Below are 115,343 nucleotides of genomic sequence, written 5' to 3'. Positions count from 1 at the left end.
TCTGTAGTGATTAAAAGCCTGCAAAAGTTCTTCGTAGTCTTCATTATAAACATTGTCAGCGCTAAAAACCTGAAGGGTTTCCCAGATATTAGCATCACTAGTAAGTTGTTCCTGTGCTTTTGCTGATAATGGTTTTGCCAGAAAAGATGCTACCAATTTTACGGAAGCGATTTTATATTCGAGCATTAATCGATTACCCGCAAAGAAATCTTTTACAAAATTATTTGCGGGATGATATAATATTTCTGCCGGAGAACCGATCTGAATAATTTTTCCTTTATCCATCAAACAAATACGATGTCCGATTTCAAAGGCTTCTATTATATCGTGGGTTACTAAAATGGTTGTTTTGTTTTTGAGTTCATCCAGGTTCTTAAACTCATTGTGAATCGCCGACTTTGTAATGGTATCCAAAGCACCAAAAGGTTCGTCCATTAAAAGAACAGGAGTATCCGCAATAAGCGCCCGGGCGATACCAATGCGCTGTTGTTGTCCTCCGCTAAGTTCATGAGGAAAAACCTTTAACAGGTCTTCCGTAAGATGGAGTTTTTCTAAAAGTTCTAAAGTTCTTTTTGCTGTCTTTTGCTTATCCCATTTGAGCAGATTGGGTACAATGGCAATATTCTGCGCCACGGTATAATGCGGAAAAAGTCCCGCATGCTGCATGACAAAACCAATGTTTTTGCGAAGTTCCTCTGGTTGTTGATCCCTTATATTTTTGCCGTCAATAAAGATATTGCCACTATCGGGTTCAATAAGGCGATTGATCATTTTTAGCGTAGTTGTTTTACCACAGCCACTTGTGCCTAATAGTACCAGAATTTCTTTATCATTGGCTTCAAATGAAATTGAATCTACTGCTTTATTCGAACCAAAACTTTTGGAAACTCCTTCTATACTAATCATATATTATCCTGATAAATTATTTTGCCAGACGAATGCCCATAAATTGCCATTGATGACGCGGATGAAAAAAGTTGCGATAAGTAGCACGGCTATGGCCTTTCGGTGTTGCCACCGAAGCGCCTCGTAAAACCATCTGACTAACCATAAACTTACCATTGTACTCTCCTATTGCTCCCGGCGCCTTTTTAAATCCCGGATAAGGCAAGTAAGCACTGTCTGTCCATTCCCAGCGTTGTCCCCAGTTTAAATTTGGTGAAGCAATCTCCCACTCTGCTTCGGTTGGCAAACGCATTCCTTTCCAGGAGGCAAATGCTGAAGCTTCGTAAAAATTAATATGGCAAACGGGTTCGTTAAGATCTATTTCTTTTAAACCGGCAAAGGTATAATTCATCCATTTTTGATCGATATAATGCCAGTATAAAGGTGATTTTGCATTGTTTTCTTTTACCCATTCCCAACCTTCGGAATGCCAGTATTTAAAATTGGTATATCCTCCGTCAGCAATAAATTCGAGATATTGGGCATTGGTCACGGGATATCTGGCGATCTCAAAATTTTCCAGATATACCTTATGACGCCCCAATTCATTATCAAAACAAAAATCTTCTCCCTGATATCCAACTTCATAAACACCGGATTCTACCTGTAAAAATTCATTGTTTTGAATGATTTTCTGATCGAAAATTGTATCAGTACTATAAACCGGAAAAAGCGGATTATGCCCTAATATATATTTGATATCGCTGTACAGTAATTCCTGATGCTGCTGCTCGTGATTCAATCCGAGTTCGAGCAATTCAGTTAATTCAAAAGAAAGGATATTATTTTGCAGAAAAGCTTCCATCTGCCGGTCTACATAAGCACGATAACGATACACATCGGTAACCGAAGGCCGGCTTAAATTACCGCGGTCTGTGCGTACCACGCGGGCGCCAACACTTTCATAATAACTGTTGAAAACGAAGTCATATTGGTCATTGAAAACTTTGTAATCCTTATAATTTGGTTTCAGGATAAAAGTTTCAAAAAACCAGGTGGTATGCCCCAAATGCCATTTGGGCGGACTAACATCGACAATGGGCTGCACCACATAATCCTCTATTTCTAAAGGCTTGCAGATATGTTCAGAATGCAGTCTGATGGTATTGTATTTGTCAATTATATATTGGTTGCGAATTGCTGAGGCTTTTACTTGCATATTAATGATCTTTAAATGTTAAACCGACAACCAGGCTACATCTGTAAACCACGATTTAGAGTCCATAATATGATTTATTGTTTCAAAACCGGAATGGTTTGCCAAGGTTTCACTCTCTTCTAAGGAGTATTTTTGTGAAAGCTCCATATAGATCAGTTCATCTTTTTCAAAATGAACAGGCTGACCATCAATAGTAACAAGCTGATTATCTAAACTAATTAAATAACTTCTGCAGGCACCGCTTAACGGATCATAAGTCTGGTAATGTTCAAACTTTTCGATACTAAAATCACCATTGAGCTCTCTGTTGATACGCGTTAGCAAATTAAGATTAAATGCTGCGGTAATCCCCGCCTTGTCGTTATAGGCATCCAGTATAATTTGTGGATTTTTTTTCAGGTCGAATCCCATCAGTACAATATCGCCAGGGGCAAGATAGCTGTTAAGGCCGCGACAAAACGAAAGCGCTTCTTCCTTCTCCATATTTCCAATATTGCTTCCCAGAAAAAGAACAACTTTTCTTCTTGAAGATAATTCGGTTGCTTTTTCCAGCATCCTGAAATATTCCCCTTCCAGACAAATAATAGTAAGTTCAGGAAGATCGGCTTTTAGCTTATTATTTAAAACAGACAATATATTGGCGGATATATCAATTGGCATATAATTAAAATCTGCCTTTTGATTTAAAAGGTGTTTTAGTAAAAAAGCAGATTTTGTTCCGTCTCCTGCTCCCAGTTCAATCAGATCGAATGCTTCATCAGTTTCCAAAATAATATTGGCCAGTTCTGATGTTTTATTTTGAAAGATGTCCATTTCACAATCCGTCAGATAATATTCCGGCATTGCCATGATCTGTTGAAAAAGAGTGTCTCCTATTTTATCGTAAAAATATTTAGAGTGCAGTTTTTTTGGTGTACTGTTTAGACCTTTAAGCACATCAAAACGAAATTGCTCAATTGCATTATCCTGATTTGCAACTTCTTTGGTTAAAGTTTTTTCAGTTTTTAGTATCATATTATTATATTAAATTAAGCACTCCGTTTATGACCTTCTATTAAAGGTAATAATTTATACCCTAAAATTTGTGAAAAAATTACCGCAATTTTTGCAGTGCATTACGGAAGTACTACAATTTTGCCTCCTCCGGAACTGCTTTCCATAAAATGGTGTGCAGCAACGATTTCGTCCAGATTAAAGATACGTTTTATGGCTGGTTTTATAAATCCTTTTTCGATATCCTTAACAAATTCCTGAAAATGTACTGCCTCAATTCTTATTTGACCGCTGTCATAAACTGTCAGATTAACAGTTGCGGGAATATAATCCATAGGCACAAATTCAGCAATGGACCATTGTTCTGATAACATGCCTGTCATACAGACAGCACCGCCGTTGACTACTGTTTTAAAAGAATCCTGTAATGTGGTTGTACCTACAAGTTCGAGTACTTTATCAATTTTAAACTGATTTTTATTTTTGACTGTTCCTGCTAAGTTTCCGTTGTCAATGAGCACTTCATCAGCTCCGTTAGCGAGTAGTAAATCTCTTTTATTTTCGCTTCTCGTGGTTGAAATCACAAAAAGCCCGGCTTTCTTAGCCAGTTGCAGCGCCAGTAAACCTACTGACGATGTGCCGCCACGAATTAATAACGTTTCTCCCGATTTTATTTTAAGGGCACGATAAAGCGATCCGTAGGCAGTCTGGAACATTTCAGGCAGTGCGCCGAGAATTTCCCACGAAAGGGTACTTTCAAAAGGTATAATAATATCCGTTGGAACTACAGTATACTGGGCGTAACTTCCATCGAAATCACGTCCCATCCCGCCCATAAAAGCGGCTACCTTTTGTCCTTTTGCTAATATACCGGAAGGATCATTCTCTACTTCACCCACACATTCAATTCCCAAAACTCTCGGAAAACGTACATCAGGCGATAATCCTTTTCGGGTCATAAGCTCAGAACGGTTAAGCCCAAAGGCTTTTATCTTAATGAGCACCTCATTTTTTAATGGAGCTGGCAGTACAAGCTCTTCGAGAGAAAAGTTTTCTGCCCCTCCTGCAATTCTTAATACAGCTGCCTTCATCTTAAATCTCTTAGATTAATTCCAGTTCTCGTACATTATTGAAAATATAACGGTAAATTTTCCAGTTTTCGTCTTCATTTTTTAAAACGAAAAAATCGATACTTCTTTTCTGTACAGGCTTTAAATCCCAAACAGACTTTTCAGTCGTAGTGGCAAAAGTTTCTACAAAAGCAAATTGATTTTCGATAGTAATCTCTTTTATAGTATAACCAATTTTAAAATCAGAGCGTTTTAGATATCCATTGGTGGTTTTTCCTAATTCATTACCCGCCATAATCTTCTTCATACCATCAGGAATAAAAATAGCATCACGATCAAAAAAACCCGAAATCGCTTTTGTATCCCCATTATTTAATACCCGGGCAAAATTGCCCAGGAGTGTATTAATTGCTTCTTTTTCTTTGGTGTAACCCATAGCCGTATTTTTCATTACTTCAGCATTAAGTGGGTATTAATACCCTGGTTTTTTATAAAGCTTTTCCATATTGGGCTTTATTTCTTTATCATATACCTGCTCCATCCAAACATCTTCAGCAACTTCAGCTATAGCGATAGAAACCGCTGCTTCCGGTTTACCGGTATGTTTCATAATGATATCTGTAATTTCTTGTGCGATTTTTTCTTTTTGTTCCTCAGAAGTTCCCGGGTACATTTTTACATTTACGTGTGGCATATTATTTTTATTTAAGGTTGAATTTTCCCTGCTTATTTTCAAGCGGCAATTTGTTCTGCAAAATTGCACCAAAACTGTAGTTGTTGCTTATAAACATGTTTAAGAAATACTCTTAATCTAGTTTAATAGTACTTCTTAAACCAGATTAAGATAATAATGAGCAGCAACATTTAAATTTACAAAATATTTGCCTTGCTTATGAAAGTATGAGGAATACTAACAAGGGTAAGTGCTGGTTTATTCTAAATAATTATCTTTAACAAACGCTATTAAAAATGATTTAATGACAGAAATCTTTAAAATATTTCGAATTACAGCAGCAGAATCCGCAAAGATTATGCAAACTTTAAACGAACCGCATGCTCATGATTTTGAAGAACTGATCATAGGCGGAGAAGGCCAGCTGGAGCATTTTATTGATTTTAAATCCCGATTAATTGATGCTCCTTTTATCAGTTTTGTAACCAGAGGAAAAATCCATCGTGTAAAGCCAATCATTAAAGAAGGCCAAAGTGATATATGGGTGCTAAGGTTTAAAAGTGAATTTATAGCAGAAACGATCTTTAGCCTTTATGCTTCTTTTCACGAAAAAGCGAATATCAACATGCAAAGTAATGCGTGTTTTGAAAGATTAGACATGCTGTGCAAAATGATTTATGAAGAATACAATCAGGAAGCTTCTGACCTCGCCGTTATACGACAGTTGCTAAGTGCTCTGTTTACGATTATTGAGTCGGAGCGACGCAAACTCAACCTAAACAATGATGAATCTAAGAAAATACAAGGTACAACATTTAAAAATTTCCTCAGGCTTTTAGAAGAGCATTATAAAGAATCCAAAGATGTGAACTTCTATGCCGACAAACTTTTCATGACCACACGAAATTTAAATCTAATTTGTCAAAATGTACTACAGCAGAGCGTTTCTGAAATTATCGAAACACGAAAACTGACTGAAGCGAAAAACCTTTTGATGACCACGGATAAAAATATTGCCGAAATAGGTTATGAACTGGGATTTAATGAAAAAACCTATTTTACCCATGCCTTTAAACGCAAGGCAGGCCTTACTCCTACAGAGTTTAGGGAAGAAATGCAAAAATTGCTTTCCTAAAAACACAACCATTCTTCCGAAAAGCGTTACCTCTGCCCTGCCATTTAGCCGCAACTTTGTATCAATAAAAAAAGATACATTATGAAAAATTCAATTTTAGGACAAGTAACCGCAGCGGTTCTTGTTTTCGCTCTAAGCGCTACAGTAACGGCTCAGAAAAAAGACGATAAAGCCGATTTAGTAAAACAGATTAAAGAGCTTGCAGCAACCAATGCGCAGATTGCTAAAAATCTGGAGACTTTTGACACTTTAGATTATACTGTTTTTAGTAATCGTGACTGGTCACGTCTGCACGAAAGTCATGCAAAGAATATTAAAGTACATTTTCCTGACGGGCATACTGAAGTTGGTCTCGAACAGCATATCAAAACTCTTGATGCGATGTTTGTTTATGCTCCCGATACCCGCATTAAAGAGCATCCAATTAAAATCGGTTCCGATAATCTTACTGCCGTAATGGGATATATGGAAGGTACTTTTACAAAGCCTATGCCCGCAGGAGATGGCACTTTTATTCCGCCAACCGGAAAAAAATTCAAATTGCCAATGGCCACTATCGGAATTTGGGAAAATGGTGTAATGCAGGAAGAATATCTTTTCTGGGATAACAAATCATACATGGACCAAATTTTAAGTAAATAAAAAAACTAAAAAGATGGATAGGAAAGATTTTCTTAAAACTATGGCCATTTTACCATTGGGAGCTGCAGCCATGCAGCTCAGCTCCCTTAAAACAGCAACTGATGCCTTTGGAGCAACAGAACGTATGCCGATTCTTTTTCTGGGACATGGTAATCCTATGAATGCCCTGGCGGATAATAATTTTACTCAGGGTTTTCAACAAGTAGCCAAAACACTTCCAAAACCAAGAGCTGTACTTTGTATATCGGCACATTGGGAAACCAAAGGTACTTTTGTCACAGCAATGCAAAAACCGGAAACTATTCATGATTTTGGAGGTTTTCCGCAGCAGCTTTTTGATCTTCAATATCCTGCGCCCGGAAGCCCTGAATTGGCACTGGAAACTCAAAAATTAATCACTTCAACACCAGTCGGACTTAGTAATGACTGGGGACTCGATCATGGATGCTGGTCGGTAATAAAATTCCTTTATCCGAATGCGGATATTCCTGTGGTAGAAATGAGTATCGATTATACAAAGCCCGCCTCCTATCATTATCAATTAGGAAAAGAACTCGCAGCTTTAAGACGCAAAGGTGTATTGATTGTGGGCAGTGGAAACTCGGTACACAATTTACAGCTTGCCGCCTGGGATAAAATGATGGTTCCCGGATATGCTTATGAATGGGCCCATATTGCCAATGAAAAAATAAAAAAAATGATTGTGGAAGAAGATCACCAATCCCTTATCAATTTTGACAAACAGGGACGTGAATTCCAGCTTGCTGTGCCAACTCCTGAACATTATATCCCAATGCTTTACATCTTAGCACTTCAAGAAAAAGATGAAAAAGCTACGGTGTTTAATGATGCTTTAGTAGCCGGATCACTCAACATGATGTCTTTTAAAATTGACAAGGCATGATGATAAAAAAACATTTACGGATCTGCTTTGGCATCCTTATTTCAATTTCAATTTTTAGCTTTACTATTATGAATTCCAATAACGAAAAAATTCAATTGCATTATTTGGTCAGACAGCCCAAAACCAACATAAGCAAACCACCATTATTATTGCTCCTTCATGGCGTTGGCGGGAGTGAGCAGAACCTGTTTTCGTTTGCCAACGAACTTCCGGACAATTTTTTAGTAGTTTCTGTACGCGGACCACTTACACTAGGTCCGGAAAGTTTCGCCTGGTTTCAGGTAAATTTCACGGGTGGATATCCACAAATTAATGAACAGCAGGCAGAAGCGGCAAGGGTCACTATTTTAGATTTTATCGAAAGCCTGAAAAATGAACTTGATTTTGATGAAAAACAAGTTTATTTAATGGGCTTTAGCCAGGGAGGCATCATGAGCTACAGTGTGGCACTCACTGAACCGGAAAAAATTAAGGGAATTGCTGTCATGAGCGGCAGATTACTTCCTGAGGTAAAACCCCTTATTGCCGATGAAAAAAGACTTGAAAAACTAAACGTATTCATTTCTCACGGCAGACAGGATGCTGTACTTCATTTTCCTTTTGCTACCGATGCAGTAGCTTATCTTGAATCCAAAGGGATTCACTCTGACTTCCATCAATATGACGAAGGACATACGATTAATAAACAAATGTTTGATGATGTAAATCTTTGGCTAAAAACCAATATTGCTCATTAATAACACGACATATTATTACTGATGTAGCAATACCTGCTTTAAAAAAAGCAGGTATTGCTACATTATCATTATTTTTTTTTATTACGATCTTTTGTTTAATTATTCCTTATCTTTAATAATTACATTATCAAATGTTAGAAAACGAATCTCTTCATTATTAGTACTGCAAACAAAATATTTTTTATTCTCCTTATAGTATAGTGAATCATAAATCAGTGGAATTACAATTTTATTATTTAAGTCAATAACTCCCGTTTTAAAAAGATCTGAAACTAATAGATATTTATTATTCACAAGTTGTATAATGTTTCCATATGATATTGGAATTTTTAGCGGCAGGATTTTATTTTTGGCAGATTCCAAATCAATAATTCCCTGCATTCCATTTAAAGAAACAACCATATATCTATAATTTAAAATTTGAACCATATAATCATATTTAGCAGGTATAATTAGTGTTCCTAACCGATTTATTAATCCAAATTTATTGTTGCTTTTAACTTCCAGGTAACCATAAAATTTTGAAAAATTGATTTCATCGTATGCAGTCGAAATGATTTCTCCTTCTGAATTGGCCATATACTTTTTAGAATCTTTTTCAATTATAAATAAATTTTTATCGTACGTTTTTTCAACTTTTGGATATAACAGCGGAAAAAACTGTTTTCCGTTTTCATCTAAAAATCCCTGTTTTCCGTTTTGGTAAATTTTATAAAATTTTGGATTATCCCATTTGCTTTCCACTACTGAATCACATTTCGATTCAAACAAAAACCTCCCCTGAGCATCATAAACTATCTCATTCTGGTCTTTTCTGGCAATTATAGAACTAAAAAGTGTTCTGTCTTTTCTGAAACTGTCGTATTCTAACGGCAGAATATTTTTTAGATTTGGTCCAAGAATTCCCATTTTATGATCTTTTGAAACTATAAAATTAAATGATGGTCTTTGAGGAATTCTTTTGTCATGCATTTCCTTAATAATTTCGACATCATTGTTCTTAATTCTCCTTTCCTGCAAATACTGAGTCTCTATTTTATCGTATTCAAACCCCAGCAATACGTTGTTATCCCGGTCAATAATTCCGTATTTAGTATTCTTTTTTACAATGTAAACAGAATCTATTGACGGTATTATGGTATCATATACAAAAGGAACACGGATTTTTTCGTCAACAGCTATAATCCCGTACTTATTTTCTTTTTTCTGAATTAAATATAAATTCCAATTATCTAAATAGTTTACATTCTGGTTTCTGTCGATAAATCGTTCTGAAATCAGATTTCCTTTAGTGCTGTACTTCTGCACGAGAACTTTTGAATCTGAAGTCGAAGTATTATTGCTTATAATAGTAAAACCGCCGTTAATGTCCTTTAAAATCGAACTTTTACTAACTTTTAGAACAATTTTATTTTGATTTAAATCAAATAATATAGTTTCATCAGCAGCTTTTAGAATAGCAATTCCGTTTTTAAAATCAAACGAATCATTGTTTTTAGGAACTGATAAACCGGCTATTTTCTTTCCGTTAAGTCTTAAAAAATCAAATTTATCAGCCGTTTTGTCAGATTTGTCAATGCAGACAAGAATTTTTGTTACTTCTTCTTTTGGAGACTTTTTGCCGGAGAGTACAACTTTTGTTGGTGCATCATAAATAACATCATAAACATTGGCTTTTATAATAATCTTTCCATTATCACTAACAAGACCCGGCCGTTTGTTGGCATCATAGAATTTATACAATTTTCCTTCTGGTGAATATATAGGATAATTTACATCTACATTTTGAAAAGTGCTTTTTGTCTTTTGTCCGTTTTTATCAAAAAAACCATATTTTCCATCCTTTTCAAAAAATATCACATTATTAATTATACTTGAAATCTGGTCTTTTGAAACTGTCATATTTAAATTTTCATCTATAATAGTTTCAAAATACTGATCTGTTTTAGCGTAAATAAATCTCTTTGGATTTGAATACATTATCCCGATTTCTTTGAATTTCGGTTCAATTAATTTTTGACTGTTTAAATCGTAAAAGCCCAATAAATAGTTATATCGCAACTGAATAATAGTATTATTGTAAACTTCTAAAATATCATATTTTTCGAGGATTCGGGTACAAACATCATTTTCAACTTTAACTAAATATCTATAATAGTCTTGAATGCAATAAAAGGTTTCCTTATTACTGTTTATAATTTTTTCAAATTTATAAACGGTATCACAATCCTTAGGAAGAGTATAGATTATTTTATTCTGAGCATCTACAATCTTACATCTATTATCCTGATCTTTAACGAGATAAAAACCATCTAAAAAAACCTTGATTTCTTTATAAATAATCGGGAAAACTTCTTTGCCCTCTTTATCAAAAAGTCCAAATTTATAATATTGAGCAACGAGATAGTATTTATTATCGAAAGTACTAATTGAGTTATAATCCGCTGGAATAATTGTTTTTCCGTTTTCGTCAATAACCCCTGCATCTCTATCAGTATTGATAATCAGATATTGATTCTCTAAGCCATAAATAATCTGGGTATAAATAGGTTTTATGATTTCGTTGCCCTTTTTATCGTCGAGACCAAATAATTTTTGGTCTTCTAATTCTCCTTCTTCAGGATTAGCAAATTTTGTCTGGCTTGTTAAGATCCTATTCAAATTTGGAGCTGTATAACTCCAATCTGTATATGGATATTCTTTTCTGCTTACTTCTTTTTCACTTTTTGATTCAGAATTTCCATATTCCATTCCATCTAAAGTGTATTTTTTGATTTTACTTTTGAGACAGGTTTCAAGATAAGGTTCAGCAGAATTTTTAGAATTACTGTCAAAACCTGATTGTATAAAATCATACTTTAGATAAACATGATCAAACTGAGGTTTTACGATAGCAATTTTATCCTTTTCTACAGAAATCCAACCCCATAATTTTTGCTTTTTAGTCAAAAACAAACTCGTGTTTACTTGCTCCACTTCATCAAATTGCGCTTCGGTTATGGTTTTATTAAATATTGTTTTTAATCCACACAAATTGTTTTTAGCATAAACAACCGCATTTGAAATATAATCAGCATCTTCTTTTATGGGATATTCATATTTTAAATTCTTCCAAACTTTGTTTTTTATACAATTGTAAAAATTATTTATCGAATCATAAATTGGTTCTGAATCGTACTTATTTTGTGTTAAGTTGTAAATACCATATTTTGAATTTTTCTTTACGATAATACGTTTGTCTTTTTTTAAATCTTTAATCGTATTACTTTTATCTGCATTAAATTGATTTTGTTCAAATATGTTTAATCCTTTATTATAAGTAACAATTTGGTCAAAAGCATTCCGTGCACTACTACTGTTTGTATTAAAATTACGGACTTCGGTTTTGTTATCTTTTTTAATAAAAAAACCATTTGTATTTACACTAAAATATTGGTCAATGTTTTCAATTTTATCACAGTCATCGATTAAAAACTGTGCTTTTTCGGCATCAAATAATCCAAATTTATCTGAGCTGTTTTGAGTGATGAAATAGTCTTGATTTATTTGCTGTACTAATTTAAAATTATTCAAAAGGAGCTTTCCATCCAGTCGGTACAGACTTACTATCGAATTTTTGTAATTTAAAAACAACACAATAAATTTGTCTTGCATAATTCTATAATCCCCCAACGGAATAATTGTTTTTCCTGATAAATCAATCAGTGCATTTTGACGATTTAAATTAACAACTATATACCTTAAATTTTTATCCCTGACAGGAATCTGATCATAAACGGGAGTAATTATATATTTTTTAGTATTGCTATTATAAACGCCAAAATGCGTTAGTAACGAAGTTTTTACAACAACTATTTTAACAGAATCATTGATCACGGCTCCTTCTTGAAATTTATAATCCAGGATTTCTTTACAATGCTTTTTCCAGAGGTTCGTATCTGTGTCGGCAAGTGTTTGTTTGTCTTTAATTTGTTCTAAAGTCTGTAAAGCGTCTTGTACTTTTCCGGCATTAAAAAGCACCATTGCTTCCTGTTTTATCAAATTTTGATTTTGTGCAGGACAAAGCTGTATTAAAAGCAGAAAGAAAAATAGTATTGGGGTTTTCATTTTTTATCTGGAGCTATAAATTAGTCTGAGGCGTTATATGTTGGGTTTTCTTATTTTTTGTACAATAAAATATTCCTCTGTTAAAATAAATATTATCATACTTAAACGGGATCACTGTTTGATTTTGTGAATTAATCGCACCATATTTCCAGCTTTTTTCACGATATAAAAATCTTCATTTAGTACTATAATTATTTCCTCGTATAGAAAAGGCAGAATTTGTTTTAAGTCTTTTGTATCTAAGCCGTAAAAATTATTTTCGTCCTGAATTAATATACTTTGTATAAGGAATCATTTAGCTTCGTTTTCTTAAAAAAACGGTACTGCATTCTATCTTGTAGATGGGACTTGTACAAATTAACATTTGTAGTTTCGAGAATTTTTTTATCCTTTATCTTATTTAAGGCTTGATATGATTTTAAAAAATCACCATTATTATAATAGGTCTCAGCATTCTCGCGCAAGGCCTGTACGCTCTGCGAAAACCCGGCTAATGGAAATAAAATAAATACAAACAGTAATTTTTTTATCATATCTTTTATAGAATAAATGGGAACACTAAAATGAATTTGGCAAATTGATTACTTCTCTTACTGAGTATAGATGCCATAAAAGGTAAAAAGGTTGGGAATAAATATTTTTTTTTATTTACTAAAGAAACCAAATATAATGGTTTTAACAATCAGACCTATCAAACAATGGTTTTCAAACCCAATTTTTTTTAAAATCATCAACAAATTATGCTCTCTGTTGGTCCAATAAACAGATGGAGATTAGCTGCTGCTTTGGGCGTATAACCTTCATTTTAGTTCATTAAATGACAACTGTTTAGCATTTCATAAGAGTTATGACGGCTATGATTTATTGTTAAAACTATCTTTTGTATACCGGATTGTGTTTGAATACACAAACGCTTAAACATCACGAATCCTCTCCCTTATAAATACCTTAAAACAAAGGGGTCTGTCATTTTTCAAAAAAAAACAAAAATAGGCATAGGGGTAAAATGTCATTCAATTGTATTACTACTATAACAACAGTTCAATTGATTAACGTTTAATCTCAAAGGGCCTTATGATACAAATAACGATCACTGCTGCATTACTATTTTGGTTGTTTAAAAAACATACTATTACTCTTTCCGGGAATTTTATTTCCGGGATAATCAATGGCCAGGCATTATTTAGTGTATTCTTTTTTCTTTTTTTTATAGCTTCTCAGGCACAGGAAAAAACGGTAAACTACAATGTGCTTCAAAATGGTAACATCATTGGTCAGATGCAATTTTATCAAAAGAGTTATCATGATGAAGTCTTTTTGAAAATTTCTTCACAAGTAGAAACCCGATTAATTTTTGGCATTCATATAAAAACAGAAGAAGGTTCTCATTTCAAAAATGGAAAATTAATGTCTTCCTACGTAAAACGTCAGGTTAACGGAAAAGAGAAAGCCAATAAAACCACTCAGTTTATAAATTCAAATTATAAAACTTTAGCTGAAAATAAAAAAGGGCAAATCAAAGAACAATATATCGCTTACAACCTCATGCTGCTCTACAGTAAAGAACCTGTGGATGAAAATCAGGTTTATTCTGATAGTTTCCAGCAATTTCTGACTATCAAAAAAACAGACCATCATTCCTATCGCATTGCACTGCCCGATGGAAATTATAATGATTATCATTTCCTAAATGGCATGTGCCAAAAAGTAGAATTACATCATTCCCTATTTACGATCAACATTCAAATCGCATAATTCAATCTAAAATAATCGCCATGTTTACAATCATCACTAAGATATTTACTAAGCTGACCATTTTTGGTGCAGAGCCCATTGCCATAGAAAAAATTCATGAAGTCGAAAAAAGTGCTCCAAATTTAATTGTTTATGCCCTGCCGGCAGTATTGATTTTTACCGTATTGGAATTTATAGTTTTTTACTTCACAGAACAAAAAGAATATGATAAAAAAGAGACAATGGGTTCCGTGTTAATAGGCCTGGGTAATCTAACAGTCAATTTATTAATGAAAACCGGTTTGCTTTATGCTGTCGTTGGAATTTACAATATACTGCCTTATCGCATGGAGTTTAGTTGGTGGAGCTTAATTTCATGTTTCCTACTATATGATTTTAGCTCTTATTGGACCCACCGTATTTCACACTATTGCCGTTTTTTCTGGGCGACTCACGTCGTTCATCATTCTGCTGATCATTACAATCTTACCGTAAGCTTTAGACAGAGCTGGTTTCAATATGCAAAAATTATATTCTTTATTCCGTTAATCTTTGCCGGTTTTCATCCTGCTATATTTTTCATTGCCAATCAAATCAGCGTATTGTATCAGTTCTGGGTCCATACAGAAGCCATTGGTAAGCTGCATCCTTTTATCGAAAAATATTTTGGAACCCCTTCAAATCATCGCGTACATCATGGAAGTCAGGAAAAATATCTCGATAAAAACTTTGGGGCAGCCTTTATGATCTGGGACCATTTGTTTGGTTCCTTTCAATACGAAGAAGAAAAACCCCGTTACGGTATTACCAGCACACTTAAAAGCAAACTCAATCCTTTATATCTTAATATCCATGAGTTCCAGGACATTATTGCAGATGTAAAAAACACAAAGGGCTTTCGAAAAAAGATGTATTATATTTTTGCCAGCCCTGATGCTATTGCTAAAAAGAAATTAAGTAAAGAAACCAATCCACCTGTTAAATTACCTGTATCATGCGAAGAAGCCAAAAAAAACAACGACAATTTCAACAACAGCTTTTCGAATATTTTAGCCGAAAAGATAATTGTACAACAACCATTGACAGCGAAATCATAGACACAGAGCAAACAGATAAGGGGTTATATTTTACCTACTTCTCGGATCACAGCTGTATTGTTCACTGCTATGAATTTGGCCTAAACACTGAGCTCGAAAGAGATGCATCGATGGATGCTTTTATCCAATTATTAAGTAGTCATAACAGAATATATTATCAGCCAAATCAGTCCTGTAATTAATCAAAAAAATAACATTAAATATAAAAAGTATTTATCTTTGATTGAATGTCAAAACGTAGTCGTGGAGTATAGCCATACAGACCAAATCAGTTTTATAAAGAACGGAAATGAAGCTGCTTTTGAAAAGGTTTTTAAAATGTATTTTAAAAACCTTCATGCTTTTGCCTACACTTTTATGAAAGATGATATCATTGCCGAAGAGATTGTGCAAAATGTATTTTTTAAGATTTGGGAAAAGAAAGATCAACTACAAATAGATGATTCCTTAAAGGCTTATCTCTACAGAGCAGTTCATAATGAAAGTCTGAATCATCTCAAACACCTAAAAATAAAAAACTCTTTTCAACTTCAGTATTCAGATCCTATGGAACCCTCAGATCAGGATGCATCCAGCCAAATGATTGCAACTGAACTCGAAAATGATATTCAAAAAGCAATTAACGAATTGCCGCAACAGTGTCGCACCATTTTTCAGATGAGTCGTTTCGAGCAGCTTAAATATCAGCAAATTGCCGATCATTTGAACATATCAATTAAAACAGTTGAAAATCAAATGGGCAAAGCCCTTAGAGTATTACGATCCAAGCTAGTGGAGTATCTTCCTTTCCTGTTACATTTATTATATTTAATCCGAAGATCATGAGCCAAAACAATATCAATATGAACGATGATTTACTGGTGAAATATCTGGTGGGCGAAACTGCAGCAGACGAAACTGCAGCAGTAGAAAATTGGCTTAATGTCAATAAAAATAACCTAAAATACTACCATGATTTTAAGAAAATATGGCAAGACAGCCTTTTAATTGCGGCCCAAAATACCTGCGTCGATGAAGATGCTGCCTGGAAACGATTACAAAACCGCATTCATGAAAAAGATGTTCCCGTGCATACCCTGAAAAAATCTTCTTTCCATTGGGTACGCATTGCTGCTTCTATCTTGTTACTGATCACTCTGGGATGGTTTGGTTATTCTTATTTCGATAATAAATCAGCTAATACTTTAGTAGAGATACAGGCAGCAAACACTACTTTAAATGATACTTTACCCGATGGTACCACAGTGACTTTAAATAAAAATTCATCCTTGTCTTATACCCATAAGTTTAGGGGCAATACCCGGCCGGTTACCTTAAAAGGCGAGGCTTTTTTTAATGTTTCCCCGGATAAAACGAAACCTTTTATCATTACAATTAATGAGGTTACGGTACAAGTGGTAGGAACTTCGTTTAATGTGAAAAACAAAAATGGAAAGACGACCGTAGATGTCGAAACGGGAATTGTAAAAGTACGTAAAAACCAGGATCAGGTAGAATTGCGACATGGCGAAAAAGTAATCATCGCCGATCTGCAGTCACAATTGTTAAAAAGTATCAGCAAAGGCAAATTGTACAATTATTACCGCAACAAGGAACTCATTTGCGACCAGACACCACTGCAGGAATTAGTGGACGCGCTTAACGAAATATATAATACCCATATCATTATTAAAAATGCTGAATTGCAGGAAAAACCCATAACAACAATATTTAAGGATCAGTCTTTGGATCAGATTTTAGAAGTAATCCAGGAAACATTTTTGATTAAAATCGAACGCAGGAACAACCAAATTTTATTAAAGTAATTCCTTTTTTTATATGCTAATCAATTCAAGGTTTACTTTTGTCTGGATTTTATTTATGTTTATTTCAGGTACTTTTTTTAATGCCTGTGCCCAATCTCTGTTAGGCAACGAAATCTCTGTCTATGGGGATAAAAAACCATTAGGTGCTATCTTAGGCTTAATGGAGCAAAAGGGAAATTTTAGATTTGCTTATTATAGCAAACTAGTTCCAAAAGATAGTATTGTTAGTATTCATGCTGATCAATCTACCGTGAAAGAAGTGTTAGATCAGTTACTAAACAATCGGTATGAATATAAAGAATCACCTGGTTTTATTATCCTCAGATACGCCCCCTGGGAGCTCACTCTCGAACTGGAAAAGAACAGTGTGGCTGGTGACTATCATACAGTAAGCGGATATATTCTCGATGTTCAAACCAACAAACGAATTGAGAATGTCAGTGTATACGAAAAGAATGCGCTACAATCAACCTTAACGAATAAAGATGGTTTTTTTGAACTGCGGCTGAAAAACATACAACAACCCATCGAGCTCACTGTTACAAAAGAAAATTACAAAAGCGTCACTTTGATGTTGCTCTCTGAAATTACAATTCAGAAGAATTCAGAAAAAAGAGCATCGGATTATTTCACAGGGGATTTATCTGAAGTAGAGCGCACGGGAATTGGACGTTTCTTTATTTCTTCCAGACAAAAAATACAATCTCTCAACCTTGGCGGACTTATTGCAAAAGCTCCCGTTCAGGCTTCTTTAATTCCCAGTATCAGCACACGGGGCATGATGAATTCTCAAATTAACAGTAGTTTCTCTTTAAACGTATTGGGAGGATATACTGGTGGTGTTCAGGGAGTCGAAATGGCCGGACTGTACAACATCAACCGAATGAATGTATACGCATTACAAATGGCTGGTATATTCAATACCGTGGGCGGATCTGTCAAAGGAGTTCAATTGGCCGGAATCTATAATAACGTATTTGGCGACCTCAAAGGCCTGCAAATGAGCTGCATTCACAATAGTGTAAAAGGCTCACAGATTGGCTTGCAAATGACCGGGATTTACAATAATGTAAAAAAAGATTCTAAAGGGCTTCAAATTGCCGGTATTCAAAATACCGTGAGTGGTTCTCAAAATGGATTACAAATTTCTGCAGGTTATAATATCGGAAAGGATACGGTTCGCGGTGCCCAAATCACCGGACTTTTTAATTATGCCAAAGAATTGAATGGAATTCAGTTTGGATTGGTAAACATTACAGATTCACCATCAGGCTATAGTTTTGGTTTATTGAACTTTAAAAAGAATGGTTATAAGAAATTCAGTATCACAAGTAATGAAATTTCAGATATTAATTTTTCCATAAAAACAGGAGATAATAAACTCTACACTATTTTGATGGCGGGAAGAAGCGAACGAAGTGAAGAAGAAAAACTAACTTCTTTTGGAATTGGATTAGGAAAGAATATCCTATTAGGAAAGCGTATTGCCTATAATCCGGAAATCAGCGCCCAATATCTTTACTTAGGAAACTGGGACTACTACAATTTGTTATATAAATTTGATTCTTCTTTTACCTTCCGTTTATTCAAAGGTGTTGCACTATCTGCCGGGCCTACTTTTAATATCTATTCGTCTGAAAGAAGAGATAAGAATATCCCTGACACCAATACCCCTACTTTTGTTCAGGATCGAACAAAGCGTTATAATGTCATAAAAGATACTGGCAAGGGGATCAGCGGATGGGTTGGATGGAGCTTTGGACTTACTCTGTTTTAATTACCGTATCAAAGTTAAAAGATGGAAAAAAATAAATCGGAACAGAACTCAGTCTGTTCCGATTTAACTAATTTGTATTATTAATAATCAGTCAGTCTTTTCAGGGAAATCTCAAGCTTACTTCTTGTGATTATAATAAATTACCTTTTAATCAGGGATTAATTACATCTAAATAAGGAAGATTAAAAGTACCTTCTGTAATATCTATTGCTGCACCTGAATCCATGTTTCTGACTTTTCCGGAAAATGTGCCTTTAATGCCGTTTTTACTTATAGATTCAATTTTTACCGTAAAAATATCATCTGCCGTTCTTGTACTGTAAATTATAGTTCCGTTTGGCGTTTGAATAGCATATCGTGCAACCATCTCCTGATCAACAGGTGTTGAATAAGTGCCCGCTGTAATATTACCTCCCAATTTCCATATCTCAAAATCTAATGATGGCGGGGCCAGTTCCCCAATTTTAGCAGGTAAAGGTGCCTCATATCCTCCTATTACTATCTGTTCAAAACGATTATCGTTGCCGCCACCCTGAAAGTTTACTACGTAAAAATCTACTTTCCGACCATCCAGACTTGCTCTGAAATAATAATCGGATGACTTTGGGTCTGATGCGCCATCATCACTTGAACAGGCAGAAAATAGTATCGTAAAAATGGATACATAAAAAAGGTGCCTGATTAAACTTGCTGTTTTGCTTTTAAAAAAAACTGACTTTTTCAATAAAAGATTATTAGTATTATTTTTTTTCATTATGTTTTTTTTGATTACTAACAAACTTACTAACGGCAGACACAATGAACAATACCTGATTTCATGGTTATTTGCTATACAAAAAATGCCAAACTATGTGTTTAACATTTTTATCTTATTCTATTAGAAGGTTCTAACCAGTATTTTTTTTGTTACGGAAAGAGTTATATTTTAATCTTAGCCGTCATAATCTAGGCTTCTAAATAAGTCAACTCTTTATAATTGTATTTTAGTAATCTCTAAATATTCATATTATAAATATGAATATTGATATTATAATTTATTTCGGTTTTTTTAGTAATACTGTTTTTAAAATCTAAAAAACAGGCATAAAATTCAAAAGCAGGATTTTTATGTATCCAAAATCGTACTTTTTTACTCCCCTTTTAAATTGTTATTAATCAACTTTGCTGTGTCAATTATAAAACGTTGTTTTTGAGTTGCGCAGTCATTGATACTTATTTTGAGCATTTGAAAAGTCTTCTTTTTCGGTATCAAATGATGTCATCACTATCTCTTATTTACTAACCATTAATTATTTACTAACCTTAAAGTTTTACAAATGAAAAAATTCTTAAAATTAACAAGTTTGCTATTTATTTTAGCAGTAGTGTTTAATTCCTGTGAAAAGGAACAAGATCTAAATGAGCCGCAAAGCACTAGCAAGGACATGCAAATCGATAGCAAAGACGTGACGCAAAGCACTAACAAAGAAGCCATCTCGACGAATGCCGCATTAGCAGGTGGTGGTGCCGGAGCCCGAACGATCACATTGCAGACAAATACGCTATCATGTCCCGGTGGTTTGTGTACATCGTATGGCGTTTGGTCAGCGGGCGTTTATACTGTTTGGTTTACGATGAAATTTAATTCAGGATTTTATTGGAGCAGAGGTGGTAAATGCGGATATGGTATACTAATTGGTGATCAGAACACCGGTGGCGATCCAGGATGGGATGGCAATGGCGGTAGTGCCCGATTTATGTGGTATTGCCCGAATGGATCAAACACTGCCAAAGGAAGCGGTGCTTATCTTCAGCCTTATGTCTATTATAAGGATCAGCCCGGACAATTTGGTAATGATTTTGGAAAAAAGTACTACATACAAGAAGGAGTGACCTATAACTGTCAAATATCTGTTAAGTTAAATACGGGATCAAATACTGACGGATATGTCAAATATTATGTAAATGGTACAGAGATATTGAATCAGGCAATTCGTTGGGTAACTAACGATTCTAAACGAAATGTGAATGCAGTAAGTCTTCACACCTTCCGTGGCGGTAGTCAAAATTACTGGACAGCTCCGGTAACAAGCTCTATTTATTATGCTAGTGCAGCTTGGGATGCCCAATAATTTTACTTGAAAAATATGCCAACTTCTTTACGTCCTGCGTAATTTTTTAAATAAACACTAATAAAGCCGTTGAATGTATTCAACGGCTTTTATTTTATCATTTTTTTAGATGCAACAGGGCATTTTTTCTACTATTTAGCTGGTTTTTCCAGATACATTCTTAATGCTATCATGGCAAAAGCCAAAACACCAAATGATATTGTTAACCATGGCGTGTAGGCAATACCTTTTGTTACAATTATCCATCCCCCCATAGTGGTGCCTAAAGTCACTCCTAAGTTTCCAAAAGATGTCGCCAGACTATTGGCAAATTCTAATGATTTTGGAACTGAAGAAATCATGTAAGTCGATGCATTGAGGAAACTTGGCGAATAAAAAAAGCCCCAAATGGCAACGACAATAATAGTGGTTACTGTATTTCCTCCTGAAAAATGCAGCAATACAGGAATAATGAGTGTTCCCGAAAGAAAAAAAGCTGTCGTTTTGGTAACACTTTTATTGAGCATTTTTCCCGCCAGCCAATTGGCCACAACACCTATGAAACCAAATAAGAAGAACATATAACTCACCATAACCTTATCCATATCTTTTGCTTTGTTCAAATAATCAGCAAAATAACTGTAGGTTGAAAACCATCCGGAAATCATAAAAAAATTCATAGCAGTACTCACAATGAAAGTAGGCTGAGTTAAAATTTTCAGCTGTCCTTTATATGATTTTCTTTCTGTTACCGGCATAGAAGGCAGCATAAAATAAATAATGATTAAAGATACTCCGCTGACAACAGCCTGAACAACAAAAGAATATTCCCATGTAAATAAACTGGCCAGATAGGTGGCAAAAGGAACTGTAGTTACCATAGCAATAGCAACACCGCTAAAAACAATGCTCATCAGTTCATTTTCATTTTTTTTATCCCCCTGAGATACCGCAACTGATAAAGCTGTGGCAATATAAACCGGTTGCAAAAAAGCGGGCATTATCCTTACTATTAGCAGCACCCAGAAAGGAGGTCCAAAAGATGATATTACTCCCGCTAACAGAAAAATTAAAATAGCGGCCAGCATTACTTTTTTACGATTAAATCCTGAAGTTATAAGCGTCATAAAAGGGCCTGTGAATGCGATTACAAGTGCAAAAGCACTTAATAGAATTCCTGCCTTGTCGATACTTATATGATAATATTCTGCTACCTGAGGCAAAATTCCAATTATTCCAAACTCGGTGGTGATGACACCTATAAACCCAAGGCAACCTATGTAAGCAAATTTCTTCATGTTTAATGATTAAATTTTTGAATTAGAAAATTTGCGGTTTCTTCAATCGCCTTATTACCATCCTCTATGATTCCGCCCATCTGAAAAAAACCATGTATCATTCCTTTATACAAAGATTGCTTTACCTCTACGTCTGAGCTTTTTAATTTTTCAGCATACAGAATTGCTTCATCTTTTAAAGGGTCATACTCTGCATGAATAATAAAAGTAGAAGGAATCCCTGTAAAATCATCTGCATGCAGCGGTGAGGCATCTGGATTTTTTCGATTTTCACCATCAGGCAAATATAAATTCCAAGCATCAACAGCACCTTCATAGTTCAGAACAGGTCCTTCTTTAAATTCTTGCCAGGAGGCTGTAGTAAGTGAAGCGTCTGTAACAGGATAAATCAAAGCCTGGCAAAGCACCTTATGCAGATTGTTTTTTACCGAAAGTCTGGTGATAGTTGCTGCCAGGGCCCCTCCTGCACTATCTCCTGCCAAAGCTAAACGGTCCGGATCAACTCCTAATGATTCTGCATGGTCAAAAACATAGCGCAATGCAGCAAAACCATCATTTAAACCAGCAGGAAAAGGATGTTCCGGTGCCAATCGATACCCAACAGATAAAATAATCGCTCCAGATAAATTAGCCAGCTTTCTTAAAGGCCGGTCGTGAGAATCAATACTGCCTGCATTAAACCAGCCTCCATGAAAATAAACCACAACTGGTAATTTAACCGTGGCCAAAGGGCGGTAAATTCGAATAGCTATATCCTGATCCAAAGACGGAATCTGATGATTCTCTATTTTAAAAACAGCTTCTTCCTCTCCTGCCATTGGAATAAATTCTTCATAAAAAGCTCTTGCTGCTTCTAAAGGCTCTTTAACCTCTGACACATCAATTGCCTTAATGTAATCGAGTGCCGATCTAACTTGTTTTGATAAATTCATATAATCTGTTTTATTTTAAAATTATCATGCAAAGTTATTTTCAAAACTTTATTTTTGTATGTAACACGCCCTGTTGTATGGTACTAACAAAAATGTAAGTAATGACAAAAAGAAAAGAAAATTCGACTAATACGCTGAACGAAAAGTGTATAACTGAAGGTTGTAATTTAACCTATGCCGTTTGTAAGATTGGCGGAAGATGGAAATTATTAATTCTCTGTAAACTTGAAGAAGGAAAGCTACGATTTGGCGAAATAAAAAAATTGATTCCCAATGTCACTGAACGCATGCTGACTTTACAATTAAGGGAATTAGAAAAAGACGGACTGGTAAAACGTACGGTATATGCAGAAGTTCCCCCAAGGGTGGATTATGAACTAACAGAAATCGCAGAAGAACTAGTGCCGATCTGGTTACAATTAAGTAAGTGGGGAGAAAAGCATAAAGAATTGATGAAATAGATGATCCAATTTAACCAAAAAATAGTACCTGTAGAAAGTAGCTCCGGCATTTACCGAAGCATACTCAACAGTCTCTATATAAATCTGAGATGGTTTTTAAGTGGTGCAACTATCAATAATCAATTATTTGCCCATTTTATACATCCTACATAAAGCTTTTACCGAAAGTGCAGGATTTTACTGCTTTAAAACACTTATTGCTGGCTAAACCATTGAACCCTAAAATATTTTTATAGCTTTTTTAGTTTATTTATTTGTTCCTGCGCATTCATATTCGTTGGATTCAGTTCAAAAGCGTACTGATAATATTTGATTGCTTCTTTTCTATTTCCAAGGCCAGCGAGTGTTTCTGCATAACTATCATTGGCGTTGGCACTTTTCGGATTAAGGTCTACATTGAGTTTAAAAATTTTTAAAGCTTCGGTTTGTTTCTCGTCTTTCAATAATGTATAGCCATAATCATTTAATTCATTTTCATTCAAAGCAAAACCAGAATCCGTTTTTTTCAGGTTTTGAGAATTCCCGGTGAAACCTGTTATACTCAATAAGAAAGTTATTGCCAAAGATTTTGAGTAAGCTATTTTCATGATTATGTGCTTTTTTATATTTTTTAGATTGCTTTCAATTTTTAGATTACATATTTTCAGGTAATCGGTCTTTCTCTGATTTTGCACGGTTAAAACGATATATAACGGTAAGGTTTACGTAACGTCCCTGAGATTTATTTTCAGATTGTAAATAATAAGATGCTGTTGTGGTTTCTCTTTTTCTTATTTGAGAATCCAAAAGATTATTGACATTTAAAGTTACAGACATGTTGTCTTCAAGAAAATCTTTGCTTAATCCGATATTTGCTATATACTGTGCTTCTGTAAGTGTTTGAACGCCCTGGTTTTTTCCCCGGTATCTGAAACTAAAATCGGCTGAAATAATTTTAGGAAATTTTAATACTGAACGAAAACTTGACAGCCAGGTCTGGTCTTCGGCATTGTAACTTACATTTTTATAATTTCCTTCCTGTCTGAACCTGTAATAATTAAAATCTAAAGATAAACGCAGCCATTTTGTTGGATTATAGGTTGTAGATACTTCAGCACCATAACGATTTTCAGTACCCAGATTTACCGGAGTATTAATAAAATTATTGGCATCGGTACGTTCTACTATATATTCGAAAAAATTAGTGGTGTGTTTGTAATAAACAGACGGATTGATACTGAAACCGCCTGGTTTTGCGAGAACGGTAAACTCAAATGAATCTGTAAACATGGGGTTAAGATCCGGATTTCCAACAGTTAGATTTCTCAAATCTGAAAGTCCCGAAAACGGATTCAACTGCCAAAATCTTGGTCGGTTAATTCGTTTACTGTAGCTTAATTGCAAATCTGTTTTTGGTGTTAAATTGTAAACCAAATGCACAGTCGGAAATAAATTGATATAATTTTTGGAGTTATTGAAAGTGTTTTTTCGATCCGAGATTTGTATGTCTGACAATTCAGATCGGATACCCACCAAATAATTAAACTTTTTTATTTTGCTTCCAAACTGAAAATAAGCACTGTACAGGTTTTCATCATATTTCAATTTATTAGTGAATTGATTTTGCAGAATGTCATCCAAAATAGTATAATAATCACTTCTTATTGCTCTTAAATCACTTCTGATTCCTATTTCTATTTTAGAATTTTCAGTAATGGGATTAACAAAATCTGATTTTATAAAAATATCATTGCTGCTCTCAATATCATTGGTATACAAATTAGAAACGGGGGATGGATCAGGATACGTTCTTTGTTGGTTAATATATTGATTTTCATTATCATTCCAAAAAACATACTGCAGGCTTGAAGTCCATTTTTTATCTTTTTTATCAAATGTTTTCGCATAATTTAATTCTAAAACATTGTAAATCTGAGGTTCTGCATATTTTTCGGATCTTGAAATAACACTATCTTTTACATTATTCGCATTCAAATAGTTATAGTTGTATGTTGTATTTTCTTTACCCATATTTTTGGAGCGATAATAACTTCCGGTCAGTGTATTTTTATCGTTTAGGTAATAATCTCCTCCAATATAAATACTCCCTGTATTATTGTTTATTTTAGTATCATTATATTGATTCAGAATAGTGGTAACACCATTATTGATATTTCTTTGAAATTGCTTATTGTAACCGTAGATATTTATCTCACGATATCCCAAATTCGAAAACAGATTTATTTTTTGTGTTTTATAACTCACATTGGCATTCACATTATAATTGGCAGGGTTTCCAATTCCCGCCTGAAGAGAACCATTAAAGCCCTTCATGCTGTTCTTTTTCAAAATAATATTGATGATTCCGCCACCGCCTTGCGCTTCATAAGCCGCGGATGGATTAGTGATTACTTCAATTTTTTCAATATTGGCAGCCGAAATTTGTGACAATCCATTATTTGCCGCTAAGATGGAAGGTTTTCCGTCGATTAAAACCGTAACGCCGCTATTTCCTCTCAGGCTTACAACACCGGCAAGATCGACATTTACAGAAGGGACATTATTCAAAATATCGTTGGCTGAACCTCCGCGGGACAAAATATCTTTTCCAACATTAAATACTTTTTTATCCAGTTTTAGTTCGACCTCCGATTTTGGTGCTATAACATTTACTTCTTTTAATTGATTGATATCTTCCTTAAGGGAGATATTCTGTACCAAATCCTGATTGAGTTGAAAACTATCAGTTATACAGGTCTTATAAGACATGAATTCAACCTGTAACTGATAATCTCCTGAAACGCCTTTCAGGATGTAATTTCCATTGTCATCAGAAGAAACTTCTTTTGCTTTTTGGGAAGTCGATAACAAAATAACGGTTACGTACGGCAGCGGCTGGTTTGTTTTAGAATCGGTAACTTTTCCTCTGATAGTAAATTCTGTCGATTGGGCAAAAGATCCAAATGCCAGAAATAATGCGATTAATAATGTGAACTGTTTCATTTTGATTGAGTTTAATTTGAAGCAAAACTCCTTTTTTATTGCAATCAAAATTCACGCACATGATATAAGGGCCAGTATTGACCCTAAACAGCTACAATAGAACTACAAGTGGTGTTTATAGGCATTTTTGATCTGTTGGTACCTTTTTTTTATATGTTCATCGACTGCCATTTTGTTTTTGCAAATAAATAGTAACTTTGATTCATGACACCATTCGAAAAAATTATAAACTTCAGTACAGCCCATAGAATTACCACTCATATTATTTTTTGGGTGTTTATTTTTATCCTGTTTTTTAGTACAAATACCTCCTCTAATCCGGAAGAATTAAGTGTTGATCTATTGTACACCTTATATTATGAATTGTTTTCTATTGTTGGGGCTTATTTTTTATCCTACAGGATTTTACCCCGCTTAATGACAGTACAAAAATACAATTGGGTATGGGGTGAACTTATCTTAGGAAGCTATTTTATTTCAGTTATTGCCAGAACAGTAATGGTTTATGGGGTAGAGCCCATTATACGTAAACCGCCTTTTGATCAGGAACCTATTACCGAAATCCTGACTGATATCCCCACTTTGTTTGCCGCCTATTTTTTGCACATCCTGTCTTTATCTATATTTTTTATTTTTATAAAATTAATGAAAGACCAGTATATCACTCAGAAGAGATCTTTACTCCTCGAAAAGCAAAAAGCGGAAACTGAATTAAAAATCTTAAAAGCACAATTAAATCCTCATTTTTTATTTAATACACTTAATAATATATATTCTCTTTCAATTGTTAATTCTCCTATTACCTCAAAATCAATTGCTGTTTTATCCGAGATATTGGATTGTATTTTATATAGGTGCAACAGTACTTATGTTCCGGTTTCGCAGGAAATTACATTGATTGAAAATTATATTTCTCTGGAAAAATTACGTTACGACGAACGTTTGAGTGTGGTTTTTAATCATGAAATTGATAAAAACGGATTAATTGCCCCATTAATTTTACTTTCTTTAGTCGAAAATGCGTTTAAACACGGAGCAGGAGAAGATGTCGGGACTTCGCCAAAAATTGAAATTGATTTAAGATTAGTAAATGATAACTTTGAATTTACAATTAGAAATACCATTAATAAAATTGAGTTTGAGGCAGAAACCGGAAAAATTGGCCTGAATAATATTATCCGGCAGCTTGATAAAATTTATCCTGAAAACTATACTTTTAATGTCATTAAAACCGATGAAGATTTTACGGCACAATTAAAGATAAATCTTGCATCCCAACATAACCTAGCTTAAATAAATGAAAATAAAGTGTTTATTAGTCGATGACGAGCCTTTGGCAATCAGTTTGCTGCAAAATCACATTAGTAAATTAGATTATTTAGAAGTGGTTGGTACCTGTCCAAATGCGCTAAAGGCGGCAGAGGTTTTAAGAACAACTGCTGTTGACTTAATGTTTTTAGACATTAAAATGCCGCAAATTACCGGAATTGATTTCTTAAAGACGCTGAGAAATCCTCCTTCTGTAATTTTTACTACGGCATACCGCGAATATGCCCTGGAAAGTTATGAGCTTGATATTGTAGATTATCTTTTAAAACCCATTACTTTCGATCGTTTTTTTAAGGCTACCGATCGCTACTTAAGAATATCCGGTCCTGTAAACAATAAGATCATTGCTCCGTCACAGGAAGACTTTATCTACATCAAAAATGCATCAAAATTTAATAAAATTAATATCGATTCTATTCTATATATCGAAAGTGTAAAAGATTATATTATCGTACACCAGAAAGACGGAATAAAACTCAATGCCAAATATAAAATTAGTGATATCGAAATAGAACTGCAGGATAAAAGCTTCCTGAGAATACATAGGTCGTTTATTATCAATTTAAAAAATATTACTGCCTTTACAGCTTATGATGTAGAAATAGGTACAATAGAAATCCCAATTGGAGCAAGTTATAAAGAGTATGTTTTTAAAATGCTTAGGAACAATTAAAATCTTTAATTAGTATAAAAATGAAGGTGATACGCCTAACTAAGATTAAGCATCAAAAAAGGGTTCAGGAGTCTCTAAAATTTTGAACAATGATGCTGCAAAAACAGGCTTCCAAAATTAACATCATTTCAGGCAACTCCCTTCTGTCCTTTTTATACGCTATTTTAGCAACAAACTTTTATATTTAGCTATATCTTTTAATACAATACCAGTACCTCTAACCACGGCTCTTAAAGGATCTTCTGCAATATAGACCGGTAAATCTGTCTTTTGCGAAATTCTTTTATCAAGACCACGAAGCATTGCCCCTCCTCCCGCGAGATATAATCCGGTGTTGTAAATATCTGCGGCCAGTTCAGGCGGTGTGAGTGAAAGCGTTACCATAATAGCATCCTCAATTCTTAGGACAGACTTATCTATAGCCCTTGCAATTTCCCTGGATGTAATCCTGATCTCTTTGGGTTTCCCGGTAAGCAAATCCCTTCCGCGAACCATCATATCATGGGGAGCATCCTCCAGTACTTCTATAGCGGCGCCTACCTCTATTTTGATCTGCTCTGCCGTAGCCTCTCCAATATACAGGTTATGGTGTGTTCTCATATAATACAGGATATCTCCGGTAAAAACATCTCCTGCTATTTTTATAGATTTATCACAGATAATCCCTCCCAGTGCAATTACAGCAATTTCTGTGGTACCACCGCCAATATCAACGATGATATTTCCTTTGGGCTGCATTACATCTAAACCCATTCCGATAGCGGCAGCCATTGGTTCATGAATTAAAAAAACTTCTTTTCCGTTCACCCTCTCACAGGACTCCTTTACGGCCCGCATTTCAACTTCTGTAATACCGCTTGGAATGCACACCACCATTCGCAGTGCCGGAGTGAAAAGGTTTTTCTTTATTTCAGGAATGTTTTTTATAAACCAGCTGATCATTTTCTCTGAAGCATCAAAATCTGCAATAACGCCATCTTTAAGCGGGCGTATTGTTTTAATGTTCTCATGTGTTTTACCCTGCATTAAACTGGCTTCTTTGCCTACAGCTATAATTTTTCCATTTCTAATATCCCTTGCTACAATTGAAGGGCTGTCTACTACAATTTTTCCGTCATATATTATCAAAGTGTTAGCTGTTCCTAAATCCATCGCTATTTCCACTATCATAAAATCAAATAAGCCCATAAATATCGTTTTGTTTAAAAAACGGTATTGTTGCTGTTTTATTCTCTGTAAAGCGTGAAATTTACTTAAAAGACCAAAAACTTTTCAATTGAAGCTATAGCGCCGGAAAAAATAGTCAGTTAGGCCTTACTCTTTCATCATAACCTAATTCGTATTTTTGAAAATTGATTTTTCCGATAACCCAGTGAAATGAACTTACTGGATATAATAGAATAGGGTATGCTGTACAAGCATCTTACCGGCTTCCCTCCTTTCATTGCAGAAATCCAGTTTGGAGATAACTTCAAAATCCTCTCTAATTCTCGCCCCGACCCATAACCAAAATACCTGATCAACTTTTTGAGGTATAAAAGCCGGGCAGCATCTTCAGTTGTTATGATAGGTATGTTTCCCTGTACAAATTTATTTTAAGATTCGAATTAACTGCATATTGCCTTTTACGTGTCCTATGAAAATTTAATAATCCATGGAGAAAATTCTATAAAATCTCCTGCTGTAGAAACTGTAATTTTAAAAATGCCTAATAGAAGATTTAGGTAGTTAGTAAACTATTAATTTTAAAAATAATGATATGAAATCCGAAAATTACTTTTATTCGTCTGAAGAGCCTGCAGATGATATGACATATTATGAAGAGCAGCTGTTATTAAATTACGATGATTATCTGGACGGCGCTTTTGAAGCTGAATTGACAGCCAGTAATCATTACAACTTAGAGCTTGGAGAGCTCGAAGAAGACCTTGAGGATGATTTTAGTTCAGAGTATGACGAAAATGACTGGGAAGAATTGGAACCGGATAACAATATCGAAGGAGAATATGATAAAAATGAGGAAGAACCGGGAACTTTTCTAATGAAAAACTAATTCCGGTATTCTTAATTAATTTCCGGGCCGGATATCCAATAAAAAAGAGGCTGTTTCAAATGATGAAACAGCCTCTGCTATTTTGCAAAGAGAACTCTAATTCATTCAGCTTCTAATTTTTAATATAAATAATTCAGAGCTGTAACATCGTTAGCATTAAAAGCTCCTGTCTCACTTGAACTGAAACATGCCCTCATGTAAGAAGTTGCATCATATCCTGAAGGTGTTCCCGGGATCTGAATTGCTCCAACACCAGCTGTTCCTTCGCTTGAATTTTGTCCGCAACTTTGACGACTAAACCAGTCTGTATGGCGTAAACCAATACAGTGGCCTATTTCGTGTGCAGCTACGTGTGCATTTACACCTGTTGTATAAGTATCTAATCCGGAATATAAGGTAACTGAATTATAAGGCGCCCCTCCCGAAGGGAAACCTGCTACACCACCGGCAGATCCGGTTTGTCTCCGGACCACAATGTCTGCACCGGAAGTACTTGAACTAAAAGTTAGCGTAAAGTTAACAGACAATCCTAAATTATTGTATCTGTTTATTGCTGCTTGAAGCCCGGCACGCATATTGGTACTTAGTGCTGTCGTGCCAGTCCCTGATAATCCCACAACCTTAATCGTTTTTGGGGCAGATACTAAATTAGTCGTGCGGTATTGTTCTGTAGTTATACCTCCATGAAGATCCATTTTGTCTAATTGATCTTGTGTCACGATAATATCTCCTTCTATCAGGAAGGCATCCTCAGTGGTACCGTCTAACTTCGTATTTTGAATTACCTGTACATCTGTATTATTTAGTGAAAGTGCACTAATTTTATTTAACACATCTTGTGTTACTTTAAGAGATCCTTGATCTGATTGAGTTGTCTCGTCTTCTTTATTACAGGACAACACCGCTAGCGCCATAAATGACAAGGCTAAAATTGATTTGATTTTTTTCATAATAGGTTTTTCTTTGGTTTGTAAAAATAAGCTGATAAATTAGGGGTCTGTACAAAATATTAACAATATTTGCCATCAAATTTATAAAAATTTTAATCTTAAAATACCTATAAAATAATAATTTAACAAATTTAACACTTTTTGTTATATTATTTTATATTGATTTTTAATAATAATTATCTGATTATTAGTGCGAGCCCAGCAAAATCAATAATTCAATAGAAATCAAACTGTTATGTATAATTCTGTTATCACTACATTTTATTTTCTTTCTCAGGCGTTAAAAATGATTTTACATTTTTGCATCACATCTAAACTATAAAAAAGGGTATAAAAAGAGAATATGCCCCCTCCTGTTCTAAAGATTCCGAATGAAATAAAAACTAATAAAATTTTTACAAATAATTTAATAACTTTGGTTTACCTGCAAGAGATAAATATTTCAGACAGAAATCATTAAGCGAAATTCCATCTTTGATTGATCTCCATTCATAAGTCTAAACAGCTGCTATAGTCAGTTTTTGTACGATTGATAAGCCATGTTTACAATTGCCCTAAACATTTACAGTAAATGAAGAAACAAATTACTTTTCTCCTTTTGATGATAACGACAATCAGTGTCTCACAAAGTGCTGACAAATGGAAACAATATATAAAAAAAGAAAAAGACAGAAAATTAGAGAAATACTATCTTACATCTTTAGAAAATGCACATCACAACAAATACAAGGTTGTAAAAAAACTTGACACTACTTTTTGTATTGTTGAAAATGAAAATTTAAGATATAAGCAGCCTTTAAAAAAAAATATCCCGGTTAATAATTTATGGAAATTGCCCTCCAATTTTTCAAATCATACGGAAGACAAGCAGTATATAATAGCCACGGATACAATCAAAACTTTAATTACGGACCTGACATCACTAAGGATTTCTGATATCAAAATACTGGATAACCATCTTGCAATCATAAAAAGTGATTCCAAAAAAATTATTGACGAAGTTATAGCTTTAAACAGTGTATCTTCTATTTCGCAGGAATCGCTGCAACCAAAAGCTGAATCTAAAATAACAGATCAAAATCTTAGTGTCAATTTTATAAATAAAGCCCATACTAATTTTCCTCTTTTAACAGGCGAAAACCAAATTGTAGCGATCAAAGATGATTTTTTTGATGTAAATGATATTGATTTATTAAATAAGCACATTCCTTCGCAAACACAATCGGCTATTGTCTCGAGCCATGCAACAGCTATGGCAACTATAGTTTCCGGATTAGGAAATAGTTCGGCATTAGGAAAAGGAGTCGCTCAAAAGGCTAAAATACTATCATCTGACTTTTTGAATATCTATCCTGATGAAGTAGCCACTTTACAAGGCGCTGCCACCCAAAATCATTCCTACGGTACTGTGATTGAGAATTTTTATGGTTCGCTCGCTAATGCCTATGATCTTCAATTGTTCTTAAATACTGATTTGACCCATTGTTTTTCCTCTGGCAATAGCGGGCTTCAGGGTTATAAATCTATTACGGGTAATTTCAAGCAATCCAAAAACAGTATCGTTTTGGGCTGCATTGACCAAAATGAAGTAATTATGCCGTTTTCTTCAAAAGGCCCAGCTTATGATGGCCGTATAAAACCCGAGTTAGTAGCCTTTAGCACGCAAGGAACTTCAAATTCTACAGCAGTAGCGACAGGAGTAATTACACTTATGAAACAACATTATAAAACGATACACAACACCTCTTTGACTAATGTCCTGACTAAAGCCATTTTAATTAACAGTGCGAAAGATTTAGGTAACGCAGGTCCGGATTTCACCTATGGTTATGGTAATATCAATGCTGATAAAAGCTTAAAAACGATCAGCGAAAATAGAATTATAACGGGTAATTTAATATCCGGTCAGACCAATTCACATACCATTACGCTGCCGGCAAATGCTAAAAACTTTAAAATCACGTTAGTCTGGAACGATTTGCCTGCTGCAATCAACAGTAATATCAGTTTGGTAAACGATTTAGACCTGGAAGTAATTTCGCCTGAGTACACTACTTTTTTACCCTGGGTCCTTAATCCTGATATTCCTCAGCAAACCGCTGTAAGAGGAAAAGATAAAATGAATACCATAGAGCAAGTGACTATTGAAAACCCCGCATCGGGATCTTATAGTATCAATGTGACGGGTTCGTATGTCTCCAATACTTCTCAGGATTACAGCATTGCTTACGAATATGAACCCGAAAATCGATTTGAATGGAATTACCCTGTTAACGGTGATAATTTCCCCTATGATGGTAAGACGATTTCTCCTTTCAAATGGAATTCTTCATTTTCTGGTTTCCCCGGGCAATTGTCTATTAGTTACAATAATGGTCAGACCTGGGAAATTATCGCAAATACTATAAATCTCGAAAGTGGGCAATTTACTTATACCCCTGCAGCACAAAAATTTTCTAAAGCAAAATTAAAAATGACCATTGATACTATGGACTATATCTCTGATCCCTTTACCATTTCTTATGATTTAAATATCAGTACCAGCTTAGTTTGTGATGGTACAACAGAGATTAATTGGGACAAACCCGACGATGTTGCTTCATTCAATATTTATCAACTGACAGGAGATCATTTAGAATTTAAAGAACAAACCACAAAGGCTGGTTATGCCTATACTGATGGAAAGATTTATACTGTTGTTCCTGTATTTGACAATAGCGAAGGTATAAAAAGTGAATCAACATTACAGTATCTTCAAAATTCAAATTGTTATTTCGAGTTGACTTTGGCCGAAGTTTATCAAGAGAACAAAATAAAGATTGAGGCCAGTCTTTTTAGCCTGTACAATATTAAAAGAATTGAGTTAGTGAAAATAATTAATAATAGCGAAGCTGTTATGAACACTATACATGATATCAATTCAAAAACACTTTCTTTTTTAGATACTTCCCCTGTAAAAGGCAGTAATAAATATAAAATAAATATCATTTTAGAAAACAATACTATAATAAGTTCTTTAGTTCTGGATGCTCATTATTTAGGCAATGATTTGTTTTTTGTCTACCCTACACTATTAGGTAAAAATGAAGAATTAAGTATTGAAGCCAAAAAAGAGGACAGCGCTATTTTTTATTTGTACAATACCAATGGGCAAAATACCCTTACTTCTCCGTTGCTTTCTAAAACCAATCAAATCAATCTGAAAAATACTGCCTCAGGCCTGTATATCTATAAAATAATCACGAGCTCAGGCGAAATGCAAACAGGAAAAATTGCCGTTTTTTAGCTAATCTTAAACAGTACAATTTTAGGACAAGGCAAAATTAGACGTATACAAGAAAGCCCCTTATTTTTTTTAATAATTAGGGGCTTTGTTGTATTTATTTTAAAAAATTAACGCCACCCCAGCTCCGGGGCAACATATTTTAGTATCGACGACAGTATATGTACGTTATAGTCAACTCCCAAAGTGTTGGGTATAGTGAGTAACAATGTATCTGCTTCCTGAATAGCTTCATCCTGGGCCAACTCTGCGATAAGTTTATCAGGCTCCGCTGCATAACTCTTTCCAAAGATTGCGCGTTTATCCGTTTCTATATTACCAAAACTATCAGAACCTTTACCCTGATCCCCAAAGTAATATTTGTCCTGATCGTTGACCAGTGCAAAAATGGAACGGCTTACTGAAACCCTCGGTTCATGCTGATGTCCTGCTTTTTTCCAGGCTTCCTTATATAACCTGATCTGTTCTGCTTGCTGGATATGGAAAGGTTTGCCGTTTTCGTCATACTTCAGGGTAGAACTTTGAAGGTGCATACCGTTTTCGGCTGCCCAAATAGCAGTCGCATTCGATGCAGCCCCCCACCAAATCCGGTCTCTTAGTCCTTCAGAATAAGGTTCAAGGCGCAATAACCCCGGAGGATTTGGGAACATCGGATACGGGTTTGGCTGTGCAAATCCTACACCGTTAAGCTTGTCCAAAAATTCCAGCGCTTTTCTGCGCCCCATATCGGCATCTGTTTCCCCTTCCAAAGGTTCATAACCAAAAGAACGCCAGCCATCAACGACCTGTTCCGGTGATCCCCTGCTGATGCCCAATTGTAAACGTCCCTCTGAAATTAAGTCCGCAGCTCCGGCATCTTCCGCCATATACAGCGGGTTTTCATATCGCATATCGATCACCCCTGTCCCAATTTCTATTTTGCTCGTTTTAGCACCGATGGCCGAAAGCAACGGAAAAGGCGATGCTAACTGTCGTGCAAAATGATGTACACGAAAATAAGCTCCATCCAAACCAATTTCTTCTGCAGCAACGGCCAAATCTATCGACTGAAGCAGTGTATCGCTTGCTGTACGAGCCTGATAAGAGGGATGATCAGCCCAGTGGCCAAACGATAAAAATCCTATTTTCTTCATAGATAGCATTATTATGATTTACAATTCCAAATATACGCATCATTATCGAGTGAGTCTACAAGCTTTCTATTGAAAAATTCCAGCAAAAACATTTTTATCTTCATCCAAATAAAAACCTGATTCACGGTGATCTTCTGCAATACATTTTATCTTGGTGAAAATTTTTCGGTTGTGAAGTTCATAACTCCCAAAGCCGGAATCATTAACAATAATAACCAAAAAATAATGATTGTTTTTCGATTTTCGATTTAGTATAAATTTGAAATCAATCCTTTTTAAAAACTAAAAAAGCCAGTAAAGATAACTTCACTGGCTTTATATTAATTCTACAATTACTCTTTATGATAAGGACAACCTGAAGCTGATGCAGCAGATTCAATTTTTTTAGAATCCGGAAATTGCTCCTCTATTAAACGTCTCTGATCAAGAGGAACATCTTCGATTTTACGAAGCGTATTGACTTGTATGTGTGGCCAGCTTGTAGTACCTCCGTCATCTCCAAAATCAAATTCAAAAAAGATAACTTGCTCGTATTGTAGTTGAAGGATTTCTTTTTCATTTTCTACAACCGTTTCCACCCACATGCGCGTATTCATCTCGACTGTAGGAACAAAACGATTTACAAACGGAACATTTAATATCCCTCCCTGTGCCCCTGTTTTGTTTTTGGATGACATTTGAATAAGGACATAATTTTTTATATCATCTTCTTTGTTGGAATCACGAAGACGCAAATCAGGCCTTACGGAATAAGGATATAAAGGATCTGCGAGTATTCGCTGGGTATAGATTTTATTTTCTCCGGGATCATTGATATCATTAAGTTTTTCAAACGCCCAGTCAGGTGCGGGTTTGTCCAGATTGATCGGGTCACTTTCGCTTGCACCGGCTCCTCCCATAGTTCTCGAAAGCGAAAGATGATCATATTTCCAGGCGGCATCACCTTCCGGAAATGGTGGCGGACCTATGAATAAGAATTTTTTGTTGTCCTCTTTAGCTGCATTATTTCGAACCAGATCTCCTAATAAAGTTACAGTACTTCCGTGCGGAATTACGCCACTTCTGGAAATAGAGTAATCCGGTATAAAATATTGCCCTGTCTGACCCGCTCCAACTTTAAGCTCTTTGGCTGCGATAATTTCATAATATTTTCGGCCCTTTAGGTTTTCCTGCGTTACATATTCTTTTTGACCCAGATCATTTATAATCAAAAAAAGGGTTTCGTCCTGATAGCCGCTTTTGTATAAATCTTTGTTAGGGTTTTCCGGTGATACAGGGTGCACGCCACGATCTTCCTTAATCGTTTTTTCTGTGGCTGCATAATTAAATACATCGCTAAGCCATAAATACATACCGGTTTCTTCATGAATTGGAGTATATTGCAATGCTTCCTGACCTTCGACAGTCGTTACACTTTTAATGCTTTGGTCGTATTTTACAGCTCCGCAAAATTGTTCGTTTGCCCCACCGCGATTACGAACTCCTCCCGGAACCAGATCAAATGTTAGTTTTTCTATATATTCCTGGCATTCAAAACTATATTTTCCGGGAATAGTTCCTGCATTTGTGCCCGGTGAAGGCATAATAGTCGTATGTATACCGCTACCAATTAATTTTCTTTGACTTTGTTTACTATTATTATAACTAACCCAAGTGCCTTGCAATACTTTTAAAACACCGTAATCTACATTGTTTACAATCTTTTGCAGGTCATTTTCATAAAAGGGCCTAATAGGATCTTCAATTTGAAGTTTTGAATATCCTGTCATCAAAGTATCTAATATCCCTTTGTTTTCTTCCTGAAAAGCTCCCGGAAAGATTTCATTTCTGTTTTCATCTGAATTTAAATTGACCTGAGATAAATTTATCTCATCTTCAGCGTTTTTACGTTTTAGCATAATATCGTTTTTTTAATTAATAATCTGTTCATTCAAAGGCTGGCAATCTCTACTTTTTTTAAAGAAGCAGATTTATTTACCATCCCAGATAATAATCTTTAGGTAACCAGAATGGACGATCGAGTCCAAAATATTCCTGAAGCATTTTCTCTGCTTCACAAAAAGCACCTTCTACCCAGCCCTGCTGATCAGAATAGGCTTCTCCGCAAATATGAATTTGCTCTTTAGCATCTGGTTTTCTCATATACGGCATCACTTTTTTAACAGAGTATCCGGCTTTCCAGGCATGATAGCCTGCACCAAAAGGGTCGTCTGTCCAATCCTTGAAATACGTTACATAAGGTTCCGGTATGGTGACTTCTGCACCGTGCAGTTCACGGAGCTGGTTCATTAATTCACCTACCATCAATTTTGTAGCCTGAACATCATTTAGTTCATGTAACTCTTTTAGTGAAGCTGATTTAGCAGGTTTTACTTCAAAAAGTACTTTATCGTCAGAAAGTGCTTTCCAGAAGGTTTCTGTTTCCATATCACCGTAGCTTCCTAATAACATGGAGTTCTTCGTTTTTTCATCTGTACCAAAGTAATAGCATTGTCTCATTGGCAAATCTGTGATAGAATGCCCGGAGTCAATTCCTAATTCTTTCCACCATGGATATTCAAAACCCATTAATATTTTAAAAGCAGGCTCCATAATTACGGAACGAATATTTTTATTGATAACTGAATTTTCATTGGTATTAAAGAAGAAATTATTTTGGTCTAAAAGCTCTAAAGATTTTCTAGGCATGGCCAAAACTATCGAATTGGCATATACATGCCAGTTACTATTTGTTTTCAGATTTAGAAATGTCAGCTGGTATTTATGTGTTTTTACGGCATGCTCTTTTGTAAAAGTCACCAGTTTGTTTTCAGACCAGATGCAGGCGCCTTTATTGTCTATATAAGAATTGGCTAATGCATAAGCGATACTATCATACCCTTCCTCAATAGTTTTATAAATGGTTCCTGCTGAAAAGTCACCTACCATGTACGGAAAAGCTTCGGCTGAATTCCAATTGATCGTATTGGAATAATAACCTCCGGCATTCGCTAAAAATTCATATCCTTCCTGCGAAACCTGATCCTTGATTAAATTCCAGAAACCAAGATCATTTACTTTACGTTTGTCGTAAGGAGAATTAGGAAAATTATAGACCAGTTTAGGTTTTATGTCATCCCAGTCCCTGCTGTCTAATTCAAAGCTATAATCGTAAACAGAAGATCCTTTTTTGATTTTTTTCCCATAATGCTCCGCAACCCATGGATCTGCCATTAAAACATCATAAATAATTTTATTAAAAAGCTGATCTGAACTAAAACCAAAATCATTCTCATTCAGGTAATATCGGGTGGGCAGTTTTTTGTTTTCTCCCTGGGCAACATTCCAGTCGTCTTGTTTAAAATGCTCTTTTCTAAGATACATTAATAGCTTTGACGGATCGCCCATAGGAAATGGTACAGGCGTCATTCTATCTTTCAGGACAGGAATAAGTTTGCCGGGATCTTCCGGACGCACATAACCTTCAATTAAGGTTGTTACAATTTTCTGAGAAGTCAGGTAACGCATTCCTCCTAACTCGCCCCAGAAATCCATTCCGGGCATGATAACAGATTCCAGCCTTCCGCCCAATTTACTGTTCATGTCAAAAATTTGCACCTGATCAGCGGTGTGTTTTTTATCGGTTACAAGACGATAAGCCGTATATAATCCTGATGTTCCGGCGCCAATAATAGCGGTTTCGATTTTTAAATCAGGGTTCATTCCTGAATTTAATGGAGTATTTTTATTCATAATGTGGTGATTTTTAAATTGCTTTAAAATATTTGTATCCTAACTGGAAAGAGGTACTATCAAAATCGGTATGTCTAATGCTATTTACACCCTATATTCCTGTGGATATGGAATTCTAAACTGACGCGAAACTCCGGCAGAACTTCCTAGCTGATTCACAAAAGTAAATTGCTCTAAAACCAGTTTTTTGCCTTTAGTTTGCCAAGAGGGTATGCCGTAGCCAGACCCTATTGGCCCGCCACCAATAACGATTACATCGTAGTGTTCTGTGTTCATAAGTTTTATAGTTTATAGTAGATTTTGGGTATATTCAGAACAATGCATAAGCAATGCCATGAGTCTAAATTACTGGAGATATAAAATCAATTATAAAAAAATGACACGAAGCGGAGATTATAGGTCATAAGACAAACTATATGCTGGATGAGATAGGTTAAAGCAAAAAAAATGCACAAAGTCCAGAGACATTTGCGCATTTTTTTATACTATCCTTGCTTGTAACAATTAAAACTTAGTAAGACCAGCAAAGTATATCGATCTCAAAACTTATCTTTAGATAACACAGAAAATTAAAATTACATTACGATTTGCTTTTCCATATTTACTTTTGCAACGAAAGAAGATACTGTTTTTGTATCTGCACTATCTTCGACTACATAAATACCTAAAATGTTATTTCTATATACTGTATTGGCACTGGTAACACTTGAGTCTGGAAAATCAATATCGATCCAGTTTGCTTCTCCAAATGATCCGTCAGAATTTCTATTTACGGAGACAAATGATGCTCCGTTTTTTTCTCCGTTTACAGTAAGCCAGTCAGATGGCATATTATAACCACCATTTTTAGAAATGGTAATACCTTCAAAATGCGTAACTACAGACAAAGCTGTTTCATTCTTGTAACTAAATGATTTTAGATGAGTTGTTTTTTTAGTTTTAGAATTATAATCAGCCAGAAAAGCCTGGCTTATTTTCCCCAATTTAGGGCTAGTATATCCTCCTGCGAGGGTATAACTATCGCCGCCATTATGCCAGATACCATACAAAGTAGTCGTTAATGAATTTGGTAATTTAAATTCTGCACATTCTTTATTTTTAATATCATACAGAAATGCGTATCCGTTTTTATCATTTTCAACATCATAATTTCCAACAGCAAGACTGCCCATTACACTGTGAACAAATACATTATTGGTATTCCCTCCATTAGGTGATACCTGAACCCACGTTCCTGAACCATCAACAGGGCCTTCGTAATAAAATCCGAGATTTCCACTTGGTGCTTTACTTGCAGAAGCTGATATTTTATAAGATCCTACAAGTTGTATCGTGCCATGAGGTCCGTTATTAGGTCCGTAGCAAGAAGTATTCGTAACTGCAGCGTCTGGTGTAGCTGGGAAATTAACAGTGTACCATTTTCCTTCACTGCCGCTTCCTTTTAGGGATCCTTCGTAAATTAATCCCTGAACAATACCGTTCTGACCTAATAAACTGCCTGCTATATATACATTTTCAGACTCTGATACTCCTCTTATTCCCTGTATTGTTGTTTGTCCCTCAGGATTATTAAAATCTGCATAACTTACTGTATGAACTTCTGGTTTTATATTTTGTGACATAATGTTTGGGTTTATTAATATTTGATTTAGTACTTTTAGATTTTAAAAATATTTTTAGTTGAATGTTGTGGTACTATAAACATCTTTTGGCATATTGACCCAGAGCTTTTCTACCTCAAGCTGATGCAATTGCTCCTCTAAATCTCTTCTAATCTCACTGTATGCCGGATCGTAAGCAAGATTTGTAATTTCTAACGGATCATTAATGAGGTCATACAGTTCATATTGTTTGAAATAAGCTGTTGCGGCATCAAAGTAATAATCGAATTTCCATTTTTCTGTTCTGATGCAGCGGATACGATTAGCTGCTTTTACGACTGTCCAGCTACTGTTCGAACCAGCCTTAATATCGTCATAAGTAAATAAAATACTATGCTGAACAGGAGTATTATTCTCCATTACAGGAAGTAAACTTGTACCTGCAAGTCCTGTAGGCGGATTTGATACATTTGCTATATCCATAAAAGTGGGCATAATATCTACCAATGTCGCTAACGCCATTGATTGCTTTATGTTGTGATCTTTAAATAGTACCGGATTTGAAATAACAAGTGGTACTCTTAACGCTTCCTCATAGGCTACAAAGGTTTTCTGGCGCAATCCACCGTGAGCCAGCCCCATTTCTCCATGATCTGAAGTTAAGGTAACAATGGCAGAATCTGCCAGTTTATTTCCGTACTCATCTTCCTTGTATAGTTCTTTAATCAGATATCCAATTTCCTGATCGACATGACTTAATAAATAACCATAAAAATTAATATAGTTTAGTTTATCCTCCTGAGTAGCTATTTCGCCCAGACTTAGTGCCATATTCAGTAAAATTTGTTCCTGGGCCATAGGCTTTTTGTTTTCAAGCAAATTTTCATTTACGGTCTCCGGAAGTCCAATTTCTCTGCCGGACCAGGTTGTCGAATGGTATCCGGAAGTACCTGCCGATTTTGGGTACGCTAATACATCATGCGGATTAACAAGTGACAGCACAAGGCAATAAGGTTTATGATTTCCTGCAGCCCTTTGAGCTTTTACTTCCTTTAGGTATTGTATGGCTTCGGCTGTATATTTTGCATCGTGATTCGCATATCCTCCACCAAAATTAAGCGGATTAACATCTTCGCCTGCATCCGGGGCAATCCAGCCCATTGCACCAAATAATGAAATATCGGCAGCAGTTAAATCTTCGTAGTTTGTACTGGTACCATTTGGCGCTACTCCCTTACTCATATGCCATTTTCCTCTGTATTGCACATCATAACCTTCTGACCAAAGAACATTCATGATATTGGGTAAAGAATTACTGAGTGTGGGTTCTTGCGGAGACAAAAGGCCTCCTTCGGTCAGGGTTTGGCTTACTCCGTGTTTGGCAGGGTATGTTCCTGTAAATAGGGTTGCACGACTGGGAGAGCACATACAGGTATTACAAAATGCCCTGTCAAAACTAAAACCATTCTGTTTTAGAAATGTTAGGGTTGGAAGATTTTCCTCCTCCCATCCAGGCGGAAAATGTTGCGTGGCACGCTGCTCATCTGTGACAATTAAGATCATGTCTGGCTGTTGGCCAATTTGGTTAAGTTTCTCTTTTAAGTTCATTGCTTATTGATTAAATTATTAAATAAAAATGCGGTTGTGATATGCCCCTATTTTGCCCTTAATAGTTTTGATTTGGGATCATCAAAAATCATTTACCTTCAATTAACAAGAATAAAATTACATCAATAAAAACAACTTCAAACAACGTATAAATACCTGTTTTACAAATACATAAAATAAAAAGGAATTATTTTTCGCTAAAATTAATTTTCAACAATTATTGCAAGCCCATTTTATAGTTATATACTTTAATTAAGACCTGGCATTCACTTAATAATTAAACTTTTGCATGTGAAACAAAATAAAATTTAATAATTATGAAAAACAGAAAGTATTACAGTCAGCAATAGTACTTAAAAACTAGCGTGAAAAGAAGCGAAATCAGAATGTGAAGTGTTACTGATACGCGAAAAGCTCGTGTAGAAAATTGGGGTAAAATGCGAATTTGGCAATGTTTTTTTGTACTTAACAGGGTATGAAAAACAATGTACTATTTGAAGTTTTATAGCTCTTAAATCTGGAATTGCGTTACAAAGTCAGATACTCACAGATAGGTTGCACTGGAAATTTTCAGTTTGGCATCAAAAGTGTAAACTCCTGGTATACCGCATGGAAGTATACGCAATATTGAAAACATATCCAATCAGTTTATCTCCTGCAAGCTCTGCCTGCTCTTTTCCGTTGTCAGTGAGAGGAACATCCGGATTTCCTGTAAATCGGTTCTCTAAATTATAAAGGGATTGTCCATGTCTGACAAAAATTAATTGCGCCATTTTCTTTATTGAAAAGCAGTATTAAGCTAATATAAAAATAGGGAACAAACTTCACTCGCGCAATTAGAGTCAAGTAAACTTGCTAGCCTAAAAACAAAAGAGCCCGATATTGTATCGGGCTCTTTTTATCAAATTTTAATTCTAAATCTTTCTGAAATTCCGGATCCAGACTAATCAGACTAAATCAAATCTGTCCAGATTCATTACTTTATTCCATACAGCGATAAAGTCATTTACGAATTTTTCCTGTGCGTCACTACTTGCATATACTTCTGCTATGGCTCTTAATTCAGAATTAGAACCAAAAACAAGATCTGCACGTGTTCCAATCCACTTAGGCTGTCCTGTTTTACGATCGTTTCCTGTATATAATTCTTTATCGTTCGAAACGGCTTGCCATTGGGTATTCATATCCAGCAGATTTACAAAAAAATCATTGGTTAACTGACCCGGGCGATGTGTAAATACACCGTTTTTTGTACCATCAGCATTAATATCCAGCACACGTAACCCTCCTAAAAGCACCGTTAGCTCCGGCCCTGTAAGTGTTAATAAATTAGCCTTATCAATTAGAAGTTCTTCTGTTGAAACGGCTGATTTTGTTTTTCGGTAATTTCTAAAACCATCTGCTTTAGGTTCCAGATATTCAAATGATTCAATATCGGTTTGTTCCGAAGATGCATCCATACGTCCTGGCGAAAAAGGCACTACCACTAAATTGCCTGCCTCTTTGGCTGCTTTCTCTACTCCTGCAGAACCTGCCAAAACTATTAAGTCGGCCAATGAAACTTTTTTGCCATCATTTTGCGAAGCATTAAATTCTGTCTGGATTATTTCCAGTTTGCCTAAAACCTGTTTAAGCTGATCCGGATTATTTACCGGCCAGTCTTTTTGAGGTGCTAATCTTATACGTGCACCGTTTGCACCTCCACGCTTATCTGATCCTCTAAAGGTAGATGCAGACGCCCATGCCGTTCCTACCAGTTGAGATACACTTAATCCTGTATTTACTATTTTTTCTTTTAATTGGCTTATATCACTTTCCTCTATTACTTTATGGTTTAATTCCGGAATAGGATCCTGCCATAATAATTCTTCCTGAGGAACATCTTGCCCTAAATAACGTGCACGTGGCCCCATATCACGATGTGTTAACTTAAACCATGCGCGTGAAAAGGCATCGGCAAACTCATCAGGATTTTCTAGAAAACGACGTGATATTTTCTCATAAGCAGGATCTAATCTTAATGATAAATCAGTGGTAAGCATTGTTGGAAGATGCTTTTTTGTACTGTCAAAAGCATCGGGAATAATTGCTTCGGCATTTTTAGCCACCCATTGATGAGCACCAGCAGGGCTTTTAGAAAGTTCCCATTCAAAGCCAAATAAGTTTTCGAAGAAGTTATTACTCCACTGAGTTGGAGTTTTTGTCCAGGTAACTTCAAGTCCGCTTGTAATTGCATCAGCTCCTTTACCTGAACCAAAGCTATTTTTCCAGCCAAATCCCTGAAGTGCTAAATCTGCAGCTTCCGGTTCGTCACCTACGTGATCAGAAGAAGCTGCCCCATGAGTTTTACCAAATGTATGCCCTCCTGCAATTAAGGCTACGGTTTCCTCGTCGTTCATTGCCATACGGCCAAATGTATCTCTTATATCTTTTGCTGCAGCAATAGGATCAGGATTTCCGTCAGGACCTTCAGGATTCACATATATTAGTCCCATTTGTACAGCTGCAAGTGGTTTTTCCAGATTTCTGCTATGAATATGACCGTCGGCATCATCATCTGAAGATACGACACCGTGATCTTGCGGTACTCCTTCAGAACCATTATTATATCGTTCATCTCCACCAAGCCATGTTGTTTCTGAACCCCAGTAAACTGATTCGTCCGGTTCCCACACATCAGCCCTTCCTCCTGCAAATCCAAAGGTTTTAAATCCCATAGATTCCAGAGCAATATTCCCTGTTAATATCATGAGGTCTGCCCAGGAAATTTTTTGACCATATTTTTGTTTGATCGGCCAGAGCAATCTTCTTGCTTTATCAAGGCTTACATTATCAGGCCAGCTGTTAAGAGGAGCAAAACGCTGTTGACCGGCACCTGCACCGCCTCGTCCGTCATGCACCCTGTAAGTTCCTGCACTATGCCATGCCATTCGGATAAAAAGACCACCATAATGACCAAAATCTGCCGGCCACCAATCTTGCGAATCAGTCATAAGTTCATGCAAATCTTTTTTTACAGCCTCAAGATCAAGACTTTTAAAAGCCTCTGCATAGTCAAAATCCTTATTTAACGGATTTGATAATGCCGAATTTTGTCTTAGCATATTTACCTTTAGCTGTTTTGGCCACCAGTCACGATTTTTTGTACCTGTTGCAGCTTCATTATCCATGCTTCCATTATGAAATGGGCACTTACTGATGTCGTTTGATTGATTTTCCATATTTTGAAGTTTTATTTGAATACTAATTTACAAACTAAATGAAAAACACGTTATCAGTTTTGATAATAAATTCATTTACTTTTATAAATAAAATTTATAATGATACTATAAGAAGCATTTAATAATTGTTTTTATAAATCAAGTTTGTCTGATTGTGCCTGATTCATGCTGCTATTTAACTACAAAAATATACCCGTACAATTTTTTCACGATCTTGTCACAAATATTTCTGATTGAACTTTTTACCTTTTTCGTCAAAAGATGTACATAATTGGAATCCTGCAAAATCCAAATAGTATTATGTAACAAAAGTTTTTTTTATAAAAATTAAATTTGAGTGATCCAGTAAAAAATACTATTATGAAATTTCTTTTAATCCTCTTAACATCCATTTTCTTTTCTTCATGTCAACAAAAAGAAAATAAGAATACTACTGTTTATGCCTCCGATACCATTTCTCCCAAGAAAAGCATAGAAAAGCACAAACAAAAAAGAGATAACAAACAAATAGGCGACACTATAATGATGAATTTTAGTAATAAAAAAGGCTTTTTTACCGCTGAAGGTTCATTGGATTCTATTCATTCAAAAGTATATATCAAATTTAAAAACGAAGATCCTGGCGAATTGAAAGCAACTATTGTTCCGGCTACAGGCAAAGGAAACATCCGTTTTAACCAAATTATTTTTCCCGATAAAAGCTCAGACGGACCTTTTGGAATGGATTTGAAAATCCCCCTTACTCAAAAAGGAAATTATATAATAGTAGTTGGACATTCGCTAATGGCCGATAATCCCTTTTGGGGAAAATTCAGTGTGCAGCTTGAGCATACAAAAGAATAATTCAGGACCATTCAACTAATATGGAAAACCATACTTTAGATTCCATATTGTTCCTTACTAAATCAATTTATTAATCATGCCATTGAATATAAAGCCATGAAAAGGCAAAACGCTATACCAGTATAATTTTCCCATTATTCCTTTTGGTCTAAAAGTGGCTGCCTGATATAACGTATTCTTAATGATCTTAAATTCCAGCCAGGCCTCACCAGGGAGCTTCATTTCGGCATATAAGATAAGTTTACCTTCTGCTTTATTGGCATAAACTACCCGCCAAAAATCTAATGCATCTCCCGCATGTATTTCATTTTTATGGGTTCTCCCCCTTCTGGTTCCTACACCTCCGAAAACCTTGTCCATAAATCCGCGTAAATCCCATAGCCAGTCGGCATAATACCATCCTGTTTCGCCTCCAATGGACCAAATTCGATCAATGGTATAATCCCTGTTTTTAATTTCCCGCTTTCTACGGTCAATAAAACAATCCTTTTTAGGAACTTTAAGATAGTTGGCAACACTTCCTTTAAACTGTCCGCTTATAAGCGAATCTTTCCAGCTGGAAATTACAGCATTCTCATTAATCTTTATCAAAGCCCTTTCAAGAGCTTTCGTATAGTTAATTGGCGTTATCCCTAATAAAGTATTTATTCGGTCATCCTTACAGATGACTTCTACCTTCATACTGCTCACCAAAGCCGAAGCCAGTTTAAAAGAAGTAGAAGTTACAAAATACAGCCAGTACGAAGATAGTTTCGGAGTCATTACAGGCACCGTAAAAATGTATCTTTTAAGTTTTTTTGCTTTGGCAAACTGCAACAGCATCTGTTTATAGGTCAGTATATCAGGGCCTCCAATATCAAAACTCTGATTGTAAGTAACTGGATTTAGCAATGATTGAAATAAAAAATCCAAAACATCGCTGATCGCTATAGGCTGACATCTTGTATTGAGCCATTTTGGTGTAATCATAACTGGCAGCTTTTGCACCAAATCGCGTATAATTTCAAAAGAGGCACTTCCCGATCCTACAATAATCCCTGCTCTTAAAGTTGTAGTGGGGACTATTCCCGTCTTTAAAATATTCTCTACGGCTTGTCTTGAAGATAAATGTTTGGATAACGATTTGTCATTTACAATTCCGCTCAGGTAAATAACCTGTTTTGCATTTGTTTTATTTATTTTTTCTACGAAATAATGTGCCGAAATACTTTCCAGTTCATCATAGTTAGTTGCAGAACCGGACATAGAGTGAATGAGGTAGTACGCAGCATCAATATCATCAGGAATGCTTTCTACAGTTTTCGGATCGAGAAAATCAACTTCTATAATCCTAAGTTTTTTTTCAAATCCTTCCGGATAATAAAACCTGTTTCGATCTCTTACGCAGCAAATCACTTCATGTCCGTGACTGAGTAATATGGGTAAGAGTCTCTTGCCAATGTAACCTGTTGCACCTGTTAAGAGAATTTTCATCGTTATGCATTTTATAATTTAAAGCTGACCAAACCATAATCCATCTGAAAAACCTGACCTGACATCGATGCAGCTCCTTTAGAAATCAAAAAGTTAGCCAACTGTGCTACCTCGAGGGGTTTTAAATAATTTTTCATTGGATGGCGTTCGATCATATTTTCTTTCATACGGTCGTTTCTTAAAATTGAAGCCGACAAAGGGGTTTCTGTGATTGTGGGTGCGATAGCGTTAATACGAACCACAGGAGCCAGTTCGGCGCCAAGAGACTTTACAAGTCCCTCGACTGCACTTTTTGCTGTGGCTATACTGGCATGAAAAGGCATTCCGAGTTTAGTTGCTACAGTGCTGAATAAGACAATGGACGGATTTTGTCCTTTTTTTAAAGCAGGCAGATAATGCTGGATCGCTTTTACCGCACCTATTACATTAATTTCAAAATCACTCCTGAAATCATCAGGGCTCAGACCTGAAATGGGTTTGAGATTGATAGAACCCGGGCAATAAATCAAAGCATCAATACTTTCTATCTCAGGTAATGTATCGATGAGCACATCAGCCGAAAAATGAACTAAATTCGAATGGGAAACATCAGGAGCAGTACGGCTGATATTGTACACTAAATGATGATCGAGTTGCTGCATTAAAATAGCATTGCCTATTCCCCTGCTTCCTCCTATTATTACAACTTTCTTCATTGCTTTTAATGTTTGATTAATAATGCTGTTTTTAACCTTTACGTAATGTGAAATCTGAAAATGAGATTTTCATTATTAAATTTCAAACCACTTTTCTGTATTTTTATATTATTTTAATGAATAACATCATATATCTGTTAAAGATACGTTTTTGTTTAATCATTTTTAAAAAATGATAAACAAAATAAATTATATTTATATAACTTAGCCATACAGCGTTTCTAAATTATATAATAGATAATCTTTTATATGCCTTATCGCAAAGAGGCTTTATCGAAATAATTGTAAATCATGAAAAGAGAAGACACTAATTTTTCTATGGCCGAACTGGATCGAATAATTGAAATGGCATGGGAAGACCGAACTACTTTTGATGCCATAAAATTTCAGTTTAATTTATCAGAAGCCGATGTAAAAGTATTAATGAAAAAAGAACTCAAGTTCAGCAGTTATAAATTATGGCGAGAACGGGTTGAACATTGTAAAACAAAACATTTATCTAAACGGATCGAAGGAATTGACCGTTTTAAAAGCAGTTCGCAGCGTTCGATTTCTAATAACAGGATATCAAAACGATGATTTAGCAACAATATTTACAAATACGGCCTATAATAAATTGTAATTGTGAAACACTTTAGCATCCTAATATAACATTACATAATTCTAAAAAAAATACCTTCGTACATAAAACCAATCCAATATCACCATGTACCAAAATGTGAGTCTCTTAAAAGATATAGTAGACAATACTCCTTTGCCTATTGCAGTATATACAGGACATGAACTCAAAATAGAAATGGCAAATACTGCCATGATCCGGACATGGGGTAAAGGTGATGAGGTAATTGGTAAAAATTACCTTGAAGTGCTTCCGGAAATTAAAAATGATGTTTTTTTTCAGCAGGCCACCCATGCGCTGAAAACCGGAATTCCTTTTCATGCCAAAGATAAAAAAGTGAACCTTATGATCAATGGTATCATGAAAGAACACTATTTTAACTATAGCTTTATTCCCCTCAAAGATACGGAGGGAAATATCTATGGCGTCATGAATACCGGTACAGATGTTACGGATTTACATCTGGCCCGACAACAGGTTCAAAGTGCAGAAGAGCGACTAAGAATAGCCATTGACTCCTCTGGAATGGGAACCTATGAAATAGATCTCGCCACAAAAAAAATCAAGACTTCAGGGAATTTCAATACGATCTGGTCCATTGACAGCGAAATAGCCAATGAACAGCTCATCGAAAAATTACATCCTGAGGATCAGGTACTACGCGAGATCGCACATCAGGAATCCCTTATTACAGGAAAAATGTGCTATCAGGCGAGAATTGTAAATGATGACCAGACCATTAAGTGGGTCAAGATCAATGGTAAAATCATAATGGACGAAAATGGAACTCCCAGCACTATTATCGGAATTATACAGGATATTCATGAGCAGAAAAAATTTGAAGAGGAATTAAAAAAACAGGTTGCCGAAAGTACACAGGAACTAAGAAGATCAAATGACGATCTTTTACACTTCGCCAATGTAGTCAGTCATGACCTGAAGGAACCCGTTCGCAAAATCAAGACGTTCAATAGTCTTTTAAAAGGTGAATCTGAAACTGCTTTTAATGAAAACGCTAAAAAATATTTACATAAGGTAGAACAGTCAGCACAAAGAATGCAGACCATTATAGAAGGAATTCTCGCTTACTCTACCCTGGATAAAAAAACACAGCCCATTGAAAAGATAAATCTGAATGAGGTAGTTGAAAATATCAAAACAGATCTCGAACTCATCATAAAAGAAAAAGATGCCATACTTATTACATGTGAACTTCCTGATATAGAAGGGGCACCTATTCTAATCCAGCAGCTTTTTTACAATCTGATCCATAATGCCTTGAAATTTTCAAAAGCAGATGAGCCACCCAGGGTTATCATATCGTTTACTATTATAAATAAAGAAGGTATAGATCTGGTTCAGATTACAATTAAGGACAATGGTATTGGTTTGGATATTGTTCATGCCGAGAGAATCTTTACTGCCTTTGAAAGATTGCATTCTAAAGACCAGTATGAAGGTAATGGACTTGGTCTGGCACTTTGCAGAAAAATAGCCAAAAGGCATGGTGGTACCATTACTGCCACAGGAGAAAAAGATAATGGAGCAGAATTTGTAGTAGTACTGCCTTTACAACAAGCAACAGATACCATTTAAAACTCCATCATTTTTATTAATTTTTACCTTCTTTATATATTTCAATTTTACCGATAACATCTAAACCTTGTATTTTCAGTACACGCTTCATGTTATTTAAGGCTAAAAAAAGCTCCTTTATCACATTTAGAATGATTCTAACGGCATTCCTTTTATAACTAAAGGTATTTTAAAGTAATTTTATTTGGAATTAGAAACTATGAAAATGAGTATTGCTGATAAAAAAAACTTACAGGATTTTCTTAAAAACATAGATGGGAAAATTGATCAATTAAACGATCAAAAGATAAAAGCCTTCTTTGAATCTCTGGGGTTACAGGAACGAAATGATATTCCTAATGATTACCTGAATTGGGAAACTATACTTATTGTGGTTCCAAGCCGCAGTATTTTAGATGAAATAAAGAAATATAAGGATTCTATATCCAGAATTTCATTTGTTACAAACCCAAATGCAAAGCAGATTCATATTTACGATTTTAACGATTGGAAAAAAAGTACCCAGAATAAAACACAATTTCAAATTAGGGATTTGCTTAAAACAAATTTTGGAGGGGTTGAAAAAACCGCTGAAGATCCAGACTGGATTAAATTAATATAAATTGAACTATGCACGCTGAAAACCATTACATTAATAGAAGTGGTTGGCTTAGGGCAGCTGTTCTGGGCGCCAATGACGGGATTTTATCTACTACCAGTTTAGCCATTGGCGTAGCGGCAGCCAGTGTTACCAGAGAGCCTATTTTACTGGCAGCCGTAGCTGGTTTGGTTGCCGGAGCACTTTCTATGGCAGCAGGCGAATATGTATCAGTAAGTTCACAAGCTGATGTGGAAAAAGCTGATTTAGAAAGAGAAAAACTGGCACTCGAAACCATGCCGGAAGAAGAACTCGAAGAATTAACCGATATTTATATCCAAAGAGGATTAAGTAAGGAATTGGCCAGGCAGGTTGCCAGTGAACTAATGACTCATGACGCGCTTGAAGCCCATGCGCGAGACGAACTTGGAATTAATGAAATCACGCAGGCGAATCCTTTAACTGCTGCTTTTGCATCAGCAATATCCTTTATTATTGGGGGGCTATTACCGCTTTTGGTGGCTATTTTTGCTCCTATAAAAAAAATGGTTTTCTATCAATATGGTTTTTCCATACTTTTCCTGGCCTTTTCCGGAATATTAGCAGCCAAAGCAGGCGGGTCAAAAACACCAAAAGCAGTTTTGCGTATTTGTATCTGGGGTACTTTCGCGATGGCAATGTCGGCTTTAGTAGGATATATATTTGGTGTTCAGACCACTTAGAAAAAAAATCTGTTTTTGTTGATTTAAAATTTAATCGAATCTTAAGTGATTAAAAAAAATAAGACAGGCAACAATTCGTTATTTCGTATATATCTAAAAACAATCTGTAAAATGAAACTCATCACAATGTTCCTTTTATTAACGACAGCGTTTTCTATAAATTGGGAACCTGACTTTAATAATGCAAAAAAAACAGCAAAGGAAAAACACGAATTAATTCTACTGAACTTCTCCGGTTCAGACTGGTGCGGGCCTTGTATAGTGACACGCAGAGACTATCTTGAAAATCCTGATTTTACAGCGATGGCCAATGAAAATTTAATATTGGTCAATGCTGATTTTCCCAGAAAAAAGAAAAACATTGGAACGCCGGAACAAGTAAAACGAAACGAAGATTTAGCAGAAGTCTATAATAAAGATGGAAGTTTTCCTCTAACCCTGCTGCTTGATGCTAACGGTAAAGTCCTTAAAACCTGGCACGGAAAACCGGAAACTACACCCGAACAATGGACTGCCGAAATAAAAGCAATCTGTGATAGCAAAAAATAACATATCGAAAAATCAAAAATATTCGCAATCCCTAAAGCTCATGGGGAACAACTTTACTATTACGGTTGTTGCTGAAAATGAGAAAATTGGAAACAAGAATATTAATCTTGCCATTGAAGAAATCAGACGCATTGAAAAACTGCTGACGACTTATAAAGACGACAGCCAGACCAATCTCATTAACGACAATGCAGGAATTAAAGCGGTTAAAGTAGATCCTGAAGTTTTTAATCTGATCGAAAGATGTACTGGAATTTCAAGAATTACCCAAGGGGCTTTTGATATTTCGTACGGAAGCATCAATAAAAGTCTATGGAATTTTGACAAGGATATGACTAAATTACCAGATCCTGAAACGGCTTTAAAAATGGTGCACCTTATTGATTACAGAAATATCATTTTAGACCAAGAAAACACAACCGTATTTTTAAAAGAAAAAGGAATGCGAATTGGTTTTGGCGGAATTGGAAAAGGTTATGCTGCCGAAATGGCCAAACAAATGCTGCTGAAACATAATGTGCAAAGTGGGATCATCAATGCCAGCGGAGATCTTTCGGCATGGGGGTTACAGCCCAACGGCAAAAAATGGACGATTGGCGTAGCAGATCCAGATGCTCCAAATGCAGCATTCTCTTATATGGAAATATCCAATAAAGCAGTAGCAACATCAGGAAATTATGAAAAATTCGTGACGATTAACGGAAAAAAATATTCTCATACCATTGACCCAAAAACAGGATTGCCCATTACCGGAATAAAAAGCGTAACCATTATCACTACAAATGCAGAATTTGCTGATGCAATGGCAACTCCAATTGCCGTTATGGGAATTAAAGCAGGCTTGTTTTTAATAGATCAGATACCGGATCTATATTGCATTATCATCGACGACAACAACAAAATTTATACTTCAAAAAACATTAACCTGAAATGAAAAAGCCAAAACAAAAAGCACTCGTATTATTGTGCAGCATTGCTTTTACAGGCATTCTACTCACATCCTGTACCTCAGTAAAAGAATACCAGAAAGGAAAAATCAACGATTCTGAAATGGTACTTGCGAACAGGAAAATCGAAAAGACTGAACTCAGTTTTCAATCCTACCGTGAAGGAGCTTCCGGGGCAAATTCAGGAAAAAGCGGCGGTGGCTGTGGCTGTAACTAATTTTCATCCTATTATAAAATGAAAAGAATATTTATTACAGGACTTGCCTTATTGGGATTGTTTCAATTAAGAGCCCAAAATGTCCCTACGGATTCTACCAGTTATAAAAGTAAAAAATTAAAACTGGAAGAAGTAAATTTAGTTTCGAGCTATTACAAGCAAAACGGAGACAATTCAGCCGTTACAGGAGGAATTGGTTCTGAACATCTGACAGATATTGCAAATACTATCGATGTTAAATTAGTGAAATACGGAGAAACCGGAATCAAACATACCTTTGATATAGAAGCAGGTATCGACCACTATACCTCTGCATCATCAGATATGATTGATTTGAGTGCAAATTCATCTGCTTCCTCTTCAGATAATCGCTTTTATCCTTCTTTGACTTATATTCGGGAAAATGAAGCAACGGGAAGAACAATTGGTATTGGAGTTTCTTCTTCAACTGAATTTGATTACCAATCTTTTGGAGGAAATATTAGTTTTTCCCAAAAAACAAAAGACCGAAACGGAGAATTTACAGCTAAATTCCAAACCTTTATCGATCAGTTAAAATTAATTGAACCTATTGAGCTTCGTGCTCCGGGAAGTGAAGGTTATGATAGTGCCAACAGAAATACTTTTGCAGGGACTTTAAGTTACTCTCAGGTGGTAAACAAAAATCTGCAGGTAATGCTTGTAGGTGATGTCATTAGCCAGAACGGTTATTTAAGCCTGCCTTTTCACAGGGTTTATTTTACCGACGGATCTGTACATCAGGAGAAAATGCCGGACACCAGATTAAAAATTCCATTGGGAATCCGGGCAAGCTATTTTCTTGGAGACAATGTAATTATTAGGGCTTATTACCGATATTATACTGACGATTGGAGCTTAAAAGCACATACGGCTGATCTTGAAATTCCTGTCAAGTTAACACAGGCATTTTCAATAAGTCCGTTTTACAGGTATTATACACAAACCGGAACCAAGTATTTTAAGCCTTACGGAGAACATACTGCAGCCGATGAATATTACACCAGCAACTATGACTTGTCTAAGTTTGACAGTAGTTTTTTTGGGATGGGAATGAAATTTACGCCTCTTAACGGAATCTTTGGTCTTAAACACTGGAATACCTTAGAGATTCGTTATGGACATTATACCAGAACGACTAATATGACTTCGGATATTATCAGTATCAATATAAAATACAAATAGCACTTAATTTGATCTTATACCACAAAACCCAATTAATACAATTGGGTTTTGTGGTTTAAGATTCTATAGCAAAAATCTTTTCTTACCTTCTAATCTTTAATTTCATTACCACCTTTGAATTTTGTTTCAATTATGGTTTAAGTCTTCCAACGCCCGCATTATTGTATAAAATATCATTACATGGAAGAACTGTGGTATTGAGACCATTATAGTCTATTCTAAAAATCATTAAAATGGACCATCCTCTGTAAAAACCAATTGAGTAATAAATAGAACTACATTTTGAGATAAATTTCATTGTTTTATACAGCCCTTTTTACCTCTTTCCAAAATAGTATTCAGATAGAGTATTCAGCTTTACTAACTTTTACGGGATGTAAAAAAACCATAGGCTCTTTTTTCTGCGTATGAATATGTTGAATTACGCAATGGAAAAGCGCAATGCCCTCCGTACTTTGGTGTTTCGAGATAAACATATTCGCTGTCTTGCGCTATCGCCCTGGGGTAACATCTTTCGCCTAAAAAAGGATCATCAAGAGAATTAATAATTAAAACGGGAGTCGTAATATTTTTAAGGGAAAACTCAGGAGAAACACGATGATAATAGTCATCCCGGCTCGCAAAACCATGAAGCGGTGCTGTAAAATACTGATCTACTTCATCAAAAGAAGAGATCTTATCAATCTGATCACGGTTTATAAAATCCGGAAATTGTGCTGCTTTGTATTTCAGCTTTCTTTTAATATCAATTGTAAAATTCTTTAAATAAACCCTGTTAAAACCTTGTTTAAGTATCGCAGCACTTGTTGCAATATGAGTGGGCACTGAAATACAGACTGCTGCCTTTATACGTTCATCGATTTTTGTCCAGCCAAAATAATTCAGGAGCTGAACACCTCCCATCGAATATCCAATCAAATACACTTCCTCGAATCCTTTTTGTAAAACAAACTGCACCACTTCATCCAGATCATCAACGGCACCGTGGTGATAAAGTCTAGGCAGTCGGTTCATTTCTCCTCCACAAGTACGGTTATTCCATGCAAAAACGGAAAACCCTTTCTGCTGAAAATAAGCCGCGCAGCTATTATTGTATGTTCTCCGGGAATCCCCTTCAAGGCCATGACATAAAATAACTGCTTTTTTAGGGTCATTTATAATAAAATCGATATTGATAAAATCCCCATCACTTAACTCTTGTTTTTCTCTTGTGTATCCAGGAGCGTCAAACCTTTTAAACAAAGCAGCATAAATCGTCGAAATGTGCCTGTTTCGATGAATAATAGAAGGGAAATTATATTCTGATTGTTCAATTACCGGCATGATACGATTTTTTTTGATGCGTTATACAAATCTAAGAAATCAACTGACATGTAATTTAAAACTGCCTTTTTTATTTCATCGTTACAAATTATGTCCGGGATTAAAAAGTGCTTAAAATAACCTGGTGCTGAACTTGCTGTTTACGGTAATTTTAAAAAACAGGAATATGAGTAAAACAAACTTAATTTTACCCCATTTCAGTAAAAAAGAAACTATAAATCTGCTGTTGAAATTTAATTTTTTTCAAAATAAAGGTAATTGGTACCAGTACCTACATCCCGTAATCGTATTTGCGAATTATTAAACTCAAACAACGTCCAGTTACTATTCAATTTGCCCAGTAATTCTGTACTGAAATTTATTTTTAATGTCCTGACGCCATACGCTGTTGTCGTTTCCCACTGGCCCGTTTCCGAAATTGCCCCTTTGGTAGCCACTACCGATTTGTCACTTTTAAACACAAATGAATATCCGCTATAAGAAGAGGTTTTATCTGAACCACTAAAAAAGTAAGGTACTCCCCAGGAACCTTTTGTTATTGTTTCTGTAAGATCAAGTGCTGTTATATTATTTTCAGGGCAGTAATCAATAACATATTTTATAGCATTTTCAAACTCTAAATTACTGGTAATCGACTTTGTCTGATTATTATAATCTACTATAGAAATTGGATATTTTAAGGAAATATACTGACTGCTATTCAAATTTTTTATAAAATTAAAAAATGCCTGATCACTTACTATCGATACAGAACTTGCTGTTTGATTAGTGCTGTTGTAGCTATTTATAGTGATCGGATAGTTGATGTTTAATCCGTTAATTTTGGATAATAAATCAGGGTAAAGATTCCAGTAATCGATCAGGGCGTTAAAATCGGTTTCGGCCGGAATGACTTTTTCGATATAATTATAATATACCATCGTTACCGGGAAATCTATTTTTACGATATCATCATCGGTATTACTGGCATTGATATTATCGGATACTTTTTGATAATCTGCAGTGGTATTTACTGCAATTTTTGTGTTATTGACAGTAACGGTATACGGGAGTTTTATGGTGCAATAACTAGACCTGTCGATTACATTATCCTGCACGGTCTGAACCATAGCAACCCTTTGCAGATAAGTTGTAAGAGGAGAAACATTTGTAACTGTTCCTTGTTGATTATAGTCTTGCTCTTCTGATTCACTTTGACAAGACAGTAAAAACAGAAAAACAGCTAGCGATAAATATTTTTTCAAAGGGAACATACTTATATTTTTACAAATGTAATAAAATTTAAAGAAAACTGTTTTATAATAAATTCGGCATCAAGGGGTTTCAATTTCATTTTTCATGATAGCAAAAGAAAACAAATGACATTTTATGTTTCTATAAAACAATCAGCTTTGCTTTTACCCTACTTAAACTAAAAACAAATACTTTTGCATCGTACAAACTGAAAATATAAATGCCAGACAAATCCCAATCAAACACTTGCGATGAAATAATTTTTTCGTCTTTTTTTAAAAGTCAGATAAAAGCACTTCGTAATTTTCTTTTTTACAAATTTGGCAATATAGACCAGGCCGATGATTTGGCTCAGGAAGCCTTTGTAAAGCTTTGGCAAAACTGCGCTTCGGTACCACTTGAAAAAGCAAAATCATATATTTATACGATTGCAAATAATAGCAGTCTTAATGAAATTGCCCATCAGAAAGTGGTTTTGAGATATGAAAAAAACTTCAGCGGTTTAGACAAAACAAATGAAAGTCCCGAATATATCCTGGAAGAAAAACAGTTTCAGTCCAAACTATTGAAAGCCATAGAAAACTTAAACGAAAAACAACGGATCGCTTTTTTGATGCATCGGATTGATGGAAAAAAATACAGCGAGATTGCCCTGGAGCTAAATATTAGCGTAAAGGCAGTCGAAAAACGCATTCATCTGGCTTTGTTAAGCTTACGTAAAGAAATTGATCTGTAAAAAGTAGGGTAAATTAAGTTCCACCTGTTTTAATAATATAGTACTATACAATGAAAGAAAATCGCTTATTAGCAAAATGGCTCAACAATGATTTGTCTCCGGACGAATTAGCTGACTTTGAAGCAAGTCCCGATTTTGAAAAATACCAAAAAATAAAGGATTACACGGCTCATTTAGAAGTAGATGATCTGGATGAAAATACAATGTTGTCAAACATTCTGAGCCAGAAAAAAGCGGCTCCAAAAGTAGTTCCTTTATACAAAAAATGGATGTTCCAGGCAGCCGCTATCGTTGTTTTAGCACTTGGAATTACTTTTGTAATCAAAAATTTTGTACCACAAACCGAAACAGCACAATTTGGCGAAAAGACTAGTTTTTCATTACCCGATAATTCTGAGGTAGTATTGAATTCCGGCTCTGAAATCAACTATAAGAAATGGAACTGGAACAGTAACAGACGTCTTGAATTAAAAGGAGAAGCTTATTTCAGGGTCTCCAAAGGAAAACGTTTTGAAGTGCACACCAGTCTTGGAAAAGTATCCGTTTTAGGAACTCAGTTTAACGTTAAAGCCAGAAAAAAAAGGTTTGATGTCGTATGTTATGAAGGACGTGTAAAAGTAAACTATGCCAATAAAGAAATCATACTAACACACGGACAAAGTGTTACTTTCGAAAACGGAAAACAATTCAGCACTGTTGTAAATTCGTCAGAACCTGAATGGATAGACAACCAAATCTGTTTTAATAAAGAAAATATCAAAAGTGTGTTAGACGAAGTTCAAAGGCAATACAACATTACGATTGAACTGAATGCGAAAGATACAACTTCGCTTTTTACAGGAAAATTGCCCACTAAAGACCTGAATGTCGCCTTGCAGATTATTAGTACAACCTATCATTTAGAGATTCAAAAAGTCTCAAAAAATAAAATAATTTTTGACGAAAAATAAATGCTGCTCCCCAAATCATTTCATTTTTCATTTTTTCTGTTTTTCCTTGTCCTGAATCTTGCTGCTCAGGACAAAGGCATTGCTGTGCCCTTAAAAAAAATCATACTTGATATTCAGGAGCAGCATCAGGTTAGCTTTAATTACACCGAGGATAATGTTGCAAACCTGCAGGTAACACCTCCCAAAGAATCACTTTCTTTAGATCAGAAACTACAATATCTGGCTAAAAAAACGAATTTGTCTTTTGAAAATATAGGAAACAAATTCATTAATATTTATAAAAAAGATACTGAAAATCAAAAAATCTGTGGTTACATTTTTTCCAGTACAGATAAAAAACCTATTGAAAACGCAAACATTAATTTAACCGGTAAAACCCGTATTACAACGGATTCAAATGGCTATTTTGAGTTTAAAAAAGAAAGCAGAAATATTTTATTGATTAGTCATATCGGGTTTGTTACCAAAAGGATTGTGGCTGGTAATCCGGCTTCTGAAAATTGCCTGCAAATACTTTTAGAACCCGAAATTACAGTACTTGAAGAAATTAAAGCCAATGCCATTCTGGCTTCGGGGATTTCAAAAAACACAGATGGCTCATTTGAAATTAAACCCAAGAAATTTGGTATTCTGCCGGGACTTATCGAGCCCGATGCTTTACAGGCAATGCAGCAAATTCCGGGTGTAAACAGTCTTGATGAAAGCGTTTCGAGCATTAATGTACGTGGTGGCACACACGACCAAAATTTATTTTTGTGGAATGGAATCAGAATGTTTCAAACGGGACATTTTTTTGGTTTGATATCTGTTTTTAATCCCAATCTGGCGCATACCATTTCTATTTATAAAAATGGAAGTTCTGCCTTTTTCGGAGAAAGTGTATCGAGTGTAGTGGCTATTTCTTCTACTCCGGAAACTGCAGAAAAAAACTCATTTAGTGCCGGAATAAATATGATTAATGCCGATATTTATGCCAAATACAATCTTTCGAAAAAGAGTTATATCGAAATTTCGGCACGTAAATCCATTACTGATTTTGTAGAAACACCTACCTACAAGGAATATTTCGACAAAATATTTCAAAATACTACCATCACTGATTTTTCAGAAAAACAAAATATCGATTATCAAAGTGATAAAAAATTTGGCTTTTATGATGCTACACTTAAATATGCCCAAAAAATTGGAACTAAAGACCAAATAATACTAGATTTAATTACCATAAAAGACAATCTGGAAGTTTTTCAAAGTGCGACTGTATACGACATAAACAAATCGGAAAAAAATGTACTGCGGCAACAAAATTATGGTGGAAATTTGTCGTGGAAAAGAAACTGGAACCAATTCAACACTACTAAAATTAATGTTTATAACTCGGCTTATGAGCTTTTGGGCAACCAAAATACCAGCATTGAAAATCAAATTGCCATTCAGGAAAACACCGTTAACAATAATGGAATTAATCTGGAGAACAGCCATATCCTGAACTCTAAATTTAGTTTAAACGACGGGTATCAGTTTAATGAAATAGGGATCACTAATTTAGAACAGGTAAGCAATCCTGATTTCTTTCGTAAAGTAAAAGACGTATTAAGAGCACATGCCTTAATTCTGGAAGGGAAATACAACGATACGCTTTCCAGAATATATTTTAAGGCAGGAACGCGAATTAATTATATTGAAAAATTTAAGAAATACATCGTAGAACCCCGGATTCAATTTAATTATGGCATCAGTAAAAGTCTAAACTTAGAACTGTTGGGCGAACTGAAAAGTCAAAATTCACAACAAATTATCGATTTGCAAAAAGATTATTTTGGCATTGAAAAAAGACGCTGGATTATCTCAAATAATACTACAATCCCTATTCAGAAAAGCAGGCAAATTTCTTTGAATTTATTCTACAAAAAGAATGACTGGCTGGTGGATATAGAAAATTTTTATAAAAAAGTAACAGGAATTACAACTTCCAGCCAGGGTTTTCAGAATCAGTTGGAATTTGTCCGAACCACCGGCGATTATGAAATTTGGGGAACTGAAATGCTGGTCCAAAAAAAAATGAATCACTTTCTGACCTGGTTAAGTTATACGTATAACCATAATAATTACCATTTTTCTAATTATGAATACCCGCGTTTTCCCAACAATTTTGAGTTAATGCATACGGTATCCTGGGCGGGAATTTATGAGAAAAATAATTTTAAAATTGCTTTGGGAACAAAATGGTCTTCTGGCAGGCCCAAAACCTCTGCTGATCTCTCTCAAATAGATCCTTCAGACCCTGTATTGGTATACAACACACCAAACAATACCAATCTGCATGTTTTTTCGCAGGTTAATATTTCCTCTACTTACAAATGGGAAACTGAAAAGGGAATACAATACAAATTAGGGATATCCGTCTTAAATATCCTAAACAGAAAAAATGAAATCAGCGAATATTACAGAATAAGTTCCCTGACGAGTTCTATAGAGGAAGTCGAAACATTTTCGCTGCAAAGAACTCCAAATATGAGTTTTAGGGTTTCATTCTAACTTCATTGCTGCAAGGTTTGTAAAAAATTCTTGTCTTTTTTTTTATTTTTTTTCTAAAATAACAATTCTTTGGTAGGGTAATCTGCATCAAAGCTGTTTTACTATTGAACCTTATCAAAAGAATAAAAAATGCCCCCAGCAGAAAACCTGACCCTATATCATCAAGGCCATTTTTATGACAGTTCGTAACAATAAAAATTAAAAAATTATTGAACGAAATGCACATTAATATGGAGCACGACTTCCTGATATAATTTACAACAAATACTTTACCAGATCTGTAAAGCATATTTCCCATTTTAACTAAATTAAAGAACAATGAAATTAAAACAAATTAAACTCGCTTTAGTTGCTATTATGGCAACCTCAATTTTCGTGAGCTGCAGTAATGACAAGGATACAGACAATACTCCTGCTCCGGAAGCAAAAAAAGAAATCAGCCTTTCTTCCAGTACTACATTAGGATCTTATCTTTCCGATAAAGATGGAAAATCTTTATATTTTTTTGGGTCAGATGCAAAAGGCCAGGCCTCTTGTACGGGCGGATGTGAAGCCGTATGGCCTGCATTTTATGTAGATAATTTAACTGCTGACAAATTAGGTACGGGATTAACATTCTCCGATTTTGGAACTATTACTACCTCATCTGGTAAAAAACAACTTACCTATAAAGGATGGCCGTTGTATTATTATGCACCCAATATAAACGGGACAAACACACCTGAAACTAAAGGCCAGACAACCGGAGATGGTGTTGGCGGTATTTGGTTTATAGCAAAACCTGATTATTCTGTAATGCTTGTAAAAAGCCAGCTTATAGGTCATGATGGTAAAAACTACAAATCAGATTACACAGCCGGAGATGGTTTAACCACCTACTTTACAGATGCTAATGGTTCAACGTTGTATACTTTTAAAAATGATAATTTCAAGAAGAACAACTTTACAAAAGCAGATTTTTCAAACAATGCGGTCTGGCCTATATATGAAACAGATAAAATTGTTGTTCCTTCTTTTCTTGACAAATCTAAATTTAGTGTTATTACGGTATTTGGTAAATCTCAATTGACTTACAATGGCTGGCCTTTGTATTATTTTGGACAAGATGCAAGTGTAAGAGGCTCAAATAAAGGAATCAGTTTCCCTAGTCCGGGAGTATGGCCTGTACCGGTAAAAGATTCACCAATTGCTATATAAGAACTGGTATAAGATCACTTTATATTATTTCAAATTAGTGCAATGAGAATTGGACTAATTTGAAATAATAAAAAAGACCATTCCAGTATACTTCTGCAAGATTTAATTCATAAAATCAAAAAATAAAGCTACATAATTGTTTTTGACAGAACTGAATTAGCTCCCTTTTACTAAAAAAGATAAGCTGCTGGCATCCCTTTTTTATGGACAGCAAATGAACTCAGTATAAATTATCAGATGAATATTCAATGAGAAACATTGCATATTGAAAATAATAATGAGAATTACTTCTATCTGAAAATTAAAGCATAAATATGAAAAGAAAAAAAACAGCATTTGTAATTGCGGCCTTTTTGATAGTGGTCTCAGCGGGCATTTATTTTTATTACGGATTTCTCTTTAAGGAAGCCCGCAATATAGAATCGGAAAAACCGGACTTCAGTATAGCTGCAATAAAACTAATAAAAGATTACAACTCAAATCCGGAAAAAGCAGATTCATTGTATCTCAATAAAACTATTGAAATAACCGGCCGGGTGACAAAAGAAACGGATTCTGTACTCATACTTGAAAATAATATTTTTTGTCTGTTTTCTCAAAAAGCAAAAGACAAACGTATCCACAATCAAATAAAGGTAAAAGGTAAATGTATTGGCTACGATGAACTATTTCAGGAGGTGAAACTAGACCAATGCAGCATTAACAAACAAAACAATTAATCAATTTATGAAGAAATTTTTAGTCCCAATCTGCCTTTTCTTAGCTACAATGGCATATTCGCAAGATGATTTACTAAAAGATCTTGATTCTGCTCAGGTAGAAAAAAGCTACTCAACAGCAACTTTTAAAGCTTTACAGCTGGTTACTTTACAGACAACAAAAATGCCTGCCAAAAAAGAGTTCTACTTTGTGGTCTCACATCGTTTTGGAACTGTTAAAGACGGGTTTGATAGTTTTTTTGGTCTTGATAATGCCACTACCAAATTAGGTGGTATTTATGGTGTTACGGATTGGTTATCCGTTAGTCTTTCCAGACATACCTTAAATAAAATGTACGAGACCGGATTAAAATACCGAATGATGAGACAAGACGACAGCTTTCCTGTGGATATTGTTGGGTATAGTGTTGCCGACATTAATACTTTTTTAGAAAAGGACCAATATCCGGGTTTAGAATTTAAGCATCGTATGACATACGTACAACAGTTATTAATATCCAGAAAAGTCAGTGAAAAACTATCCTTAGAACTAGTGCCGTCTTTTATACACAAAAACCTTTACAATCCGGATATAGAAAGAGATAATCAGTTTTCTTTTGGAGGAGGTGGTCGTTATAAAATTACCAAAAGGTTATCGGTTAATTTAGAATACATGCACAATTTTAATACACCGGGATTTTATGAAAATCCATTGTCAGTAGGCCTGGATGTCGAAACCGGGGGGCATGTTTTTCAGTTAATCTTTACCAATTCGCAATCCATGAGTGAGAGCGGATACTTAACTAATGCATCTGGAAACTGGGGTAAAGGAGATTTCTTCTTTGGATTTAACTTATACAGAGTATTTTAATAACTATAAACAACAAATTATGAAAAAAATAATCACACTTGCCATTTTACTGACTGCCCTTGCCAGCTGCAGTGATTCTGATACTTTTCAGGATATTTCGACACCTCCTGATACCGGAACCGTAATACCACCGGTTACTGAACCAACAGCCACATTTAGCTATACTAAAAATGCCAAATCAATTATCGACGCCAATTGTATAGGCTGCCACCAAAATGGAAGATCTGCAGGTTTCAGGCCTCTGACTACTTATGCTGAGGTAAAAGCAGCAGTTGAAAGCGCCGGTTTACTAAATCGAATTCAATTGCAAACCGGACAACAGGGCATTATGCCTCAGGCAGGGAGAATGTCTCAGGCAAATATTGATGTTATTGTAAAATGGAATACAGACGGACTAAAAGAAAATTAATTATTATGAAAAAACCATTTATTAATTTCATCGTATTACTATTGGTTATTGCTGCAAATACAGCTGGATTTGCACAAAAACTAATCACTAAAACCGGGAGTATAAAGTTTCAGGCTTCTACCCCTTCTTATGAAGAAGTTGCTGCTGAAAATAAAAGCGTGTCTGCCGTTTTAGAGCAGTCAACCGGAGATTTCGCAGCTTTGGTTCTGATAAAAGGCTTTCGGTTTAAAGTTGCCCTGATGGAAGAACATTTTAACGAAAATTACATGGAGTCTGAAAAGTTTTCAAAAGCCACTTTAAAAGGTAAAATAGAAGATTTTGATAGTTCTAAAATTACAAGTACCGCTAAAAATTTTACTTTAAAAGGCGATCTTACCATTCACGGAAAAACCAGACCCGTAACCGTAATTGTAAAAGTTTCGAAAGCTGAAAACGGAGTCAATGCCGTGGGTTCATTTGAAGTAAAACCGGAAGATTTCGATATCGAAATACCAAGTCTGGTCAGAAAGAAAATTTCGGATAAAATAAAAATCAGTTACAATTTTTTGTTGGTTAAATAATCGTTTTTAATAGCGTGAAATTTAGATAATAGAAATTTTCGCCTTTTACATATTAGCTAAAGAGCTCCCTTTATGATCTGAAGATCATTAAACATGACTAATGTTGTGAGGTCAGTTTTATAACTGACCTCTTTTTTCTAACTCCCTTAACTGAATCTAAATGATCTGCAAAAATTATGTTGTTGCCGGAGAAGATGTAAATGATAATATGGTAATGGAAAGTACTGCTTATATTTCATACACCCTTCGATTATTATATCATTTTTTGTTTGCTAACGGATTTTCAAAAGAGAAACTCAATGCTTTGCATCTAGGTCTGCAGGAAGCAAATCATGTATTCGTTTGCCATAAAAATCTAATGTTTACCGAACATTTTTTTGTGGAGATGAAACATTGTTACATCGACGACAAAATCAATATTAAAAGTTGCTTTTTCAACGCCAAAAACGAATGCTGTGCCGAAGTGACCAAAGAAGTAGAATGGTTTGATCCCATTCGCAGGGAAGTTATTGCAGCGCCTAAACAAATTTTGCAGCATTTTAATCCCACTAGCAGAGCCTAAAGGGAATACAGCATGCTGATTTTTTTGATTATCCCTGCAAAAATCATATTTAGTTATATGATATCGCTACAATTAGTAAAGCCCTGCATCAAACAATTGATACAGGGCTTTTTTTTAAATTTTTTTTAAGATGAATGCGCTAACTAAAGCTGAGTACAACGCTATCAATCCGGATTATTTAGCATCAAACCATAGTTTTGTAGTAAGCAAGTCTTTTCCCTGCGCAGCTACTGCAGCCTGATAACTAGTTCCGTTTAACGACTGCTCTGTTCCCGGATAAAAGAAACGCGAAGGTATTTGTCCGTTCAAAACCGTAGCCGGACCTGCTTTCAGGACCGGGTAGTCAAGTCTTCTCCACTCCACAAAAGCATCAAGACCCTGACCATAGAATGCAATCCATTTTTGTGTACCTATTGATTTGGCATAATTGGTTGCATCGTACTTCACAGTCGCCTGATTCAGATAATTAGAAATAGCTGTTGCATCTGTAATACCAAATTGATTAAATGATGCTGTAATAGCACTTTTATAAAGTTGCTCTGCATCTCCGGCTATGTAGCCACGTGCTACTGCTTCGGAAAGATTGAAAAGCGTTTCAGAATAAGAAACAATCACAGCAGGCGATGTCGAAGTCAGGAAGTAAGTACCCGGTTTTGATGTTTTAGCAAAACCCTGGCTATTCGCATCACTGTTTGATAACCCATTGGCCCCTCCAACATATTTACCTACTGTTGCATCTGTTGGTAATTGAGCATACACAGGTAAACGAGGATCAGATAACTCATTTAACTTATCCACCAAGGTCTTCGAAATACGAAAATCATCACGAGTTTCGAACCAGGCCGAAGCTGGATTTTGCTGAGGCGAACTGATGTACGTAAACTTAAAAGTATCGTTATTGCTGGTAAATACACCTGCAGCATCACTAGTTGCATCAATTGCAGCCTGCTTCGCTAAAGCAGGTTCTTTGTCTGAAATTCTCAACGCAATACGCAAACGAAGCGAATTTACCAGTTTTTTCCATTTCGTAATATCCCCTTTATAAGACAAATCTCCGGTTACCGCTCCGTTTGCCGGATTTAGCAAAGACTGAGCCTGTTTTAAATCTTCTAATAATCCTGTATACACTTCTTTTTGAGTATTATATGCAGGATTTACTTTAAGACCTGCTTCTTTGTAAGGAATGCTTCCAAAAGCGTCTGTTAGCAATAAAAAGGTCCATGAACGCAATGTTAAGGCAATTCCTTTATAATTTGAATTTGCCTGTTGATCTGAGAACTTCAGGATCGTATTCAAATCTGTAATCAGGGTTGCATATCCCGTATTCCATAAAGAAGTAAAAGATCCATTCGATACATCGTACCTGTCCGGCTCTGTATATTGAATTTTAGCCCAATGCTGGACAAATAACAAAGACGAGTTAAAGTTACTATCTGATCCCCAATACAAATCGGCGCCCTGCTTTAATGATCCAGTTAACAGATAAGGTGCTAATGGCGTCTCCGTTGCATTTGGATTTTTATTAATTTCATCCAGATTGTCGCTGCAAGAGATCAGTGACAATGCAAATAGAGTTATATATGATATTCTTTTTAGCATGATTTCGTGTTTTTAAAATTTAAGATTAACATTAAGGCTAAAACTTCTGGTAGTGGGCAAGGCCAAACTCTCTAAACCTTGTCCGTTTCCGGTATTGAAAGCTGATTCAGGATCGATATTTGGTACATCTTTGTAGATGAAAAACAAGTTACGGCCTACGGCAGTGATACTTGCGCCTTGAAAACCAAGCTTTTTAGCAAATGATTTATTAAAATTGTAAGCTAGTTTTACTTCTCTTAATTTTACAAAAGTTGAGCTATAAATATAGGCTTCGCTAATATTGTATGATGCTTTGTAATATTCCTGCGCACTAAGCACTGAAGTGTTTGGAGTTCCATCAGCATATACTCCTTTAAAGATCATTCCGTCATCGTATACGATTGCCGAGCCAGGAGCAGCAGCACCATTAGCAAGCAAAGTTTTTGTAGTGCCGGTCACATAATAATTTAACCCGCCATTTGCTGCATCACGACCCGGAAGAGTTTGAGCCAGTACACCTGTATAATTACCCGTTCTGTTGGTTCCTGAAAAAAGCTCTCCTCCTACTCTTGCATCAACAAGAAATGAAAGTTCAAGATTTTTATAGGTCAGTGTATTGGTAATACCTCCCATAAAGTCGGGCGTATAATGTCCTAATACTTTCTTTTGCGGATCTGCTTGTGGCAATCCGTTTGCACCCACTACTATATTTCCGTTTGTATCACGTAAATAAGCTGTTCCGTAAAGTGCGCCGTAAGCCTGCCCTACAGATGCTAATACATCAACACCTCCGGAAGAAGCAATGGTATAGTTCTGAATTTGTTTGTCATAATCAAGAACGTCAACTTTACTTATATTTTTAGAATAATTTACCCCCACATTCCATCTGAAATTGTCCGTTTGAACAGGGCTTCCGTCCAATTGAATTTCTATACCGTGGTTGTTTATTTTACCCGCATTGATTAATTGTGAATCATAACCACTAGCTGTAGTCGTTTTTATTTCAAGAATCTGGTCAAAACTATTGGTGTTATAGTATGCAAAATCAAGATGTAATCTGTTTTTCCAGAAAGAAGATTCCAAACCTATTTCAGTAGAACGGGTTGTTTCCGGTTTCAGGTTTTCATTAAGCTTCTTTTTAGAAGAAGTCTGAATTGGATTTCCGTCAAATGCAGCCTGAAAATTGTAAACTGTATTCAATTGATACGGATCTGCATCGTTACCTACTTCAGACCAGCCACCACGTAGTTTTAAGAAATCAAGTGTACTACTTTTCAAATTCAAAGCATCAGATAATACTAAACTACCGCTAACAGAAGGATAGAAATAAGAACGGTTACTGCTTGGTAATGTAGATGACCAGTCGTTACGTCCTGTTACGTTTAAAAATGCATAATTTTTATATCCCAATTGAGCTGAAGCATATACACTGTATACTTTTAATTCTGAATATAGGTTCGATGACGTTAACGGATCACGGGAATTGGTTAAGGTGTACAAATCAGGAACGGCTAAACGTGGTGCTTTTTGATAATTGTTGGCATCACTATGGTTACGTTGATTGAATCCGGCAAGTGCATCTACACTAAAATCATCATTTACTTTTTTAGTATATTGTAAAATACCCTCTGTGTTTCTTTCGTCTACCGTATAAGCATCTTCAGCATAAGACCCAAAAGGAGTTCCGTTTGTACCATACTTAATCTCGTATTTTCTGCGATCGTTATAATAATCAACTCCTGTACGGAATTTGAAAAGAAGTCCGTCTGCAATTTTTGCTTCTAAATGGATATCCCCTATAAAACGGTTACGTTGCTGACTTGTAGTATTATAATAAGCATTCCAATATGGATTGCTGTAGTAACTGTTATTCCAGTTAACATCTCTGTTATTTCTAAGTGCATCCGTATCTACCTGACGTCCGAACCAAAGAAACTGTAACATTACACCCGCAGCACGGTTACCTGTTGGTCCTCCCGGCAAAGTTGGTGCTGTGGTCACAATGTAATTGGCTGTTACCCCTACTTTTATGCTTTTAGAGATTTGGTAATTCGTGTTAACCGTAAAGTTTGTTTTGTTTATTTCGCTATTAGGAACTGTACCTAATTGTTTTTGATTGTTTACCCCTAAACGAAAATCTGATTTTTCATCTGATTTGGCGATAGAAATACTGTTATCATAAGTAAGCCCCGTATTAAAAAAGTTTTTTACATTATCAGGATGCGCCACAAAAGGCACTGCGACCCCATTTGAATTAAATTGAGGAATAAGGCGTCCATCGAGTTTAGGTCCCCAACTTTCATCAACTCCATCATTAATTCCGCCTCCTTTACCATCTACATAGCTAAATTTTCCGTTTGATCCTTGTCCAAATGAATTCTGAAAGCTTGGTAATGTAGCAACCTGAGATATCGTTATACCTGAATTGAAGCTTATGCCCAATCCCTGTTGGCTTTTTCCTGATTTTGTAGTGATCAGAACCACGCCATGGGCAGCACGCGATCCGTAAAGAGCAGCGGCATTAGGTCCTTTAAGCACTGTTAATGTTTCAATATCCTGAGGATTTAAATCAGAAACTGCATTTCTGAAATCGCGGGAAGCAGCGGCTCCTCCAACAGAGTTCAATTGCGAGTTATCTACCGGAACTCCATCTACCACAAATAAGGGCTGGTTATTTCCGGATATAGACGTTTCGCCACGAATAATAATACGTGAAGATCCCATATCTCCTTGCGAATTGGTAATACGTACTCCTGCCAGTTTACCGCTAAGACTATTTAAAAAGTTGGTTTCCTTGGTATCCGAAAGCTCCTTGCCTTTTAATGCCTGAGTGGTATATCCCAAAGATTTCTTTTCTTTCGTAATACCCAGTGCCGTAACTACAACTTCTGACAACGCATTTTGTTCTTGAGAAAGGGTAATAGTAACCGGATTTGAATTCACCACAATTTCCGCTTTTTTATATCCTAAAAAACTTACTATTAAAGTATAAGGCAATTTTTGCCCTGTCTGGAAATAAAACTTTCCGTCAAAATCTGTTACAGCCCCGTGTGTAGTGCCTTTAATGTTTATCGAAGCCCCGATAACAGGCTCCTTTGTAACGGCATCGATTACTATTCCTTCAAGCTTAGATTGGATTAACGGCTTGGTTTCCTGCGCTTTAATCCCTATGGAAATCAACAAAATGCATAAAAATGCATATCTATTTAATTTTTTTTTCATTACTTTGTTTTAGTTTAATAAATAAGGTGAGCCGAAAATAGATTTACTCTACTCTCACTTTCCTTATAGAAGAGATGTACAATTTCTTTAAGCTTCACCATTTCTGCTGCAACGGAAATGGTTTTCTTTTTACCTGCAACACATTCGCTTTTTCATTTTTATTTATTTTGGATTACTATTATTTAAATTGATATTCTACAAGATTTCTCTCCCCGTTTTAATTGTGGATACGTCTTATTAATTTGATATAAATTAGAGATTGTTCGTTTTTTGACAGCAGCAACTCATCTGCATAAAGGGTTCGATGATTCCTATTTGTTCAAAAGTGAAATGCAATTGATGGTGTTTAATCTTTTTTTCTTAACCTATTTTTAAATTCTACTAATTTGATAGAACAAAAGTATATTAAAAATATTAACTCCAAAATTTTAATCGTTCTTTTTGCAAAAAAAATGTTAATTAAAATTTTACTAAAATTTTAATTAACTAATAACAAGTAAGTTAATACCTCATAGCTTTTTTGTTAATGTGTAAGATTTTTTTTAAGCTCATGAGTTCAAATTAGAAAAACTCCTTCTTTTTATTCCGGGTACTGGCAAAAAAATAGTATAAGCACTGAATAATTGGGCTATTTTAGTAGTGTGAAATTTAGAGTGAGGAACAAAAAAACCTCCATAATCAAATGACTTTGGAGGGGACTTAAATTATGCACTGATAAAAAACCGGAACTATAAGATCTTTATTTTTTACAGTTTTGAATTCTTACAGGCATTTGTGAAACTTTATAGTATGGCATGATTTATTTTACAATCAGTTTTTTTGAGACATTAAAAACATCAGAACTGATGGTAACTACATATATTCCCGCAGCTAAATCATGATTTATTTTTGAAGATGCATTTAGTTTTTTTACCAAAACCTTTCTTCCATTTATGTCAATAACCGTTACTGTTGCCATATCACCTGCTTTTAATTCCGGCAAGACAATACTAAATTCATTATTGATGGATGGGTTTGGATAAACGGTAATTGCTGCATTATTTTCAACTGTTGCTTCTGTCTCATTAAGCTCAACTTTCTTTGATGTCGAAGTACTTTGAAATTGCCATTGTGCACTCTCCCAATTGTTTTGCGCTCCGGCGTATTGAGCAGAACCATTTAGGTTTTCAATATGAATCATACTTCCTGTTTGCCATCTGTTTTTAATTCTAACCCAGGTGCCATCAACATTTTCATTAGACCATTGTGCGCTATACCAACCAGAAGATCCGGTAGTACACTGTACCGCTCCTGTTAGGTTTTCGATATGCATTATATCTCCGGTACCTACGTTTTTTAATATAAAATAAGTCGCATCAACGGCTACTTTTTCCCATTTGTAATTATTGTTGGCTACAGTGGCACCATATCCTACATTGGCTCCGGCATCATACAAATAATTATTGGTCCACTTATTTTTAATCGTAAAATAGCTTCCCGTTGCCGCAGTAACCGTAATTGCAGCCGTACTTGTTTTATTTCCATCTGAAGTGGTTGCCGTAATCGTTGCTGTTCCGTTGGAAATTGCTGTCACTAAACCTGAACTATTAACCGTTGCTACACCAGTATTGTTTGAAACATAACTAACCGCTTTATTAGTGGCGTTAGCTGGCAGAACTACAGGCGTTAACTGTTGTGTTGCACCCACAGCCAATGTTGCTGATGCCGGATTAAGACTCACACCGGTTACGGCTACATTTGATGAATTTACTGTGATTACAGCCGTAGCCGTTTTGGCACCATCCTGAGTGGTTACGGTAATGGTTGCTGATCCCGCAGCAATTGCAGTCACTAAACCTGAACTATTTACTGTTGCTACACCAGTATTATTAGAACTATAACTCACTGTTTTGTTTGTAGCGTTTGCCGGGGCAACAGTTGGTGTTACTTGTTGTGTTGCACCAACACCTAAAGTGGCTGTTGCGGGTGTAACCGTAACTCCTGTTACTGCAACTGCTGCACCTGAACAGTTAGAAGCCGGCGTCCAGGAAAATGTACCAATTGCACTGGTTTCTTCATTAGCCGCTGCATTACCGCCTCTATTGGAATAATTCATATTGCAATAAGTGCCATTTCCAGCCGGAGAACCTGCTATAAGCACAAAATAACCTCTGCCCCAATTTCGGTTAAGTGCATTATTGTTTGGAAATTCTTTACCTGTTCCGTTAACCGTAATATCTTTAAAAGTAAGATTGTAAATACCATCTCCTGATCTTTTACTGATAGAAATAGCATCATTTCTGGAATCTAAAATGTCGATATTATACAACTGAACATTTTTTACCTGAGTCCCGGCATTCGTAGCGCTGAAAATATCTACTGCGGCTACGGGATTGTTATAAGTATCATTAAAAGTTCCGCATGTTGTTACTGTAATATCGTGAATTTCGTGCATTCCATCATTGTTAAATGGTGCTCCGGGGAAATTATTACTAACCCGTATACCTGCTTCCAGATTGTCTTTTATAATTAAATTGTAAGCTTTGTTGTTTTTTCCGCCGTAAATAGCAAGACCGCAGGCACGCCAGCAGTTTTCTGAAGTATTGTATCTAAAAGTATTGTTGATACATTCCTGCCCGTCTGCAGACCAGATTGCCTGATCATCATCACCGTTATTCCTAAAACTACAATGCTCTACAATCGCATTGGCAGTTCCTTTGCAAAGATTGATTCCATCGGCATAATTGTTTCTAAAACGACAATGAGACAAGGTAAATCCATCCGCTATTGCAGGCCCTCCAACATTGTATTGTGCAATCCAGGCGCCACATTCAAAATGTTCTGCCCAGATATTTTTTATGGTTGACACCGATGTAAATACACCATTTATGGCTTTATAAGAATTACTTCTTGAAGCGGCATTTGTTGTTAAATAAAGATCCGCAAATGAAATACCGGCTGCATTGGCACGCAATCCTCCGTTACCCGTGCTGGCGTTTGTAAAATTAATTTGAGTATACCACATTCCGGCACCAACTAATGAAGTGTTGGCAGCGCCAAAATACAATTCCCGATTAACATTAAAAACACCACCTGGAATAAATATTTTTTTTCCTCCGTTTGCATCAATAAAAGTCTGAAGGTCGCTTCCATTTCCTGTATAAGTCACGGAACCTGACGGAGCCGTCAAGATCGCGGGAACCGGTTCCATCTCTGCAAAATCCAAATGGATATTACCTGTTTCTCTCACCAGTCTTAACGTTCCGGATGCCGCTATTTTAGCAGGAAGTTTATAACGCACTTCGTCAAATCGCATTCTGGGGTTTTGATTTGTAATTCCCCCATTATTTGGATTTCCGTTACTCCACAAATATTCCCAGGACCAGGTTGAAGTCAAGGTAAGGGTTGTAATTTTTGTGCTCCCATTATATACTCCCAAAGTGGCAGTTTGTCCATCAGGAACACTATATCGAATTACGAGTCCGTCTGCAGCTTCTGAAAGTGTCCATTGTACGGCAGCATTGGCAGCAGACATATTTACGCATTGCTGGTCTGAGGCTTCGGACTGAAGATCAGCCTGATTGTATGATTTTGAAGTAGTCGTACTGCCATTAGACAATTGTCCTGAGTTTGCTTCATACCTTTTATAGGGCGCATCATAATAACCACGTTGCGCATATAAATTTGAGGTTAAGAGGGCGAAAAAGAGCCAGACTATAATTGGACAATATTTACTTCCCTTAAAAAAAATAGCATGTAATTGTTTTCTCATAATTTTCGGTTTTTTAATTAGTATCATCCTAAAAAAGGACCTAACGAAACTAGACTTAAAAAAGAATTTTAAAAAAAGATGAGGTAAAAATCAAGATTCAGATAACGTTTTCGCTGCGTCAAATAACTAACAATCAGTAATTTATATTTTAAAAACAAATAAAAAATCAAGAATTAATATAGATCATAATTTTATAATTTAAGAAAAAAGAGATGATAGTTTTTAAAAAAACAACGCCTTTTATAAACACATTCTCTTTTTTTATAGCTAAAAATAAGAATTTCATTTATTCACACAGGAAATCTGTCCGAATTTAACCCGTACTGTATTGGTGAGAGTGTTAAAATATTGAATATTAAAGCACCTTTTATGGTCTGTTCGCTTTTCAAAAAATTCAAATATTGTGTACCTTTATTTGAAAATACCCAACATTAGGTACAAACAGCTCTTTCCTGAATCTATACTATGAAAAAGCTTAGGAACAGACAGAAATCCACAAAGAAGGTATGTTTGGCGGAAATCAAATATAAATTATGGATAAAACAATCAGGATTATTAGTAAACATGAAGGAGAACGATTGGCAATTGCCGGAGGCAATTACAGAATTATAATCTCAGGGGAGCAAACAAACGGTCATTACGCTGTTATTGAAATGATAGTGCCGCCAGGCGGAGGACCGCCCCCGCATACACACCCTGAAACCCAGGAAATGTTTCATGTTCTGGAAGGAGAACTAGAATTTAAAACCGAGGATGGAAAACAAATTGTAACCAAAGACGGTTTTGTAAATATTCCTTTTGGAGGAGCAATACATTGCTTTAAAAATCTTTCAGAAAACTACGCGCGGTTACTATGCACAGTAGTGCCAGCAGGACTGGAAAATTTATTTCAGGAAATCGGCACTCCGGTAAAAGCCGGCGAATTCCTGCCTGCTCCCGAATTAACAGAAAAACGAAAGGAATTTTTAAAACAAACCGATCTGAAATACGGTCAGAAAACTTATCCGCCCGATTATTTAGGATAGCGGTTCTTAACCCTTTAAGCATAAAAAAATGATAACAAAGAAAGAAGAAAAACCAAACCTGTTTTACATCCTCAGTGTAACGGTGCTAACTTTTGTTGTGCCAACTGTTATTTTTTTAACAGACCATTTCTCAACCGGCAATCCTTTGACTTTTGAACTTTTTAGTAAATGGTTTATTTTTTCGGCAGTTGGTCTTCGTTTGTTTCTGGCCGGAATTAAACAAGTAAAAAATCCGGGGTTTACTGCAAAAGTAATTTTTGGCCTTAATGGACCGGAAAGCTTTCCTGTTCTTCGCGAGTTAGGCTTCGCTAATATTTGTTTTGGCCTTGTAGGTATTGTGTCATTATTCAAACCCGAATGGAGAATTGTAAGTGCTTTTGCAAGCGGCATTTACTACGGTATTGCAGGAATTCAGCACACATTAAAAAAAACTTCCAATACTAATGAAAAGTTTGCCTTATTTACTGACCTTATAATTTTTCTTGTACTGTTTATTTACTTTATAAAATTAGTATAGTGGTACAAAATGATTTAAATCCTGGTAAACAGACCTTACGGGTAATTCTAACTTTTCATGATAACCAGTTGACGTTTTTATCTCTATTTTTGTAAATAGGAAACAACTCTTTACTCTTAAAACCATTATTTTCTTATATTGAAAAGTCAAAACAATACGATTAAAAAATTTGAACTTTCTCCTTCTGCAAAGGCAGGAATTATTATTGTCAATATGCAGGATAAAGAAGTGGAAGAACACGATATTTCTAAACCACATCGGGATAATCATTGTCAGTTGATGTTAGCTATAAACGGAACATTTAAGTTAAATATTGATTTTGAAAATGTTGAATTTACTGCACCTGCCCTTCTTTGTGTATTTCCTGACGAAGTGCATCATATTATAGAAGTAAAGAATCCCAAAGGATGGATGATCAGTTTTGATCCGTCACTGGCAGGTAAAGAAGTGCTGCAGCTTTTAGAGAATAAAATCGATAATCCTTTTTTACTTCAAAAAGAGTCTAATTTCTGTCAGCAGCTTACTATTCTGATGGATCTCATTGAAAAAGTACAAGTAGAAAATACAAATCATTATACTCAAAAAAGTATTCATTCTTTACTAAACGCTCTTTTAGGTCGAATTGCCGCAGAACTGGTTTCTAGTTTGTCGCTTAATAAAGAGAAAGAAAATCGCAGTATTATCATTAAGGAATCATTTATAAAACTCACCAAAGAGCATTTCAAAATCTGGAAACAACCTGCTCAATACGCCTCGGCACTTTCTATTTCAGTTGCTCATTTAAATGATACTGTAAAATCATTAACAGGAAGTCCTGTGTCTGTTCATATTCAGGAAGCTTCTATTATGGAAGCCAAAAGATTGCTGTACTTTACAGATAATAGCGTCAGGGAAATTGCTTATGAGGTGGGGTATGACGAACCTGTTTATTTTGGAAAACTTTTTAAAAAAGTAACCAACCACACTCCTCTCGAATTCAGGAAAAAATTCCGTGATTAGGACTATCCTTCCCATCATTGAAACTACTTTAAGCACCATACTACCACTAGCTTTGCATTGTAATTAATACCAAAATTGATATGCAAAACGAAATCAATATCCCTATCATACTCGATGCAGTACGAAAAGTGGGTGATGTCTTTTTAAAAGACTACAAACAAAATCTTATTCCACAAAGTATGGATGAGCTCTTACAGCAATTAGAAGATATCGACACATTGTGCCTGACCTCTTTAAAAGAAGATTTATCTCAGGAATTTCCGGATATACCCTGGCATATTGGAGACGAATTTGATACTGATTCCCAAAGAAATCCGGCTGAACAACAAGAATACTGGCTTTGTGATGCCATGGATGGCGCTATTCAATACCTTCAGCATATTGCAGGATGGACCGTAAATCTGGCGCTAATACGTAATGGAAAACCATACTTTTCTGTAATTTATGATCCTTTGGCCAATGAAATGTTTTGGGCAAGAGAGGGCGAAGGTGCTTTTATGAACGGCAAATTACTAGAGCTTAGTCGTAAAACAGATTTGGCCATTATGCTGGCTGTTTTTGAATACGGGCATCAGGATAAATCAAACAATACATTAAATGAAAAAATTGGCGCTACCGTTACCAAACTGCTGAGCAATTTTGGAATAGTCCGAAATTACGGTCCACACGGACTGCAATTGGCTTATGTTGGTGCGGGAAGAATTGATTTGTTTGTTCAGGAAGATCTCGATACTTATAACTGGATTGCAGGGCTGCTTATTGCGAAAGAAGCCGGTGCCGAAATCCTGACCACAGCCGGAAATCCCTGGAAATGGGGAAGCGAAAGCCTGCTCGTTGCGCAAAAAAGTACTACTGAAAAATATCTACAAATGAAATTAACAAACTAAAATGAATATCGCAATTATAGGAGCCGGAGCAGGAATTGGACTGGAATCTGTTACACTGGCGCTTAAAAAAGGGCACATGGTAACGGCGTTGTCAACTCGCACGGATCAGATTCCAAATCATCCCAATCTCATCAAAATCCAAGGCAGTGCTACATCACCAACAGACTTAAAAAATACGATTAAAAGTGCTGATGCTGTACTTATAACCGTTGGAACAAAAAATAAAAAAGCAACTACGCTATTTTCTGACATTGCCAATACACTGGTAAAGGTTAGTAATGAGTTAAATTTCGCTTCACCGGTGTTGGTTATTACCGGTTTTGGGGCAGGAGAAAGTAAAAAATACGTAAGCTTTTTTATGAAAACCGTGATTTCTTTATTTTTAAAAGATCAATATGCCAATAAAACCATAATGGAAGAAATAATCACTAAAAGCGCTGTGAAATGGGAAATCATAAGACCCGGAATGCTTACAAACAGAGGTGCAACCTCAACTTATAAAGCTATAACCGGACTTCAAAAAGGAATGAAAGTGGGAAAGATTTCAAGAGCCGATGTCGCTCAGTTTTTAATTAATGAGGCCGAAAATCCAAAAATGCTGTATCAATATGTTGCCTTAACGAATTAATAGAGTTATCATTTAACCGAAAATATTCACAAGGATTGAAGCAAAGTCCGCAAAGTTTTTTAGCCGCAGATTAAAGGAATTAACACTGATTTTAAAATCATTTTAATCCTTTCAATCTGCGGCTAACTTTTTTATAATCCTTGTAACTGCTATTAAATCAAACCTTTTTATAAAGATTTACTTTTAAAAACGATTAATTTTTCTCTTGTCATATCATTTATAGTATAGGATATCCCTCCCATTCCAAGACCTGAAGCATCTCTTCCGCCAAACGGCATCCAGTCTACCCTAAAAGCGGTATTGTCATTCACCATAACAGCGGTGGCATTTAGTTTTTTGGCAGCCTCCAAAGCAATATCTATGTTTTTTGTAAAAACAGCCGCTTGAAAATGTACCTCTAAAGCATTTGCTTTTTGTATTGCTTCTTCCCGATTTGTAAAAGGATAAATACATACAACAGGACCAAAAATTTCATTCGTGGATACTTTAGCATCTTCTGACGGATTCAACAAAACCGTTGGCTGAAAACAGGTTTCAGAAATTCTTTTTCCACCTGTAATTAATTTTGCTCCGCCTGCGATAGCTTCGTCAACCCATTCTTCTACACGGTTGACTTCTTTTGGCGTAATCAAGGAACCAACATCTGTATTTTTATCAAACGGATTTCCCACAATTAATTTACTGGTTGCTTCAGAAAATTGTTCAACAAAACGGTCACAAATTTCCTGATTCACGTAAATTTTCTGCACCGAAACACAAACCTGGCCCGCGTGATAAAAACCACCTTTTACCAAATCAGGAATCATTTCGCTAAAATCAGCATCTCTTTCTACAATTACCGGTGCTGCCCCGCCATGTTCTAAAGCGCATCGGGTCCCCGGAGTTAATTTACTTTTTAAAGACCAGCCTACTTTTGCTGAACCAATAAAAGAGAAAAAGTGAACCCTTGAATCTGTAACTAACAATTCAGCAGTTTCATTGTCACACAATACCACTTGCAGCCATCCTTTTGGTAAACCCGCTTCCTTTAAAATATCAGCCAGTGCAAGACCTGATAATGGCGTATTGCTTGATGGTTTAAATATTACGGGGCAACCAGCTGCAACAGCTGTAGCAATTTGGTGTACCGCTAAATTTAATGGGTGATTGAACGCACTTACAGCAGCAACGACACCAATAGGTTCTTTTGAAGTAAAAGCAATTCGGTTTAAAGAAGCTTCTGTAAGTCCCATTGGGATTTGCTCGCCTTTTATTTGTGAAATGTGCTCCGCTGCTAATTTTACTCCTTTTATAGCTCTTAGTATTTCTGCTTTTGAGTCTTTATAGGGTTTTCCGCCTTCGCTAATGGCCAAATGGATCAATTCTTCGCTCCTGTCCTTCATTATCGAAGCTGCTTTTTCTAATATTTCAATTCTTTTAAAAGCCGGAATCCAATTAGACGAATCATTAAATAAATGCTGCGCAGTATTCAATATGGTATCAATATCACTTTTATTGATAAGCGGTAACTCTTTTACCGGGCTTAGATCGTATGGGAATATAATTTTTGTGGTCTTTTCCATAATATTTTCTTTTTAATAGATGAGCGTAAAAACCATCTTATTACTATTTGAAGTCATTTGCTCATGATTTGTTCCTTAAATTTAGTCAAATTATGAATGATTACAAGCCCTGATTTTACAATATTGAAAATTAATACTCTATTGGTGTTGTTAAAATGATTTCTCTGTTTTCTAATAAAGGAACAATTTTTCCGAAAACTAACTCCTGAAAATGTTTTGAATTTCGATGTTCTGTAATAGCTAATTCATTCGTGTATCCTTCAAATAATAGTATCGTATTTATATCTGAATTGCTTTGATGCACTTTATAAAACAAGTTTCCATTTTCCCTGATGCTTTCATCATGAACTGATTTCAGCAAATTTAAAACGTTTTCAATCTGACCTTCTTTTACTTTCCATGTAGCAAAAACATGAACTGGATTTTGATTTTCCATTTTGATTTTTTTATGATTAAATTTCTGTTTTACTAATAAATTATATTGACCTTCATCTTTATTTTTGAAGAAGGCCAATACAATGAAGAGATTACTTTTTAGAAGATTCTAAAATAACAATCATTTTCTCAGCTACACCTTTTGCAGAAGCAGGATTTTGTCCTGTAACTAAGTTACCATCGGCAATACTGTGAGCAGACCAGTTTGCGGCAGCATGAAATTTAGCTCCCTGTTTCGTTAATGCAGTTTCTAATAAGAAAGGCACATCCGCAATAGCGTAACCTTTTTCTTCTTCATCTGTAAAAGAAGTAATGTTTTTACCGTTTACTAAATAAGTCTCGTTGCTTAGTTTTACATTTAATAAAGATACCGGACCGTGACACACTGCTCCCACAACTGCATTTCGTTCATAAGTTTCTTTAATGACTTTTTTCAGAAGCTGATTTTCCGGCATATCGACCATAGGCGCTAATCCACCCGGTACAAAAACGGCATCGTATTTACTTACATCAACAGTAGATAATTTTACCGCTTTTTGCATCGTTTCCCATCCTTTTCCGGTTAGAAACGCCAGGTTAGCAGGATCATTTGCTAAACTAAGAGCGTCTAAATAAGGTGTGTCTCCGGTTAAGCTCGCAAAATCTATTTGGTAATTTGCTTTTTCAAATTCTGCATAAGGATGCGCTACTTCGGGTAGAAATGTTCCTGTTCTTCTGTTGTTGGGTCCAATTGCATTGGCATTAGATACAATAATTAAAATTTTCTTGTTCATTTTTGTTTCATTTTTAGGAGTTGTTGTTTGTTTTACTGTTATGTTCTCTTTTTGATTTTGTGCATGAGAAGAAAAAAAGGCAAGTGCCGCTGTTAGAATCATAAGTTTTTTCATGGCTATAATTTTTAGGTTGTTATGAATTATGTACAGGGCAAATTTATGCCCGCTCTACTCCTCAATACGAGGAGCAAAGTCACAAAAAAAGTGTGACGGGAATCACACTCTGAAAATTAAACGGGTATCTTATTTATTACCGGAGTAAAGCCTGCTAAGGGTTTCGCGGCTAACTCCGAGATATTCGGCAATGTATTTCTTGGGTATTTTTTGCATGAGTTTCGGATAAAGATCTGCAAATTCTTTATAACGCTGCTGCGGATTATTGGAAAGTAATGAAATAACCCTTTGCTGAAGCGCAATATAACCTTTGGTAAGTTTTACTCTAAAAAAATGTTCCATTTTATGAAGGGCAACCGAGAGTTGTTCCCTGCCATCAAGTGTAAGGCACAAAACTTCTCCTGCCTCCATACACAAGACATTCATATTGGCCTGCTTTTGATTGAAATAAGCAATATAATCAGACATCCACCAATTTTCTGTAGCGAATTGCACGATGTGTTCTTTACCATCTTCATCCAGATAAAAAACCCGGAAAATACCGCTCATAATGATGTATTCATATTTAGCATCATCACCTTGCTGAATTAAATATTGATTCTTTAACACCTTTCTTATTGTAAAAAAAGGTTTAATCGATTCAAACTCTTCATCACTAACCGGTATGATTTCTTCAATATGTTTTCTAAGCTTTTCCATAGTTTGTTTTTACCTTTCAAAGATAGAAAGATTTATAGTATTGCTGCAAAATTCATCTTTTCGCTTCTGTTTTATAATTACTGATGTTCTTTTTTAACAGCAAAACTTCTTATTTCAGCAAAAAAAATACACAAGTAAAAAGTAGTTACTCTTTTGCCTGTGTACTTTTATAGATTTGTAAAAGTTGGCGTTTATTCCACTAACTGACTAACCTGAATATTTCCAATAAGTTTAACATCTTCACCCAATCCAAGACCACCTGAATCTGTGATTTTATTCCATGTCATACCAAATTCTTTTCGGTTAACTATTCCGGTTACTTCAAATCCATGTTTTATATTGCCTTGCCCATCCTTTTCAGCTCCTCCATATTCTACATCTAATTCAATTGGCCTGGTTACACCTTTTAAAGTTAAATTTCCAGCCATTTTATAATCATTACCGCCATTGTTTACAAACGACGCAGACTCAAAAGTAATTTGCGGATAGGTGTCTGCATCAAAAAAGTCACCGTTCTTTAAATGTTCATCACGTTGCGGCTGATTGGTATCAATACTTTTTACATCAAGTGCAATAGCAACTTTTGCATTGGTAAAATCTGTTCCTTCGGTAATTATATTTCCCTCAAATTTTCTAAATGAACCGGTTACAGTAGAAATTACTAAATGCTTAATTTTAAAAAAAACCTCGGAATGCAGCGGGTCTATTACCCATGTTGTCTTGTTTGTCATAATTCTTTTTTAAATGTTTATTTATCTAAACAAAATTATCTAAATTCGCTATATAAAATATAGTAGTTACCTTTAAGTAAGTAGTTACCTCCAGGTGAGTGTTTTTAAATTAAACAATTATGAGTCAAAAAGATGATGTTTGCCAATATCGATTGCTGGTTGCAAGAGATACTTTAGAAGTAATTCAGGGAAAATGGCGTTTGCCCATAATTATTTCATTAACTCATGGCAACAAGCGCTTTGGGGAAATACAGCGTGATATTTCAGATATTTCGCCAAAAATGCTATCACAGGAACTAAAAGCTTTGGAAACAAATAAAATTATTACCCGCACGCTTTATGACAGCATGCCGGTAACGGTAGAATATTCGCTTACCCCTTTGGGCATGACTATGCGAAAATTATTAGAAGAAATTCTAAATTGGGGCGTTCTTTTTAGGAAAGAAATTTTAGAAAAATAGTCTGAGTGCGGGTATAAAAAATATTACTTTAAAGAGTACTTTTTTCAGAGTAGGAAAGGTATAATTACCCATTTCCTGAATTGCTGTAATTATTGAGAAGGCAGGTCATTGGACTATTTTAGACAAAAAGAAAAATACGGCCCCTTTACAGAATACCGTATTTTGTCAAACTAATTCAAATTCACTTTTTATAAACTTGCTTTTACTTCACCGCAAGTCAGCATATTTTTTGGATAATACGGGTTTTTGATTTCCTTACTATCACTCAGCCACATGGCACTGGTCATTGGGCAAACCTGTAAATACAATGCAGCATCAGCAGCTTTAAATTTTGGTGCTAAATCCCAAAATTTAACAGAAAGCAACTGAACAATTTTGCGCTGTTTATTAATATTTTTAGTTGCTGCAACCTGAGCTACAAGATCTATAATTTCTTTTCTTTTTGTAGTAGCCTCATTCATTTGTTCAAGACTTAACTTTTTAAACCTGAAATCCTTTAAAGATTGCTGCAATGCAGTTGCATTTTTGACAACTGCCAGACTATCAGAAATTATAAGATTGTTTTTTAAAGCCAGATAATTTTTGGTAATTTCTTTTTTTTGTGCTTCGCGTTTTTCTACTAATTCGGGAGCTACTTCTTCCTTAGATGTTAACTGGGCTTGTGCCAAAGTGCCTAAGAAAATGAATACTATAACGAATAAATTTTTCATATTGTGGTTTTATTTATTTTTGAAATTATCTTGTCTAATTCGATCAGAATATTTTCGAAATGTTCTTTGTTTAATCCTGTTGCAGTATTCATAAGCTTTGTGACATCTGTTTTTAGTTTTAAAAGATGCTGCTTGGCATATAATGTTACATCACTGCGTTGTGCTGTAGTTAAAGCTTTACCAGGTTCTAATTCTTTAGGCACCAGCAATAAGTTTAGTTTTTCAACATAGCTGCGTTGCAGGCTTCGTCTGTAATAATCTAATTTTTCATTACCGCTAAAGTTTATCCATACAGTTTGCTGTAAGTCATTTAAAAACTCAGGAACGGTGTAAGCTCCTTCAAATTGCATCGCTTTAAGACTGATATTGTAAAGCATACCGGAACTTAATAACATATTTAATACCTGATTTTGCTGATCTGATATTTCATCTGCTGTTTTTAAATTTATAAGCTGACTAATATCCTGAGGATACATCCAAAGAGGAGCCACAAATAGTTGTCGCCCTATGTAATCTACTGCCGCTTTTACTTTGGCTTTAGGAACAGGCTGATATACCAAACCTTTTTCATCAACAGTTCTTTTGGTTACGTAGTTGTTGCCAATATTTTTTAGCACATGATACAGGTATAAACCATATTGCTTCACAACTGCTTTATGCATATCTGATAAATTATCATAAGAATCGTTAGGCTCGTAAGTCCATTGAATAAGATTTGGCACTACCCGCTTTAAATTTTTAATTCCGTAATCACTGGCAAGAACGGCATCATCTCCAAGGTCTTCTGTCTGGCTTCGGGGATCTTCGTCTTTTCCTTCTCCTCCAAACCATAATTTGGGATTGGCGGTCAAACTATCAGTAGTAAGTTTGCTGAGTATTTTTTCTTCTTCAAACTCATCTTTAGCTTTAGAAAAATAGGTATACCCCCACTTAACAGCCCATTTGTCGTACATCCCGATACGCGGATAAATACCTTCCGGACTAATATTGTCTTCTGGCTGTGCAACATAATTTAAACGGGCATAATCCATTATAGAAACGGTATGACCATTTGCTTCAACCCATTTTTTATCTCTTAGTTTTTCTACCGGAGTAGCACTACTCGCTCCCATGTTGTGGCGTAAACCAATGGTATGCCCTATTTCATGAGAAGAAACAAACCGGATTAATTGTCCCATTACTTCATCATCTAAGTGCATTTTTCTGGCTCTGGCATCTAAAGGTCCTACCTGGATCATATACCATTTTTGCACTAATTTCATCACATTATGATACCATCCTACATGACTCTCGATGATTTCTCCGCTTCTTGGATCGCTCACTCTTGGTCCGTAAGCATTAGGAGTTTCTGAAGCATAATATCGCACTACGGAATACCTAGCATCTTCCAGACTCATCGTTTTATCGTCTTCCGGCCATTCCTTACCCACAATAGCATTTTTAAAACCGGCGGCTTCAAAAGCTTTTTGCCAGTCGTTGATTCCTGCAATTAAGTAAGGTCTCCATTTTTTGGGCGTTGCAGGATCAATGTAATAGACAATTTGTTTTTTGGGTTCAACCAATTCGCCATTTAAATATTTCTTAATGTCTTTGTCTTTTGGCTCCAAACGGTAACGCTGAATAATGAACTTCGTTTGGGCACGCTGTGCATCATCATCAAATAAAACATATTTATTTGCAAAATAACCCACTCTTTCATCAGCAAAACGTTTGCGCATTGGCGTTTTTGGCAGCAGTACAATCGAGGTATTTAAGCGCAATGTCACACTACCGCTACTTGCTGTAGTTTGTGTGTATGTTTTTGTGGTTTTTACCTCAATGTTAATGGGATATGTATCTATATTCTCAATGAAAGATTTATCATCTGCAAGAGAGGTTAGTTTTTTTTCTGTTTTCTCCTGACTCCCCAAAGAGAACATTGCGTTATCTTTCTTAAAAGCATCTGTTACGTCAATGACAACATTTCCGTTTACAGGATTGATTGTTTTTATTGGAAAAGCTGCAACAATAGGATTTTCGTTGCTACCTGCTAATGCTTTTGCCAGCATCGATTCTGCGTTTCGAACATCTTGTTTGTACTGCAATGACCTTAAAAAAACCGTATTATTAGCTCCTTTTTCAAAGTAAATAGTTTGCTCATTGGCTTTTTCACCACCAAAACTGCCCATACCTTCCGGAGTCGAAAGATATCTGGTAACGACTATCATGTATCTATTAAACAAACTATCCGGAATTTGAAAATAAAACTTCGTATCGACCTGACTCACTGTAAAAAGACCTGATTTATTTTTAGCCCCCTCTTTGATAATTTTATCATAGGGCTGTAAACCTTTAGGTTGTGTACTGGTACTATCTGCTTTCTTTTCTACCGGAGTTTGTGAAAAACCATGCTGGTTTCCGGCAGCCAGCATGATTATTAATATAAATAATTTCTTCATCAGGATTAAAATGGAAGTTTTTCGTTTGTATTCAGTGTAAGCTTTGGATTTTTTGTTAGAACAGATAAAGGAAATGGCACAATGTACAATCTCGAGTCAGGTTGCAACGTATACGTTTTTTGCGGAACGGTTTTGTTTACGATTGGAAATACTCTGGTAATTGTTTTTGCATAATCCGGTTCATTGTTTAATCTCTTCAGATCAAAAAAGCGATTAAATCCTAATAATAACTCTTTTCTGCGTTCGTTTACAACAAGGTTCATCGTTTCTTTTCTGGTGGCCGGAACGGCTAAATTTACTGTACCGGATAAAATTCGTTTTGCTCTTAATTTATTTAAAACAGCTACAGCTTCAGAATATTTGTCTTCTCTTGCATAACATTCAGCCAGCATTAAATAGACTTCGGTTGTTTTCATTCCAACTGTAGAATAAAAGTATTTCGTATAAACAGTTGCCCAATACGCTGTATTTGAGCCCTGATCCAGATTTGTTGTGCTGGTAGTATTGAAAAACAGATTAAAACGTGCATCGTTTGTACCAAATAAAGTTCTTAGCTCCGGACTTATGATATTTTGATAGGCAAAGTTCATCTCATTGTACCCCGTCATGTACATATAGCTAAGTACTTCTACATTGTTTGCTGCTGGTACCGCAACTACGTTTGGTCCGCCTTGTGCATTATAAGCCACCATATCAAATATTTGACTGTTGTAACTTAGTGATTTTTCTGCAGCGGCCTGAGCACTTGCAATTTCACGTTTAAACAAATGAACTTTTGCTTTAAATGCCCATGCGAATGCAAGTGAAGGATGGTAAACATCAAGCGGTTTTTCCTGAAGATATGGTAATGCATCGTCTATATCCTTCTGAATAAAATCATAAACTTGTGCAACTGTAGATTTTGATGGCTGTGCCTCTAAATCAAATTTATCCATAATGCAGATGCCTCCATCAGTACTTGCCGTTTGCGGATCATACCCTTTTGCATACGTATTTACCAGCAAAAAGTGATCGTATGCTCTGTAAATTTTGGCTTCTGCTTTGGCTAATTGCTTTATAGCTTCTTCTCCTTTGCTATTATCAACTAGCGAAATAATAGTGTTCCATCTGTTAATATAGGTGTACGCCTGGTTATAAAAGCTTGAACTTGTCAATAAGGAAACCCGATCGGTACTTTCATCAAAAGTAAAATTTATGATATCGATGTTTGGTGTTTTTCCTATTACGTTGGCTTCTTTCATCCATTGATCGTCTACCAGGTATTGAAAATTATTAATAGGATAACCTCTGTTTGGCAGCGATACCATTTCATGAAATTGTGCAGCAGTTTCGATAACTAAAGCACCTTTTGGTGTAATGTCTGTGTAATCTTCGCAAGATGATACCGTTAACATCATCAGCGTAAGCAGTGTAATATATATATGTTTCATTTTTTTAAAGAGTTAGATTAAATCCTAACAAATATGTTTTAGGAAGTGGCAAATTGCGTGTACCTGAGTTCGCAGAATAAACCTCAGGATCAATATGATTTCCTGCTGCACTCCAATACCAGATATTATTCATTTGAAAAGTAAATTTAGCCGATGCTATTTTCATTTTATTCGCAAAAGTTTTTGGTAAATTATAGCCTAATGAAATATTTCTAAGTTTGATGTAATCCCCATCAACAACATTTACATCTGAATTTCTCCATTGTGTACTGATGGTTCCTGCATAGTTTCTAACACTTTCGTCTAAATCTACAAAGAGACGGGTATTACTATTTGGATTCGAATCTGTATAACGATCTGCAATGCCAGAAAGATTTACTGCATCAGAACTCATATCGATAGTTTCTTTTCGCATTACATTTCCGCCAGAGAAAACAAACAACATATTCAAATCAAATTGTTTATACGAAAATCGTTGTGACAATGAACCGGTATAAGTTGGTGTCAGGCTTCCCATATTCACTAAAGCATCAGGGTTGGTAACGGTTTTTACTGTTGTAGAAATGGGATTGCCATTGGCATCAAAAGTGATCGACGGATTACCGTTTTCATCTAAAATATAAGGATATCCGTTAGTTGTTCCTCCATATTTATAAGCATATAAACTGTTATATCCTTCATTTTCCAGAAAATAATCTATTGGTGAACTAATATACACAGCAGCGGTTGATTGAGCTCTGGTAACTTTTTTAACGGTAGTCCTGTTAAAACCAAAAATGACATTGGAACCAATTTTAAAATTACCGTTATTGTACCAGTCAGAACCAATACTAAATTCAACTCCCCTGTTCAGCAAAGCACCTGCATTAATTTTTCTGGTCAATGCACCAACCGTAGGATCTAAATCGGTTGTTGCCAATAAATCTGAACTGTATTTATTATAAATATCAATACTACCATTTAATTTACCACGAAAAAGACTGTAATCTACACCAAAATTGGTCGTCTTCGTTTTCTCCCATCTTAACATTGGATTGGGTTGTGCTGAAATATTAATGTATTGCAGGGATTGGTATAAATTATCATTTTTCCTTGTAGCCGTTACATAAGGAGTTGTAGATTGATCTATGTTTCCGTTAATACCATAAGTAGCTCTAAGTTTTAGTGCGGTAACCCATTTTATTTCTTTCATAAAATCTTCATTGCTGGCATTCCATCCTAAACCTGCCGACCATAAAGGGCGGTTTTTATATTTAGGATCTACTCCAAACAAATCTGCTCTGTCTACTCTGTAACTTCCCGTTATGTTATATTTAGACAAAAAAGTATAGTTTAAAGTACTAAAAACCGAAAAATAACGGTGTAAAATTTCTGTTTGCGTTCTGGATCCGGCTGCTAAAGTTCGGTTGTTTCCATAAATGTAGCTGGCAACTCCTGTCTGACTAAGTGCAAGGCTATTGATTACGGCAGAAGTAAGTGTAACAGGATCATAACCATATCTTATCTGCTCAATATTTCGGGGAACATTTGTTTCTCTCATTTCAAAACCAGCTGCTGCATTAATAGAGTGTTTGCCGTCACCAAACTCCTGGGCATAATCTAGTTGGTTTCTAAAAGTATAACTGCTAACCTGATTGCTTATTTGTTTGTACCGGCCTCCGGCAGAAAAGCCATCAACATAAGTATAAGCATTCGTAGTCGCATTATAACCTGTTAAAGCATTAATAGCATAACGCATTTTATAAGAATTGATATCGTTATATTGCTCGTTATCATTTCTTGTTACTTCGTATTGAAATTGTGTGTTATAGCTTATCCCTTTCCACAATTTAGCCCGTATATTTCCAAAAGCTCTTAAGCTTAATGATTTTTCATTTGTAATACCTTCCTGAAGTGCGTTTAAAACATTAAAAGTAACCGGTTTGAAACCACTTAAACTATTAATTTTTGCCGCTACAGCAGGGTTAATAACGCCACCAGATGTAAAACCATCGCTAATCCCAACAAATGGTGATAATACGAGATTTCCATTATCATCCGTAATGCGTTCGTATCTTTTCTGGATATCATAAGTACCAAAACTAGCATCGGTAACGTCTTCATTTCTTAACGTTCCATTTACCCCAACAGTTGCTTCTAACCAGTTATTGACCTGAAAACTGCTTTTTGCATACAGATTAAATGAGTTATTAGTGTTGTACTTAATACGATCTTTTGACTGGTCGTAATTTAATGATACATACGTATTTTGCTTTCTTGTACTCCCTGAAAAGGTTACGTTGTAACGTTGCCTAAATTCATCCTGCCAAACGTTATCACGATATTCTTTATTATAGTCGTTCTTTCTCCATTGGGCAATCGTGGTGTTGTAGTCTGAATTGTTAATTTTTCCCTCTTCCAAATCCCTGTTGAGCTGGTAAAGCGGACTATAATATTTCATACTACTGTTTCCAATATCTCCGTAAGTGTTGAACATACTCGTAGTATTGGCATATCTCGCCCGCTCCCTATTATATACTGCTTGTTCAAAATCGATCAACTCGCCTGTAGAAGCATAATTCATATCCCTTAAATTGGGTTTTGTCGAAATAAAGAAATCAGAATTTACAGTTACTTTTAAATTACCATTTCCTTTTTTAGTAATTAAGACAATAATACCGTTTGCAGCTCTTGAACCATAAATAGAAGCTGCTGCAGCATCTTTAAGAACATTTACACTTTCAATATCATAAGGATTGATTTCGTCCAGCGTCAATTCGGTTGGCAAACCATCTATTACAATAAGCGGACTGAAGCCAACGGAATTAGAAAAAGTACCCATACCTCGTAAAATAGGTTTATCTGCTGCTGAACCCGTCACATTTTTTTGAAACATTAACCCTGCAACACGACCTTCTAATGCACTTGATAAATCGGCATTGATATTTTCGTTTAAGACTTTTTCATCCACTTTAGCAATTGCGCCGGTAGATTGCACTCTTGAAAGTGTTTGATAACCTGTTACTACAACTTCTTTCATTGCAGAAACTTTGTCTTCTACCACTAGTGACATGCTATTACGTCCGCCAATAGCGAAAGATTTTTTTTCAATAGTCAATCCGGAGACTTCAATAATACCATCTGCCGGGACATCATAAAGGGTAAAACTCCCGTCAAAATCGGTTACAGTGGTTTTGTTAGTACCGGTGATCAGAACAACTACACCCGGAAATGGTTCATTTTTGCTGTTTACTACTTTTCCGATTATATCGGTTAATCCGTTTCCCAACTTCTCCTCCTTTAAAGCTGTCACCACAATTGTCTGATTGGCAAGTGTGTACTTTAAATTTTGAGCATTAAAAATTTGTTTTAAAGTTTCTTTTAAAGAAGAATTCTTAACATTAATAGTTACAGAATTCGAGTTTTTAAGCAAATTTTGATTGTAAAAAACTTCGTAATTGGCTTGTTTTGCCACTTCTTTCAGTACCGTTTCAAGTGGTGCATCTTTAAAATTAATGGTGATATTCTGTGCGTGCCCTTTATAACTGCAAAGCAGCATAAGTAAAATGCTCAACATCCATAAATGAGCAGGAAAATGAAGCCCCGGAATCTTTTTTCCGGGTTTTTTGTAAGGTTTTTTTGGTTGTAAATTAAATTTCATACATTTACATTTGGTTATAGTTAAACAATAGGTGGACAAACTTATACTGGCTATGAACTTTTTAACAACCAGAGGCATCGCAACTGCTTCTGGTTTTTTAGTTTATAATCTCAATATAATCGGGTAAATCTAAAAATCAGGGATAGACAATAATCGTTTTTCCTTCGACCTTAAATTTTATATTGCTAAGCTCAAGTACTTTTAATACTTCAGACAAATTTTTATTCATGAATGTACCGCCGTTAAACCTTACATCGGAGACATCGCCGCGATATTCTACTTTTATTCCGTACCAGCGCTCCAATTGTTTCATGACTGTTTTCAGATCTGCATTATCAAATTTGAAACGGCCATTTTTCCAGGCAATAGTGGCTTCTGTATCGACTTCTTTAATTTTAATTTTATTCAGGTTGTCCGCTACATTAGATTGTTCTCCCGGTTTTAAAATTGCTTTTTGATTTTTATAAGTAACCGCCACACTTCCTTCTAACAAAGTTGTTTTTATGACCGGTTCATTATTATAAGCATGTACGTTAAAATGAGTTCCAAGGACTTCAATAGACTGAGCGCCAGATTTTACGATAAAAGGTTTGTTTTTATTTTTGGCTACTTCAAAATAAGCTTCTCCTTCTAACTCCACCACTCTTTGGTTTCCATTAAACTGAGTTGGATATTTAATAGAAGAAACGGTATTTAGGTATACTTTGGTTCCGTCTGCCAGAACAATATTATACTGTCCTCCTGTTGGTGTTGAAAGGGTGTTGAAGGAATCGGCATCGTCTTTTGAAGCATCCGCATTTGGATTTATAATATAGGTGATAACGCCATTGGCTCCCATTTTAATAGTGACTTCATCTTCTTCACCTTCTTTGGCAATTGTATCTTTTGCTGAAATATCAGCCAGAATAATTTGCTTTCCATTTGAAAGTGTCAGGATTCCTCGATTTCCTCCGGGAGCAATTTCCTGTGGTTTTTCGACCACCTGAATTACGGGCTGTTTTGGTTTTGTCAGATAAAACAGTCCCGTACCCAGTACCAAGGCGATAGATGCGGCAACAGCAACACGCGGCCAGATACGGATTACTTTGGTCTCCTGCTGTAAAGGCAACTTCGATTTTAGCAATTCGTAACTGTCTTGCAGTTCATGCTCACTAAGTTGCAGGTTGCTTGTAGAAGCCTGATGCAAATACCACGAATCTAATTTGTCCTTATCTTCATGAGATAAAGTACCTTTCCGGTATTGTTTCAGCAATGCTAAGATTTCAGTTTCATTCATAATTACAACACGAAATTTTGTCCCGTTTTAAGTAAGACAGTTAGACATAACTTTTGTCATAGGCAAATGACAAAAAAAATTAAAAAAAATATTATTACATCGTTAATAAATCCGGAGTAATATTATTTACTATTTATTAATGAGGATGTTAGGAGTAAATTATAGTATAAAAATTAACACAAAGCAGTACTTTAATTTACCAAATAAAAACATGCAACAAAGACCTGAGTTTTTCGCGTAGTATTTTTAGCGAATTATAGACCTGCTGTTTTGCTGTTTTATCTGTAATATTTAACTGAAGAGCAATTTCATCATAGGAAAGTTCTTCTACCTTTCTTAAAAGAAAAACTTCCCGCATTTTTCCCGGAAGTAAAGAAATTTCTTTCGCAATAATAGCTTCCAACTCTTCCTCTCTCAGGTTAGAATCAGCTAAGGCATAATCATTTTCGATAAAGTTTGAAATGGAGTCTGCATATCGCGAGACCACTTTTTCGTGCGCGATATGATTTAGTATTCGGTTTTTTGTTGCTTTGTATAAATAAGAAGAAAGAGATCCGGTAAGTGTTATCTCAGAACGTTTATTCCAAATTGATAAGAATACTTCCTGAACTACATCGTTTGCTTCATCCCGATTGCCAAGCATCTTATAAGCATGATTCAGCAGGATTTTAGAATATCTTTCAAAAATTTCTGTATACGCTAACTGATCATCTTCCTGAAGAAGATTTACTAAAATATGATCAGCATATTTGCTATAAACAGACATGAATTAAACGGAGTGAGGATCAAAAACGCAATATTAAACATTTTTTATGTTAAAAACTAAAAGATGATTCAGATCGAAAAAAAATGCAGTTGTTTATAAACAGTATTTCTCAGATACCCAAGCGTTAGAAATGAGATGAAATATTTCAAATCCATGATCTGAATAGTACCCAAATTAAAGAGAGAATATGCGATGGCTGGAACTGATATTCCGGGCATATTACAGCTTTAAAATATAAGACCTCTTTATTTTATACCCAGTAAGGCAAAAAGCTCTTCTTTTTTATTTTGGGCTATCGAGATCGATTTGCCGTTAATGAGTTCAACGGTACCTCCGTTAATGCTTCGTACTGCTTCTAAATTTAGGATAAATGATCGCTGGACACGAAAAAAGTTGGGCTGGTTTAGAATTTCATCCATTGACTTAAGGGTAAGTTGTGTCATATAAGATGCGTCAGAAATAACGATTTTTAAATAATCGCCCTGAGATTCCACATAAAGAATTTCACTGAGTAAAATTTTTATTAGTTTTCCTTCTGATTTAACGAATATTTTATCTGTAAATGGTTGTTGAATCGCCGGAATATGAGAAGCCGAAATACGTTCTTTTGCCCTGTTAACAGCTTTTAAAAAACGGTCAAAACGAACCGGTTTAATCAAATAGTCTGTTACACCCGCTTCAAAACCGTCTAAAGCAAAATCACGATGGGCTGTAATAAAAATGACCAGCGGCGGATGCAATAAGGAACGCAGTAATTCCATTCCGTTGATTTTGGGCATCTGAATATCACTAAATACAAGATCTACGCTGTTGTCCTGCAAATAAGCCAATGCTTCAACAGGATCTCCAAATGAGGCAACAAGATTTAAAAAAGGAATATCACCAACAAAAGTTTCAATAACCTCTCTGCCAATTGGTTCGTCATCAATAACAATGCAAGCTAGTTTTTCCATTTTTTTATAAATCTATTTTTAAATTGACCGTAAATTTGTTTTCCAGATTTTCAATTGTTAACTGGTGCTTATCAGGATATAGAAGCTGCAGTCGTTTAGAAGCATTACTAATTCCAATTCCGCCAAATTCTTTATTCGTTACTTCTTTCTCCCTATCATTTTCAAGATGGAAATAAAATACATGGTCCACAACTTTTATTGCCAAATATATAAATTGTTCTTCATGGCTCTTTAACCCATATTTAAATGCATTTTCGATAAAAGTAAAAGTAAGAAGCGGTGCAATGAAAAAGCCAAATAACGTTTTTTCTTCAGGAAAATGAACCTGAATATTTTTACCTGCAACATATCTCATTCTTTCCAGTTCAATATAATTTTTAATAAAATCCAGCTCCTTGCCTAATGCCACTTTTTCATTATTCGATTCATACAGCGTATAGCTCATAATATCAGAAAGGTTCAAAATAACTTCAGGCGCACAATCGTCTTTTCTGATCGAAAGTCCGTAAAGATTATTTAAGGTATTAAAGAGAAAATGCGGGTTGAGCTGAGCGGTTAGAAATTTTTTTTCAATATTGATATTCTGAATCTCCAATGCCGCTTTTTGATTCTGAATTTTCAGCGTTCTGTTGTAAAGCCTGGAAATTTCAAAAAGAATTTTAACGAAAAAGAAAGGTGACAAAATCGAGATAATGATAAAGCTTTGCGAAATCATTCTTCTTATCGAAACTGCCTGTTCAAAAGTTTGATCAGCGCTCATTTTTATAGCGCCTTTAAGTTCTCCTGCCAGTATTTCGAATCCAAGTGAATGGTACAATAGTGAGATAAAATAGGTGACCGCAATCCAGACAAAAATACATACCGGAAAAGTAATGAGCAGCAATAGTATTATCCTGACACCACTTCCTGAAAAAATCTTTGGCAGGAATGCATAGAAAAACAGGTAAAACACAATCGTATTAACCGCTGCCATTCTAAGTGTTAGCAGCAAAGCATTAAAATAAGTAAGCTGATAAGCGAGAACATAACTCTGAAATAACAATAAAGAAAATCCCAGCCACATTGTGATATGAAGCAAAATCCGATTTTTTCCTTTGTAAAACTGATCAAAATTTAATTCAGCTATCTTATTGGTCAAATAGCTCGTAAAAACTGGCGTGTCCTGCATTTAATGTATTTAATAGAAGCAAATTCAAAGATAGTTTTTTTGAATTTGCTTCTTAATTTTTAACTATAATATTCTAATAATTGCATTCATTACATTAATACAATTGTGCCCAAGAACGGAATAAATAAGGCTGCCGGAAAATTTTCTAAGAATCCCGAGACTTAAAGAAGATATTAAAGTAAGATAAAGTATGGTAATCATATCAACTTTAAACTGATGATCCTCTGTCAAAATTGCTCCGTGCGCAACACCAAATAAAATAGTTACGATAATAAAACCCCATCCCAATCGAATTCCTTTAAAGTTCCATTTTGGTTCAAATGCTTTATCGAGAAGCCATAAGCCAATACCCCTAAATGTAATTTCTTCTGCCAGACCGGGCATAGTCGACTGAAAGACAAAAGTTTCCAAATCAAAATTGCCTCCTTTTGGAAATAAAGCCCACTTAAAAACAAAATCAAAAAGTAAGAACCCAAGAAAAAACAAAATACCAAATTTCAATTGCTTTCTTGTATTGATCTTTGTTGTAAAGCCAATTTCTTCGCGATCTTTTTTATTCAGTGAAAAAATGATAGACAACGATAGAACCAGGCATAAAAATTTACCGGTCCAGGCATATTGCAATCCTATAGATTCTAAGGATATAAATTGCCTGCTAAAATGCTGTATGTAACAATCTGCTAAAAAGTACAGAATGAAAAAAACAAGAAATTTCAGGTTTACTTTTTTGCTTGTAATAAAGGCTGAAAAAATAAGAGGAAGGATTAATAAAACCCAGATAAGTGGTGTTAATAGTGACATAGTGATTAATTTTCTTCAAAAGTATCCTTCCCATGCATCAGTTGAAAAAGCTACCGATGAAAACGCCATTTCTACCGATAAAATAGTCTTTTTAAATACGTCTTAAATTTTCGAAGAGAAATTTCAATCTTAAAAATACAGCTACCTGGTTATTAAATGTTTTTATTAGAATCCATAGTCTTTTATTCCTATTTAGTACTTAAAAGATCACTCATTCCCTCTACTTCATTTTTAAAAATTTATCTTACAAATGAACATTATAGTTGTTCTGATGTATTTTTTACACCTAAAAAAGTATCATAATAAAGCCTTAAAGTGAACTATTAGTCACGTCATAATTCATCATTTTTCTCTAACTTAGCACAGTAGATCTTAAAGTATAAGATTAAACAAACTTTGTTTTTTGCAAACAACTGAATGAAAAAGCATTACTGTTTTTTTTCTTACTTTTTTGCAAAAGCATCTTTCTAATAATTTTAGTGAATTGAAAACTATGAACAAATTTGATTTTGGAATTGTAGGGCTCGGTGTAATGGGCCGTAACTTACTTTTAAATATCGCGAGCCATAACTTTGCGGCAGCGGGTTTAGACTTAGATACTGAAAAAGTTAACTCTCTGCAACAAGAAGCTGATCCTGACCATACAATTGAAGCCACAACAGATGTTAAACATTTTGTAGAGCTAATTCAACAACCAAGAGCTATTATGCTGCTGGTTCCTGCCGGAAAGCCTGTTGACAGCGCCATAGCAAGTTTACTTCCTCATTTGGATCAGGGGGATATTATAATTGATGGCGGTAACACTTACTTCACCGATACAGACAGAAGATTTCTGGAATTATCGGCTAAGGGAATTCATTTCTTTGGAATGGGGATTTCCGGAGGTGAAAAAGGTGCGAGATTTGGTCCTGCCATGATGCCCGGCGGAGATCAGAAAGCATACGAAAGACTTCGCCCTATTTTTGAAGCTATTGCAGCAAAAGTAGACGGAGAACCTTGTGTCGAGTATCTAGGAAACGGATCTGCCGGTAACTATGTCAAAATGGTACACAACGGAATTGAATACGGAATCATGCAATTGATCTCTGAGATATATGACCTGATGAAAAGAGGGTATAATCTGGATGAAAATACGATTCAGAAAACTTTTGAAGAATGGAACCAAACCAATGATCTTAAATCGTATCTGATCGAAATTACAGGAAAAATACTGAAGCAAAAAGAGGAAGACGGAAGCCTGCTGATCAATAAAATTTCGGATTGGGCAAAATCTAAAGGAACAGGAAAATGGACTTCCCAAAATGCAATGGATCTGCAAGTTCCGATTCCAACTATCGATGCAGCAGTTTTTATGCGCGATATGTCGAAAACAAAACCGGAGAGAATTGAAGCCGCTGCTAAATTAACCTGGAATACCAACGAAACTGAGGTGAATGCAAGCGAAGCAATTGCGGCCTTAAAATCAGCTTTATATTTTTCTATTGTAGTAACGTATGCACAAGGATTAGCACAGCTTCATACCGCTTCTAAAGAATACAATTACGGATTAAATTTAGAAACGGTTGCCAAAATATGGCGCGGAGGCTGTATTATTCGCGCTCATGCTTTAGAAGATTTCAGAAAAGCATTTGCCGTAAAAGCAGATTTGCCCAACTTACTTTTAGATTCCGGAATTGCCTCAAAATTAACAGAGAACCAGACAGGGATAAGAGCAGTGATTCAATTTGCGGTTCAAAAAGGACTGCCGGTAGCAGGGCTAATGAATTCGTTAGCCTATTTTGATGCGTACAGATCTGAAAATCTTCCAACAAATCTAATTCAGGCACAGCGTGATTATTTTGGAGCACATACCTACGAACGTATTGATACCGCTGGTGTTTTTCACACCCAATGGTCTGAATAAGGAACTTTAAGCAACACAACACACAAAAATGAGTAAGTTCAAAAATATAAATCCAACAATCATTGTTATTTTTGGAGGAACCGGAGACCTGGCAAAGAGAAAACTCTTTCCTGCCTTTCAAAATCTATACCTTGACGGCCGTATGTCTGAAAAATTTCAGATTATCGCACTGGGAAGAGCCGAAAAAAGCGACGAAGAGTTCCGCAGCTATGTCTTAGAAAATCTGGAAACATTTTCACGAAAAAAAGGTCTTTCAGATCCGGAAACTGAAAAGTTTCTTTCTCACATCACCTATCAAAGCCTTGATATTGATAAAGAAGAATCTTATGAAAGATTAAATCAGAAAATAAACGGTATTGATCAGGAGTTTGGAGAACGTGCCAATCGTCTTTTTTACCTATCCATTACCCCTTCTTTCATCACTACAATATCGAATAATATTAAGAAAATCGGCCTTGCTGCCCATGCGAAGCAGGATCGTATTATTATTGAAAAACCTTTTGGTTACGATAAAGCTTCTGCGATTGAACTTAATGCGATGCTTTCTCAGACCTTTAAAGAGGAACAGATTTACAGAATCGACCATTATTTAGGTAAAGAAACCGTTCAGAACATTCTTGCTTTCCGTTTTGGAAATTCGATGTTTGAACCTTTATGGAGCCGTAATTTCATCGACTTTGTACAAATTACAGTAGCAGAAGAAGTAGGCGTCGAAGAACGTGGCGGCTTTTATGAAGGCGTTGGTGCATTAAAAGATATGATTCAGAACCATTTGCTTCAAATTTTATGCATGACAGCTATGGAGGCACCGGCTTCATTAGAAGCAGATGATATCCGAAACCGTAAAGCAGATGTCTTAAAATCTATTCGCCGCATCAAACCGGATGAAGTGGATCACTATATCGTAAGAGGTCAGTACGATGCAGGCACCATAAAAGGAAAACCGGTTCCGGGATATCGTCAGGACAAAGGAATTGCTCCGGATTCTAATACCGAAACCTATGTGGCGATGAAAATTTACCTGGATAACTGGAGATGGCAGGGAATTCCGTTTTATTTACGCACCGGAAAAAGAATGGAAGAAAAGCAGTCTTCTATTATCATTCAGTTTAAACCGGTTCCCCATTCCGCATTTTCTTACGGAAAAGAAGGTATGACACCCAACAGGCTTATTATTAATATTCAGCCTGCCATGGATATCAAGTTACAGTTTATGACCAAAAAACCAGGTCTGTCACTTTCTTTGAGGCCGGCAGAAATGGTATTTGATTATTTCGCCTGCTCGACAATGTCGCCCGAAGCTTATGAAACACTCATTGCTGATGCCCTGGCAGGAGATCCTACCCTATTCATGAGATGGGATCAGGTAGAACAAGCCTGGGATGCTATTGATACCATTCAGCAGGTATGGAAAACGACCGCGCCAAGTAATTTCCCTAACTACAACGCCGGAAGCTGGGGACCTGAAGAAGCTGACGAATTATTGGCACGCCAGGGACATGCCTGGATTCCAAACACACAAAGTACGATAAAAGAAGAAATTTTAGATGATACAGATATACAATAATACAGAAGAAATTAATACGGCTGCTGCTAGTCTTTTTGTAGCAGCTGCGCAAAAAGCAATTGCTGAAAAGGGTAAATTTACAGCCGTACTTACAGGAGGTTCATCTCCTGCCGGAATTTACAAATTATTAGCTTCTGACGCATACAAAACTAAAATTGACTGGAGTAAAGTTTTTATATTCTGGGGCGACGAACGCTGGGTCCCGTTAAATGATGAACTGAGTAATGCAAAAATGTCTTATGCTACATTATTAAGCCACGTTCCAATTCCGGCGGATCATATTTTTGAAATGTATAAGGATGGAGTTACACCTGAGGATTTTGCCGTTACTTATGAGCAGTCTATTAGAAAAGTCCTTGGCGATGAAGGAAAATTTGACCTTATCTTATTAGGAATGGGAGATGACGGACATACAGCCTCACTTTTCCCGGGTCAGGCAGTATTGGACGAACAAAATAAATGGGTTGCTGCCTACTATCTTGAACCTCAAAAAATGCACCGCATTACGCTTACTGCACCACTCATAAACAAAGCTGAAAAAATAATCGTAGTAGCTTTTGGAGCGAAAAAAGCACCTGCCCTGAAAGAAGTAACTACAGGAGTTTACAATCCTGCAACTTACCCGATGCAGTTGATCAAACCGGTTTCCGGAGAATTATTATTTCTTGTAGATAAAAGCGCTGTCGGCACGAATTAAGAAATTGTTTTTATATCACAAAAAAAAAGTTTATACTTCTCAGTATAAACTTTTTTTTGTGATCAGATTACTCTGAAACTATTGACTTTAATGAATCTGTCGAAGTACTAAAAATTTTCTAGTTCAGGTCGTTGAATTCATGTAATGATTTCAATGTACTTTCGTAAAATAAAATGGCAGCAATAAGATTTCCTTTATCTGAATAAGGCATCATTTTTCGCTGAAAATCTACTGTTGTATCTAAGAATGCTGTTGTACCTACTGCCTGATTGTCTAACACTTTCTTGTGTTCAGAATCATCCGGAATACCTAAATCTGCCATAGTAACGCCTGGTTTGGTAACCAAAGCAATGTAAGGTAAGGTTTTAACTAAGACTTTTATACGCTCAATGTATAATTCTAAAAGTTCTCCTTTTTGCATACCACTCAATTCTTTTTGGTCATGGTATTTGCGAATTAGGGCTGTTGTACTGATAATACTTCTTGGGGCATTTTTTGCCTGTGCTGAAATAGCACCAGTGGTCAAGAAGAAAAGGACACTTAGTAAAATAATTTTACTCTTCATTTTGTTAATGTAATTGGTTGTTTATGAAAACAAAAATATATAATTTAACTTAAATTGCAACTTTATTAATTTCTTTTTTTTTAATTAATTTTAACAATTAGCCAATATGTGGTCCTATCACGCTGCATAGGTAAAATAGTACAATTAATACTTTGAAAGAATTATGACTTTATTATTCTAAAACGGCCGGGATATTTTATCCAGATACTTTTTTTGTTGCCGTAATAGTCCATAAATTCTTCACAAACAAAAACGGCATGTGCTGTTGACCATGCCACTACTCCACAAAATTCGCTTCCGGACTGTCGCTTTAACTTTTGTATTTGCTTACCTTCCTTAAATCCCAGATACTTATAAATTGTTGGGGTATATACTGCCCCATCTTCCAAATCTTCTAATGCTTTATCAAAAGTTTTCTCCTTCTCAATAATTTGCCTGTATTTTGCCATCACTGCGTATGTCAATATTGCATATTTCGTTATTTTTTCGCTCTCGAGATTATCTTTGATATATACAAAATCAGCCGAAAATTTAGCTTTATCTATTTCCTCCTTTTTTAAATGAAATGAAGCATTATTTTTTAATGTTATTTTATATAAACTGTCGTTTACTTCTTCCGTTACAAAAAGATTGTCTAACCCATAAACATTCAAAGAAGCTTTAATAAAAGCAATTGAGGAACAGTTGGTGCGTTCTCCTTGTTTAAAGCTTTCAAATATTTGATCTGAGCTCAATTGCGCATAAGAAGCAGAGCAAATAAAAATGAAAAATAAAAATGTTAAAGTAACAGATTTCATTGTCTTTAGATTTTATAATTATGTTCAAACTAATTTCTGTGAACATATCGATTTTACAAATCTATAAAAATCCACTCATAATTGCTTTTATACTTATTAACTTTTATTAAAAATTTTAAAAAGGAACTCCAAGTCAAGTACTGCTCCGTTTAAATTAAAAAACAGTGCGATAGTATCGAAAACCCATTTACTGAAAAACGAAAACGATTCTTGTTATTACTTTGCATTCATAATCAATAAATTACCTTTTGCTTTAATGTATAATCCCGCTCATTATTACAAGTATTTTTACTTATTTTTGTATCAATTCAAATTGATCCGATGAAACGTTCCGGCACAGCAGATCTTCCATTACATTATGGACAAGTTCCATTATGGCTTTCCGAGCGCATGTCTAAACTTGGTTTTGCCATTGTAGAAACGATTGCCATGGAATTTTCGACTTCTGAGGTAATCAGCAAACTCAGTAATCCCTTTTGGTTTCAGAGTTTTGGTGCCGTGATGGGAATGGACTGGCATTCATCCGGAATTACAACCTCTGTACTTGGAGCATTAAAAAAATCTGTCAACCCGCATTCAAAAGAACTGGGAATCTATATTTGTGGAGGCAAAGGCAAAAATTCGCTGTTAACCCCACAAGAGCTTCTGTTTGTAGGTGAAAAAACAGGGCTTGATGGTAATACTCTTGCCAATTGCAGCAGACTTACCGCCAAAGTTGATAATACAGCCATTCAGGACGGGTTTCAATTGTACCAGCATAATTTTATTGTAGACAATAAAGGACAATGGGCTGTTATTCAACAAGGAATGAATCCGAACTCTCAAACAGCAAGAAGGTATCATTGGCATTCGCCGGATGTAAAGTCATTTATAAATGAACCCCATACTTTTATTTATGGTGAAAATCAGGGTACTATTTTAAACCTTACCGCTCAGGCAGCTACAAAATCCAGAGAAGGTATATTAGAATTATCCAAAGAATCTCCAGCAAAAATCATGAAAGAGATGCAGTATCTTTCTATGCCCGCACATCATGACGTTAGAATGGAAGATGTTAATATGAAAAGACTTGGGGCAATGCTCTGGACTACCCATGAGAATAAGCCGGAGGATTTTGAAGAACTATTACTTTTAAAGGGAATGGGGCCCAGAGCCTTGCAATCATTAGCATTGGTTAGTGAAATAATTTACGGTACTCCTACCCGATTTGAAGATCCTGCACGTTTTTCATTTGCTCATGGCGGAAAAGACGGGCATCCCTTTCCGGTTCCGGTAAAGATATATGATGAGACAATTGATACCTTACAAAGAGCAATTCATCGTGCTAAAATTGGTAATACAGATAAAATACAGGCTATTCAAAAACTCTCTGAAATCTCAAGAAAAGCAGAAGAAAGCTTTACTCCCAACTCCAACTTTGATGCGTTAATTCAAAGAGAGCGCGATGAATCATACAAATATGGCGGAAAAACTATTTTTGGAGATGCGAAAGCTCCCAAAATTAAGCCTGCAAATCCAAACAATCAATTGGAATTATTTTAAGCTCGTTACCCATTCAATACTAAATAATATAAACTTTTATTTCTTAATCTAGATTAATCAACCTGCGCTCCTTACCTGTATAAATTTGTAAAAGAAATTAGATAACACCTGATACATTAAAAATTTATTAATCTAAAACCAAAATAAGATGAGCACAATTACAGTAAAAGACGGAACAGAGATTTATTACAAAGACTGGGGAACCGGACAACCCATTGTTTTTCACCACGGATGGCCTTTGTCCAGTGATGATTGGGATGCTCAAATGATGTTTTTCCTTAAACAGGGATATCGGGTTATTGCACATGACCGCCGCGGACATGGCCGTTCGGGACAAAGCGCAGAAGGAAATAATATGGAAACATACGCAGCCGATGTAGCTGAACTGACAACTGCTCTTGATTTAAAAAATGCCATTCATATTGGTCATTCAACTGGTGGCGGCGAAGTGATACGTTATGCTGCAAAATACGGAAAAGAACGTGTTGCAAAGGCAGTTATAATTAGTGCTGTAACGCCAATAATGATACAATCGGAAACAAATCCTGAAGGTGTACCATTGTCTGTTTTTGATGAAATAAGAGAAGGTACCGGATTCAACAGAGCGCAATACTTTTATGATTTTCCGATACCATTCTACGGATGGAACCGCGAAGGAAAAACAGTTCAGGAAGGTATTAAACACAATTGGTGGCGTCAGGGAATGATGGGTTCTGTTTTGGCCCATTATGAAGGGATTAAAGCTTTTTCTGAATCTGACTTTACAGAAGACCTTAAGAGTTTAGAAATCCCTGTTCTTGTATTACATGGCGAAGATGATCAGATTGTTCCTTTTAATCAGGCACCGAGAGCTGCTAAGCTTTTAAAGAATGGACAATTAATTTCGTATCCCGGATTTCCACATGGTATGCCAACAACAGAGGCAGATACGATCAATAAAGATATTTTGAAGTTCATAAAATAATGCTTCTGCAATAAATACAAAAAACTCTAATTTAATGATTAGAGTTTTTTTTGTGCCTGTTTTATATAGTAATAACTTTTTTTTTTACCCTAGTATAATCGAAAAGCCTTGGTTCTGATTGTATCGTAATTCTTTCTTCTGATCAGGTTATTAGTGCCATCTAAATAAAATAGTTAAAACTATCACATACCGATCGGTATTTATCATTATATTTGTTCTTATTCTTTCAAACAGAAATTATGAACACTACCGAATTTATACTGGATAAAGTAGCTCCTATTTTTAACAAACAAGGATACATTGGCACCAGCCTGACTGATATCACAAAAGCAACCGGTCTTACCAAAGGAGCTATTTACTGCAATTTTACGAATAAAGAAGATTTAGCCTTAAAGTCGTTTCAACTCAATATAAACCTGGCCATAACTCCCCTGTTCAAACTTGTTGCCGGTACAAAAGGTAGTATGAATAAGTTATATGCCATCACCAACTATCATCGTAACTATTATGATTTGGTTAAAGACAGAGGCGGATGTCCGATGTTGCGGGCAGGAATTGATACTAAATTCATCAATCCGTTATTATTTAAAACGGCGCAAAATTTATCTCAAAAGTTTACTACAGGTCTCACTAATATCATCAAAGAAGGTATTAGTAATAATGAAATCCAACAAAATACAGATCCTGTTCAGTATGCCAAAATAATTTTATCACTTATTGAAGGAAGTTCACTTTTGGCATTTACCCATAATGACCAGACGTACATTGATAATGCTATGGATTTTATAGATTGTTCAATATTTGAGAGTATCAAAAAATAAAAAAAATTTAACCGGTCAAATACCGATTGGTATGTGATGTAATACCTTTATTAAAATGGAAAAAATATTAAAAACAAAAAGAAAGATTAGATTTCAGGACTGCGATCCTTTTAATCATCTAAACAACTCCAAATATTTGGAGTACTTCATTAATGCCCGTGAAGACCAGATTGCAGAACACTATGATCTTGACGTATTTAAATATATGAAAACAACAGGAATGAGCTGGGTAGTTGCATCCAATCAGATCAGTTATGTAAAACCAGCTTTTACAATGGAAACAGTCGTAATAGAGTCACAACTCATTCAATACACGAATAATCTTTTACTTGTCGAAATGAAAATGTGGAATGAAAATGAAACCGAATTAAAAGCAATTTTATGGATAAAGTTTATTCAGTACAATATCCAGACAAAAAAAGCATCAAATCATTCTGACGAATTAATGCAACTATTTGAATCGGTTGTTTTGCCTGTCGATGAATCCATTTTTGAAAATAGAAATCTGGAAATTATTCAAAAAATCAAAACCAGAGTGCAGGCATAATCAGATGAAATCCTTTGTGTACATCATTATAATCAATAAAGGTTAATTCGAAAGGATATTCACTTAAATCTATATTTAAATTTTTACTGCCCTCTGATTTATATAACTCCAATTCCTCATTCATTAGTTTTTCTAACAAATCGGATTCTATTTTTGAAATTGGAGTTGCTTTTTTTTAACTTCTGCTGCTTTTATGTTTTTCTTACGTAAACGAAAATAAGGTATTTTATTTCTATTTTTTTATATAACTTCGACTGAAAAATAATTTTATTATAAAAGGAAGAATTACCAGTTTCACCCCAATAAAAGCTTCAAAACCAATTGAAAAAGATGTATACAAAATTAGCAGTCGTTCTTTTATTTTTCATCACGCTTTCGTCTTGTAAGAAGGAAGAAAAGATTTCTGACCACAAAATAAATAAGAAAAATATACCGCCAGCCACTAAAGAAAATAGCGACGAAATAAAAAGAACAGGAACTTTATTCTCTTTTAGCAATCCGGACAATACAGAAATTATTAAAATATCGGCAAGCGAAGTTAATGACGATACTAATTTTTTTCTTGTAGGCGACCAGAATTCTGTTATCGTTTCAAAATACAAAAAAAATAAAGAAAGCCAGCAACTCATTCAAAAGGAAATCTTGCTTTCAGATGAATTTTATTATGTTACTATTGATGAGAAGAATTGCTTAAGAAAAAAAATTGATGGAGTTGATTATTTTTTATTTGCACTAAAGGAATCCCCTAAAGGAAACGGAGATCCCGAATATATTTTGAGCTTTATAATGGTTAATACTGCTACTTTAAAATTTTATATCCTGAAATATGCTGGAGAAGTTACACTAAGGTGTGAAGAATGCATAGATGGAGCATTTGTAAAAAATGAAGCACTAGAATCAAACTTATCCATAAAGAAAGAATTATATCAATTTGCCAACCAAAATAAGTGGGTTTACCATCCAACCGAAGAGGAAAAAAACATCAATTACTATAAGAATTATGAACAAAAATGGTATTTAGACAATAATTCCAAAAACAGTGCCGGCTTTATAAAAAGTACCTATTACAAAGAAAATCTGTTTCAATTTTCCGGACAGTATGATAAAGACCAGGTCGCTGAAAATAATGACTTCAAGATTGTCACCTATTTTCGTCATAACGTAATTGGATATGACAAGAATAAAAAACTATATTTTCCAATTATTGTTGAATCATGCGCTACCGGGTGTGATAAAAAAATAAGACTTATATCCAAAGATGAAATAGAAATATCATACGAAATGGATATACAACAACCTGATACTATCCATTTGAATAAAATCAAATTTGATTAAACATTCTTATCACTCTTTGTAATTTAATTTTTTGAACAAAAGTAGACTTTACCACTCTAAATTGGATCTCTATTTATTTAATGAATAAAATCTAAATTATTTATTTATTTATTTATTTATTTATTTATTTATTTATTTATTTATTTATTTATTCCTAAAGCATGATCTGTGTTTTTACCTGTTTTTTCTATTATAGAAAAAAAACATCTGACATAAGTTTCTTTATATGCCAGATGTCTTTACAAATCAACCTTTAATTAAAACTTTTATTTTACTGTATATGAAATACGGTTTGCTTCACAAAGCCTGAAATAGCCTAATGCAAAATTGTTAGCGTCAGTCGTATTGATTATATTTCCTCTGATATTGCCCGGTACTGCCCCAAAAGGGTTCGAACTTGCAACCTCTAATATTAAATTCATGTAATTATAAAAGTTCTTAGAAATGCCTCGATGTGTTATTCCTACAATTTTTCCCGGCTTTAAATCAGTACCTCCAAACTTTTCATTTATTTCATTCCCATTAACAAATTCATCATCTGTTAATGTGTATTCAGGATAAGCCTGATAATCAACCTTATAATCTATCAAATAATAATTGAGCTGATCAGCCGGGTCTTTATAATAAAATGACACTAAAATAAAATCAGATCCTGATATATCAGGCATTAATTCCTGCTCTATTTTGTCAATTTGCGGCACAGAAATTAATTTTTCAGTAGCCGTTAAACTTTGTCCATCGACTTGTACAAATAATTTATATTCCATATTAATTGCAGGAACAAAATTAGTACAGACATATAAACCCGGTTCAGATTCATTGAATGTAAAAATAGCTCCTTCACTATTTTCAACCCTTACCTGTGCTCCTGAAACCTTTGGTGTTGTTGGACTGTAGTAAGAAGCCATTCTGGTTATTTTTATTGATTGTTCGTTTCCGCTTGTTCCTTTTTCCCAAATTATCTCGGCATCGATCACTATTTTAGGATCTCCAGTTTCTAAATCAAGTTCAACAATTTTGGTACAGGACGAAAAAAGTAAAACAAAAAGAAGACTAAATAAAGTAAATCCTTTACTTTTAAAATTGTATTTTTTTAATCTTAGCATACTATTAAAATTTAAAATTATAAGAAACACCCGGTACTAATCCGTAAATAGAAAGTTGGCTGGACTCATTTGCTCCTGTATCAACATTTTGTGAAAACGTCATCGATGCAGCATTTTGTCTGTTATAAAGATTATAAATACTAAATACCCAGTAGCTTTGCCATCCTTTCTTTTTATCCGGTTTAGGGGTATAGGTTGCGCCAATATCCAAATGATGATATGCAGGAAGTCTGTCGGCATTTCTCAAGGTGTAATTAGGTATATTTCTTCCGGCAAATTCATAATAACCATTTGGGTATGTTACCGGCTGACCTGATTGTAAGGTAAAATTAGCATTAAAAGACCACTTACGATTAAATTCATAATTTGCGGTAATATTCAGATTATGCAATTTATCATAGCCTGATAAATACCATTCGCCATTGGCAATACCCGGCTCTTCGGCTGTCCTGCCCGGCGTTTTTTGTTCAGCCTTAGACAAAGTATAAGCAACCCATCCTGTAAAACGACCCGTATTTTTTCTGAATAATAACTCCATACCATATGATCTGGCTTCTCCGTTCAGGATATCCTGTTCAATATTATTATTTCCCAATAAACTTGCACCATCAATGTAATCGATTCGGTTTTTAATTTTTTTATAAAATAATTCTCCTTCAAAAGAGTACTCACGTTCTTTTAAATTTTTGAAATATCCTACCGCATATTGGTCCAGCATTTGTGGTTTTGTAAAAGGTCCGCTTGGTGTCCAGATGGTCATAGGCAACGGAGCACGGGTATTAGACAACATATGAATGTATTGCGCCATTCTGTTGTAACTTGCCTTTACTGAAGTTTCATCATTAAAAGCATATGATAATGCCAATCGTGGTTCAAGATTATCAAACTTGCTGATGGTTTTTCCTTTTCCGTAAAACTTACTTCCGGTTGGCGTTCCTTCTTCATAAATATGATATAATGGATTATACACTACTGCTTCTCCATTTTCATATGTACTGATAGTTTCGTTACCTAAACGAAAAAATGTACTGTAGCGAAGTCCGTAACGAAGATTTAGCTTTTCTGTAACCTGATTTTCGACATCAAGATAAGCAGAAGTTTCTAAAGCATATTTCTTATCCAACTGACTGTAATTATACTGCGAATCAATACCATACGGTTTTACGGTTCCAGGATTAAAATCATAATATAAACCATCAATACCATAGTTCAGTTTAAAATTATCTGATATCGTGTGATTCCAGTTGTATTTAAGCCCGTAATTGGTAATTTTACTATTCCATTCAAATTTTTGAAATGGTATTTGAAGATTAAATTTGTAATCACTGTAAAAAACAGAAAGGTTCGTGTTTAAATTGTCAGAAAATTTATGCTTCCAGCTAAACGTTCCCATAGTATTACCGTAGGTAGTGTTGAAAAAATTGTTAATATCAAATAAATCATTTCCCATATAACCGGAAAAAGCGATTGAATTATTAGCTCCCAAACGATAATTAAACTTGGCATTAATATCATAAAACATGACAGAGCTCTTGATATCACTAAGTTTTAAAAATAAATGCGCATAAGAAGCACGTCCTGCAATAATAAACGAACCAATATCTTTTTTTAGAGGACCTTGTACTAAAAGGCGGCTTGATATCAAACCAATGCCTCCATTTACTTTATACTCATTAAGATCTCCTGTTTGCTGACTTACATCAAGAACTGAGGAAACGCGTCCTCCAAATTTAGACGGAATCCCACCTTTGTATAACTCTAATCCGCTAACAACATCCGCATTAAAAATAGAAAAGAAACCAAACATATGCGAGTCCCCGTATACCGGAGCACCATCTAAAAGAATCAAATTCTGATCAGCGGCACCTCCACGCACATTAAAACCTGACGAAGCCTCTCCCGCATTCGTAACACCAGGCAAAGTTAGTAATGATTTTAAAGGATCTGGTTCGCCCATAGGAGTTGGGAGTCTTTTAATCTCGGCCATTGAAAGCTTATTCACGCTCATTTGAGTATTCTTGACATCAACTGCCTTGCTTGTAGTTATAATCACCTGCTCTAATTCGTGACTGTCATCATCCATACGAAAGTCGACTCTTACATCACCTGAAACGGTTATTTGCTTTTCTTTATTCTTAAACCCCACATAACTAATCAAAACCGTATAAGTACCATTATCAAGGTCTATAGAAAACTTTCCGTTTTTGTCTGTTGTGTCACCAGTTTCAGTTTCTTTAATATAAACATTGGCTCCAATAACAGTTTCTCCATTGCCGTCGAAAATCTGTCCTGTTAACTTATTTTTTTTTTTAACTGTAGTTGTCTTAGAAGATTTTTTCTTCACAAAAATATTATTGCCTACAATCGAAAATTGAATCGAACTGCTTGTATTCAAATCTTTGACAAGCTCTTCTATTTTGATATTGTTGTACGTATGTTTTTTGGTAAAGTATTTTTTATCTGTATTTATTTGATCTGTAAAAGCAAATTTAAAGTCGGTTTGATTCTCAATTTGCTTAAATAACTCTTTTAATGTTACCGTTTGATCTACCGTTACGGTAATGGTCTGAGAGAACGCAGACAAACTGAATAAAAAAAAGCATGCTGAAATTATATGCTTCATGAAATTTTATATTTTTGGATATTATTAAATGGAATAGTTTTATACTATCCTGACTATGGGAAGGGTGTTTAGTTTCGCGGCTAGGACATCCTTTTCTTTTCTACTGAAAAGTAATCTGTTTTAATTTTTCATTTACTTCAAAGTTTAGGTTATACATTTCTGATATTAATTGGACAATCATTTTTAAATCTTCTTTTTTGTTTATTCGCACTGTTATCCTCTGGTTTCCATATTCCTGCGGAATACGTACTTTATAGCCATAATTTGACTCCAGATAAATACTTACAACACTCAGTTTTTCATTCTCAAAATCTATAAATCGGTTAAATTCGGCTACTTCAGCAACTTTGCTTCCATATGTGAATTTCTCGCCAGGTTTCAGAATCCATTTTTTATCCTGATCTGCTACACTCATCTGAACACTTCCTTCATATAGTTCAACAGCAACATCTTTTTCGGGATATCCTTTAACCGTAAATGAAGTTCCTAAAACTTTAGTTATAGTTTCATTGCAAAAAACCTGAAAAGGATGTTTTTTATCTTTTTTTACCTTAAAATAACCTTCGCCTTCAATTTCAATCTTTCTGTTATCTTCAAAATTATTGGCATATTTAATTTTAGAATTAGGGTTTAATTCTACTCTTGAACTGTCCGGTAAAACAACGGTCTGCACTTTTGAGGTCGTATTTTCAATTACATTTGAAGCAAGATAAATTGTATCCTGTAACGGACTCCTGTTAAAATACATTTCTGCTCCGATACCCGCGAAAATTAAAGCGGCAGCTGCTGCTGCGTAACGCCAAACTTTAAACTTCTTCTTTTTTGAAGGAAAAACTTTAGAATGGAATTCTTCCCACGAAGTTTCTTTTTCAGTATCAGAATGCGAAACAGGGGTTTCATCCCATATTTTTTTAAATTCTTCTTCTAATTTATTTTCGTCCATAGTTTTTGAGCATTAAAGTTTTTGACAATAAAATCCTTGTTTATTAAAAACACCATAAACCATTTCTTTAATTTCCCTGCTGGTTTCGATTCTTAGAATATGATTAGAATCTTCTAAATCAAAATTCATTATACAATCAGAAATAACAAATTGAAGAAGGGCTACAATAAACCTTGCATCCTCCTTGGTTGTAACATCTGTTTTATACGCTTCAATATTCATTTCTATGTTTCCGTTTTATAGATAACAAACGAGAACATAAAAGTTCCTAATGACTTTCGATTTTTTTTCGAATAAATTTACTGGCAAGATAAATATGATTGGCAATAGTCTTTTCAGAAAGGTCTGTCATTGCCGCAATCTCCTTATAGCTAAGGTTTTCCAGTTTATGTAAAGTAAATATTTTTTGTTGTTGTTCCGGAAGCTGATTTATGAAAGTATATAATTTTTCTCTTCTTTCTTCAAAAATTCCGGTTTCTGTTTCCTCCTGCTCCATTTCGAAAGCTAAAGGATCAAGCTGTATTATTTTATTCTCTCTGTTAAGATGGTTAATGATGATATTCTTGCAGATAGTAAACAATTGTTTATCAAACAGTACCTCTTCATTGAGTAATTCCCTTTTATTATAGAGCCTTATAAAAGTTTCCTGAACAAAATCTTGCGGGGTAAGAACGGTAAAATTAAATCGTCTGGCGATGTTTATCAGTTTATCGTAGTAATTGAGATACGCTTTTTTGAAAGAAGCCTCATTACCTTTTTTTAAACTTACTATAAACTTCCTGTTGTCCATAAACGTAAATACGATGATTAGTCTTAACTTAAATTACCTAATAATATTGTATTTTAGATGAGTCGCTAAGACTTAGACTTAGTTACTTTTTTTTAATAAAATTTAGTCTGCAAAGAACAGAAATTTTTATTTTAAAATGGAACAGAAAAGAATATAGTCTTAAAAAATTGCAGTAGTACTATCAGCATCAGGCGATTCCGTTTGTACTAATAATACTAAAAAAGCCCATTCCTTTCACGGTTTGGGCTTTTTAATGTCATTACAACTCTGATTATTTTTTGTAGAGACTAATTTTGAATGTCCTTTTAAGATCTGAATTAGTCTGTTTTTTAATTGTGCAGAACAGCTTTTAACTGAATATACTTGTCTAAGTTTTTAAAATCATGTCCTTTTCCTCTCATCGATTTAATAAAAGAGGGCGTAGCTCCGGTTGCTTTTGCTCCAATAACATCATCCAGATCTAAATCATTAAAACCAAGATCTTTATATTGTTGTATTAAATCTGGTGTTATATTCTGAGATTTTAAAGCTAACAAATCGCCTGCTTTAATACCTTTAAAACCTGCTTTTTGAAAAGACGTTATATATTCAGGCGTTACATTGAGTGATTTCAAGGCCATCAGATCACCATTAGAAAGATCGTCATATCCCAGTTTTTTAAAGGAATTAATAAATGCCTGATCAATATTTAACGATTTAAATGCAATAATATCAGCATCTGAATCTGATTCTTTAGTTTCATTGGCTTTGGTTGAATTACGGAAATCGGCAATATATTTCGCATCGATACCCTGAGATTTCAATGCTATAATGTTATCAGGAGTCATATCTTTATAACCTGCTTTACGGATATCTTCAATAAAATCCTTGTTTATTCCCAATGATTTAAAAGGAACAAGATTATCCAGATCAATATCTTTCATGGCTTGCTTAATAGAAACAATATAGGCTTCATTGATATCTAAAGCAGCCAGAGGGATTAATTGGTCCTTGTCTAATTTACTGTAACCATTTTTCTTTAACATCTGAACATACGATTGTTTTATATTGACCATAAAGAAAACCATAAGATCATCGTCTTTCCTAACCTCTATGCCTTCTTGTGCCATTGCGGTACTATAAGATTTATTGGCAGTAAATTTAAAAGTTCCCATTCCCTTATCCCCTTCAAATTTTCCTGTAAAAGACATCGTTCCGGCTTCACGTACTAAAGTAAACACGCCTTGTTTGTCTCTTGGAAGATCACTAAATTCACTCAGCTCGAAAGTGCTCGAAGAAATATCATTTTTATCGCTTTTGAATTCAATAGTAATGGTATTGCCTTTGATTGTAGCAAACCAGTTTCCGTCTGTTTTCATTCCGCTTTGAATGTTTATGTCTTGTTTGGATTCCTCTTTGGCGGTAAGAGTTTGACTTTGCGCAGCCGGTTGATTAAAAAGGCAGGCAAATAACACCATTAGCGGCAACAGGAAAAAATATTTCCAGGTGGTGTTCACGTTTGATTTTTTTGAGTTCATCATGATGATTCGTTTTTTTAAAAGTGATTGATTATAATTAGTTGTAAGACTCAAAGGAAATTGGGGTGCCGCTACTTTAAGCAGACTAAACTGATAGCTTTCTTTTTCAACAGTTTCCTGTTGTAACATTTGATCATCAGTTAAAAATTCAAGATTAATTTCTAACGTTTTTCGCCATTGCCATGCAAATGGATTGAACCACTGAAAGATGATTACTATTTCAGCAAGCAAAAGATCCAGAGTGTGTTTTTGTTCAATATGAATCTTTTCATGCAGCAAAATCTGATTGTAGGTTTCCCACTCATATTTTTCCGGATTGATAAAAATATTGTTGGCAAAAGAACAGGGAGCTTTGTCGCCTGTAATTTCAACGATACGAAATTTACCATCCTGAATAACTGATCCTGAATAAGCTCTGTATAA

100 protein-coding genes (2 of these 100 cut by a window edge) are annotated in these 115,343 nt (G+C 35.3%); 47 read left to right on the top strand and 53 right to left on the bottom strand.

Annotation, left to right across the window (positions count from 1 at the left end; translation table 11 throughout):
• The 6 genes from ACHRWY_RS00930 to pptA all read right to left on the bottom strand — a co-directional run.
• Positions 1-906, bottom strand: the 5' portion of a protein-coding gene (locus ACHRWY_RS00930; protein WP_395351622.1) for an ABC transporter ATP-binding protein. Its footprint begins 18 nt before the window's first position; 906 of the gene's 924 nt are visible here — the first part of the coding sequence; it begins with the start codon at positions 904-906; its stop codon lies off the left edge, out of view.
• Positions 907-922: 16 nt separating this feature from the next.
• Positions 923-2,104 carry an ergothioneine biosynthesis protein EgtB gene (gene egtB, locus ACHRWY_RS00925; RefSeq protein ID WP_395351620.1) on the bottom strand — a complete coding sequence of 394 codons (1,182 nt, stop codon included), beginning with the start codon at positions 2,102-2,104 and terminating at the stop codon, positions 923-925.
• An 18-nt stretch (positions 2,105-2,122) separates the two neighbouring features.
• Positions 2,123-3,118 carry an L-histidine N(alpha)-methyltransferase gene (gene egtD / locus ACHRWY_RS00920; RefSeq protein ID WP_395351618.1) on the bottom strand — a complete coding sequence of 332 codons (996 nt, stop codon included), beginning with the start codon at positions 3,116-3,118 and terminating at the stop codon, positions 2,123-2,125.
• A 101-nt stretch (positions 3,119-3,219) separates the two neighbouring features.
• On the bottom strand, positions 3,220-4,188 hold the full coding sequence (locus ACHRWY_RS00915) for a zinc-binding alcohol dehydrogenase family protein (RefSeq protein WP_395351616.1): 969 nt from the start codon (positions 4,186-4,188) through the stop codon (positions 3,220-3,222).
• 10 nt (positions 4,189-4,198) lie between these two features.
• Positions 4,199-4,618, bottom strand: coding sequence for a hypothetical protein (locus ACHRWY_RS00910; protein ID WP_395351614.1), 420 nt, complete (start codon positions 4,616-4,618; stop codon positions 4,199-4,201).
• 21 nt (positions 4,619-4,639) lie between these two features.
• Positions 4,640-4,861: a tautomerase PptA gene (gene pptA / locus ACHRWY_RS00905; protein ID WP_395351612.1), complete on the bottom strand. Its 222-nt coding sequence runs from the start codon at positions 4,859-4,861 to the stop codon at positions 4,640-4,642.
• 283 nt (positions 4,862-5,144) lie between these two features.
• Between pptA and ACHRWY_RS00900 the strand changes: the two genes are divergently transcribed.
• From ACHRWY_RS00900 to ACHRWY_RS00885, 4 genes are all read left to right on the top strand, one after another.
• Entirely contained in the window at positions 5,145-5,975 is an 831-nt protein-coding gene (locus ACHRWY_RS00900) for a helix-turn-helix transcriptional regulator (RefSeq protein ID WP_395351611.1), read from the top strand.
• Positions 5,976-6,056: 81 nt separating this feature from the next.
• Positions 6,057-6,617: an ester cyclase gene (locus ACHRWY_RS00895; RefSeq protein WP_395351609.1), complete on the top strand. Its 561-nt coding sequence runs from the start codon at positions 6,057-6,059 to the stop codon at positions 6,615-6,617.
• Positions 6,618-6,630: 13 nt separating this feature from the next.
• Positions 6,631-7,521 carry a 4,5-DOPA dioxygenase extradiol gene (ygiD, locus tag ACHRWY_RS00890; RefSeq protein ID WP_395351607.1) on the top strand — a complete coding sequence of 297 codons (891 nt, stop codon included), beginning with the start codon at positions 6,631-6,633 and terminating at the stop codon, positions 7,519-7,521.
• A gap of 68 nt (positions 7,522-7,589) precedes the next feature.
• Positions 7,590-8,258 carry an alpha/beta hydrolase gene (locus tag ACHRWY_RS00885; RefSeq protein WP_395351605.1) on the top strand — a complete coding sequence of 223 codons (669 nt, stop codon included), beginning with the start codon at positions 7,590-7,592 and terminating at the stop codon, positions 8,256-8,258.
• 99 nt (positions 8,259-8,357) lie between these two features.
• On the opposite strand, the gene ACHRWY_RS00880 is transcribed toward ACHRWY_RS00885, so the two are convergent.
• Positions 8,358-12,365 (bottom strand): WG repeat-containing protein, encoded by a 4,008-nt coding sequence (locus ACHRWY_RS00880; protein WP_395351603.1) that lies wholly within the window; start codon positions 12,363-12,365, stop codon positions 8,358-8,360.
• A 13-nt stretch (positions 12,366-12,378) separates the two neighbouring features.
• Positions 12,379-12,501: a hypothetical protein gene (locus tag ACHRWY_RS00875; RefSeq protein ID WP_395352488.1), complete on the bottom strand. Its 123-nt coding sequence runs from the start codon at positions 12,499-12,501 to the stop codon at positions 12,379-12,381.
• A gap of 938 nt (positions 12,502-13,439) precedes the next feature.
• Between ACHRWY_RS00875 and ACHRWY_RS00870 the strand changes: the two genes are divergently transcribed.
• The 5 genes from ACHRWY_RS00870 (at position 13,440) to ACHRWY_RS00850 (ending at position 18,778) form a co-directional block, all read left to right on the top strand.
• Complete coding sequence (locus ACHRWY_RS00870) at positions 13,440-14,120, top strand: DUF6134 family protein (RefSeq protein WP_395351601.1); 681 nt, start codon at positions 13,440-13,442, stop codon at positions 14,118-14,120.
• Positions 14,121-14,140: 20 nt separating this feature from the next.
• On the top strand, positions 14,141-15,196 hold the full coding sequence (locus ACHRWY_RS00865; protein ID WP_395351599.1) for a sterol desaturase family protein: 1,056 nt from the start codon (positions 14,141-14,143) through the stop codon (positions 15,194-15,196).
• A gap of 219 nt (positions 15,197-15,415) precedes the next feature.
• On the top strand, positions 15,416-16,021 hold the full coding sequence (locus tag ACHRWY_RS00860; RefSeq protein ID WP_395351597.1) for an RNA polymerase sigma-70 factor: 606 nt from the start codon (positions 15,416-15,418) through the stop codon (positions 16,019-16,021).
• A complete protein-coding gene (locus ACHRWY_RS00855; protein WP_395351595.1) occupies positions 16,018-17,001 on the top strand; it encodes a FecR family protein in 984 nt (327 codons plus the stop codon). Before ACHRWY_RS00860 ends, ACHRWY_RS00855 begins: the two co-directional genes overlap by 4 nt.
• A 13-nt stretch (positions 17,002-17,014) precedes the next feature.
• Entirely contained in the window at positions 17,015-18,778 is a 1,764-nt protein-coding gene (locus ACHRWY_RS00850; RefSeq protein WP_395351593.1) for a hypothetical protein, read from the top strand.
• Positions 18,779-18,929: 151 nt separating this feature from the next.
• Here ACHRWY_RS00850 and ACHRWY_RS00845 read toward each other — a convergent pair whose 3' ends face one another.
• Positions 18,930-19,532, bottom strand: a complete 603-nt coding sequence (locus ACHRWY_RS00845) for a hypothetical protein (RefSeq protein ID WP_395351591.1) — start codon at positions 19,530-19,532, stop codon at positions 18,930-18,932.
• A gap of 562 nt (positions 19,533-20,094) precedes the next feature.
• On the opposite strand from ACHRWY_RS00845, the gene ACHRWY_RS00840 reads away from it, so the two are divergent.
• Positions 20,095-20,889, top strand: a complete 795-nt coding sequence (locus ACHRWY_RS00840; RefSeq protein ID WP_395351589.1) for a polysaccharide lyase — start codon at positions 20,095-20,097, stop codon at positions 20,887-20,889.
• Positions 20,890-21,020: 131 nt separating this feature from the next.
• Here ACHRWY_RS00840 and ACHRWY_RS00835 read toward each other — a convergent pair whose 3' ends face one another.
• Positions 21,021-22,166, bottom strand: coding sequence for an MFS transporter (locus ACHRWY_RS00835; RefSeq protein WP_395351587.1), 1,146 nt, complete (start codon positions 22,164-22,166; stop codon positions 21,021-21,023).
• 2 nt (positions 22,167-22,168) lie between these two features.
• Complete coding sequence (locus ACHRWY_RS00830) at positions 22,169-23,098, bottom strand: alpha/beta hydrolase (protein ID WP_395351585.1); 930 nt, start codon at positions 23,096-23,098, stop codon at positions 22,169-22,171.
• Positions 23,099-23,199: 101 nt separating this feature from the next.
• Between ACHRWY_RS00830 and ACHRWY_RS00825 the strand changes: the two genes are divergently transcribed.
• On the top strand, positions 23,200-23,559 hold the full coding sequence (locus tag ACHRWY_RS00825) for a winged helix-turn-helix transcriptional regulator (protein ID WP_395351583.1): 360 nt from the start codon (positions 23,200-23,202) through the stop codon (positions 23,557-23,559).
• A gap of 230 nt (positions 23,560-23,789) precedes the next feature.
• On the opposite strand, the gene ACHRWY_RS00820 is transcribed toward ACHRWY_RS00825, so the two are convergent.
• A complete protein-coding gene (locus ACHRWY_RS00820; protein ID WP_395351581.1) occupies positions 23,790-24,146 on the bottom strand; it encodes a tetratricopeptide repeat protein in 357 nt (118 codons plus the stop codon).
• A 46-nt stretch (positions 24,147-24,192) separates the two neighbouring features.
• Positions 24,193-26,541: a TonB-dependent receptor domain-containing protein gene (locus tag ACHRWY_RS00815; RefSeq protein WP_395351579.1), complete on the bottom strand. Its 2,349-nt coding sequence runs from the start codon at positions 26,539-26,541 to the stop codon at positions 24,193-24,195.
• 204 nt (positions 26,542-26,745) lie between these two features.
• Here ACHRWY_RS00815 and ACHRWY_RS00810 point away from each other — a divergent pair, with 204 nt between their 5' ends.
• Positions 26,746-27,834, top strand: coding sequence for a sensor histidine kinase (locus tag ACHRWY_RS00810; protein WP_395351577.1), 1,089 nt, complete (start codon positions 26,746-26,748; stop codon positions 27,832-27,834).
• 4 nt (positions 27,835-27,838) lie between these two features.
• Positions 27,839-28,543 carry a LytR/AlgR family response regulator transcription factor gene (locus tag ACHRWY_RS00805; RefSeq protein WP_395351575.1) on the top strand — a complete coding sequence of 235 codons (705 nt, stop codon included), beginning with the start codon at positions 27,839-27,841 and terminating at the stop codon, positions 28,541-28,543.
• Positions 28,544-28,702: 159 nt separating this feature from the next.
• Here ACHRWY_RS00805 and ACHRWY_RS00800 read toward each other — a convergent pair whose 3' ends face one another.
• Complete coding sequence (locus ACHRWY_RS00800) at positions 28,703-29,731, bottom strand: rod shape-determining protein (protein ID WP_395351573.1); 1,029 nt, start codon at positions 29,729-29,731, stop codon at positions 28,703-28,705.
• A 571-nt stretch (positions 29,732-30,302) separates the two neighbouring features.
• Between ACHRWY_RS00800 and ACHRWY_RS00795 the strand changes: the two genes are divergently transcribed.
• Positions 30,303-30,596, top strand: a complete 294-nt coding sequence (locus ACHRWY_RS00795; RefSeq protein ID WP_395351572.1) for a hypothetical protein — start codon at positions 30,303-30,305, stop codon at positions 30,594-30,596.
• A gap of 119 nt (positions 30,597-30,715) precedes the next feature.
• Here ACHRWY_RS00795 and ACHRWY_RS00790 read toward each other — a convergent pair whose 3' ends face one another.
• Positions 30,716-31,546: a M57 family metalloprotease gene (locus ACHRWY_RS00790; protein ID WP_395351570.1), complete on the bottom strand. Its 831-nt coding sequence runs from the start codon at positions 31,544-31,546 to the stop codon at positions 30,716-30,718.
• A 571-nt stretch (positions 31,547-32,117) separates the two neighbouring features.
• On the opposite strand from ACHRWY_RS00790, the gene ACHRWY_RS00785 reads away from it, so the two are divergent.
• Complete coding sequence (locus ACHRWY_RS00785; RefSeq protein WP_395351568.1) at positions 32,118-34,832, top strand: S8 family serine peptidase; 2,715 nt, start codon at positions 32,118-32,120, stop codon at positions 34,830-34,832.
• 107 nt (positions 34,833-34,939) lie between these two features.
• Here ACHRWY_RS00785 and ACHRWY_RS00780 read toward each other — a convergent pair whose 3' ends face one another.
• From ACHRWY_RS00780 to katG, 8 genes are all read right to left on the bottom strand, one after another.
• Complete coding sequence (locus tag ACHRWY_RS00780) at positions 34,940-35,962, bottom strand: LLM class flavin-dependent oxidoreductase (protein WP_395351566.1); 1,023 nt, start codon at positions 35,960-35,962, stop codon at positions 34,940-34,942.
• A 332-nt stretch (positions 35,963-36,294) separates the two neighbouring features.
• Positions 36,295-37,860: a peroxidase, FMP-type gene (locus ACHRWY_RS00775; protein WP_395351564.1), complete on the bottom strand. Its 1,566-nt coding sequence runs from the start codon at positions 37,858-37,860 to the stop codon at positions 36,295-36,297.
• A gap of 76 nt (positions 37,861-37,936) precedes the next feature.
• Entirely contained in the window at positions 37,937-39,694 is a 1,758-nt protein-coding gene (locus ACHRWY_RS00770) for a flavin monoamine oxidase family protein (RefSeq protein WP_395351562.1), read from the bottom strand.
• Positions 39,695-39,778: 84 nt separating this feature from the next.
• Entirely contained in the window at positions 39,779-39,970 is a 192-nt protein-coding gene (locus ACHRWY_RS00765) for a hypothetical protein (protein ID WP_395351560.1), read from the bottom strand.
• Positions 39,971-40,269: 299 nt separating this feature from the next.
• On the bottom strand, positions 40,270-41,316 hold the full coding sequence (locus tag ACHRWY_RS00760; RefSeq protein WP_395351558.1) for a hypothetical protein: 1,047 nt from the start codon (positions 41,314-41,316) through the stop codon (positions 40,270-40,272).
• A 54-nt stretch (positions 41,317-41,370) separates the two neighbouring features.
• Entirely contained in the window at positions 41,371-42,903 is a 1,533-nt protein-coding gene (locus tag ACHRWY_RS00755; protein ID WP_395351556.1) for a sulfatase-like hydrolase/transferase, read from the bottom strand.
• A gap of 581 nt (positions 42,904-43,484) precedes the next feature.
• Positions 43,485-43,676: a histidine phosphatase family protein gene (locus ACHRWY_RS00750; protein WP_395351554.1), complete on the bottom strand. Its 192-nt coding sequence runs from the start codon at positions 43,674-43,676 to the stop codon at positions 43,485-43,487.
• Positions 43,677-43,850: 174 nt separating this feature from the next.
• Positions 43,851-46,124 (bottom strand): catalase/peroxidase HPI, encoded by a 2,274-nt coding sequence (katG, locus tag ACHRWY_RS00745; RefSeq protein WP_395351552.1) that lies wholly within the window; start codon positions 46,122-46,124, stop codon positions 43,851-43,853.
• Positions 46,125-46,484: 360 nt separating this feature from the next.
• Here katG and ACHRWY_RS00740 point away from each other — a divergent pair, with 360 nt between their 5' ends.
• Complete coding sequence (locus ACHRWY_RS00740; RefSeq protein WP_395351550.1) at positions 46,485-46,967, top strand: hypothetical protein; 483 nt, start codon at positions 46,485-46,487, stop codon at positions 46,965-46,967.
• A gap of 57 nt (positions 46,968-47,024) precedes the next feature.
• Here ACHRWY_RS00740 and ACHRWY_RS00735 read toward each other — a convergent pair whose 3' ends face one another.
• Together ACHRWY_RS00735 and ACHRWY_RS00730 are read right to left on the bottom strand one after the other, a co-directional pair.
• On the bottom strand, positions 47,025-48,440 hold the full coding sequence (locus ACHRWY_RS00735; RefSeq protein WP_395351548.1) for an SDR family oxidoreductase: 1,416 nt from the start codon (positions 48,438-48,440) through the stop codon (positions 47,025-47,027).
• A gap of 11 nt (positions 48,441-48,451) precedes the next feature.
• The gene (locus tag ACHRWY_RS00730) at positions 48,452-49,135 is read right to left on the bottom strand and encodes an SDR family NAD(P)-dependent oxidoreductase (protein ID WP_395351546.1); all 684 of its coding nucleotides are present in this window, start codon (positions 49,133-49,135) and stop codon (positions 48,452-48,454) included.
• A 291-nt stretch (positions 49,136-49,426) separates the two neighbouring features.
• Between ACHRWY_RS00730 and ACHRWY_RS00725 the strand changes: the two genes are divergently transcribed.
• The 8 genes from ACHRWY_RS00725 (at position 49,427) to ACHRWY_RS00690 (ending at position 55,565) form a co-directional block, all read left to right on the top strand.
• Positions 49,427-49,714, top strand: a complete 288-nt coding sequence (locus tag ACHRWY_RS00725) for a TIGR03643 family protein (protein ID WP_395351544.1) — start codon at positions 49,427-49,429, stop codon at positions 49,712-49,714.
• Positions 49,715-49,841: 127 nt separating this feature from the next.
• Positions 49,842-51,350, top strand: a complete 1,509-nt coding sequence (locus tag ACHRWY_RS00720) for an ATP-binding protein (protein WP_395351542.1) — start codon at positions 49,842-49,844, stop codon at positions 51,348-51,350.
• Between the two features lie 184 nt (positions 51,351-51,534).
• The gene (locus ACHRWY_RS00715; protein ID WP_395351540.1) at positions 51,535-51,951 is read left to right on the top strand and encodes a hypothetical protein; all 417 of its coding nucleotides are present in this window, start codon (positions 51,535-51,537) and stop codon (positions 51,949-51,951) included.
• Positions 51,952-51,959: 8 nt separating this feature from the next.
• On the top strand, positions 51,960-52,649 hold the full coding sequence (locus tag ACHRWY_RS00710) for a VIT family protein (protein WP_395351538.1): 690 nt from the start codon (positions 51,960-51,962) through the stop codon (positions 52,647-52,649).
• 111 nt (positions 52,650-52,760) lie between these two features.
• Positions 52,761-53,198, top strand: a complete 438-nt coding sequence (locus ACHRWY_RS00705) for a thioredoxin family protein (protein WP_395351536.1) — start codon at positions 52,761-52,763, stop codon at positions 53,196-53,198.
• Positions 53,199-53,238: 40 nt separating this feature from the next.
• Positions 53,239-54,132, top strand: coding sequence for an FAD:protein FMN transferase (locus tag ACHRWY_RS00700; protein WP_395351534.1), 894 nt, complete (start codon positions 53,239-53,241; stop codon positions 54,130-54,132).
• Positions 54,129-54,362 (top strand): DUF4266 domain-containing protein, encoded by a 234-nt coding sequence (locus ACHRWY_RS00695; protein WP_395351532.1) that lies wholly within the window; start codon positions 54,129-54,131, stop codon positions 54,360-54,362. The genes ACHRWY_RS00700 and ACHRWY_RS00695 overlap by 4 nt, the downstream gene beginning before the upstream one ends.
• An 18-nt stretch (positions 54,363-54,380) precedes the next feature.
• The gene (locus ACHRWY_RS00690; RefSeq protein ID WP_395351530.1) at positions 54,381-55,565 is read left to right on the top strand and encodes a DUF3570 domain-containing protein; all 1,185 of its coding nucleotides are present in this window, start codon (positions 54,381-54,383) and stop codon (positions 55,563-55,565) included.
• A 130-nt stretch (positions 55,566-55,695) separates the two neighbouring features.
• Here the strand turns inward: ACHRWY_RS00690 and ACHRWY_RS00685 are convergent, their stop codons facing one another.
• The 3 genes from ACHRWY_RS00685 to ACHRWY_RS00675 all read right to left on the bottom strand — a co-directional run bounded on the left by ACHRWY_RS00685 (position 55,696) and on the right by ACHRWY_RS00675 (position 58,141).
• On the bottom strand, positions 55,696-55,863 hold the full coding sequence (locus ACHRWY_RS00685; RefSeq protein WP_395351528.1) for a hypothetical protein: 168 nt from the start codon (positions 55,861-55,863) through the stop codon (positions 55,696-55,698).
• 62 nt (positions 55,864-55,925) lie between these two features.
• Positions 55,926-56,888: a YheT family hydrolase gene (locus tag ACHRWY_RS00680; RefSeq protein ID WP_395351527.1), complete on the bottom strand. Its 963-nt coding sequence runs from the start codon at positions 56,886-56,888 to the stop codon at positions 55,926-55,928.
• A gap of 233 nt (positions 56,889-57,121) precedes the next feature.
• Complete coding sequence (locus ACHRWY_RS00675; RefSeq protein ID WP_395351525.1) at positions 57,122-58,141, bottom strand: hypothetical protein; 1,020 nt, start codon at positions 58,139-58,141, stop codon at positions 57,122-57,124.
• Between the two features lie 200 nt (positions 58,142-58,341).
• Between ACHRWY_RS00675 and ACHRWY_RS00670 the strand changes: the two genes are divergently transcribed.
• From ACHRWY_RS00670 to ACHRWY_RS00630, 9 genes are all read left to right on the top strand, one after another.
• Positions 58,342-58,857, top strand: a complete 516-nt coding sequence (locus tag ACHRWY_RS00670) for an RNA polymerase sigma factor (protein WP_395351523.1) — start codon at positions 58,342-58,344, stop codon at positions 58,855-58,857.
• 50 nt (positions 58,858-58,907) lie between these two features.
• Positions 58,908-59,807 carry a FecR family protein gene (locus ACHRWY_RS00665; protein WP_395351521.1) on the top strand — a complete coding sequence of 300 codons (900 nt, stop codon included), beginning with the start codon at positions 58,908-58,910 and terminating at the stop codon, positions 59,805-59,807.
• Entirely contained in the window at positions 59,808-62,342 is a 2,535-nt protein-coding gene (locus tag ACHRWY_RS00660; protein ID WP_395351519.1) for a carboxypeptidase-like regulatory domain-containing protein, read from the top strand.
• A gap of 318 nt (positions 62,343-62,660) precedes the next feature.
• Positions 62,661-63,539, top strand: coding sequence for a hypothetical protein (locus tag ACHRWY_RS00655; RefSeq protein ID WP_395351517.1), 879 nt, complete (start codon positions 62,661-62,663; stop codon positions 63,537-63,539).
• 314 nt (positions 63,540-63,853) lie between these two features.
• Entirely contained in the window at positions 63,854-64,258 is a 405-nt protein-coding gene (locus tag ACHRWY_RS00650; protein WP_395351516.1) for a hypothetical protein, read from the top strand.
• A 7-nt stretch (positions 64,259-64,265) separates the two neighbouring features.
• Positions 64,266-65,108 (top strand): DUF5777 family beta-barrel protein, encoded by an 843-nt coding sequence (locus ACHRWY_RS00645; protein WP_395351514.1) that lies wholly within the window; start codon positions 64,266-64,268, stop codon positions 65,106-65,108.
• A gap of 19 nt (positions 65,109-65,127) precedes the next feature.
• Entirely contained in the window at positions 65,128-65,517 is a 390-nt protein-coding gene (locus ACHRWY_RS00640) for a cytochrome c (protein WP_395351512.1), read from the top strand.
• A 5-nt stretch (positions 65,518-65,522) separates the two neighbouring features.
• Positions 65,523-66,077 carry a YceI family protein gene (locus ACHRWY_RS00635; protein WP_395351510.1) on the top strand — a complete coding sequence of 185 codons (555 nt, stop codon included), beginning with the start codon at positions 65,523-65,525 and terminating at the stop codon, positions 66,075-66,077.
• A 160-nt stretch (positions 66,078-66,237) separates the two neighbouring features.
• Entirely contained in the window at positions 66,238-66,639 is a 402-nt protein-coding gene (locus ACHRWY_RS00630) for a hypothetical protein (protein ID WP_395351508.1), read from the top strand.
• A gap of 174 nt (positions 66,640-66,813) precedes the next feature.
• Here ACHRWY_RS00630 and ACHRWY_RS00625 read toward each other — a convergent pair whose 3' ends face one another.
• From ACHRWY_RS00625 to ACHRWY_RS00615, 3 genes are all read right to left on the bottom strand, one after another.
• A complete protein-coding gene (locus ACHRWY_RS00625; RefSeq protein WP_395351507.1) occupies positions 66,814-68,238 on the bottom strand; it encodes a SusD/RagB family nutrient-binding outer membrane lipoprotein in 1,425 nt (474 codons plus the stop codon).
• Positions 68,239-68,250: 12 nt separating this feature from the next.
• Positions 68,251-71,439 (bottom strand): SusC/RagA family TonB-linked outer membrane protein, encoded by a 3,189-nt coding sequence (locus ACHRWY_RS00620; RefSeq protein ID WP_395351505.1) that lies wholly within the window; start codon positions 71,437-71,439, stop codon positions 68,251-68,253.
• Positions 71,440-72,238: 799 nt separating this feature from the next.
• Positions 72,239-75,190, bottom strand: coding sequence for an Ig-like domain-containing protein (locus ACHRWY_RS00615; protein ID WP_395351503.1), 2,952 nt, complete (start codon positions 75,188-75,190; stop codon positions 72,239-72,241).
• A gap of 533 nt (positions 75,191-75,723) precedes the next feature.
• Here ACHRWY_RS00615 and ACHRWY_RS00610 point away from each other — a divergent pair.
• The 5 genes from ACHRWY_RS00610 to ACHRWY_RS00590 all read left to right on the top strand — a co-directional run bounded on the left by ACHRWY_RS00610 (position 75,724) and on the right by ACHRWY_RS00590 (position 79,246).
• Complete coding sequence (locus tag ACHRWY_RS00610) at positions 75,724-76,215, top strand: cupin domain-containing protein (RefSeq protein WP_395351501.1); 492 nt, start codon at positions 75,724-75,726, stop codon at positions 76,213-76,215.
• Between the two features lie 28 nt (positions 76,216-76,243).
• Entirely contained in the window at positions 76,244-76,732 is a 489-nt protein-coding gene (locus ACHRWY_RS00605) for a DUF6790 family protein (RefSeq protein WP_395351499.1), read from the top strand.
• A 138-nt stretch (positions 76,733-76,870) separates the two neighbouring features.
• The gene (locus ACHRWY_RS00600) at positions 76,871-77,731 is read left to right on the top strand and encodes an AraC family transcriptional regulator (RefSeq protein WP_395351498.1); all 861 of its coding nucleotides are present in this window, start codon (positions 76,871-76,873) and stop codon (positions 77,729-77,731) included.
• Positions 77,732-77,811: 80 nt separating this feature from the next.
• The gene (locus ACHRWY_RS00595) at positions 77,812-78,618 is read left to right on the top strand and encodes an inositol monophosphatase family protein (protein WP_395351496.1); all 807 of its coding nucleotides are present in this window, start codon (positions 77,812-77,814) and stop codon (positions 78,616-78,618) included.
• A gap of 1 nt (position 78,619) precedes the next feature.
• Positions 78,620-79,246: an NAD(P)-dependent oxidoreductase gene (locus ACHRWY_RS00590; RefSeq protein ID WP_395351494.1), complete on the top strand. Its 627-nt coding sequence runs from the start codon at positions 78,620-78,622 to the stop codon at positions 79,244-79,246.
• Positions 79,247-79,413: 167 nt separating this feature from the next.
• Here ACHRWY_RS00590 and ACHRWY_RS00585 read toward each other — a convergent pair whose 3' ends face one another.
• The 5 genes from ACHRWY_RS00585 to ACHRWY_RS00565 all read right to left on the bottom strand — a co-directional run bounded on the left by ACHRWY_RS00585 (position 79,414) and on the right by ACHRWY_RS00565 (position 83,560).
• A complete protein-coding gene (locus tag ACHRWY_RS00585) occupies positions 79,414-80,808 on the bottom strand; it encodes an aldehyde dehydrogenase family protein (RefSeq protein WP_395351492.1) in 1,395 nt (464 codons plus the stop codon).
• A gap of 130 nt (positions 80,809-80,938) precedes the next feature.
• Positions 80,939-81,244, bottom strand: a complete 306-nt coding sequence (locus tag ACHRWY_RS00580) for a putative quinol monooxygenase (RefSeq protein WP_395351490.1) — start codon at positions 81,242-81,244, stop codon at positions 80,939-80,941.
• A gap of 91 nt (positions 81,245-81,335) precedes the next feature.
• Complete coding sequence (locus ACHRWY_RS00575; protein WP_395351488.1) at positions 81,336-82,130, bottom strand: type 1 glutamine amidotransferase domain-containing protein; 795 nt, start codon at positions 82,128-82,130, stop codon at positions 81,336-81,338.
• 129 nt (positions 82,131-82,259) lie between these two features.
• Positions 82,260-82,829, bottom strand: coding sequence for a Crp/Fnr family transcriptional regulator (locus ACHRWY_RS00570; RefSeq protein ID WP_395351486.1), 570 nt, complete (start codon positions 82,827-82,829; stop codon positions 82,260-82,262).
• 191 nt (positions 82,830-83,020) lie between these two features.
• The gene (locus ACHRWY_RS00565; RefSeq protein ID WP_395351484.1) at positions 83,021-83,560 is read right to left on the bottom strand and encodes a YceI family protein; all 540 of its coding nucleotides are present in this window, start codon (positions 83,558-83,560) and stop codon (positions 83,021-83,023) included.
• Positions 83,561-83,679: 119 nt separating this feature from the next.
• Between ACHRWY_RS00565 and ACHRWY_RS00560 the strand changes: the two genes are divergently transcribed.
• Positions 83,680-84,021 (top strand): winged helix-turn-helix transcriptional regulator, encoded by a 342-nt coding sequence (locus ACHRWY_RS00560; RefSeq protein ID WP_395351482.1) that lies wholly within the window; start codon positions 83,680-83,682, stop codon positions 84,019-84,021.
• A gap of 188 nt (positions 84,022-84,209) precedes the next feature.
• Here the strand turns inward: ACHRWY_RS00560 and ACHRWY_RS00555 are convergent, their stop codons facing one another.
• The 9 genes from ACHRWY_RS00555 to ACHRWY_RS00515 all read right to left on the bottom strand — a co-directional run bounded on the left by ACHRWY_RS00555 (position 84,210) and on the right by ACHRWY_RS00515 (position 97,203).
• A complete protein-coding gene (locus ACHRWY_RS00555) occupies positions 84,210-84,731 on the bottom strand; it encodes a DUF3347 domain-containing protein (RefSeq protein ID WP_395351480.1) in 522 nt (173 codons plus the stop codon).
• Complete coding sequence (locus ACHRWY_RS00550; protein WP_395351478.1) at positions 84,728-87,169, bottom strand: zinc-dependent metalloprotease; 2,442 nt, start codon at positions 87,167-87,169, stop codon at positions 84,728-84,730. The genes ACHRWY_RS00555 and ACHRWY_RS00550 overlap by 4 nt, the downstream gene beginning before the upstream one ends.
• A gap of 5 nt (positions 87,170-87,174) precedes the next feature.
• A complete protein-coding gene (locus tag ACHRWY_RS00545; protein WP_395351476.1) occupies positions 87,175-88,599 on the bottom strand; it encodes a RagB/SusD family nutrient uptake outer membrane protein in 1,425 nt (474 codons plus the stop codon).
• Between the two features lie 4 nt (positions 88,600-88,603).
• Complete coding sequence (locus ACHRWY_RS00540) at positions 88,604-92,239, bottom strand: SusC/RagA family TonB-linked outer membrane protein (RefSeq protein WP_395351474.1); 3,636 nt, start codon at positions 92,237-92,239, stop codon at positions 88,604-88,606.
• 136 nt (positions 92,240-92,375) lie between these two features.
• A complete protein-coding gene (locus ACHRWY_RS00535; protein WP_395351472.1) occupies positions 92,376-93,515 on the bottom strand; it encodes a FecR family protein in 1,140 nt (379 codons plus the stop codon).
• A 196-nt stretch (positions 93,516-93,711) separates the two neighbouring features.
• Complete coding sequence (locus ACHRWY_RS00530; protein WP_395351470.1) at positions 93,712-94,281, bottom strand: RNA polymerase sigma factor; 570 nt, start codon at positions 94,279-94,281, stop codon at positions 93,712-93,714.
• A gap of 245 nt (positions 94,282-94,526) precedes the next feature.
• Positions 94,527-95,234 carry a LytR/AlgR family response regulator transcription factor gene (locus tag ACHRWY_RS00525; RefSeq protein WP_395351468.1) on the bottom strand — a complete coding sequence of 236 codons (708 nt, stop codon included), beginning with the start codon at positions 95,232-95,234 and terminating at the stop codon, positions 94,527-94,529.
• Positions 95,235-95,238: 4 nt separating this feature from the next.
• Positions 95,239-96,402, bottom strand: a complete 1,164-nt coding sequence (locus ACHRWY_RS00520) for a sensor histidine kinase (RefSeq protein ID WP_395351466.1) — start codon at positions 96,400-96,402, stop codon at positions 95,239-95,241.
• 63 nt (positions 96,403-96,465) lie between these two features.
• Positions 96,466-97,203 (bottom strand): CPBP family intramembrane glutamic endopeptidase, encoded by a 738-nt coding sequence (locus ACHRWY_RS00515; protein ID WP_395351464.1) that lies wholly within the window; start codon positions 97,201-97,203, stop codon positions 96,466-96,468.
• Between the two features lie 493 nt (positions 97,204-97,696).
• Between ACHRWY_RS00515 and gndA the strand changes: the two genes are divergently transcribed.
• The 3 genes from gndA to pgl are packed head-to-tail and all read left to right on the top strand — an operon-like array spanning position 97,697 to position 101,370.
• Positions 97,697-99,106, top strand: a complete 1,410-nt coding sequence (gene gndA / locus ACHRWY_RS00510) for an NADP-dependent phosphogluconate dehydrogenase (protein ID WP_395351462.1) — start codon at positions 97,697-97,699, stop codon at positions 99,104-99,106.
• 28 nt (positions 99,107-99,134) lie between these two features.
• Positions 99,135-100,673, top strand: coding sequence for a glucose-6-phosphate dehydrogenase (zwf, locus tag ACHRWY_RS00505; RefSeq protein ID WP_395351461.1), 1,539 nt, complete (start codon positions 99,135-99,137; stop codon positions 100,671-100,673).
• A complete protein-coding gene (pgl, locus tag ACHRWY_RS00500) occupies positions 100,654-101,370 on the top strand; it encodes a 6-phosphogluconolactonase (protein ID WP_395351459.1) in 717 nt (238 codons plus the stop codon). Before zwf ends, pgl begins: the two co-directional genes overlap by 20 nt.
• Positions 101,371-101,488: 118 nt before the next feature.
• Here pgl and ACHRWY_RS00495 read toward each other — a convergent pair whose 3' ends face one another.
• Together ACHRWY_RS00495 and ACHRWY_RS00490 are read right to left on the bottom strand one after the other, a co-directional pair.
• A complete protein-coding gene (locus tag ACHRWY_RS00495; RefSeq protein WP_395351457.1) occupies positions 101,489-101,935 on the bottom strand; it encodes a hypothetical protein in 447 nt (148 codons plus the stop codon).
• Between the two features lie 161 nt (positions 101,936-102,096).
• Complete coding sequence (locus tag ACHRWY_RS00490) at positions 102,097-102,732, bottom strand: hypothetical protein (RefSeq protein WP_395351455.1); 636 nt, start codon at positions 102,730-102,732, stop codon at positions 102,097-102,099.
• A gap of 321 nt (positions 102,733-103,053) precedes the next feature.
• Between ACHRWY_RS00490 and ACHRWY_RS00485 the strand changes: the two genes are divergently transcribed.
• The 5 genes from ACHRWY_RS00485 to ACHRWY_RS00465 all read left to right on the top strand — a co-directional run bounded on the left by ACHRWY_RS00485 (position 103,054) and on the right by ACHRWY_RS00465 (position 107,941).
• Positions 103,054-104,274, top strand: a complete 1,221-nt coding sequence (locus ACHRWY_RS00485; protein WP_395351453.1) for a DUF763 domain-containing protein — start codon at positions 103,054-103,056, stop codon at positions 104,272-104,274.
• Between the two features lie 148 nt (positions 104,275-104,422).
• Complete coding sequence (locus tag ACHRWY_RS00480; RefSeq protein WP_395351452.1) at positions 104,423-105,238, top strand: alpha/beta fold hydrolase; 816 nt, start codon at positions 104,423-104,425, stop codon at positions 105,236-105,238.
• A gap of 239 nt (positions 105,239-105,477) precedes the next feature.
• Positions 105,478-106,059 carry a TetR family transcriptional regulator C-terminal domain-containing protein gene (locus tag ACHRWY_RS00475; RefSeq protein WP_395351450.1) on the top strand — a complete coding sequence of 194 codons (582 nt, stop codon included), beginning with the start codon at positions 105,478-105,480 and terminating at the stop codon, positions 106,057-106,059.
• Between the two features lie 55 nt (positions 106,060-106,114).
• Positions 106,115-106,606, top strand: coding sequence for an acyl-CoA thioesterase (locus tag ACHRWY_RS00470; RefSeq protein WP_395351448.1), 492 nt, complete (start codon positions 106,115-106,117; stop codon positions 106,604-106,606).
• Between the two features lie 330 nt (positions 106,607-106,936).
• Complete coding sequence (locus tag ACHRWY_RS00465; protein ID WP_395351446.1) at positions 106,937-107,941, top strand: hypothetical protein; 1,005 nt, start codon at positions 106,937-106,939, stop codon at positions 107,939-107,941.
• A 266-nt stretch (positions 107,942-108,207) separates the two neighbouring features.
• On the opposite strand, the gene ACHRWY_RS00460 is transcribed toward ACHRWY_RS00465, so the two are convergent.
• The 6 genes from ACHRWY_RS00460 to ACHRWY_RS00435 all read right to left on the bottom strand — a co-directional run.
• Entirely contained in the window at positions 108,208-109,047 is an 840-nt protein-coding gene (locus ACHRWY_RS00460; RefSeq protein ID WP_395351444.1) for a DUF4249 domain-containing protein, read from the bottom strand.
• A gap of 4 nt (positions 109,048-109,051) precedes the next feature.
• Positions 109,052-111,670 (bottom strand): TonB-dependent receptor domain-containing protein, encoded by a 2,619-nt coding sequence (locus tag ACHRWY_RS00455; RefSeq protein ID WP_395351442.1) that lies wholly within the window; start codon positions 111,668-111,670, stop codon positions 109,052-109,054.
• A 100-nt stretch (positions 111,671-111,770) separates the two neighbouring features.
• On the bottom strand, positions 111,771-112,613 hold the full coding sequence (locus tag ACHRWY_RS00450; RefSeq protein WP_395351440.1) for a FecR family protein: 843 nt from the start codon (positions 112,611-112,613) through the stop codon (positions 111,771-111,773).
• Positions 112,614-112,625: 12 nt separating this feature from the next.
• Positions 112,626-112,835 (bottom strand): hypothetical protein, encoded by a 210-nt coding sequence (locus tag ACHRWY_RS00445; RefSeq protein WP_395351438.1) that lies wholly within the window; start codon positions 112,833-112,835, stop codon positions 112,626-112,628.
• 46 nt (positions 112,836-112,881) lie between these two features.
• The gene (locus tag ACHRWY_RS00440) at positions 112,882-113,403 is read right to left on the bottom strand and encodes an RNA polymerase sigma factor (RefSeq protein ID WP_395351436.1); all 522 of its coding nucleotides are present in this window, start codon (positions 113,401-113,403) and stop codon (positions 112,882-112,884) included.
• Between the two features lie 329 nt (positions 113,404-113,732).
• On the bottom strand, positions 113,733-115,343 hold the 3' portion of the coding sequence (locus ACHRWY_RS00435) for a M56 family metallopeptidase (protein ID WP_395351435.1). The gene runs 387 nt beyond the window's last position; the window shows 1,611 of its 1,998 coding nt (coding positions 388-1,998); its start codon lies beyond the right edge, outside the window — the gene reads right to left on this strand; it ends in the stop codon at positions 113,733-113,735.

Origin of the sequence: Flavobacterium sp. FlaQc-48 (genome assembly GCF_044007335.1) — a bacterium.
Lineage (GTDB): Bacteria > Bacteroidota > Bacteroidia > Flavobacteriales > Flavobacteriaceae > Flavobacterium.
This window is presented reverse-complemented; position numbering and strand designations above follow the sequence as displayed.

What these genes read in the sequence shown, in the direction of transcription:
- egtB (WP_395351620.1), bottom strand. Translation starts at nt 2,104, where the DNA reads ATGCAAGTAAAAGCCTCAGCAATTCGCAACCAATATATAATTGACAAA.
- egtD (WP_395351618.1), bottom strand. Translation starts at nt 3,118, where the DNA reads ATGATACTAAAAACTGAAAAAACTTTAACCAAAGAAGTTGCAAATCAG.
- ACHRWY_RS00915 (WP_395351616.1), bottom strand. Translation starts at nt 4,188, where the DNA reads ATGAAGGCAGCTGTATTAAGAATTGCAGGAGGGGCAGAAAACTTTTCT.
- ACHRWY_RS00910 (WP_395351614.1), bottom strand. Translation starts at nt 4,618, where the DNA reads ATGAAAAATACGGCTATGGGTTACACCAAAGAAAAAGAAGCAATTAAT.
- pptA (WP_395351612.1), bottom strand. Translation starts at nt 4,861, where the DNA reads ATGCCACACGTAAATGTAAAAATGTACCCGGGAACTTCTGAGGAACAA.
- ACHRWY_RS00900 (WP_395351611.1), top strand. Translation starts at nt 5,145, where the DNA reads ATGACAGAAATCTTTAAAATATTTCGAATTACAGCAGCAGAATCCGCA.
- ACHRWY_RS00895 (WP_395351609.1), top strand. Translation starts at nt 6,057, where the DNA reads ATGAAAAATTCAATTTTAGGACAAGTAACCGCAGCGGTTCTTGTTTTC.
- ygiD (WP_395351607.1), top strand. Translation starts at nt 6,631, where the DNA reads ATGGATAGGAAAGATTTTCTTAAAACTATGGCCATTTTACCATTGGGA.
- ACHRWY_RS00885 (WP_395351605.1), top strand. Translation starts at nt 7,590, where the DNA reads ATGAATTCCAATAACGAAAAAATTCAATTGCATTATTTGGTCAGACAG.
- ACHRWY_RS00880 (WP_395351603.1), bottom strand. Translation starts at nt 12,365, where the DNA reads ATGAAAACCCCAATACTATTTTTCTTTCTGCTTTTAATACAGCTTTGT.
- ACHRWY_RS00870 (WP_395351601.1), top strand. Translation starts at nt 13,440, where the DNA reads ATGATACAAATAACGATCACTGCTGCATTACTATTTTGGTTGTTTAAA.
- ACHRWY_RS00865 (WP_395351599.1), top strand. Translation starts at nt 14,141, where the DNA reads ATGTTTACAATCATCACTAAGATATTTACTAAGCTGACCATTTTTGGT.
- ACHRWY_RS00855 (WP_395351595.1), top strand. Translation starts at nt 16,018, where the DNA reads ATGAGCCAAAACAATATCAATATGAACGATGATTTACTGGTGAAATAT.
- ACHRWY_RS00850 (WP_395351593.1), top strand. Translation starts at nt 17,015, where the DNA reads ATGCTAATCAATTCAAGGTTTACTTTTGTCTGGATTTTATTTATGTTT.
- ACHRWY_RS00845 (WP_395351591.1), bottom strand. Translation starts at nt 19,532, where the DNA reads ATGAAAAAAAATAATACTAATAATCTTTTATTGAAAAAGTCAGTTTTT.
- ACHRWY_RS00840 (WP_395351589.1), top strand. Translation starts at nt 20,095, where the DNA reads ATGAAAAAATTCTTAAAATTAACAAGTTTGCTATTTATTTTAGCAGTA.
- ACHRWY_RS00835 (WP_395351587.1), bottom strand. Translation starts at nt 22,166, where the DNA reads ATGAAGAAATTTGCTTACATAGGTTGCCTTGGGTTTATAGGTGTCATC.
- ACHRWY_RS00830 (WP_395351585.1), bottom strand. Translation starts at nt 23,098, where the DNA reads ATGAATTTATCAAAACAAGTTAGATCGGCACTCGATTACATTAAGGCA.
- ACHRWY_RS00825 (WP_395351583.1), top strand. Translation starts at nt 23,200, where the DNA reads ATGACAAAAAGAAAAGAAAATTCGACTAATACGCTGAACGAAAAGTGT.
- ACHRWY_RS00820 (WP_395351581.1), bottom strand. Translation starts at nt 24,146, where the DNA reads ATGAAAATAGCTTACTCAAAATCTTTGGCAATAACTTTCTTATTGAGT.
- ACHRWY_RS00815 (WP_395351579.1), bottom strand. Translation starts at nt 26,541, where the DNA reads ATGAAACAGTTCACATTATTAATCGCATTATTTCTGGCATTTGGATCT.
- ACHRWY_RS00810 (WP_395351577.1), top strand. Translation starts at nt 26,746, where the DNA reads ATGACACCATTCGAAAAAATTATAAACTTCAGTACAGCCCATAGAATT.
- ACHRWY_RS00805 (WP_395351575.1), top strand. Translation starts at nt 27,839, where the DNA reads ATGAAAATAAAGTGTTTATTAGTCGATGACGAGCCTTTGGCAATCAGT.
- ACHRWY_RS00800 (WP_395351573.1), bottom strand. Translation starts at nt 29,731, where the DNA reads ATGGGCTTATTTGATTTTATGATAGTGGAAATAGCGATGGATTTAGGA.
- ACHRWY_RS00795 (WP_395351572.1), top strand. Translation starts at nt 30,303, where the DNA reads ATGAAATCCGAAAATTACTTTTATTCGTCTGAAGAGCCTGCAGATGAT.
- ACHRWY_RS00790 (WP_395351570.1), bottom strand. Translation starts at nt 31,546, where the DNA reads ATGAAAAAAATCAAATCAATTTTAGCCTTGTCATTTATGGCGCTAGCG.
- ACHRWY_RS00785 (WP_395351568.1), top strand. Translation starts at nt 32,118, where the DNA reads ATGAAGAAACAAATTACTTTTCTCCTTTTGATGATAACGACAATCAGT.
- ACHRWY_RS00780 (WP_395351566.1), bottom strand. Translation starts at nt 35,962, where the DNA reads ATGAAGAAAATAGGATTTTTATCGTTTGGCCACTGGGCTGATCATCCC.
- ACHRWY_RS00775 (WP_395351564.1), bottom strand. Translation starts at nt 37,860, where the DNA reads ATGCTAAAACGTAAAAACGCTGAAGATGAGATAAATTTATCTCAGGTC.
- ACHRWY_RS00770 (WP_395351562.1), bottom strand. Translation starts at nt 39,694, where the DNA reads ATGAATAAAAATACTCCATTAAATTCAGGAATGAACCCTGATTTAAAA.
- ACHRWY_RS00765 (WP_395351560.1), bottom strand. Translation starts at nt 39,970, where the DNA reads ATGAACACAGAACACTACGATGTAATCGTTATTGGTGGCGGGCCAATA.
- ACHRWY_RS00760 (WP_395351558.1), bottom strand. Translation starts at nt 41,316, where the DNA reads ATGTCACAAAATATAAAACCAGAAGTTCATACAGTAAGTTATGCAGAT.
- ACHRWY_RS00755 (WP_395351556.1), bottom strand. Translation starts at nt 42,903, where the DNA reads ATGAACTTAAAAGAGAAACTTAACCAAATTGGCCAACAGCCAGACATG.
- ACHRWY_RS00750 (WP_395351554.1), bottom strand. Translation starts at nt 43,676, where the DNA reads ATGGCGCAATTAATTTTTGTCAGACATGGACAATCCCTTTATAATTTA.
- katG (WP_395351552.1), bottom strand. Translation starts at nt 46,124, where the DNA reads ATGGAAAATCAATCAAACGACATCAGTAAGTGCCCATTTCATAATGGA.
- ACHRWY_RS00740 (WP_395351550.1), top strand. Translation starts at nt 46,485, where the DNA reads ATGAAATTTCTTTTAATCCTCTTAACATCCATTTTCTTTTCTTCATGT.
- ACHRWY_RS00735 (WP_395351548.1), bottom strand. Translation starts at nt 48,440, where the DNA reads ATGAAAATTCTCTTAACAGGTGCAACAGGTTACATTGGCAAGAGACTC.
- ACHRWY_RS00730 (WP_395351546.1), bottom strand. Translation starts at nt 49,135, where the DNA reads ATGAAGAAAGTTGTAATAATAGGAGGAAGCAGGGGAATAGGCAATGCT.
- ACHRWY_RS00725 (WP_395351544.1), top strand. Translation starts at nt 49,427, where the DNA reads ATGAAAAGAGAAGACACTAATTTTTCTATGGCCGAACTGGATCGAATA.
- ACHRWY_RS00720 (WP_395351542.1), top strand. Translation starts at nt 49,842, where the DNA reads ATGTACCAAAATGTGAGTCTCTTAAAAGATATAGTAGACAATACTCCT.
- ACHRWY_RS00710 (WP_395351538.1), top strand. Translation starts at nt 51,960, where the DNA reads ATGCACGCTGAAAACCATTACATTAATAGAAGTGGTTGGCTTAGGGCA.
- ACHRWY_RS00705 (WP_395351536.1), top strand. Translation starts at nt 52,761, where the DNA reads ATGAAACTCATCACAATGTTCCTTTTATTAACGACAGCGTTTTCTATA.
- ACHRWY_RS00700 (WP_395351534.1), top strand. Translation starts at nt 53,239, where the DNA reads ATGGGGAACAACTTTACTATTACGGTTGTTGCTGAAAATGAGAAAATT.
- ACHRWY_RS00695 (WP_395351532.1), top strand. Translation starts at nt 54,129, where the DNA reads ATGAAAAAGCCAAAACAAAAAGCACTCGTATTATTGTGCAGCATTGCT.
- ACHRWY_RS00690 (WP_395351530.1), top strand. Translation starts at nt 54,381, where the DNA reads ATGAAAAGAATATTTATTACAGGACTTGCCTTATTGGGATTGTTTCAA.
- ACHRWY_RS00685 (WP_395351528.1), bottom strand. Translation starts at nt 55,863, where the DNA reads ATGAAATTTATCTCAAAATGTAGTTCTATTTATTACTCAATTGGTTTT.
- ACHRWY_RS00680 (WP_395351527.1), bottom strand. Translation starts at nt 56,888, where the DNA reads ATGCCGGTAATTGAACAATCAGAATATAATTTCCCTTCTATTATTCAT.
- ACHRWY_RS00675 (WP_395351525.1), bottom strand. Translation starts at nt 58,141, where the DNA reads ATGTTCCCTTTGAAAAAATATTTATCGCTAGCTGTTTTTCTGTTTTTA.
- ACHRWY_RS00670 (WP_395351523.1), top strand. Translation starts at nt 58,342, where the DNA reads ATGCCAGACAAATCCCAATCAAACACTTGCGATGAAATAATTTTTTCG.
- ACHRWY_RS00665 (WP_395351521.1), top strand. Translation starts at nt 58,908, where the DNA reads ATGAAAGAAAATCGCTTATTAGCAAAATGGCTCAACAATGATTTGTCT.
- ACHRWY_RS00660 (WP_395351519.1), top strand. Translation starts at nt 59,808, where the DNA reads ATGCTGCTCCCCAAATCATTTCATTTTTCATTTTTTCTGTTTTTCCTT.
- ACHRWY_RS00655 (WP_395351517.1), top strand. Translation starts at nt 62,661, where the DNA reads ATGAAATTAAAACAAATTAAACTCGCTTTAGTTGCTATTATGGCAACC.
- ACHRWY_RS00650 (WP_395351516.1), top strand. Translation starts at nt 63,854, where the DNA reads ATGAAAAGAAAAAAAACAGCATTTGTAATTGCGGCCTTTTTGATAGTG.
- ACHRWY_RS00645 (WP_395351514.1), top strand. Translation starts at nt 64,266, where the DNA reads ATGAAGAAATTTTTAGTCCCAATCTGCCTTTTCTTAGCTACAATGGCA.
- ACHRWY_RS00640 (WP_395351512.1), top strand. Translation starts at nt 65,128, where the DNA reads ATGAAAAAAATAATCACACTTGCCATTTTACTGACTGCCCTTGCCAGC.
- ACHRWY_RS00635 (WP_395351510.1), top strand. Translation starts at nt 65,523, where the DNA reads ATGAAAAAACCATTTATTAATTTCATCGTATTACTATTGGTTATTGCT.
- ACHRWY_RS00630 (WP_395351508.1), top strand. Translation starts at nt 66,238, where the DNA reads ATGATCTGCAAAAATTATGTTGTTGCCGGAGAAGATGTAAATGATAAT.
- ACHRWY_RS00625 (WP_395351507.1), bottom strand. Translation starts at nt 68,238, where the DNA reads ATGCTAAAAAGAATATCATATATAACTCTATTTGCATTGTCACTGATC.
- ACHRWY_RS00620 (WP_395351505.1), bottom strand. Translation starts at nt 71,439, where the DNA reads ATGAAAAAAAAATTAAATAGATATGCATTTTTATGCATTTTGTTGATT.
- ACHRWY_RS00615 (WP_395351503.1), bottom strand. Translation starts at nt 75,190, where the DNA reads ATGAGAAAACAATTACATGCTATTTTTTTTAAGGGAAGTAAATATTGT.
- ACHRWY_RS00610 (WP_395351501.1), top strand. Translation starts at nt 75,724, where the DNA reads ATGGATAAAACAATCAGGATTATTAGTAAACATGAAGGAGAACGATTG.
- ACHRWY_RS00605 (WP_395351499.1), top strand. Translation starts at nt 76,244, where the DNA reads ATGATAACAAAGAAAGAAGAAAAACCAAACCTGTTTTACATCCTCAGT.
- ACHRWY_RS00595 (WP_395351496.1), top strand. Translation starts at nt 77,812, where the DNA reads ATGCAAAACGAAATCAATATCCCTATCATACTCGATGCAGTACGAAAA.
- ACHRWY_RS00590 (WP_395351494.1), top strand. Translation starts at nt 78,620, where the DNA reads ATGAATATCGCAATTATAGGAGCCGGAGCAGGAATTGGACTGGAATCT.
- ACHRWY_RS00585 (WP_395351492.1), bottom strand. Translation starts at nt 80,808, where the DNA reads ATGGAAAAGACCACAAAAATTATATTCCCATACGATCTAAGCCCGGTA.
- ACHRWY_RS00580 (WP_395351490.1), bottom strand. Translation starts at nt 81,244, where the DNA reads ATGGAAAATCAAAATCCAGTTCATGTTTTTGCTACATGGAAAGTAAAA.
- ACHRWY_RS00575 (WP_395351488.1), bottom strand. Translation starts at nt 82,130, where the DNA reads ATGAAAAAACTTATGATTCTAACAGCGGCACTTGCCTTTTTTTCTTCT.
- ACHRWY_RS00570 (WP_395351486.1), bottom strand. Translation starts at nt 82,829, where the DNA reads ATGGAAAAGCTTAGAAAACATATTGAAGAAATCATACCGGTTAGTGAT.
- ACHRWY_RS00565 (WP_395351484.1), bottom strand. Translation starts at nt 83,560, where the DNA reads ATGACAAACAAGACAACATGGGTAATAGACCCGCTGCATTCCGAGGTT.
- ACHRWY_RS00560 (WP_395351482.1), top strand. Translation starts at nt 83,680, where the DNA reads ATGAGTCAAAAAGATGATGTTTGCCAATATCGATTGCTGGTTGCAAGA.
- ACHRWY_RS00555 (WP_395351480.1), bottom strand. Translation starts at nt 84,731, where the DNA reads ATGAAAAATTTATTCGTTATAGTATTCATTTTCTTAGGCACTTTGGCA.
- ACHRWY_RS00550 (WP_395351478.1), bottom strand. Translation starts at nt 87,169, where the DNA reads ATGAAGAAATTATTTATATTAATAATCATGCTGGCTGCCGGAAACCAG.
- ACHRWY_RS00545 (WP_395351476.1), bottom strand. Translation starts at nt 88,599, where the DNA reads ATGAAACATATATATATTACACTGCTTACGCTGATGATGTTAACGGTA.
- ACHRWY_RS00540 (WP_395351474.1), bottom strand. Translation starts at nt 92,239, where the DNA reads ATGAAATTTAATTTACAACCAAAAAAACCTTACAAAAAACCCGGAAAA.
- ACHRWY_RS00535 (WP_395351472.1), bottom strand. Translation starts at nt 93,515, where the DNA reads ATGAATGAAACTGAAATCTTAGCATTGCTGAAACAATACCGGAAAGGT.
- ACHRWY_RS00530 (WP_395351470.1), bottom strand. Translation starts at nt 94,281, where the DNA reads ATGTCTGTTTATAGCAAATATGCTGATCATATTTTAGTAAATCTTCTT.
- ACHRWY_RS00525 (WP_395351468.1), bottom strand. Translation starts at nt 95,234, where the DNA reads ATGGAAAAACTAGCTTGCATTGTTATTGATGACGAACCAATTGGCAGA.
- ACHRWY_RS00520 (WP_395351466.1), bottom strand. Translation starts at nt 96,402, where the DNA reads ATGCAGGACACGCCAGTTTTTACGAGCTATTTGACCAATAAGATAGCT.
- ACHRWY_RS00515 (WP_395351464.1), bottom strand. Translation starts at nt 97,203, where the DNA reads ATGTCACTATTAACACCACTTATCTGGGTTTTATTAATCCTTCCTCTT.
- gndA (WP_395351462.1), top strand. Translation starts at nt 97,697, where the DNA reads ATGAACAAATTTGATTTTGGAATTGTAGGGCTCGGTGTAATGGGCCGT.
- zwf (WP_395351461.1), top strand. Translation starts at nt 99,135, where the DNA reads ATGAGTAAGTTCAAAAATATAAATCCAACAATCATTGTTATTTTTGGA.
- pgl (WP_395351459.1), top strand. Translation starts at nt 100,654, where the DNA reads ATGATACAGATATACAATAATACAGAAGAAATTAATACGGCTGCTGCT.
- ACHRWY_RS00495 (WP_395351457.1), bottom strand. Translation starts at nt 101,935, where the DNA reads ATGAAGAGTAAAATTATTTTACTAAGTGTCCTTTTCTTCTTGACCACT.
- ACHRWY_RS00490 (WP_395351455.1), bottom strand. Translation starts at nt 102,732, where the DNA reads ATGAAATCTGTTACTTTAACATTTTTATTTTTCATTTTTATTTGCTCT.
- ACHRWY_RS00485 (WP_395351453.1), top strand. Translation starts at nt 103,054, where the DNA reads ATGAAACGTTCCGGCACAGCAGATCTTCCATTACATTATGGACAAGTT.
- ACHRWY_RS00480 (WP_395351452.1), top strand. Translation starts at nt 104,423, where the DNA reads ATGAGCACAATTACAGTAAAAGACGGAACAGAGATTTATTACAAAGAC.
- ACHRWY_RS00475 (WP_395351450.1), top strand. Translation starts at nt 105,478, where the DNA reads ATGAACACTACCGAATTTATACTGGATAAAGTAGCTCCTATTTTTAAC.
- ACHRWY_RS00470 (WP_395351448.1), top strand. Translation starts at nt 106,115, where the DNA reads ATGGAAAAAATATTAAAAACAAAAAGAAAGATTAGATTTCAGGACTGC.
- ACHRWY_RS00465 (WP_395351446.1), top strand. Translation starts at nt 106,937, where the DNA reads ATGTATACAAAATTAGCAGTCGTTCTTTTATTTTTCATCACGCTTTCG.
- ACHRWY_RS00460 (WP_395351444.1), bottom strand. Translation starts at nt 109,047, where the DNA reads ATGCTAAGATTAAAAAAATACAATTTTAAAAGTAAAGGATTTACTTTA.
- ACHRWY_RS00455 (WP_395351442.1), bottom strand. Translation starts at nt 111,670, where the DNA reads ATGAAGCATATAATTTCAGCATGCTTTTTTTTATTCAGTTTGTCTGCG.
- ACHRWY_RS00450 (WP_395351440.1), bottom strand. Translation starts at nt 112,613, where the DNA reads ATGGACGAAAATAAATTAGAAGAAGAATTTAAAAAAATATGGGATGAA.
- ACHRWY_RS00445 (WP_395351438.1), bottom strand. Translation starts at nt 112,835, where the DNA reads ATGAATATTGAAGCGTATAAAACAGATGTTACAACCAAGGAGGATGCA.
- ACHRWY_RS00440 (WP_395351436.1), bottom strand. Translation starts at nt 113,403, where the DNA reads ATGGACAACAGGAAGTTTATAGTAAGTTTAAAAAAAGGTAATGAGGCT.